Annotated in this window: 104 protein-coding genes and 3 tRNA genes (2 of these 107 cut by a window edge); 56 read left to right on the top strand and 51 right to left on the bottom strand. The window is 34.1% G+C overall.

Annotation, left to right across the window (positions count from 1 at the left end):
- Positions 1–736 carry the final stretch of a CocE/NonD family hydrolase gene (locus GIY83_RS16070; protein ID WP_208682487.1) on the top strand. 1,007 nt of this gene lie to the left of the window's left edge, so only the last 736 of its 1,743 coding nucleotides appear in the window; its start codon lies off the left edge, out of view; its stop codon occupies positions 734–736.
- Between the two features lie 87 nt (positions 737–823).
- Here GIY83_RS16070 and pruA read toward each other — a convergent pair whose 3' ends face one another.
- The 6 genes from pruA to map all read right to left on the bottom strand — a co-directional run bounded on the left by pruA (position 824) and on the right by map (position 9,081).
- Positions 824–2,449, bottom strand: a complete 1,626-nt coding sequence (gene pruA, locus GIY83_RS16065; RefSeq protein ID WP_208682485.1) for an L-glutamate gamma-semialdehyde dehydrogenase — start codon at positions 2,447–2,449, stop codon at positions 824–826.
- Between the two features lie 160 nt (positions 2,450–2,609).
- On the bottom strand, positions 2,610–2,996 hold the full coding sequence (gene apaG / locus GIY83_RS16060) for a Co2+/Mg2+ efflux protein ApaG (protein ID WP_065452127.1): 387 nt from the start codon (positions 2,994–2,996) through the stop codon (positions 2,610–2,612).
- 79 nt (positions 2,997–3,075) lie between these two features.
- A complete protein-coding gene (locus tag GIY83_RS16055) occupies positions 3,076–4,344 on the bottom strand; it encodes a DUF5103 domain-containing protein (protein WP_194618140.1) in 1,269 nt (422 codons plus the stop codon).
- An 85-nt stretch (positions 4,345–4,429) separates the two neighbouring features.
- Positions 4,430–7,333 carry a DEAD/DEAH box helicase gene (locus GIY83_RS16050; protein WP_208682483.1) on the bottom strand — a complete coding sequence of 968 codons (2,904 nt, stop codon included), beginning with the start codon at positions 7,331–7,333 and terminating at the stop codon, positions 4,430–4,432.
- A gap of 129 nt (positions 7,334–7,462) precedes the next feature.
- The gene (locus GIY83_RS16045) at positions 7,463–8,236 is read right to left on the bottom strand and encodes a class I SAM-dependent methyltransferase (protein ID WP_065452128.1); all 774 of its coding nucleotides are present in this window, start codon (positions 8,234–8,236) and stop codon (positions 7,463–7,465) included.
- 26 nt (positions 8,237–8,262) lie between these two features.
- Positions 8,263–9,081, bottom strand: a complete 819-nt coding sequence (gene map, locus GIY83_RS16040) for a type I methionyl aminopeptidase (RefSeq protein ID WP_194618132.1) — start codon at positions 9,079–9,081, stop codon at positions 8,263–8,265.
- 262 nt (positions 9,082–9,343) lie between these two features.
- On the opposite strand from map, the gene GIY83_RS16035 reads away from it, so the two are divergent.
- Positions 9,344–10,600, top strand: coding sequence for a DUF445 domain-containing protein (locus GIY83_RS16035; protein WP_194618133.1), 1,257 nt, complete (start codon positions 9,344–9,346; stop codon positions 10,598–10,600).
- Positions 10,601–10,688: 88 nt separating this feature from the next.
- Here the strand turns inward: GIY83_RS16035 and gpmI are convergent, their stop codons facing one another.
- Entirely contained in the window at positions 10,689–12,206 is a 1,518-nt protein-coding gene (gene gpmI / locus GIY83_RS16030) for a 2,3-bisphosphoglycerate-independent phosphoglycerate mutase (protein ID WP_194618141.1), read from the bottom strand.
- 648 nt (positions 12,207–12,854) lie between these two features.
- Here gpmI and GIY83_RS16025 point away from each other — a divergent pair.
- On the top strand, positions 12,855–13,577 hold the full coding sequence (locus GIY83_RS16025) for a murein L,D-transpeptidase catalytic domain family protein (RefSeq protein ID WP_208682480.1): 723 nt from the start codon (positions 12,855–12,857) through the stop codon (positions 13,575–13,577).
- Here the strand turns inward: GIY83_RS16025 and GIY83_RS16020 are convergent.
- Positions 13,566–15,152: a murein L,D-transpeptidase gene (locus GIY83_RS16020; protein ID WP_208682478.1), complete on the bottom strand. Its 1,587-nt coding sequence runs from the start codon at positions 15,150–15,152 to the stop codon at positions 13,566–13,568. The genes GIY83_RS16025 and GIY83_RS16020 overlap by 12 nt on opposite strands.
- Positions 15,153–15,716: 564 nt before the next feature.
- Between GIY83_RS16020 and GIY83_RS16015 the strand changes: the two genes are divergently transcribed.
- Positions 15,717–15,789, top strand: a tRNA-Gly gene (locus GIY83_RS16015).
- Between the two features lie 107 nt (positions 15,790–15,896).
- Positions 15,897–15,969, top strand: a tRNA-Gly gene (locus tag GIY83_RS16010).
- 140 nt (positions 15,970–16,109) lie between these two features.
- On the opposite strand, the gene pepE is transcribed toward GIY83_RS16010, so the two are convergent.
- Positions 16,110–16,817 carry a dipeptidase PepE gene (pepE, locus tag GIY83_RS16005; protein ID WP_208682476.1) on the bottom strand — a complete coding sequence of 236 codons (708 nt, stop codon included), beginning with the start codon at positions 16,815–16,817 and terminating at the stop codon, positions 16,110–16,112.
- A 164-nt stretch (positions 16,818–16,981) separates the two neighbouring features.
- Between pepE and GIY83_RS16000 the strand changes: the two genes are divergently transcribed.
- The 7 genes from GIY83_RS16000 (at position 16,982) to GIY83_RS15970 (ending at position 23,045) form a co-directional block, all read left to right on the top strand.
- Entirely contained in the window at positions 16,982–17,749 is a 768-nt protein-coding gene (locus tag GIY83_RS16000; protein WP_228520562.1) for a carboxypeptidase-like regulatory domain-containing protein, read from the top strand.
- Complete coding sequence (locus GIY83_RS15995) at positions 17,736–18,464, top strand: carboxypeptidase-like regulatory domain-containing protein (RefSeq protein ID WP_229029120.1); 729 nt, start codon at positions 17,736–17,738, stop codon at positions 18,462–18,464. Before GIY83_RS16000 ends, GIY83_RS15995 begins: the two co-directional genes overlap by 14 nt.
- A complete protein-coding gene (locus tag GIY83_RS15990; RefSeq protein ID WP_194618817.1) occupies positions 18,454–19,212 on the top strand; it encodes a hypothetical protein in 759 nt (252 codons plus the stop codon). The genes GIY83_RS15995 and GIY83_RS15990 overlap by 11 nt, the downstream gene beginning before the upstream one ends.
- Positions 19,209–19,715, top strand: a complete 507-nt coding sequence (locus tag GIY83_RS15985; RefSeq protein ID WP_194618815.1) for a DUF6702 family protein — start codon at positions 19,209–19,211, stop codon at positions 19,713–19,715. The genes GIY83_RS15990 and GIY83_RS15985 overlap by 4 nt, the downstream gene beginning before the upstream one ends.
- A gap of 66 nt (positions 19,716–19,781) precedes the next feature.
- Positions 19,782–22,019: a M1 family metallopeptidase gene (locus GIY83_RS15980; protein WP_194618813.1), complete on the top strand. Its 2,238-nt coding sequence runs from the start codon at positions 19,782–19,784 to the stop codon at positions 22,017–22,019.
- A 103-nt stretch (positions 22,020–22,122) separates the two neighbouring features.
- Positions 22,123–22,482 (top strand): twin-arginine translocase TatA/TatE family subunit, encoded by a 360-nt coding sequence (locus GIY83_RS15975; protein WP_194618811.1) that lies wholly within the window; start codon positions 22,123–22,125, stop codon positions 22,480–22,482.
- Positions 22,482–23,045, top strand: coding sequence for a phosphatase PAP2 family protein (locus GIY83_RS15970; RefSeq protein ID WP_194618809.1), 564 nt, complete (start codon positions 22,482–22,484; stop codon positions 23,043–23,045). The genes GIY83_RS15975 and GIY83_RS15970 overlap by 1 nt, the downstream gene beginning before the upstream one ends.
- A gap of 497 nt (positions 23,046–23,542) precedes the next feature.
- Here the strand turns inward: GIY83_RS15970 and GIY83_RS15965 are convergent, their stop codons facing one another.
- The 7 genes from GIY83_RS15965 to GIY83_RS15935 form a co-directional block, all read right to left on the bottom strand.
- Positions 23,543–24,286, bottom strand: coding sequence for a phytanoyl-CoA dioxygenase family protein (locus GIY83_RS15965; RefSeq protein WP_194618807.1), 744 nt, complete (start codon positions 24,284–24,286; stop codon positions 23,543–23,545).
- 89 nt (positions 24,287–24,375) lie between these two features.
- A complete protein-coding gene (locus GIY83_RS15960) occupies positions 24,376–25,017 on the bottom strand; it encodes an O-methyltransferase (protein ID WP_208682474.1) in 642 nt (213 codons plus the stop codon).
- 110 nt (positions 25,018–25,127) lie between these two features.
- Entirely contained in the window at positions 25,128–25,526 is a 399-nt protein-coding gene (locus GIY83_RS15955; protein WP_208682472.1) for a hypothetical protein, read from the bottom strand.
- 255 nt (positions 25,527–25,781) lie between these two features.
- The gene (locus GIY83_RS15950; RefSeq protein WP_194618794.1) at positions 25,782–26,333 is read right to left on the bottom strand and encodes a YceI family protein; all 552 of its coding nucleotides are present in this window, start codon (positions 26,331–26,333) and stop codon (positions 25,782–25,784) included.
- Between the two features lie 6 nt (positions 26,334–26,339).
- Complete coding sequence (locus GIY83_RS15945; RefSeq protein ID WP_208682471.1) at positions 26,340–27,722, bottom strand: hypothetical protein; 1,383 nt, start codon at positions 27,720–27,722, stop codon at positions 26,340–26,342.
- Positions 27,723–27,729: 7 nt separating this feature from the next.
- Positions 27,730–28,296 (bottom strand): YceI family protein, encoded by a 567-nt coding sequence (locus GIY83_RS15940; protein ID WP_194618790.1) that lies wholly within the window; start codon positions 28,294–28,296, stop codon positions 27,730–27,732.
- 208 nt (positions 28,297–28,504) lie between these two features.
- Positions 28,505–29,071 carry a YceI family protein gene (locus GIY83_RS15935; protein ID WP_208682469.1) on the bottom strand — a complete coding sequence of 189 codons (567 nt, stop codon included), beginning with the start codon at positions 29,069–29,071 and terminating at the stop codon, positions 28,505–28,507.
- A 321-nt stretch (positions 29,072–29,392) separates the two neighbouring features.
- Here GIY83_RS15935 and rlmN point away from each other — a divergent pair, with 321 nt between their 5' ends.
- From rlmN to dnaG, 8 genes are all read left to right on the top strand, one after another.
- On the top strand, positions 29,393–30,442 hold the full coding sequence (gene rlmN, locus GIY83_RS15930; RefSeq protein ID WP_208682467.1) for a 23S rRNA (adenine(2503)-C(2))-methyltransferase RlmN: 1,050 nt from the start codon (positions 29,393–29,395) through the stop codon (positions 30,440–30,442).
- A gap of 302 nt (positions 30,443–30,744) precedes the next feature.
- Entirely contained in the window at positions 30,745–31,722 is a 978-nt protein-coding gene (locus GIY83_RS15925) for a polyprenyl synthetase family protein (RefSeq protein ID WP_194618787.1), read from the top strand.
- A gap of 60 nt (positions 31,723–31,782) precedes the next feature.
- Positions 31,783–32,337, top strand: coding sequence for a LemA family protein (locus GIY83_RS15920; RefSeq protein ID WP_194618785.1), 555 nt, complete (start codon positions 31,783–31,785; stop codon positions 32,335–32,337).
- Positions 32,338–32,349: 12 nt separating this feature from the next.
- Positions 32,350–34,266, top strand: coding sequence for a DUF2207 domain-containing protein (locus GIY83_RS15915; protein WP_208682466.1), 1,917 nt, complete (start codon positions 32,350–32,352; stop codon positions 34,264–34,266).
- Positions 34,267–34,587: 321 nt separating this feature from the next.
- Positions 34,588–35,148 carry an RNA polymerase sigma factor gene (locus GIY83_RS15910; RefSeq protein ID WP_194618781.1) on the top strand — a complete coding sequence of 187 codons (561 nt, stop codon included), beginning with the start codon at positions 34,588–34,590 and terminating at the stop codon, positions 35,146–35,148.
- A complete protein-coding gene (locus GIY83_RS15905) occupies positions 35,135–35,851 on the top strand; it encodes a hypothetical protein (protein ID WP_194618779.1) in 717 nt (238 codons plus the stop codon). Before GIY83_RS15910 ends, GIY83_RS15905 begins: the two co-directional genes overlap by 14 nt.
- A 167-nt stretch (positions 35,852–36,018) precedes the next feature.
- Complete coding sequence (locus GIY83_RS15900; protein WP_208682465.1) at positions 36,019–37,062, top strand: hypothetical protein; 1,044 nt, start codon at positions 36,019–36,021, stop codon at positions 37,060–37,062.
- Positions 37,063–37,189: 127 nt separating this feature from the next.
- Positions 37,190–39,256 (top strand): DNA primase, encoded by a 2,067-nt coding sequence (gene dnaG, locus GIY83_RS15895; protein ID WP_194618775.1) that lies wholly within the window; start codon positions 37,190–37,192, stop codon positions 39,254–39,256.
- On the opposite strand, the gene GIY83_RS15890 is transcribed toward dnaG, so the two are convergent.
- Positions 39,253–39,882 carry a response regulator transcription factor gene (locus GIY83_RS15890; RefSeq protein WP_026730588.1) on the bottom strand — a complete coding sequence of 210 codons (630 nt, stop codon included), beginning with the start codon at positions 39,880–39,882 and terminating at the stop codon, positions 39,253–39,255. The genes dnaG and GIY83_RS15890 overlap by 4 nt on opposite strands.
- A 93-nt stretch (positions 39,883–39,975) precedes the next feature.
- A complete protein-coding gene (nadE, locus tag GIY83_RS15885; RefSeq protein ID WP_194618773.1) occupies positions 39,976–40,782 on the bottom strand; it encodes an NAD(+) synthase in 807 nt (268 codons plus the stop codon).
- 99 nt (positions 40,783–40,881) lie between these two features.
- On the opposite strand from nadE, the gene gldB reads away from it, so the two are divergent.
- Positions 40,882–41,841, top strand: coding sequence for a gliding motility lipoprotein GldB (gene gldB, locus GIY83_RS15880; protein WP_208682464.1), 960 nt, complete (start codon positions 40,882–40,884; stop codon positions 41,839–41,841).
- Positions 41,841–42,176, top strand: a complete 336-nt coding sequence (gldC, locus tag GIY83_RS15875; RefSeq protein WP_065452158.1) for a gliding motility protein GldC — start codon at positions 41,841–41,843, stop codon at positions 42,174–42,176. The genes gldB and gldC overlap by 1 nt, the downstream gene beginning before the upstream one ends.
- Before the next feature lie 187 nt (positions 42,177–42,363).
- Here gldC and GIY83_RS15870 read toward each other — a convergent pair whose 3' ends face one another.
- The 3 genes from GIY83_RS15870 to GIY83_RS15860 all read right to left on the bottom strand — a co-directional run bounded on the left by GIY83_RS15870 (position 42,364) and on the right by GIY83_RS15860 (position 44,619).
- Positions 42,364–42,993, bottom strand: coding sequence for a hypothetical protein (locus GIY83_RS15870; RefSeq protein ID WP_208682463.1), 630 nt, complete (start codon positions 42,991–42,993; stop codon positions 42,364–42,366).
- A 198-nt stretch (positions 42,994–43,191) separates the two neighbouring features.
- A complete protein-coding gene (yihA, locus tag GIY83_RS15865) occupies positions 43,192–43,812 on the bottom strand; it encodes a ribosome biogenesis GTP-binding protein YihA/YsxC (protein WP_194618769.1) in 621 nt (206 codons plus the stop codon).
- A 42-nt stretch (positions 43,813–43,854) separates the two neighbouring features.
- Positions 43,855–44,619, bottom strand: a complete 765-nt coding sequence (locus GIY83_RS15860; protein ID WP_065452161.1) for an alpha/beta fold hydrolase — start codon at positions 44,617–44,619, stop codon at positions 43,855–43,857.
- Positions 44,620–44,997: 378 nt separating this feature from the next.
- On the opposite strand from GIY83_RS15860, the gene mraZ reads away from it, so the two are divergent.
- The 15 genes from mraZ to GIY83_RS15785 all read left to right on the top strand — a co-directional run bounded on the left by mraZ (position 44,998) and on the right by GIY83_RS15785 (position 61,958).
- The gene (gene mraZ / locus GIY83_RS15855; protein ID WP_065452162.1) at positions 44,998–45,471 is read left to right on the top strand and encodes a division/cell wall cluster transcriptional repressor MraZ; all 474 of its coding nucleotides are present in this window, start codon (positions 44,998–45,000) and stop codon (positions 45,469–45,471) included.
- Positions 45,446–46,354 (top strand): 16S rRNA (cytosine(1402)-N(4))-methyltransferase RsmH, encoded by a 909-nt coding sequence (gene rsmH, locus GIY83_RS15850; RefSeq protein ID WP_194618767.1) that lies wholly within the window; start codon positions 45,446–45,448, stop codon positions 46,352–46,354. Before mraZ ends, rsmH begins: the two co-directional genes overlap by 26 nt.
- Before the next feature lie 16 nt (positions 46,355–46,370).
- The gene (locus GIY83_RS15845; RefSeq protein WP_089054919.1) at positions 46,371–46,718 is read left to right on the top strand and encodes an FtsL-like putative cell division protein; all 348 of its coding nucleotides are present in this window, start codon (positions 46,371–46,373) and stop codon (positions 46,716–46,718) included.
- Entirely contained in the window at positions 46,709–48,718 is a 2,010-nt protein-coding gene (locus GIY83_RS15840) for a penicillin-binding protein (RefSeq protein WP_208682462.1), read from the top strand. The genes GIY83_RS15845 and GIY83_RS15840 overlap by 10 nt, the downstream gene beginning before the upstream one ends.
- Positions 48,715–50,178, top strand: coding sequence for a UDP-N-acetylmuramoyl-L-alanyl-D-glutamate--2,6-diaminopimelate ligase (locus GIY83_RS15835; RefSeq protein WP_208682460.1), 1,464 nt, complete (start codon positions 48,715–48,717; stop codon positions 50,176–50,178). Before GIY83_RS15840 ends, GIY83_RS15835 begins: the two co-directional genes overlap by 4 nt.
- An 80-nt stretch (positions 50,179–50,258) precedes the next feature.
- Entirely contained in the window at positions 50,259–51,485 is a 1,227-nt protein-coding gene (gene mraY / locus GIY83_RS15830) for a phospho-N-acetylmuramoyl-pentapeptide-transferase (protein ID WP_194618761.1), read from the top strand.
- Complete coding sequence (gene murD, locus GIY83_RS15825; protein ID WP_194618759.1) at positions 51,486–52,820, top strand: UDP-N-acetylmuramoyl-L-alanine--D-glutamate ligase; 1,335 nt, start codon at positions 51,486–51,488, stop codon at positions 52,818–52,820. It abuts the gene before it with no gap.
- A 77-nt stretch (positions 52,821–52,897) separates the two neighbouring features.
- On the top strand, positions 52,898–54,217 hold the full coding sequence (locus tag GIY83_RS15820; protein ID WP_194618757.1) for an FtsW/RodA/SpoVE family cell cycle protein: 1,320 nt from the start codon (positions 52,898–52,900) through the stop codon (positions 54,215–54,217).
- 46 nt (positions 54,218–54,263) lie between these two features.
- On the top strand, positions 54,264–55,349 hold the full coding sequence (gene murG, locus GIY83_RS15815; RefSeq protein ID WP_194618755.1) for an undecaprenyldiphospho-muramoylpentapeptide beta-N-acetylglucosaminyltransferase: 1,086 nt from the start codon (positions 54,264–54,266) through the stop codon (positions 55,347–55,349).
- A 152-nt stretch (positions 55,350–55,501) separates the two neighbouring features.
- Positions 55,502–56,851 carry a UDP-N-acetylmuramate--L-alanine ligase gene (murC, locus tag GIY83_RS15810; protein WP_208682458.1) on the top strand — a complete coding sequence of 450 codons (1,350 nt, stop codon included), beginning with the start codon at positions 55,502–55,504 and terminating at the stop codon, positions 56,849–56,851.
- Positions 56,838–57,560: a cell division protein FtsQ/DivIB gene (locus GIY83_RS15805; protein WP_194618751.1), complete on the top strand. Its 723-nt coding sequence runs from the start codon at positions 56,838–56,840 to the stop codon at positions 57,558–57,560. The genes murC and GIY83_RS15805 overlap by 14 nt, the downstream gene beginning before the upstream one ends.
- 6 nt (positions 57,561–57,566) lie before the next feature.
- A complete protein-coding gene (ftsA, locus tag GIY83_RS15800; protein WP_194618749.1) occupies positions 57,567–58,988 on the top strand; it encodes a cell division protein FtsA in 1,422 nt (473 codons plus the stop codon).
- An 84-nt stretch (positions 58,989–59,072) separates the two neighbouring features.
- Positions 59,073–61,151 (top strand): cell division protein FtsZ, encoded by a 2,079-nt coding sequence (ftsZ, locus tag GIY83_RS15795; RefSeq protein ID WP_208682456.1) that lies wholly within the window; start codon positions 59,073–59,075, stop codon positions 61,149–61,151.
- Between the two features lie 203 nt (positions 61,152–61,354).
- A complete protein-coding gene (locus GIY83_RS15790; protein WP_194618745.1) occupies positions 61,355–61,804 on the top strand; it encodes a GatB/YqeY domain-containing protein in 450 nt (149 codons plus the stop codon).
- Positions 61,805–61,884: 80 nt separating this feature from the next.
- Positions 61,885–61,958: transfer RNA gene (locus GIY83_RS15785), tRNA-Arg, on the top strand.
- Between the two features lie 239 nt (positions 61,959–62,197).
- Here the strand turns inward: GIY83_RS15785 and GIY83_RS15780 are convergent.
- The 4 genes from GIY83_RS15780 to GIY83_RS15765 form a co-directional block, all read right to left on the bottom strand.
- Entirely contained in the window at positions 62,198–63,091 is an 894-nt protein-coding gene (locus tag GIY83_RS15780) for a hypothetical protein (RefSeq protein WP_121321856.1), read from the bottom strand.
- A 365-nt stretch (positions 63,092–63,456) separates the two neighbouring features.
- The gene (locus tag GIY83_RS15775; RefSeq protein WP_208682454.1) at positions 63,457–63,849 is read right to left on the bottom strand and encodes a hypothetical protein; all 393 of its coding nucleotides are present in this window, start codon (positions 63,847–63,849) and stop codon (positions 63,457–63,459) included.
- Between the two features lie 195 nt (positions 63,850–64,044).
- Positions 64,045–64,410: a response regulator gene (locus tag GIY83_RS15770; RefSeq protein ID WP_229029119.1), complete on the bottom strand. Its 366-nt coding sequence runs from the start codon at positions 64,408–64,410 to the stop codon at positions 64,045–64,047.
- Between the two features lie 70 nt (positions 64,411–64,480).
- Positions 64,481–66,187 (bottom strand): PAS domain-containing protein, encoded by a 1,707-nt coding sequence (locus tag GIY83_RS15765; protein ID WP_121321862.1) that lies wholly within the window; start codon positions 66,185–66,187, stop codon positions 64,481–64,483.
- 728 nt (positions 66,188–66,915) lie between these two features.
- On the opposite strand from GIY83_RS15765, the gene GIY83_RS15760 reads away from it, so the two are divergent.
- Positions 66,916–67,734 carry a hypothetical protein gene (locus tag GIY83_RS15760; RefSeq protein ID WP_194618720.1) on the top strand — a complete coding sequence of 273 codons (819 nt, stop codon included), beginning with the start codon at positions 66,916–66,918 and terminating at the stop codon, positions 67,732–67,734.
- A gap of 53 nt (positions 67,735–67,787) precedes the next feature.
- On the opposite strand, the gene GIY83_RS15755 is transcribed toward GIY83_RS15760, so the two are convergent.
- From GIY83_RS15755 to GIY83_RS15740, 4 genes are all read right to left on the bottom strand, one after another.
- Positions 67,788–67,979 (bottom strand): hypothetical protein, encoded by a 192-nt coding sequence (locus GIY83_RS15755; protein ID WP_208682452.1) that lies wholly within the window; start codon positions 67,977–67,979, stop codon positions 67,788–67,790.
- 249 nt (positions 67,980–68,228) lie between these two features.
- A complete protein-coding gene (locus GIY83_RS15750) occupies positions 68,229–68,801 on the bottom strand; it encodes a helix-turn-helix domain-containing protein (RefSeq protein ID WP_208682450.1) in 573 nt (190 codons plus the stop codon).
- 364 nt (positions 68,802–69,165) lie between these two features.
- Entirely contained in the window at positions 69,166–69,879 is a 714-nt protein-coding gene (locus GIY83_RS15745) for an AAA family ATPase (RefSeq protein ID WP_194618714.1), read from the bottom strand.
- 30 nt (positions 69,880–69,909) lie between these two features.
- Complete coding sequence (locus tag GIY83_RS15740) at positions 69,910–70,641, bottom strand: YggS family pyridoxal phosphate-dependent enzyme (RefSeq protein WP_208682448.1); 732 nt, start codon at positions 70,639–70,641, stop codon at positions 69,910–69,912.
- Positions 70,642–70,853: 212 nt separating this feature from the next.
- On the opposite strand from GIY83_RS15740, the gene GIY83_RS15735 reads away from it, so the two are divergent.
- On the top strand, positions 70,854–71,117 hold the full coding sequence (locus GIY83_RS15735) for a DUF2024 family protein (RefSeq protein ID WP_194618710.1): 264 nt from the start codon (positions 70,854–70,856) through the stop codon (positions 71,115–71,117).
- A gap of 61 nt (positions 71,118–71,178) precedes the next feature.
- On the opposite strand, the gene GIY83_RS15730 is transcribed toward GIY83_RS15735, so the two are convergent.
- The 6 genes from GIY83_RS15730 to GIY83_RS15705 all read right to left on the bottom strand — a co-directional run bounded on the left by GIY83_RS15730 (position 71,179) and on the right by GIY83_RS15705 (position 77,444).
- The gene (locus tag GIY83_RS15730; protein WP_208682446.1) at positions 71,179–72,591 is read right to left on the bottom strand and encodes a PLP-dependent aminotransferase family protein; all 1,413 of its coding nucleotides are present in this window, start codon (positions 72,589–72,591) and stop codon (positions 71,179–71,181) included.
- 284 nt (positions 72,592–72,875) lie between these two features.
- A complete protein-coding gene (locus GIY83_RS15725; RefSeq protein ID WP_194618705.1) occupies positions 72,876–73,631 on the bottom strand; it encodes a hypothetical protein in 756 nt (251 codons plus the stop codon).
- A 166-nt stretch (positions 73,632–73,797) separates the two neighbouring features.
- Entirely contained in the window at positions 73,798–74,631 is an 834-nt protein-coding gene (locus GIY83_RS15720; RefSeq protein ID WP_208682444.1) for a hypothetical protein, read from the bottom strand.
- 40 nt (positions 74,632–74,671) lie between these two features.
- A complete protein-coding gene (locus tag GIY83_RS15715; RefSeq protein WP_208682443.1) occupies positions 74,672–75,403 on the bottom strand; it encodes a hypothetical protein in 732 nt (243 codons plus the stop codon).
- Positions 75,403–75,876, bottom strand: coding sequence for a DUF962 domain-containing protein (locus GIY83_RS15710; RefSeq protein WP_208682442.1), 474 nt, complete (start codon positions 75,874–75,876; stop codon positions 75,403–75,405). The genes GIY83_RS15715 and GIY83_RS15710 overlap by 1 nt, the downstream gene beginning before the upstream one ends.
- Positions 75,877–76,202: 326 nt before the next feature.
- Entirely contained in the window at positions 76,203–77,444 is a 1,242-nt protein-coding gene (locus tag GIY83_RS15705) for a TMEM143 family protein (protein WP_208682441.1), read from the bottom strand.
- 262 nt (positions 77,445–77,706) lie between these two features.
- Between GIY83_RS15705 and GIY83_RS15700 the strand changes: the two genes are divergently transcribed.
- Together GIY83_RS15700 and GIY83_RS15695 are read left to right on the top strand one after the other, a co-directional pair.
- Positions 77,707–78,126 (top strand): hypothetical protein, encoded by a 420-nt coding sequence (locus GIY83_RS15700; RefSeq protein ID WP_194618695.1) that lies wholly within the window; start codon positions 77,707–77,709, stop codon positions 78,124–78,126.
- Positions 78,127–78,312: 186 nt separating this feature from the next.
- Complete coding sequence (locus GIY83_RS15695) at positions 78,313–78,918, top strand: YkgJ family cysteine cluster protein (RefSeq protein ID WP_208682440.1); 606 nt, start codon at positions 78,313–78,315, stop codon at positions 78,916–78,918.
- Positions 78,919–80,285: 1,367 nt separating this feature from the next.
- On the opposite strand, the gene GIY83_RS15690 is transcribed toward GIY83_RS15695, so the two are convergent.
- The 4 genes from GIY83_RS15690 to GIY83_RS15675 form a co-directional block, all read right to left on the bottom strand.
- Positions 80,286–80,753 carry a hypothetical protein gene (locus tag GIY83_RS15690; RefSeq protein WP_194618691.1) on the bottom strand — a complete coding sequence of 156 codons (468 nt, stop codon included), beginning with the start codon at positions 80,751–80,753 and terminating at the stop codon, positions 80,286–80,288.
- Positions 80,754–80,941: 188 nt separating this feature from the next.
- Positions 80,942–81,298: a hypothetical protein gene (locus tag GIY83_RS15685; protein WP_208682439.1), complete on the bottom strand. Its 357-nt coding sequence runs from the start codon at positions 81,296–81,298 to the stop codon at positions 80,942–80,944.
- A 217-nt stretch (positions 81,299–81,515) separates the two neighbouring features.
- Positions 81,516–82,229 (bottom strand): LytTR family DNA-binding domain-containing protein, encoded by a 714-nt coding sequence (locus GIY83_RS15680; RefSeq protein WP_208682438.1) that lies wholly within the window; start codon positions 82,227–82,229, stop codon positions 81,516–81,518.
- Entirely contained in the window at positions 82,199–83,200 is a 1,002-nt protein-coding gene (locus GIY83_RS15675) for a sensor histidine kinase (protein WP_194618685.1), read from the bottom strand. Before GIY83_RS15675 ends, GIY83_RS15680 begins: the two co-directional genes overlap by 31 nt.
- 184 nt (positions 83,201–83,384) lie before the next feature.
- On the opposite strand from GIY83_RS15675, the gene GIY83_RS15670 reads away from it, so the two are divergent.
- From GIY83_RS15670 to GIY83_RS15650, 5 genes are all read left to right on the top strand, one after another.
- On the top strand, positions 83,385–84,365 hold the full coding sequence (locus GIY83_RS15670) for a DUF6268 family outer membrane beta-barrel protein (RefSeq protein ID WP_194618683.1): 981 nt from the start codon (positions 83,385–83,387) through the stop codon (positions 84,363–84,365).
- Between the two features lie 56 nt (positions 84,366–84,421).
- On the top strand, positions 84,422–84,634 hold the full coding sequence (locus tag GIY83_RS15665) for a hypothetical protein (RefSeq protein WP_065452198.1): 213 nt from the start codon (positions 84,422–84,424) through the stop codon (positions 84,632–84,634).
- Positions 84,635–84,920: 286 nt separating this feature from the next.
- Entirely contained in the window at positions 84,921–86,450 is a 1,530-nt protein-coding gene (locus GIY83_RS15660) for a SulP family inorganic anion transporter (protein ID WP_194618681.1), read from the top strand.
- A gap of 109 nt (positions 86,451–86,559) precedes the next feature.
- Complete coding sequence (locus tag GIY83_RS15655) at positions 86,560–87,468, top strand: AraC family transcriptional regulator (protein WP_194618679.1); 909 nt, start codon at positions 86,560–86,562, stop codon at positions 87,466–87,468.
- A 91-nt stretch (positions 87,469–87,559) separates the two neighbouring features.
- Positions 87,560–88,399, top strand: a complete 840-nt coding sequence (locus GIY83_RS15650; protein WP_208682436.1) for an oxidoreductase — start codon at positions 87,560–87,562, stop codon at positions 88,397–88,399.
- Positions 88,400–88,668: 269 nt separating this feature from the next.
- On the opposite strand, the gene GIY83_RS15645 is transcribed toward GIY83_RS15650, so the two are convergent.
- From GIY83_RS15645 to miaB, 9 genes are all read right to left on the bottom strand, one after another.
- Complete coding sequence (locus GIY83_RS15645; protein ID WP_208682434.1) at positions 88,669–89,871, bottom strand: ectonucleotide pyrophosphatase/phosphodiesterase; 1,203 nt, start codon at positions 89,869–89,871, stop codon at positions 88,669–88,671.
- 262 nt (positions 89,872–90,133) lie between these two features.
- The gene (gene groL / locus GIY83_RS15640) at positions 90,134–91,762 is read right to left on the bottom strand and encodes a chaperonin GroEL (protein WP_208682432.1); all 1,629 of its coding nucleotides are present in this window, start codon (positions 91,760–91,762) and stop codon (positions 90,134–90,136) included.
- 70 nt (positions 91,763–91,832) lie between these two features.
- Positions 91,833–92,108, bottom strand: coding sequence for a co-chaperone GroES (gene groES / locus GIY83_RS15635; RefSeq protein ID WP_007806577.1), 276 nt, complete (start codon positions 92,106–92,108; stop codon positions 91,833–91,835).
- A gap of 140 nt (positions 92,109–92,248) precedes the next feature.
- Positions 92,249–92,590 (bottom strand): preprotein translocase subunit SecG, encoded by a 342-nt coding sequence (gene secG, locus GIY83_RS15630; RefSeq protein ID WP_208682430.1) that lies wholly within the window; start codon positions 92,588–92,590, stop codon positions 92,249–92,251.
- A gap of 3 nt (positions 92,591–92,593) precedes the next feature.
- Positions 92,594–94,264, bottom strand: coding sequence for a tetratricopeptide repeat protein (locus GIY83_RS15625; protein WP_208682428.1), 1,671 nt, complete (start codon positions 94,262–94,264; stop codon positions 92,594–92,596).
- Positions 94,265–94,330: 66 nt separating this feature from the next.
- Positions 94,331–94,834 carry an LptE family protein gene (gene lptE, locus GIY83_RS15620; protein ID WP_194618653.1) on the bottom strand — a complete coding sequence of 168 codons (504 nt, stop codon included), beginning with the start codon at positions 94,832–94,834 and terminating at the stop codon, positions 94,331–94,333.
- A gap of 156 nt (positions 94,835–94,990) precedes the next feature.
- Positions 94,991–96,244: a sigma-54-dependent Fis family transcriptional regulator gene (locus tag GIY83_RS15615; protein WP_208682426.1), complete on the bottom strand. Its 1,254-nt coding sequence runs from the start codon at positions 96,242–96,244 to the stop codon at positions 94,991–94,993.
- 131 nt (positions 96,245–96,375) lie between these two features.
- Entirely contained in the window at positions 96,376–96,696 is a 321-nt protein-coding gene (locus GIY83_RS15610) for a GxxExxY protein (protein ID WP_229029118.1), read from the bottom strand.
- A 132-nt stretch (positions 96,697–96,828) separates the two neighbouring features.
- Positions 96,829–98,274, bottom strand: coding sequence for a tRNA (N6-isopentenyl adenosine(37)-C2)-methylthiotransferase MiaB (miaB, locus tag GIY83_RS15605; protein ID WP_208682424.1), 1,446 nt, complete (start codon positions 98,272–98,274; stop codon positions 96,829–96,831).
- Positions 98,275–98,758: 484 nt separating this feature from the next.
- Between miaB and topA the strand changes: the two genes are divergently transcribed.
- From topA to GIY83_RS15565, 8 genes are all read left to right on the top strand, one after another.
- Positions 98,759–101,275: a type I DNA topoisomerase gene (topA, locus tag GIY83_RS15600; protein ID WP_208682422.1), complete on the top strand. Its 2,517-nt coding sequence runs from the start codon at positions 98,759–98,761 to the stop codon at positions 101,273–101,275.
- Positions 101,276–101,278: 3 nt separating this feature from the next.
- Positions 101,279–102,430: a formimidoylglutamase gene (locus tag GIY83_RS15595; RefSeq protein ID WP_194618645.1), complete on the top strand. Its 1,152-nt coding sequence runs from the start codon at positions 101,279–101,281 to the stop codon at positions 102,428–102,430.
- Between the two features lie 263 nt (positions 102,431–102,693).
- Positions 102,694–104,094 carry a gliding motility lipoprotein GldK gene (gldK, locus tag GIY83_RS15590; protein ID WP_194618643.1) on the top strand — a complete coding sequence of 467 codons (1,401 nt, stop codon included), beginning with the start codon at positions 102,694–102,696 and terminating at the stop codon, positions 104,092–104,094.
- Between the two features lie 60 nt (positions 104,095–104,154).
- Positions 104,155–104,790: a gliding motility protein GldL gene (gldL, locus tag GIY83_RS15585; protein WP_208682420.1), complete on the top strand. Its 636-nt coding sequence runs from the start codon at positions 104,155–104,157 to the stop codon at positions 104,788–104,790.
- 52 nt (positions 104,791–104,842) lie between these two features.
- On the top strand, positions 104,843–106,384 hold the full coding sequence (gldM, locus tag GIY83_RS15580; protein ID WP_208682418.1) for a gliding motility protein GldM: 1,542 nt from the start codon (positions 104,843–104,845) through the stop codon (positions 106,382–106,384).
- Positions 106,385–106,429: 45 nt separating this feature from the next.
- Positions 106,430–107,419 carry a gliding motility protein GldN gene (gene gldN, locus GIY83_RS15575; RefSeq protein ID WP_194618628.1) on the top strand — a complete coding sequence of 330 codons (990 nt, stop codon included), beginning with the start codon at positions 106,430–106,432 and terminating at the stop codon, positions 107,417–107,419.
- A 297-nt stretch (positions 107,420–107,716) separates the two neighbouring features.
- Positions 107,717–108,706 (top strand): gliding motility protein GldN, encoded by a 990-nt coding sequence (gldN, locus tag GIY83_RS15570; protein ID WP_208682416.1) that lies wholly within the window; start codon positions 107,717–107,719, stop codon positions 108,704–108,706.
- A gap of 77 nt (positions 108,707–108,783) precedes the next feature.
- Positions 108,784–109,857: an FAD-binding oxidoreductase gene (locus GIY83_RS15565; RefSeq protein ID WP_208682414.1), complete on the top strand. Its 1,074-nt coding sequence runs from the start codon at positions 108,784–108,786 to the stop codon at positions 109,855–109,857.
- Here the strand turns inward: GIY83_RS15565 and GIY83_RS15560 are convergent.
- Positions 109,838–110,221, bottom strand: coding sequence for a DUF983 domain-containing protein (locus GIY83_RS15560; RefSeq protein WP_208682412.1), 384 nt, complete (start codon positions 110,219–110,221; stop codon positions 109,838–109,840). The two genes, GIY83_RS15565 and GIY83_RS15560, sit on opposite strands and share 20 nt — an antisense overlap.
- A 75-nt stretch (positions 110,222–110,296) precedes the next feature.
- On the opposite strand from GIY83_RS15560, the gene GIY83_RS15555 reads away from it, so the two are divergent.
- A complete protein-coding gene (locus GIY83_RS15555) occupies positions 110,297–112,210 on the top strand; it encodes an ABC-F family ATP-binding cassette domain-containing protein (RefSeq protein WP_194618621.1) in 1,914 nt (637 codons plus the stop codon).
- Between the two features lie 360 nt (positions 112,211–112,570).
- Here GIY83_RS15555 and GIY83_RS15550 read toward each other — a convergent pair whose 3' ends face one another.
- The gene (locus GIY83_RS15550) at positions 112,571–113,530 is read right to left on the bottom strand and encodes an App1 family protein (protein WP_208682409.1); all 960 of its coding nucleotides are present in this window, start codon (positions 113,528–113,530) and stop codon (positions 112,571–112,573) included.
- 66 nt (positions 113,531–113,596) lie between these two features.
- On the opposite strand from GIY83_RS15550, the gene GIY83_RS15545 reads away from it, so the two are divergent.
- Complete coding sequence (locus GIY83_RS15545; RefSeq protein ID WP_208682408.1) at positions 113,597–114,466, top strand: diacylglycerol kinase family protein; 870 nt, start codon at positions 113,597–113,599, stop codon at positions 114,464–114,466.
- A 76-nt stretch (positions 114,467–114,542) separates the two neighbouring features.
- Here the strand turns inward: GIY83_RS15545 and GIY83_RS15540 are convergent, their stop codons facing one another.
- A protein-coding gene (locus GIY83_RS15540) for a GNAT family N-acetyltransferase (protein ID WP_194618615.1) crosses the window boundary here: on the bottom strand, positions 114,543–115,343 show its 3' portion. The gene runs 345 nt beyond the window's last position; 801 of the gene's 1,146 nt are visible here — the last part of the coding sequence; its start codon lies off the right edge, out of view; it ends in the stop codon at positions 114,543–114,545.

The following is a 115,343-nucleotide window of genomic DNA, read 5'->3' as shown; positions in this document are numbered from 1 at the left end:
ATGGTTCGATTACATTTTAAAAAACGGACCAAAACCAGAAATTTTAAAAGACAGAATTAATTATCAGGTAATGGGGGCCAATGAATGGAGAAGCGCTCCGTCTCTTGATAAAATGAGCAATGGTTTTCTGAAAATGTATCTGACGGATAATAAATCCGGAGGATTCTATTCTTTGAATGTTACAAAACCCACTAAAAACGGTTATTTATCACAGGTAGTAGATTTTGCCGACAGACAAACTCAAAACAATGAGTATTATCCTGATCCTATTATCAAAAAAGAAATCGATACAACAAACGGATATGTTTTTATAAGTGAGCCGTTTAAAGAGCCGATATTGGTAAACGGATCATTCGTAGGAGAAATAAAGGCAAGCATCAATAAAAAAGATATGGATATTGGTGTTACGTTATATGAATTAACTCCAAATGGTGAATACTTTCATTTGTCTTATTTTTTAGGCCGTGCCAGTTATGCCAAAGACATCACGACAAGAAATGTATTGGAACCAAATAAAATAGAATCGATTCCTTTTTCGAATACGCATTTGGTCAGTAAACAATTAAGTAAAGGAAGTCGCTTAGTCGTAGTAGTAAACGTAAATAAGAATCCTTTTTCAGAACTTAATTACGGAACAGGAAAAACCGTTACCAATGAAACCATTAAAGATGCCAAAGAACCCTTAAAAGTAAAATGGTACAATGATAGTTTTGTAAAAATCCCAATTTGGAGATAAAAGAGATAACAAAGCAAAAGCCGCAAATTTCAAAATGAAGTTTGCGGCTTTTTTATAAATCTAAAATCTGAACTCTAAAATCAGAAATTATCCCAAGAAAGGATATCTGTAATCTTCAGGAGTTACAAAAGTTTCTTTGATTGTTCTAGGAGAAGCCCAACGTAATAAGTTCAATGCAGAACCTGCTTTATCGTTAGTTCCTGAAGCTCTTGCTCCACCAAAAGGCTGCATACCCACAACAGCTCCTGTTGGTTTATCGTTGATGTAGAAGTTACCCGCAGCATTTTGCAATTTTGTAGTCGCTACTTCAATAGCATAACGATCCTGGCTAAATACAGCTCCTGTAAGAGCATACTCAGATGTAGTATCAACTAATTCTAAAGTCTCTTCCCATTTTGCATCTTCGTAAACATATATAGTAATTACTGGTCCGAATAATTCGGTTTCCATTGTAGTATATTTAGGGTTTGTTGTTACGATAATTGTTGGCTCAATAAAGTACCCTACAGATTTATCGTAGTTTCCACCAGCAATGATTTCAGCATCAGCATCTTTTTTAGCCTGATCGATAAAACCAGCTAATTTATCAAAAGAACCTTCGTGAATAACTGCAGTAATAAAGTTTCCGAAATCTTCCGGAGAACCCATTTTCATTGATTTTACATCAGCAATTAATTGTTCTTTTACATCTGGCCATAAACTTTGCGGAACATAAGCTCTTGAAGCTGCAGAGCATTTTTGCCCTTGAAATTCAAATGCACCACGAGTAATTCCTGTAGCCACTTGTTTTACGTTAGCGCTTGGGTGTGCAATGATAAAATCTTTACCACCAGTTTCTCCAACGATTCTTGGGTATGTTTTGTAGTGGTGAATATTAGCACCAATTTTAGCCCAGATATCTTTAAATACATGAGTTGATCCTGTAAAGTGAACTCCGGCAAAATCGCGGCTTGCTAAAACAGTATCGGTAATCATTAAAGCGTCTCCAAAAACAACGTTGATAACACCATCAGGAACACCAGCTTCTTTGAAAACATCGATGATAATTTTTGCAGAAAAAACCTGGCTGTCACTTGGTTTCCAAACCACAACGTTACCCATCATTGCCGCACTTGCAGGAAGATTGGCAGCAATAGCAGTAAAGTTAAAAGGAGTAATAGCATAAATAAAACCTTCAAGAGGTCTGTATTCTAAACGATTCCATGTAGTAGAATCAGACTTTGGCTGATCTCCGTAAATTTGAGTCATAAATTCTACGTTGTAACGTAAAAAGTCGATCAATTCGCAAGAAGCATCAATTTCTGCCTGATGAATATTTTTAGACTGACCAATCATTGTAGCAGCGTTAATACGCGCTCTGTATGGTCCTGCAATAAGTTCTGCAGCTTTTAAGAAAATAGCAGCACGTTGTTCCCATGCCATGTTTGCCCATACTGTTCTTGATTCAAGAGCATTAGCAATTGCTTTTTCAATATGTTGTTTTTCAGCTAAGTGATAAGTTCCTACAATGTGTTTGTGATCGTGAGGAGCTGATATTGTTCTTGTATTTCCAGTTCTGATTTCTTCGCTTCCGATGTATAACGGAACGTCAATTTTAGAATTCCACAATGTTGTGTAAGCTGCCTGAACAGCTGCTTTTTCTGGTGAGTTAGGTGCGTAGCTTTTTACAGGCTCGTTTACCGCTTTTGGTACATGAAAGAATCCTTTTAGCATGTTATTTAAAATTAGATAATTAGACAATTTAACGGTTAGATGATTTGATTTGTTACGAATAATCTAACGTTGCACAAAAGTACAAAGGATAAATTAATAATTTGACAAAATTATGATTAAGATAACGATAAAAAAAAACAGCTTTTTTTTAAACTTGTTTTTAATTTAAAGCAAAAGGAGCACACATTCTAAAAGTAGGAACAATTACTTTGAATGTTTTTGTAGAGGTAAAATTGATCATATTAAAGTAGCCTTTCATTGCACCATAAGGAGATGACAATAGACAACCTGAACTATAAGTGTGATTTTCTCCAGGTTTTAAAACCGGTTTTTTACCAATAACGCCTTCTCCGTCTACAACTTCAAGATCGTTTAAAGAATCAAATATTTCCCAGTGACGAGAAGTTAACTGAACTGAATCTTTGCTGTGATTTTCGATTGTAACTACATAACTAAAAGCAAAGTGGATCTTGTAGTTCTTGAAGTAAGTACCTTCAAAACTAGTCAAAACAGATATTTTTATGCCTCTTGTTATCTGAGAAACCATACTAAAGTAGTAAATATGTGTGCGTTATACTTGCAAATCTACAAAAAAAAATCTTTCGATCTAAATCCTTAACAATGTTTTAATTTATGATGTTTATTGAGTTGGCATTTCCTTTTCCTATAACTCTTTGATAGCGATCTGTACTTTCTTTATAATAAACCAATATGGTATACTCATTTTCAGTTTGATAAAAGTTTCCATCAATCGCATTTTCATAATCAATAACGCCTTTTTTATCGGCAATTGTGTACTGAAAATTAGTAAAACCCTGCTTAATCATGACCGCTTTTTCAAAAACAGCTTTTTCAGTATTATAGTCCATTTTGTATTCTGGCGACAAGCTGTAATTGTTGAACATTCCTGTAATATAAATGTCTTTGTTTGTAGATCTGAAAGTAGGAGCCGAAAGAGTAAAATATACCCACGCATAATCTGCTTCAATTTCGTTGTTGGAAGCATTGATATTTTTAACCACAAAATTTCCGTTTACGTCCTGATAGACTGTATAAATTTGGTTGGCTCTTGCCTGATTGGTATATAAGTACGAATTATAAATGTCATTATTGGCACCCACTCTTCCCACATTATTACTTGCTGCACGAATGTCTTTATTCTCGAAATACAAAAATTCATTTCCGCCCCAGAATTGGGTTTCCTTATTGTATTTGTAAACCAATTGATTGCCTATTGTATATTGTGGCGGAACGTTTTTAATAGCAGTATCAAAATTGCCATTTTGTAACAATACAACTTTTACATTTTGCGTTGGAGTCTGAAAAACAATATCATTTGAAACTATGGAAAAATCTAAGTTTTGTTTGTAATCAATATTGGTAACATCACGGCTTCGTTTTACCTGAGCTGCTACGGTCGAATGATTTTCGTATAAAATAAATTTTCTCGAGAAAACAACCTCTCTGTCTTCATTAAGAATTCTTAGTATATAATTTCCTGAAATTCGTAATTGTGTCGTAAACTGATTCGGGAACGAAAGTCGGTAATGAGAATAAACCTGAAGTGTATTAAAAGAATTAGAGTAATCAGTAATTCTTTGATTGTCAAAACCGGTAACATAATCTGTTTTTGGGATATCGGTTGGTTTCCAATTATAGTCGCAGTGTATTACTTCAAAATAATAATTGGCTTCATTGGCAAATAAATCATCAAACTGAAAGGTAAAAGTGTCGCCTAACTCAAATATAGGCACTACATTGTTGCCATTTTGAACAAACGAAACTGTTTTTATATTATATGGAGGGATAATCTCGGTTTGTATTCCCTGAGCCTGGGCTGTAGCCGAAGCAAAAATGAAAATAAGAAGAAGATTTCTAAGCAAAAATTTTGGCATCATATTACAATTGTAAGATTGTAAATATAAGAATTTTATATAATGTAACAGGATGCCGCTTTTCGTTGTTCTAAAAACAAATTTATTAAGAACTCAAAATGTATTCTAAATTCACTTGGATTTCGTCATTGATATAACTCTCTTCTAAAAGCGAATCAGATAATAACTTTTTGTTTTCCTGCAATTTGATGATTTTTTCCTCTACCGTATTTTTCGAAATAAATCGTATAACATTTACTTTATTCATTTGACCAATTCTATGTGCCCTTCCAACTCCTTGCTTTTCAGCAAAAGGATTCCACCAAGGATCTAAAAACAAAACATACGAAGCTTTGGTAATATTCAGACCAACGCCACCCGCTTTGAGAGAAATAAAGAATAATAAAGGCTTCTCTTTTTCCTGAAACAATTTTACCTGTTGTTCTCTTTTATTGGCAGGAGTTTCGCCTGTAATCTCACAAAAATCTATTTTGTTTTCCTTACACCAATCTGTATAGAAATGCAAATTAGTCACAAACGAACTAAAAATGATCGCCTTTTGTTTCTCCTTTATTAACGTTTCGAGATAATTAGTGACAGCATTATATTTTCCGGAATCAATTTCTGATTCCTGATCGACCATTTTCGGATGATTACTCAGCTGCCTTAACTTCATCAGTGTATTGATAATGCTAATTTTGTCCGGACTTGATCCGTCTGTTTTTAGCAAAAAGTTCCGCGCTTTCGATTTTTCTTTTTCATATAATTTTTCCTGTTCAGGATCCATATCGCAATAGTAAATCTGCTCGGTTAACTCCGGTAAATCTTTCAAAACCTGTTCTTTGGTTCTCCTTAAAATATAAGGCTGGATGAGGTTTTTTAGTTCAGACAAAGTGTTTTCGTCCTGCTTTTTCTCAATAGGGATTTTAAAATTCTGAGCAAAAAAATCATAACTGCCCAAAATATCCGGATTTATAAATTGCATTTGCGACCATAAATCATCTAACGAATTTTCGATAGGAGTACCGCTTAAGGCAATTTTATGAGCCGTATTTATTTTGGTAATGGCTTTAAAAATCTTAGAATTTTTATTTTTAATGTATTGACTTTCGTCTAAAATTAAATAACGAAAATCGTATTTTTCTAAAATTGAAATATCACGATGAACAATGCTGTAGCTCGTAAAAATCAAATCAGTTGAGGCTAATCTGCTGGCTAATAATTTTCTGTCATTGCCCACATATTGCATTTTCGAAAAATGCGGTGTGAATTTCCCAGCCTCATTAAACCAGTTAAAAACCAATGAAGAAGGTAAAACAATCAAAGCTTTCAAAGGGGCTCTTTCAATAGTAGTTTCATTCTGAAACAAGTCAAAATTGGTCGTTTTAGTAGTAAATCCCAGTTGTTCCTGTACCGCGACTAAAACGGCCAGGGTTTGTAATGTTTTACCAAGACCCATATCATCAGCCAGACAAGCACCCAGATTAGAATTAAAATGACCTAAAAGCCATTTTACGCCATCGATCTGATAAGGTCTTAATGAAGCTTTTAATAAATCAGAAGAGGTATATTCTGCTTTGTGAATAATATCGTCTTTGATTTCCGGAATCGCATCCAAAGCAGCAAAATTACTTTTACGCAAAAGTAAATTTGCGTTCTCTTTTTTGGCCAATTTTGCCAGTGAACCATATTTGCTCAACCATTCCAGCGGAATCAGAAAATAGTTTCCGTCAGGCAATAAAAAGAGTCTTTCCTTGCTTTTTATATTGGGAATAATTTCACTGAAATTGATCGTATAAGCGCCAATTGTAATGATTATTCTAATGTCGAACCAGTCTTCTTTTGTTTCTTCTTTTGAGGCTGAAATGGTATGATTTTCTGCAATGATTTCTTTGCTTTCCAGTTTTAAATTCAGGATTGTAAATCCTAAGCTTTCCAGTTCTTCTTTATGATCAATAACAAATTGAATATTGACGTAAGGATCAGGGTTTTCTGTGTCAGAATTTAATCCGAATAACTCGTTTTTGATTTTTACTAAACCAAGCTCAGATAATTTGTCAGTGTATAAAGCTTCATCGGCGCTGCGTTTAAACTGAATGATTTTAGGTTCGTTGGCAACGCTAAAATCAACAAACGAATGTGTTTTTTTTGTTTTACTGCTGTCAAACGAATAACCGTTATAATCAAAATAGAGGTTGAGGTAATAGCAGTTTTTAAAGAAATCAAAAACAGGTTGGATCGTGCTTGATATAATTTGATCACGATGTTCAATTTCAAAACCAGTAGCTTCAATGTCTATTTTTTTTGCTATTTCAGGAATGAAGCTTTTAAAATAATTGTCAACTAATTTTGAAGGTATTTCGATTGACTTTTTCTTTAAAAACGGCATCAGTTTTTTAGCATTAAGATCCTTTAACTGCCCTAGTTTTTTATCAATAATCAACCAGCTTGGCTCATCCAGCAGTATTTCGACACTGCTGTTCATTGGTAAAAATAAAGTTTCGTTTTCTTTTAAAGATAAGGTATACGTAATCCCTTCGGCATGTTTGTTAAATTCAATCTGAGGTTCAAAATGCAATGGATTGGTGTTGACTCTGGATCTATAGAAGTCCTTTTCGGGACTCATATTAAGAGACAACGGAAATTGCTTTTGTAGGATTAAAGTATAAAAAGTGCCCAAATTTAGCTGCAAATGCTGACGAATGGCAAATTCAATTTTGGAATCTTTTTGCAAATCAGCAATTGTTTTTGCCGATTTGATTTTTGTACTAAATTTTTTGAAAATAAACTCAGGCTTTAATGATTCGCAAGCCGTCAATATTTTTTTTGTCTCAGGATCTAATTGATCAAAAACAATAAAAAAACTTTCAAGTACATCTTTAGTAGCTTTTTTATTTAAATATTTAATGTCATCGGTATTCTCAACGATGTAGGCAGTTGGAATATAATGATTCAGATTTTTTTCAAAACTGATATCAAAACAAAATTGAAATGAATTTGAAAGATCCAAGATAAGGCGGTTAGGTTGAATTGTAATTTGGGAAGTGGTTTAAACTAAAAAAGTTTTCAAAATACTGCTATTCTAAAAACTTTTTTAAATGAACTTATATCACTTATAGGGTGAAAAAATCCGAACGATTTAGTTTTCTGGTTTGAAGCAAAGCGGAATAATTTCTCCCTTTGCCAAACAATATTTCTCTACTAATTCCGGTGTAATTTTATTGGTGTAATCTTCTTCGATTACGATAAAACCAATGCTTCTTAATTTATCAAAATAATCGCGGCCGTAAATACGAACGTGATCGTACTGACCAAATATTTTAGCGCGTTCTTTTTGATCTGTAATAGTATCATCAGCAAAAGTTACCGCTCTCGATAAATCTTGTGGAATTTGAAGAATCGCCATTCCGCCTGGTTTTAGCACGCGAAATAATTCCTGCATGGCTTTTGTATCGTCCGGAATATGCTCCAGAACGTGATTACACAAAATCACATCGTATTCATTGTCTTTAAAAGGCAAATTACAAATATCTGCTTTTACATCGGCCAAAGGCGAAAACAAATCGGTTGTAGTATAATCAAGGTTTTTTTGCTTACGGAATCTTTTATAAAAAGCTTGTTCCGGTGCAAAATGCAATACTTTTTTTGGCGCAGTAAAAAAATCTGTTTGATCATTTAAATACAACCAAAGTAAACGGTGTCTCTCTAACGAAAGTGTACTTGGAGAAAGCACATTATTACGTTGTTTTCCGTATCCATAAGGTAAAAACGATTTAAAGCTTCTCCCGTCAATAGGATCAGTATATTTTGTTCCTTTTAATGAAAATGCCAAAACCGGACGAGCCACATAGCTCAAACGAATTAATAATGGACGGGGTATTGTATTAAGTACTAATTTGAATAATTTTTTCACAGGGTTTATTCGGGGTTGAATTTTAATTATAGAACTAACGGCACTTTTCTGAATTCATCTTCTTCATTGCTTTCAATTCCAAGAGCTTTGTAGATGTACTGAAAAGTCGATAACAATTCTGGTTTTCCATCAATTAAAGCCACGTCGTGTTCGAAATGTGCGCTCGGTTTTCCGTCAGCAGTGGTAATTGTCCAGCCGTCTTTATGTTGTTTGATATTTTTTGTTCCCATATTAATCATTGGCTCGATTGCGACAACCATCCCTTCGATAAATAACTTTCCGCGACCTCGTTTTCCGTAGTTTGGCATTTCTGGTTCTTCGTGCATTTTTTGCCCTAAACCATGACCTACCAATTCGCGAACAACTCCGTAACCGTGTCCTTCAGTATATTTCTGAATCGCATTTCCAACATCTTCAACACGATTTCCGGCTTTAAATTCTCTGATTCCTACGTAAAGAGATTCTTTCGTTACCTGCAAAAGTTTTTTAACTTCAGGAGCAACCTCTCCAATTTCGAAACTATACGCGTGATCACCGTGATATCCGTTTTTGAAAGCGCCACAATCTACCGAGATAACATCACCGCTTTTCAAAGGTGTATTATTAGGTATTCCGTGCACAACTTGCGAGTTTGGACTCATACAAAGTGAATTGGGAAAATCATATAATCCTAAAAAGCTTGGTACAGCACCGTGATCACGGATAAATTCCTCAGCCAATTTGTCTAAATATAATGTGGTAACTCCTTCTTTAATTTCAGAAGCAATCATTCCTAATGTTTTAGATACGATCAAAGCACTTTCGCGCATTAATTCAATTTCTTCACGTGATTTTACTATAATCATAATTTCGGATTTTCAGTTGGCAAAAGTACGATTTTAATATTATTTTTTTTATGTTGAAGTGTTTAAAATTTTCGCAACGAATTTCACCAATTAACACGAATTAATTTTTATAATCGGCTTAAAATTAATTCGATTATTAAAAATCAATTTTAAAGTAATTGTAATTCGTGCTAATTCGTGCAATTCGTGGCAAACGACAATAAATAACGTTTCGATTTGCCGGAAAAAACGTAAATTAGTAAGAGTTAAAACTAATTAAATTATGGAAACGTCTATAGATCAGGAAAATATATCCAAGAAAAAAGCTTTAAATAAAATGAAAGGCAACGCTTTAGCCCTTTTAGGCGTCGCAGTGCTTTTATTTATCATCGCTATTTACTTTAAAATTCCCATGCTGCAGGCTTTTAGCGAAGCGGCAATGGTGGGCGGAATTGCCGATTGGTTTGCTGTTGTGGCATTATTTCGTCATCCGTTAGGAATTCCGATTTGGCATACCGCTATTATTCCGACCAAGAAAAATGAGATTGGTGAAAACCTCGGGAATTTTGTTTCTGAAGAATTTCTGAATCGTGAAAAATTAGAAATTAAATTAGAGGAATTCAACTTTGCTACAAAAGCATCGGATTGGTTGTCTCAACAGGAAAATGCCAATAAAATTGCCAATCTTGTCGCGGTGAATATGATTCCCGGAATTTTAAAAACAATAAAAGATGAAGACATAAAGCGATTTATTCAATATCAATTTAAGGAGAAACTGGAAGGAATCAATTTTGGAGATTGGGTAGCATTGGCTTTAGAACCTTTGCAAAAAGGCAATGTAAAAGATGAACTGCTGACCAACCTTCTGGATGTGATGAGTACAGAGTTGAGTAATAACAAAGATCTGATTCGTAAAAAAGTGAAGGAATCTACGCCGTTCTTAAGTTTTGGCCTGGCAGATAAAAAGATTTCAGAGGGTGTTTTTAATGGACTGGCGGAGTTTTTACATGAAGCTAAGAATCCGGAAAGCGCAGTAAGAATAAAAATAGACGAATACGTTTATGATTTTCTGGATAAAGTAAAAAACTCCGAAGAAATGCGGATCAAGATCAATAACATGATTTTGAGTTTTGCAGGCAAAAAAGAAGTTCAGGATTATATCAACGGAATTTGGGATGAAATAAAACTGTCTATTTCAAATGATTTAGAAAAAGGTGATCAATCTTCGATTAAAAATAGCATTTCAGGCTTGATTCAGGGTTTTGGAAACGGAATCAACGAAGATCCTGTAATGATCGATAAGATCAATAATTTCATCAAAAACGATTTACTTTCTATTCTGTTAAACAATAAAAAAGTAATTGGAGATTTAATTTCTTCCACCGTAAAAAGTTGGGATGGTAAAGAAGTTTCAGAAAAATTAGAATTAGAAATAGGGAAAGATCTTCAATACATTAGAATCAACGGAACTCTGGTTGGAGGTTTAATCGGGATTTTGATTTATTGCGTAGAGTGGACGTATCACTATTTTGTGGTGTGATTGCTCAGGGACAGCTGGAAAAACAAAAAAGAGACAAATTATAAAAACATGTCTCTTTTTTTTTGTTGTCAAATAATATGAAGTGCTTCTACAATAACGAATGACAAGTCATTGCGTTTGGCTGCTGAACTCCCATTAATTCTAAAATAGTAGGAGCGATGTCACCAAGAACACCATTTTCAATGTTTTTTAATTCTTTGTCAACCAAAATAATCGGCACAGGATTGGTTGTGTGCGCAGTATTTGGGCTTCCGTCAGGATTAATCATGGTTTCGCAATTTCCGTGATCGGCAATTACGATTGTGGTATAATCGTTGGCAAGAGCCGCTTCGATAACTTGCTTTACACAAGCATCAACAGCTTCGCAGGCAAGGATTGCCGCGCTCATGATTCCGGTGTGACCTACCATGTCTCCATTAGCAAAGTTTAGACAAACAAAATCAACTTCTTTTTTATTCAATTCAGGAACAAGAGCAGCTGTAAGTTCATAAGCGCTCATTTCTGGCTGTAAATCGTAAGTAGCTACTTTTGGCGAATTTCTCAAAATACGGGATTCACCTTCAAAAGGAGTTTCTCTACCGCCAGAGAAGAAAAACGTCACGTGAGGATATTTCTCTGTTTCGGCAATACGAATTTGTTTTTTGCCTGCTTTTTCAAGAACCTCACCAAGAGTTTCGGTAATGTTATCTTTATTGTAAACTACTTTTACGTTTTGGTATGTTTCGTCGTAATTGGTAAGCGTTACATAATACAAGTTGAGCTTGTGCATGTTTTGCTCGTGAAAATCTTGTTGCGAAAGCGCTTCTGTAAGTTCACGGCCTCTATCGGTTCTGAAATTAAAGAAGATCACCACATCACCTTCAACAATTGTAGCTAAAGGTTTTTCGTTTTCATCTACCATTACAATTGGTTCAATGAACTCATCTGTAACATGATGTGAATAGCTGTCAAGAATACTTGCAACCGCATTTTTTGACGGAGTTCCTATTGCATTAACAACTAAATCATAAGCTAATTTTACACGTTCCCAACGTTTATCACGGTCCATCGCATAATAACGACCAATGATTGAAGCGATTTTTACAGGAGTATCTTTAATGTGTTCTTCCAGATCCTGGATGTATTTTGCTCCTGATTTAGGGTCAACATCACGTCCATCTGTAAAAGCGTGAACGTAAACCTGATCTAAACCATATTCCTGCGAAGCATCAATTAATCCGCGTAGGTGAGAAGTATGAGAGTGAACACCACCATCAGAAACTAATCCTAAAAAGTGAACTTTTTTATTGTTTTCTTTAGCATAAGTAAAAGCATCAACAAGAACTTGTTCTTTAGCAAGTGTCTGGTGTGCTACAGCTAAGTTTATTTTGGCTAAATCCTGGTATACAATTCTTCCGGCACCCAGGTTCATATGACCTACTTCACTATTTCCCATTTGCCCTTCAGGTAAACCAACATTTAATCCGTCGGTTCTAAGTTGTGCACTTGGGTAGTTTTGGTAAAGGCTGTTTATAAAAGGAACGTTTGCATTGTCTATTGCAGATACTTTAGGGTCAGGAGATTTTCCCCAACCGTCTAAAATCATAAGTATTACTTTTTTGTTCATCATTTTTAGTTTTTTACAAAGATAAGTCATTTCTAAAATGTGCAAGAAAGCATTTGTACAATTATGTTTAATAAAATGAAGTGTAGTAAAAAATAATAAATTAATTAAAGAATTCTTTATTTTTTAAAATAAATTCAGACTAAGCTCTTTTTCTAATCTTATTTTTAGCTGCGTTATATCCGATAAACTATGTTTTAAGGTAGTATTATTGTATAAACAGTCGTGTTGTGTTTGGAATCCTTCCCTGTTTTAAGTTCGAAAATTGAAGCGTTCTTTGATGTAAAGCTGAAAGGCTATTGGAAGCATTTTGGGGTAATCTTTTTGATTCGCAGAGACGACATTTTCAAAAGAATAAAAAGGCCTTTTTTTGTGAAATTTCCATAAGGTACAATAAAATAGATAGTTTCTTGTTTTATTTATTACAGAAGAAGTTTCAAAATTACCATTAAATTTTGTTTTTATTAAGAAAATTTCTATAAATCTTAGGATTGTATGCAGAAGAAAAAATCTTACATAAATAATGGTTTTATGTTAATAATGTTAAAGTTTCAACAAAAAAAGCCTGATTTTCAGGCTAATATTTTGAGAACCTAAAAATATTTATACTTTTGCCTTACCCAGATTTTATTATTAACCTAAAGAAATTCAATGATTTACAAAATTTATCCATTGCTAGTGTTTTTGTTATTGTCTTTTGGTAAAGATTCAAATAACACTCCCGAAATTAAAGAAGCAACTACAAAAAGTATTGCTAAAGTTGAGAAATTTACTATCGAAGCAAAAATTGAAAGTGTTTATCATACCTTAAATTCTAACAATTTTAATTTGCCGGGACTTAAAACTTTTTCTGAGGCCTTAAAAGGGTTTTATTTATTAAAAGAAAAAGGGGTTATCCAGAAAGATATTTTAACTGTTATTGATTTTAGTTTGTCATCAAATACAAAACGCCTTTGGGTAATTGATTTGACAACAAATACAATCCTGTTTAATTCTTTAGTTGCTCACGGAAGAAATACCGGAGAAGAATTTGCTTCGAATTTTTCGAATTCAAATTCCTCTTTCAAAAGCAGTTTAGGTTTTTATGCAACAGGAGAAATTTATCAGGGAAAACACGGAGCTTCTTTGCGTTTAGATGGTTTAGAAAACGGAATTAACAGTAATGCTCGTCAAAGAGGAGTTGTAATGCATGGCGCCGATTATGTTTCTGAATCTTTTATCAGAGATCATAAAAGATTAGGCAGAAGCCAGGGTTGTCCGGCACTTCCAGTCGAATTGACGGATGAAATAATTAAACTAATAAAAGACAAATCGTGTTTGTATATCTACCATCCGTCAAGAAGTTTTGCGATGGAAGAAAGACTAATTTCTTAATTTAGCATACAAATCCGAATCCAGATTATAAATATCAGCTCTGAAAATGAGCTGATTTTTTTTGCTCCATGCCGTCCAGTACCACTGATACAAAGCGTACTTTTTTGTAATTCTGATACTTGTTGTTTTTTTTGAAGCAATAATGGTATCGATTCTGTCTTTTGACCATTTCTCTGAATCGTTTAAAATATGTTCGGCCAATTCCAGAGGATTCTCCACACGCACACATCCTGAACTCAACGAACGATTGCTTCTTCCAAAATTATTACGGTGATTAGTATCATGTAAATACACACTATGGTGATTTGGAAATAAAATTTTCATTAACCCCAAAGCATTGTTGTAACCGGGACTTTGTACATAGCGATAATTTCCCGGTTTGTTTTCGTTCCAGTTGTTAGGGGCAACCGCATTTCCGGCAGTATCATATATAGTAATGTTTTTATTGGCCAGGTAATTACGATTTCGTTTCATTGCCGGAACAACATCTTCTTTTAATATCGTTGGCGGAACCGTCCATGTAGGGTTGAAGACAACCGTTTTTAATATCGAAGTTATAATGGGTGTTTTTCTTTTGCTCGTTCCTACCACAACATTACGCGCCAAAGTAGTATCTTGAGCCTCGACTACATTCAGGCTGTAATCCGGAATGTTTATGATGAAATAGTTTTCGGCTAAATCATTATTATACCATCTCCAACGTTCTAAGTTGGCGATAATTTGTTGTTTCCTTCTTTCTTTAGAATAATTTAAAGCGCTAATAGTTCCTACACCAATAACACCATCAGATGCCAGGCCGTGTCTTTCCTGAAATTTCTTTATAGATTCAAATGTTTTTTGATCATAAATTTTAGTCAGACTATCTTTTTTAGGCATGTCTTGCCAGTAAATAAGCCTTTTTTTAATGTTTATTAAGGCTGAATTAGTGTCGTTTAAGGAGATTTTGTCTACAGATTCAATTTTTTTGATATCATCATCCGGAAAAGTATTAATGATTTCAAGCGACTTTAATAGTTGTTTATAGATATAGGCTTTTGACTGAATATTATCAACCACGCTATCTAATTTGTTCTTATTAAAAGCTTTGATAAGGACATTGTTTACATCAAAAGTTTTCTCTTCTAAATCCCAATCATTATATAACTTTTTTGGGTTTAATTTTCCTTTGTAAAGATGATTTAAATACTTTTCGAAGTTATAAGTAATAAGTATGTCGTATGTTGCAAGATCAGCATCGTTTAAAGAAGCAATTTTTTCTTCAAATTTCTTTAGCTTAGAAGCTTTGTAATCTTCAGGCTCTAGACCCAGTTCCCCGGCTTTTGATAATTGAGATAAAACGTAAGTTCTCTTTTTTAAGTTTCCCCAAACAGTTTTATTGTCAGATGAATTGTAAAATTGTTTCAGCGTTTCGCTTTTAAAAGTGCCAATAAGTGCAGTATCAATTTCTACTTTTCTTTCATCAGTAAGTATGATAGCCGGTGCGGTTTTTTTGACCACAGCAGGAATTGGTTTTGGTGTTTCTTTTTTACAGCCAATAAAAATGCATATTACTAATAAGAAGTAAAGTTTGTTCATTCGGTGTTTTTTTTAAACATTAAGTAATGTTCGCTACTATTTTAATATCAAATGGCTCAGCCTGGGGTTGGTGTTCCATTTTTTTTGTAAAAGCCATTATGGTTTTAAAACCAGGTCAACTTTATTAGCATTGCAGTAGGTTGGGCAATGTTTAATTTGAGTATTTTTCAAATTCTTTTCTTGAGATGTCTTTCTGGAACTATCCTTCAAAGAATTTGCGCTTGATTTTACTCGGCAAATATAGTACTGATTTTGTTCAATAGCGAAATAATTCCTATTAAATTTTCATTGCCAAATAAATCCAAAAGACGCTTTGTTTTTTAATCATATACTTTCAAACATGCAACCGTGTATAGGTTTCTCTATTTTAATAACGAGTTGTCAGACGATATAAGTTCTTTGGGAGCTATTTCTTTAATAATATTCCTATTTTTCGAAAAAAAAATGATTCTATAACTTTTTAGTTTTAAATGTATTATAAATTATTGTTGTTTTTTATTGAATTTTTTTGCGAAAAAGCTTGTTTTGAACTTAACTTTATTTTTATATTTGCACCACAGTAATGCGAAAGTAGCTCAGTTGGTAGAGCTCCAGCCTTCCAAGCTGGTTGTCGCGAGTTCGAGCCTCGTCTTTCGCTCTAAAAAAACCGGAATTTAATTGTTTCGGTTTTTTTATCAAAGTTAAATAATTTTTGTTTTTAATTTTTTTTAATCATTTAATTGTTTATATTTGCACCCTGTTAATGCGAAAGTAGCTCAGTTGGTAGAGCTCCAGCCTTCCAAGCTGGTTGTCGCGAGTTCGAGCCTCGTCTTTCGCTCTTCAAGATCCTCAAACAATTTGTTTGGGGATTTTTTTTTTTTTTTTTTTTTTTTTTGAAATTCCAATATATTGGAAATTCCAAATTCCAATTTATATTAATCGCTTTGTTGGAATTTGGAATTTTAAAAATTTGGAATTTTATTTAAGATTGCTCAAATCACTTTCAGTTTCTAATTCCTTTGGTGTTTCGTTTTGTAAAAATAAACGAGCCGATAAATTTCCTTTTAAAGTAATTGTGTTGCCTTTTACTTCGAGCCAGCTACCTTCTCTTAAGCCTAAAACCGGAATAGTGTTAAAAGCATGAAACTCCTTAATTCTCGTTTCGCGCGTTTCTCCCATATGTTTAGATTGCGTGTCAGGGTCTAAATAATGTGGATTTAAGTTGAAAGGAATTAATCCCAATGTTTGAAAACTTGGCGGGTAAATAATAGGCATATCATTAGTCGTTTGCATCGATAAACCGCAAATGTTCGATCCGGCACTCGTTCCTAGATACGGTGTTCCGTTTTTTACGGTTTCTGCCAAAACCTGCATGACATTGTGTTTGTATAATTGGGTAACCAGTAAAAAAGTATTTCCGCCGCCGGTAAATATTCCTTCGGCATTTTTTATTGCGTCACCTGCATCATCAAATTCATGAATTCCCTTAACTGGAATGTTTATTGATGCAAATGCTTGTGAAACTTTGCTGGTGTACTGGTCATGCGAAATGCCGCCGGGACGAGCAAAAGGTATAAATAAAATACTTTTACAATTTTTAAAATGCGATTCTAAAGTAGGGAGTAGATACTCTAAATAGCTGCCTTCGTGAAGTGTAGAAGTGCTGGCAATAATAATGCTTTTCATAAAATTTAAACTCAGATTGTTTAGGTTAAAGATATTAAAAAGTCTCTTTTTACTGGTGATAAACAAACTTTAATTAACATATTTTTACCATGTCCTTAATACTAAATTTGCAATAGATTAAGATATTTTTACAGCTTTAAGAAAATCTCTAATTTTTTGTCATTTTGATTCATAAGGCTATATGTGTTTTGATATTTGTTGTAGGGCAGGCCGGCTGGTGTCAGTCTGACGACAGAACGATGTTGAATGGTCGTATAACTGCAAACAGTGCCGATTTAGAAGGTGTTTATGTTATTAATGCGCAAACAGAGGTAATGACCACAACCAATGAGTTGGGGTCTTTTTCGATTGCTGCAAAACCAGGAGATGAAATCGTTTTTTCGTCTATACAATTCAAAGAAAACAGAGTTTTGTTGAAAACGGAAAATTTTTCGGATGTCAATTTCTCTGTTAGGCTCAATATAGTAATGCATCAATTACAGGAAGTTGTTGTTAAGAATTATAATGGTATAAATGCTGTTGCTTTGGGGATTATTCCAAGTGGTCAAAAATCCTATACAGAGGCCGAAAGGAAATTGCATACGGCGACGGCATTAAATGCTACTGCAAATGCAGGAGGTATGGCTGGAGGTTCTTTTTCTGCAGATCCGCTATTGAACTTTTTCTCGGGCCGCACCGCAATGCTTAAAAAAGAAGTAGCAGTTGAGAAAAAAGAATTTTTTCTGAAGCTTTTAGAACGTATGTTTACGCTGGAACATTTTATTGACCGATTGAAAATTCCGGCAGAATATGTAAAAGGCTTTGAATATTATGCAGTCGAAAATGATAAATTCACAGTAATTTTGAATTCTAAGAACAGAACCTCAACAGAGTTTTTGTTAGGAGAATTAGCTGTAAAATATAAAGAAATAATTGAACGTGAGAATAAATAGCATTTTACAAATAACCCTTTTGTTATTGATCGTTCAGATTAGTTTTGGACAAAACAACACTTCAAAAGAAATTACCGGGCAAATATTTGAACAATCTTCGAATGTCGAGGGAGTCAATATTATCAATAATACAACCCAGGTTACTGCTGTTTCAGATGCAGGCGGTATGTTTTCTATTGTGGTAAAAGAAGGTGATGTGTTGGTTTTTTCGGCTGTAAATCTGGATCCGTTCAAACGCCGAATTACAATTGAAGATTTAAATTCAGGTTCTATTGTGGTTAAAATGAAAGCCAAAGAGATAGAATTGAAAGAAGTGATTGTAAATGAAAACGCAAATGTTACTGCTGAAAATTTAGGTATAATTCCGTACGGTCAAAAAAAATATACTCCGGCCGAAAGAAAAGTCTATACCGCGACTTCAACTCCTGGAGATATGTTACTTAACGCAATTTCCGGCCGAACTGCCATGCTCAAAAAAGAAGTAAATATTGAGAAAAAAGAGATTCTTTTCAGGAAAATAGAATATCTTTTTGATGAGAATTATTATACAGAAAGATTAAGAATTCCAGTGGCAGATATCAAAGGATTTCAATTATATTGTGTAGATGATGCTGAATTTGCCGTATCTTTGGATACTAAGAACAAAACGATGAGTATGTTTTTAATAACAGATTTAGCAAGGAAATATCTAACAATTCTCGAAAATGAAAAATAAACTAGGAATACTCGTTGTGTGCTTATTTTGCCAGATTGCACTGGGACAAAATAATTCAAGGAAGCCATTACATGGACAAGTTGTGAATGATTCTATAACTCTTGAAAGTGGTTATGTAATGAATTTAAATGCCAATATCAGAACTTTTATTAGTTCAAATGGTTTGTTTGATATTATGGCAAAGCCAAAAGATACTTTATTGATTACAAGTATGGCTTTTCAGTCTAAAAAAATTGTTTTAACAGAAAAAAATTGCGCCGACAGACTTTTCTTAGTACAGATGGATTTGGTGAGCAATCAGTTAAAAGAGGTTGTGGTTCACAAAGATTTAAAAGTAAAAGCATTTGATAAAAATAGCCAGGCTATAGTAGATACTAAATTTGTTGATGATGAAAAGTCGTCTCCTAAAAATAGATTTATCTATGATGGTACAATTGAAAACGGAGTTGATTTTGTGCGAATATTTAAAGACGCAAAAAAATTAATGAGAAAGAAAGATGTTGATGTAGTGCCGGAAGAAGAAGCGAGTGATTTTGCTTTTACCATGTATGCAAAAGCTAATTTTACTCCTGATTTTTATACAGATACATTAAAATTGAAAAAAGAAGAAGTAGATATCTTTTTACTGTTTTGTGCTGTTGATCCGGAATCTAAAAAACATTTAAAACAAGAAGAAAAGTTTGAACTAATGGATTTTCTGATTACTAAAAATCAGGAATTCAAAAAAGTGAATGTTTCCGGGAAATGAAAAAAAGATTAACCTATTCTTTACTAGTAATACTGTTTTTATCCCTTACAGCGTTTTCATTCCATAAATTTTATATGGGAGTTTTTCAGGTCAATTATGCGGCCGAAAAGAAAATGATTCAAATTACTTCCCGAATTTTTATCGATGATCTGAATAACGGGATGGAAAAGAAATACCATCAAAAAACTTATGTTGGTACTGATAAGGAAACCCAGGCTGATATTGATTTATTGAAAAAATATCTTGCTGAAAATTTTACTATAAAAATAAACGGTCAGTCAAAACCCATTACTTTTTTATCTAAAGAAGTAGAAGCAAACGATGTTTTGGTTTGTTATTCCAGAATAAAAGACATTAATACATTTAAAACAATCGAAATTTCGAACACTATTTTAGTCGATTGGAATGCCGAACAGCAAAATATTACACATATATCAGCATTTGGCACTAAAAAGAGTGTTCTCTTTACGGAATCTTCAAGGAAAGAATTGTTAAAGTACTAAATGATAGTTAAAATTATTATTTTAATTGTTATTTTCACACCCTGATAAAATTACCATTAAAAATTTATGAAAAAACTTTCATTATTATTGATTTTTCCTGCAATCTTAATCGCTCAGGAAAAAACAGTTGCGCCAAAACAACAAGGAAAGTACGATACAAACAAATTCAGCCAGATGTATGATTTGTTGGCAACACCTAATATGTTCCGTACAGCGTCCGGAGCACCAGGGCCAGCATATTATCAGCAACAGGCAGATTATAAAATTGACATCGAATTAGACGATAAAAATTCAAAAATAAACGGTTCTGAGGTGATTACCTATTCAAACAATTCACCGGATAGTTTAGAGTATTTATGGATTCAGCTGGATCAGAATCAGGCAAAGCCAAAAACTCAGACCTCTTTGGCCGAAAGCGAAAAAATAAATCAGGTTTTACCACTTGAAGGTTTTTCGAGCAAATATTTAAAGAAAGATCTTGAACGCGGTTTTAATATCGAATATGTAAAAGATTCAAAAGGAAACCCAATGTCGTATACCATCAATGAAACGATGATGCGTATTAATCTTGTAACGCCTTTAAAGCCGGGTGAGAAAATTTCAATGGCTATAAAATGGTGGTATAATGTAAATAATTATAGAAAAGAAGGCGGGCGTTCAGGTTATGAATTCTTCGAGAAAGACGGAAATAAATTATATGTAATTGCACAGTTTTATCCAAGAATGGCCGTATATAACGATGTCGAAGGATGGCAGAATATGCAGTTCTGGGGAAGCGGAGAATTTGCTTTGCCTTTTGGAAATTTTGATGTAAACATTACAGTTCCTGCAGATCACGTAATAGATGCTACAGGGGAATTAACAAACAGAAGCGAAGTTTTTACACCAGAACAGGTAAAACGTTACGAACAAGCTCAAAAATCATTTGATAAACCTGTTGTAATTGTTACACAGGCAGAAGCTGAAGCAGCAGAAAAAGGATTCTCTGAAAAGAAAAAAACATGGAAATTTAGTGCAAAAAATGTACGTGATTTCGGTATTGCTTCTTCAAGAAAATTCATTTATGATGCAATGGCCGTAAAAATTGGCAACAGAGTGGTTATGGCAGAATCTGTTTATCCAAAAGAAGCAAATCCGCTTTGGGGAGAAACATCAACAATGGTTGTAGCACATACCTTAAAAAGTTATTCATCACACACATTTGATTATCCTTATCCAAAAGCAGTATCAGTTTCTGCAGAAGATCAAGGTATGGAATACCCAATGATTTGTTGGAATTTTGGTCGCCCGGATGAAAATGGAGTGACAAGTAAAGAAGTTAAAAACGGAATGATTGGTGTTGTAATTCATGAAGTAGGGCACACTTTCTTCCCGATGATTGTAAACTCTGATGAGCGCCAATGGAGCTGGATGGATGAAGGTTTGAATTCATTTTTAGAATATTTGGCAGAGCAGGAATGGGATGCTAATTTCCCTTCAAGACGTGGTCCTGCAAAAAATATCGTTCCTTATATGAGTGGTGATCAAAAGTTTTTAGAGCCAATTATGTCAAACTCAGAAACGATTCATCAATTTGGAAATAATGCATACGGAAAACCAGCTACAGGACTTAATATTTTAAGAGAAGTTGTAATGGGCAGAGAATTGTTTGATTATGCTTTTAAAACCTACGCCAACAGATGGAAGTTCAAGCATCCAACCCCTGAAGATTTCTTTAGGACTATGGAAGATGCTTCTGCGGTAGATCTTGACTGGTTTTTTAGAGGATGGTTTTACTCAACAGATTTTGTCGATATTGGCATCAAAGATGTAAAACAATATTATGTTTCTGAAACTCCAACAGCCGACCTTAAAGATGTAAAAGTGAAAAAAGGACGCTTTGGTTTCGAAAAAGGACCATTTGTTTATTTAGTAGCAGGAGATAATGCAGAGGTCAATGATTCGAGCAAAAAAGCCTTAAAAGTAGAAGATGTAAAATCATTGGCTGATTATGTAAGCCAGACTTTTACAGCTCAGGAAAAAGCAGAACTTAAATCGCCTAAATATTTCTATGAAGTAGAATTTAATAAGCCAGGCGGCATGATTATGCCAATTCTGGTAGAGATTACTTACGAAGACGGAACAAAAGAGAATTACCAATATCCGGCTCAGATCTGGAGAAAAAGTAATGATACCGCAAAGAAAGTTTATGCAACTTCAAAATCGATAAAAAGCATTCAGATAGATCCAAAATTAATGACAGCTGATATTGATGTGACCAATAATTCCTGGCCAAAAGTAGAAGTAAAGTCTAAATTTGAGTAATAATAAGCCTGAAAGACTCTGAAAAGAGTCTTTTTTTTTAAGTAAATTTTAAAACTCTCAGCTACAAAATTTAATATCTTTGTGGCACACAAAAATAAAAGATATGTTTGGTATAGGAGGAGGAGAACTAGTTTTTATACTGTTTATAGTACTAATGCTTTTTGGTTCAGACAAAGTGCCTGAAATTGCCCGTACAATGGGTAAAGCAATGGCGCAGCTAAAAAATGCAACCAATGATATTAAAAGTGAAATTCAAAAAGGGGCGGAGGCCAACGGTCTTGACCAAAACTCTTTAAACAGTATCACAGGTAATATCAATGCTCAGATTAACGATGCTAAAACAAATCTATTAGGAGACAGTACAAATTTAACTTCAAATATGTTGGGTGATACGGCCACAGAAATAGATAAAGTAAAAGAAGATATAGATTCTATCTCAGGACCCGTAAAACGCCAATTATAATGCTCGAAAGAATAAAAGAATTAGATACCAGTCTATTGGTATACCTTAACAGTTTAGGTTCACAAACATACGATAAGTTGTGGCTGATTATTACCAATCAGTTAAACTGGACACCACTTTTTTTATTAATGTTTTATCTTATTTACAAAAAAATAGGAGGAAAGCAAACCCTTTATGTATTGTTGTTTATAGCGGTTTTAATTGCTTTTACAGATCAAACCACGAACTTGTTTAAATACACATTTCAACGTTTACGTCCTTGTAATAACCCAGATATCAATACAATTATACGTGTTGTTCAGGTACGTAAATCCTATAGTTTTTTCTCAGGACACGCCGCCAATACAATGGCAGTAGCAACCTTTCTTTATTTGGTATTAAAACGTCATTTTAAATATTTGGGATTCTTGTTTTTATGGCCTTTAATTTTCGCCTACAGCCGAATTTATTTAGGATTACACTATCCTGGAGATATCCTTACAGGTTATTTCTTTGGAGCACTTTTCGGTTTCTTAATTTATTTAGTGTACCGAAAACTAAAACCACAATATTTTCCGGGATAATTTTCAGGAGCTATTTACTTGGTCAGTTCGCTGTCGCTAGTGTCCAGCTCTCCGCTATATCTTTTGTTTTTTAAAGAAAAAAACAAAAGGATGCCGCTTCCATCTGGGCTATGCCGCTCATTTTCAAAAGAAATTTTATTCTATAAAAAGATAAAAGGCTTTAACCAAAACATTATGTTTTGGTTAAAGCCTTTTTTAATTTAATTAAATTTTAACCTCAATATTGTCATCTCGACAGAAGGGAGAGATCACACGCGTAAATCTACAAAGATTGGTGAATTTCTGTTTTAATTTCCTTGCTGTTGAAATGACAAACTACACAGAAATATTATTATGAAAATGATTGCCCTAGCCCCGATAGAAGTGGAAATCCTCTTGTGTCCGCCGCGGCGGACACAAAAGATTGAAACGGATTGCTTGGCTCAGGCTCGGGTGCGGGATTTGCTCCTGAAAAAAAATTAGGTTTTTATTATAGAAATCGAAATGACAAATAACAACTAAATCATTTCACTAAAAGAAGAATTCTCAAGAATAGTTTTTTCGCTCCATTCTAATTCTTCAGGAAGTTGTTGTTTGCTCAGTTCAATATGAATAACCCTTCTTCTTTCGTTATTGGTAGTTTTGTTTGAGGCGTGAAACAGTAAAGGTTTCATGATCATAATACCGCCTTTTTCGACTTCGCAGATGGTTTCTTTTTCCTTCTCAAAATCTAAATGTTCGATTCTCAAAATTCCTTTAGAATGCGAATTATTGATCACCTTTAAAGCACCATTATCTTTCGTCGTTTTATCAATATGAATTCTGATTGTAAAGTTATCTTCTAGAATTTCTTTAGGAGGCTGAACAGCAAACTGATTTTGTTTTACAGTCCAGTTTTCAAAGTTTGCAGCTTCAGTTTTTTTATTAACCGAAATAGTTAAATCCTGATGATAAGCCACAAACCAATTCGACTTTTCAGGTTTATCAAAATAAATCGATTTGGTTATAAAGTATCCCTTGCCAAAATTTGAGGCTATAATATCTTTTAAGTTCTCATTAAAGATATAGGGTAGCGTTTCAGGAACTTCTTTGTGAAATTGTCTTATAGCAAATAAATCCTGGGATTTTCTAAAAGTGGTATTCTCAGTTTTATTTTCTGTACTATTTTCAATTAAAGAAATCAGTTTTTCGATTTCATTTTCAGAATAAATATCATTAATAATTGTAAAACCTTCGGAATTTATCTCACCCGTGTAATTCATTACTTATATTTTTGAGTTGCTTTTGCTTCAGCTGTTTTTATACTCCATTGCACAACTTGTATCTTAGTGCCTGGAACTCAGAATCTTTTTTAAAGTACTCTGCTAACCGTCAAGCCATCACGAATAGGCAATAAAACCGTCTCCACTCTAGGATCGTTTTTCAAAAGTAAGTTATATTCTAAAAGTACTTTTGTACTCACATCATTAGGGTGAACAGGTTCCAGGATTTTTCCGCTCCACAAAACATTATCAGATAAAATGATTCCGCCTTTATTCATTTTAGGAACAATCATTTCCCAATAATTTAAATAGTTTTCTTTATCGGCATCAATAAAAACCAAATCAAATTTTACATCCAGATTTGGGATAATATCAACGGCTTCACCTAAATGCTGAAAAATTTGTTTTCCCCAAGGCGATGCATCAAAATATTTACGCTGAAAATCAACCAGTTCTTCTTTAATATCAATAGTATGCAATTGTCCCTTTTCCTGCATTCCTTCGCACAGGCACAAAGCAGCATATCCTGTATAAGTACCAATTTCAAGAATATTTACCGGACGAATCAGTTTAGACAACATGCTTAAAACGCGACCCTGAAAATGTCCGCTTAACATTCTTGGTAAAAGTATTTTCTGGTACGTTTCCTTATTAAGTTTCGCTAATAATTCCGGTTCGTTTTCAGAATGTTGTTCGATATAATCTTCCAGTTCTTGTGATATAAAATGCATGTTGTAGAGTTCTAAATTTGAAAAGCAAAAATACAAAAATATCGCTTCGCTTTTTTGCATAAAAAAACCATCCGCGTGGCGGATGGTCTTAGTTTTAAATTCAAAAGAAACTATTTTTTCAAAGCTTCATTTACATCTTTAGCCGTTTTTACGGTTCCGTCTTTAGCGGCTTTTGCAGCTGCTTCGGCTTTTGCAGCTGCTTTTTTTGATGCCTCTTTTACGTCTGCAGCAGTTTTCTTAGCGGCATTTTCTACATCATCTGCTGTTTTTTTAGTAGCATCTTTTACATCCTGAACGGCATTCTGAGAAGCTTCTTTAGCACTTGCAGCAGCATTTTCTGCCTTAACAACTGCACTGTCTTTTACTTCTTGAATATCTGTTGTTAGAGTGTCCACTTTGTTTCCAAGAGTTAATTCGTCTTCTGCTGGTTTTGTTTCTTTCTTTTCGCAAGATTGAACAGCGAATGCTAATAAAGCGACAACAGCTAAGCTTAAAATTTGTTTTTTCATAATGAATGATTTTTTTTAGGTTGATAAAATTTAAAGGTTATAAAGCTGAAAAATAAAGATACACATTTTAAAATCATTGAGCTCTTTGTAAGATTATTTTCCTTTTGACGTTAAGACAATTCTCGTGCCAAATTTTAACAGCTAAAAAAAATAGTATGAAATTTTTAAAAATAAAAAAGGTACCTCGCCACAAGATACCTTTAAAAACAAATTATACATGAAAACAAATTTAAAGACAAATTCTAAATTAGATTTTTAGTTTTTGTATAAACTAAAATTAACTACGATTTCATCTCTAACTTTTATTAATCCTGCCATTTTTACGGGAGGTTCTAATTCTATATCAGAAAAATTTAAATTAAGTGATCCCTCAACTTTATTATCAGAACTGTACAATATAAAATCCTTGTAGTTAAGAGTTTTGTTTGTAATCAAAAAAGTGAGATTGCATTTGTAATTTTTACCAAATTGTTGCACATCTGTGATCCTTACAGTACTGTTAGGGAACTTTTTTACTTTTACGGTTCCTTGGAGATCTTTAGTCATGATTTTGTTTCCACAATCAAAATCCGACATTTTAATCTCAGTGTTGAAATTGTTTTTTTTGTTCGAATTCAGGAAAACAGTATCCTTTTTTGAAAACGTATTCGAACAATTGTATTTCCCTACAGTAGATATTCCGGTAATTTCTATTTTAATTTTATTTATTACCAAAGTTGTATTTTCTGCTGGAAAAGTGGGTTTAGCACTTCCGAAAAAAAAGAAAATTGCTAAACCCGTAATTAAGATTAAAAATCTTGTTTTCATTTTTTTTTAGAATGAAATTGTAGCTTCAAACATTAGTCCTTCAAATTTTCCGCCGTAGAAATCATTTGGCATAGATACACCACCTACGTTTGCGAATTGTTGGTAATTTTTATAATTCTGTTGCACGTATGAAAGTTTTGCCAGAATGTTTTTAGTCATAAACCAACCTGCAGCAGCTTCAAATCTATTTACCTGAACAGCTTCGGCATCAGAGTTTCTTAGTTTACCATCTACTAAGTTGTATTTGGCACCTACATATAGATTCTCATGACTTCCAAAACGGTATACTAAATCTCCAACATATTGGTTGACTTTACGAGTATCATCAGTTCCTTTATAATCACCTCCAGAAGCAAATTCTAAAGTACCAAAGAATTCAAAACCTTTATATTTTACAAAAGGGTTAACCATGTAAGAAGTGGCCCAGTTTCCAAATCCGGGATTAAATCTACCCGTATCCTTATTGCTTTCGGAATCTAAGATGTTTGAAGCTGGGTAACCAATTGTTCCGGCATGTGTCATAACACTATAAAAACGGCTTCCTGCTCTGTCTGAAGAATATAAGTTTCCGCTAGAATTTGCTGTGTGATATAAAGATCCGGTAAGTCTGATTCTTAAATCACTATTAATTTGTTTGTCCCAGCCTAGTTTAGCTAAAATCGTAGGGCTAATAGTCGTATTTTGATCCGGAGTAGCTTCAGTAGTAGGTCCTGGAATTACTTCTTGTACATTTTGATTTAATTTAGAGTTTGTTGCTCCAATCATACTTACAAAACCATTTCTGTTATAGTATATTTCAGCTCCCATTTCAGTAGTAAAAGCATCCATGATATTGTTCCCAATAAAGGGGTTTGTTATAGTATAAGCGTTGTTGCTTCGTCTAAAATGCGCATCACCATAGTTGTTCTCCATTTGACCAATTTTGATGGTCGTATATTTCATCACATCTTCAAGAAGACCTTTTTTAATGAAATCTAATTTGTCAATTTGCAAGTATCCGCCTTGCACCCAGGTTTCGTGGTGGTGTCTAGAAGCAAGATAGATGTCTAAGTTTACACGTACACCATCTGCTAATTGTGCGCCAATGGTCATATTAGCATTAGGTAAATTAAAATCGTTAGTCAGATTGTTTAATCGGTAAGCAGCATTAGCTCCAGTTAAATTTTTCTGATCGTTGAAGGAATTTATGGCCTGAAATTGTAATGCAAATGCACCACCTAAGTCAACACTAATACCTTTATAAGCAGTAGTATCTTTTCTAACGTCGAACACATTGATTGCTCTTTGGTCACGGGGAACCTGATTCTGGATATGTCCAAAGCTAAGTTGCTGCGCATTAGCAGCAAATGTGCCTGCTAGTGCTATAAATAGTAAATAGATTTTTTTCATGGTAGTATTAATTAAAGTTTAGATTAAATTTTACGGTCAAATCCTGACCAGTTTTAATAGTGCCTAACATTGCAGTAGGAGATTTCATTCCAAATTCTGTAAAAGTAATTTTGTTAGATCCCTGCAAGTTTAGTCCGTTTGCTGTAACAGTTGTTTTTACTGTTGTTTTAAGTAGTTTGCTAACTCCGGCAATAGTATAAGTTCCGGTTAACTCCCAAGTAGTTTCATTTACTTTTTCGGCAGATTTCAGCACATATTTGATGTTTTTGTTTTTATCTGTTTTCAAAGTTTCGTACGCTACTTTGTCCATGCTTTTTTTCTCGCTTTTTACGCTTTCTGCTAAAAGAGTTATCGATAAAGATTCTATATCTGTTAGTTTAGAATTTGTAATCGTCAGGTTTGCAGTTCCGGTTCCTGAGGCTGATTTCATTTCCCAGTCATGTAAGGTTGATGTACCTAAAACTGAAAAGGTAGATTTGCTGTCAAGGGTGTAACTTTTTTGAGCAGTTGCGAATGAAGTTATCCCTAAAAAGGAAATAACGAAGGCTAGTAATTTTATTTTTGTTGTTCTCATAATTATTTGTTGTTTAGAATGTTATTGTTTTTTTAGTTGTTTTATTGAGTATTAATGCTCTTAACTTTTGGTGAGTAGGCTATATGTTAAGAGCATTTTCTGGGGAAAAAAGGGGCAATATTTAGCCCATGGCCTTTACAGCCAGAGAGATAGTTAAGAATGTTTTGAAATAGATTTTAGTTTCGATTTCCTGAAAAACCGATTCAGGTTAGCTTAGAATGATGTTAAAAATAACCGTTAAGTCTTTTCCTGTTTTAACAACCCCAAGAGCTGCCTTAGGAGGAGTCATTTCAAAATCACCAAAAGTAATTTGATTAGAACCCTGCAAAATAAATTTTCCGTTATCAGCCGTTACTTTTACCTGAGTTTTGTATTCTTTGCTGACACCGGCGATAGTGTAAATTCCGGTGAGATCCCAGGTTGTTTCGTTTATTTTCTCGGCCGATTTTAAAACGTATTCGATAGTTTGGTTTGTTTCTGTATTTAAGGCTTCGTAGGCCACCTTATCCATACTTGTTTTGCTGCTTTTTAAGCTTTCGGCCATTAAGGTAATAGTCAAACTATTTAAGCCTGCGAGTTTAGAATCCTTAACTGTTAGATTAGCAGTACCGGTTCCTTCTGTAGATTTCATTACCCAATCGTGCACGGTAGAAGTCCCGGCAACTTCAAATGTTGATTTATTTACCGTGTAGTTTTTTTGGGCGTTGGTGTGTAATGACAATGTGGTAAAAAGCATTGCCAATAAAATTGATTTTAGTGATGTAATTGTTTTCATTTTGATGATGCATTGGGTTATCATTCAAGTATGGAATTTAAATTTGTTAGTCTTGCTACAGACTAATAAGTGGTATTATTTCTTGGATCAAAAGTATTGTGCATACGCAGAAAATGACATGATAAAAATCATTGTTAAAATTTTATTAAAATCTTATTTATAGCTATAACGTTTTCATTTTCTTCTTTAGGAGCTAAAAACTTACAAGGGACTTATGATCTTTATTTGTTTAAGGTTTCTTTTTTTTTGTAATTGAATCATTTTTTAAGATTGTAGGGTACTTTATACCATTAGAAATGAACAAATACTTAAATTTGCACCATGCAAATTGAGAAAAAAGACATACGAGCCTTATCAAAAGATCAGTTACGCGATTTTTTTGTCGCTAATAATGACAAAGCTTTTCGCGGAAATCAGGTCTATGAATGGTTATGGAGCAAAGGAGCACATAGTTTTGAGGATATGACAAATGTTGCCAAAACAACCCGTTCTATGCTCGAGGATAATTTTGTTATCAATCATATAAAGGTTGATACCATGCAGCGCAGCAGCGACGGAACCGTAAAAAACGCAGTTCGTTTACATGACGGTCTTGTGGTAGAATCTGTTTTGATACCAACTGATACAAGAACAACAGCTTGTGTTTCAAGCCAGGTGGGTTGCAGTTTAGATTGTAATTTTTGTGCTACCGCACGTTTAAAAAGAATGCGAAATCTGGAAGCTGGAGAAATCTACGATCAGGTTATTGCAATTGATAAAGAAAGCCGTTTGTATCACAATCATCCACTTTCCAATATCGTTTTTATGGGAATGGGAGAGCCTTTGATGAATTATAATAATGTCATTAAAGCCATTGATATGATTACCTCGCCGGAAGGTTTAGGAATGTCTCCAAAACGTATTATGGTGTCGACATCCGGAATTCCTAAAATGATCAAGAAAATGGCCGATGATGATGTAAAATTCAAATTGGCGGTTTCTTTGCATTCTGCCATTGATGAAATACGTGCGAGAATCATGCCTTTCAGTAAAAACTTCCCGCTGGTAGATTTAAGAGAAGCATTAGAATATTGGTACAGAAAAACAAAAAATAAGATTTCGTACGAATATGTGGTCTGGAAAGGAATCAACGATGACAAAGCCTCAATTGATGCTTTGGTGAAGTTTTGTAAATATGTGCCATGTAAAGTAAATCTGATAGAATACAATCCAATTGATGACGGAGAATTCCAGCAAGCATCCGAAGAATCTATTTTGGCTTACATAAAAGCATTAGAAAATATTGGAGTTGTGGTAAAAGTTCGTCGTAGCCGAGGAAAAGATATCGATGCCGCTTGTGGTCAATTAGCCAATAAAGAAGCGGAAATGTAATTCCTTCAGGAATCATTCAACGTAAAACATGTTCCGTAGGGACATTTCATAAGTAAAGCATTAAAAACGAGATTGATTCTTGTTCTTAATGCTTTTTTTGGGCAAAAAGGATGCTGATTTTTTGGGGCACTCTTTTTTGAAAATATATTGGTGTTCAATTTTTTTTTAATTTGATGGATTCAAATTGGCAGGTAAATTGAGAATGTTTTGGACGCGTTTTCTTAATTATTCTATAAATTATTGATATACTAACCTAAAATACACAACGTTTTTTTATTTAAAATAGTATATTTGGGATCGAAATGAATATTACTTCTCAAATAAAACAGCCCATCTTTAACGAGATGGAACTTTTTGAAAAAAAGTTCCATGAATCGATGACTTCAAAGGTGGCTTTACTGAACCGTATTACCTATTATATAGTAAACCGCAAAGGAAAACAAATGCGTCCGATGTTTGTTTTTTTAACCGCAAAAATGGTTTCAGAAGGTACCGTAAATGAAAGAACCTATCGTGGTGCTTCGGTAATCGAACTTATTCATACCGCAACTTTGGTACATGATGATGTGGTAGATGACAGTAATCGCCGTCGCGGATTTTTCTCTATCAATGCCCTTTGGAAAAATAAAATTGCCGTTTTGGTGGGAGATTATTTATTGTCTAAAGGTTTGCTGCTTTCTATAGATAATGGCGATTTTGATTTACTAAGAATTATATCGGTTGCCGTTCGCGAAATGAGCGAAGGTGAATTACTGCAAATAGAAAAAGCCAGAAGACTCGACATTACAGAAGATGTTTACTACGAAATCATCCGAAAAAAAACCGCAACCCTTATTGCGGCTTGTTGTGCTCTTGGAGCAAAATCTGTAATTGAGGATGATGCTAAGGTTGAAAACATGAGAAAGTTTGGTGAACTTATCGGGATGGCTTTTCAAATCAAAGACGATTTATTCGATTATAGCGAGGAAGCCATTGGTAAACCAACCGGAATCGATATTAAAGAGCAAAAAATGACCTTGCCTTTAATTCATGTTTTAAATACCTGTACTTCGCAGGAAAAAAAGTGGCTGATAAACTCCATTAAAAACCATAATAAAGACAAAAAGCGCGTTAAAGAAGTAATTGCTTTTGTAAAAAATAATAATGGTTTGGCTTACGCCGAAAATAAAATGGTGCAATTTCAGCAAGAAGCACTTTCATTATTAGAAAATTTCCCGGATTCGGAGTTTAAAGATGCCCTTACTTTAATGGTAAACTACGTAATCGAGAGAAAAAAATAATCTCACGCTCTATTCTTAATATTTTTATTGTTAAATTGGTCTTTAATTTAATAATAAAATATGGTTATTTTACTCGTAATAGTTTCGCTTGTTGTCATTTTTGGTATTTACCTCATAGTACTTTACAACGGTTTTGTATCGAAACGCAATATGCTCGAAGAAGCGCTGAGCGGGATAGATGTTATTCTAAAAAAACGATTTGATTTAATTCCGAATCTGGTTGAAACCGTAAAAGGATATCTCACCCACGAAAAAGAAACATTGGCCAATATTGTAAGTCTGCGTAATCAAGCCCTAAATGCTGGTACTGCAGATGAAAAAATACAATTCGACAAGAAACTGGGGAATGCCGTGGGAACTATTTTTGCCCTGGCAGAAAATTATCCGGACTTAAAAGCCAATACCAACTTCTTGAGTTTACAGGAAGAATTAAGCGAAATCGAAACCGAAGTAGAACGATCAAAACGATATTATAATGCAACTGTCAGAGATTACAATATTGCCGTAGAATCTTTTCCGGGTAATATTGTGGCCAGTTCTTTTGGTTTTCCAAAGAGAAACTTCCTTGAAATAGAAGACGAAAAACAAAGAGAAACACCTAAAGTTCAGTTTTAATTGTAGTATAATATGTCTCTAAAAAAAATATTATTTGTTCTGTTTTCTATAGTTTTCTTTCAGGCCCAGGCTCAGGAAAGAATCTTGAATTTTGACGTAAAAATTAAAATAGAAAAATCAGGTACTATCAATGTAACCGAAAATATTACAATAAATGCCGAAGGTAATGATTTCAGGCACGGTCTATTAAGAGTTTTGCCGTTAAGCAGACAAGATAAAGACGGTCATCAAATCGATGTGAAATACACGATAAACTCCATCAAAAAAGATGGTGCCAAAGAAAATTATTTTACCAAAGAAGAATCCGGTGACTGGAAAATCTATATAGGAAATAAAGATATCGATCTTGAAAGAGGTATATATGATTATCAAATTAGTTATACCGTTCCTTTTCAGATAGGATATTTTGATCAATCCGATGAGTTGTATTGGAATGTAACGGGAAATGGATGGAATTTACCTATCGATAAAGCAACCTGCGAAATCACTCTTCCGTCAGGTCATAAATTCGAAAATTTACATTGTTATACCGGATTATCTGGCTCTAAAGCATCAGATTGCATAAGTTCCTTAAAAACGGATCAAGCCATTGCCAGTTTTGCCACTGTAGAGCTTAAAAACTATGAAGGTTTAACGGTTGCTGCATCATTTCCTAAAGGAATTGTTGATCCGCCTACTTTTTTGCAGGAAGCAAGCTCATTTTATAAGCAAATAAAAGTAAACCTGTGGTCTGTTATTTACGGAATAGGAATGTCGCTTTTCTTCTTTTTTAGCTGGAAAAAATACGGCAAAGATCCTGTTAAGAAAACGTTGATGCCGGAATTTATGCCGCCTTTCGATTGGTCTCCTGCTATTATAGGATATGTATACGACAGAAAAATTACGAGTAAAACCTACATGGCATCTGTTATAAATGCTTCTGTAAAAGGTGCCATTAGAATTTTGTCTACGCTAGAAAATGGAGTTTTTAAAAACAAACATACCTATGAAATTGAGGTATTAAATACTCAATCGCAAAAATTAAGTACAGAAGAATCAGATATAGTAAGTGGTTTTACGAAAAAAGACAAAATAAAAGTAGTTGATTCTAACTATAAAATTTTTGAAAAAGCCTATTCTAAATGGCTTAAAACCGTAACCAAACAAATAAAACTAGAAGATTTTTATCAAAACAATACAGAAAAAAAATGGCTTGGTTTTGCCATTTTTCTAATTGTAGGACTCACTTATGAGTTGCTTTCTAATAATAGAGGATATATAAATTATGCTTTTTATGCAGGTCTGATCGTTGCAGTTGCAGGATTAACCTATTGGTTTACAAAAAAAGATATAGGAGTTGGTATGCTTGTTTTAAGAGGTATTCTGGCCTTCTTTATTTTACCCACGGCACTATTTATATTTTTTGTTACGATTCCTTTTTTAACCACGATACAAATGGTGGTTATTGGTATTGTTTTTCTGATGTATATTTTTTACGCAAGAACTTTAGGAAAGTATACACAAAAAGGCGCTGACGCATTACACAGATTAGAAGGTTTTAAACTCTATATGCAAACGGCTGAGAAAGACCGAATGAATATGTTGAATCCTCCGGAACTTACTCCGCAATTATTCGAAAAATTATTCCCGTATGCCATTGCATTGGGAGTCGAAATAGAGTGGGGAAAACAATTTGCAGAAATTTTAGAATTAGCCAAATATGATCCTGCGTGGTATCAGGGGCAGGATACGTTTTACATGCAGCCGGCAATGTTCTTATCCAGTTTTGGAAATTCCGTGAACAGCGCAGCAGTAAATCCTAATCCGCCTTCATCATCAGGAGGATCTTCGTCTAGTTCCAGCGGGGGCAGTGGAAGCTGGAGCAGCGGAAGTTCAGGCGGCGGAAGCTCCGGTGGAGGCGGTGGAGGCGGTGGAGGCGGCGGTTGGTAGAATTTACAAACCAGCAGTTGTCTTAAAAAATATCTTATTAAGGAAACCTTGTATTATTTATGATAGTACAAGGTTTTTTTATTTTCGATTGGGTCTGATTTAGATTATCTTGCCTGAGTGAAGAAAAAATAATGAGATAATCAGAAAATTTGTCAATTGGAAAATTGTTTTTAATTGCTTGTAAAACAGTGTTTTTTAGTGGTTTTTTGGAATTTGGAATTTATTTTTTTAATTTTTTTTCCTCTCCGTGCAACCATTTTAAAACTTAACTCGTCTATGCTAATAGAAGACTATTGCTAAACTAAAACCGAAAGCTTATTAATGAAAATTATCTCCTTACATCAAGATGAAACTGAAATTATAAAGTTGGCTGTCGAAAATAATCGACAAGCACAACAGCAAATTTATAGTCGGTTTTCTTCAAAAATGTTAAGTGTATGCCGACAGTATGTAAAAGACATTCAACTGGCAGAAGATGTAATGATAACGGCTTTTATGAAAGTGTTTACCAATTTAAACAAATTTGAACATAAAGGAAGTTTTGAGGGTTGGGTTCGTAGGATAATGGTTAACGAATGTATATCCTATTTAAGAGTTCAGAAAAAAGTAAAGTTTGTTGAGGATGAAGTTTATATCGAAGAAAGTTTTAATGCAACCCAGAGTCAGTTTTCAATAGATCAGATTCAGTTTTTAATAGACGCTTTACCGGACGGATATAAAATGGTTTTTAATTTATACGCCATAGAAGGATACAAACACAATGAAATTGCAAAGATGTTAGGAATTAATGAAGGAACATCAAAATCGCAATTATCGCATGCCAGAAAGATGCTGCAAACACAGATTAATATTTTAAAAAAACAAGATAATGGAACCGAATAATTTTGAAAAGGATTTCCGTGAAAAACTAAACCAACGTAAAATTGAACCAAGCCATAAAGCCTGGGATCGATTGGATGCCATGTTAAGTATTGCTGAAGAAAAAAAGCAGCCTAAAAACAAAAAACGATGGATGTACATCGCTGCCGGTATTGTTGGTTTTTTATTAGTGGGAACACTCTTTTTTAATCAGAAGAAAAGTGTGGTTGAAATGCCAAAAGATACTGTAGTGATCAAAGAAAATCTACAAAAAGATTCCGTTGTAAAACCAGCTTTAAAGGTAATCAATCCTGTAAAGGCAGCAGTTGCGGTTTCAGAAAAAACAGCAAATCAGAATTCAGTAAAAGAAGAAAAAAGTCTAAATGTACAACCAAATAAAATCCTTAAAACTAAATCAAATCAAATAGCGGAGTCTTCAATCATCATCAAAAATAATCAAGAAAAACAATCTGTCAATAATCAGTCTTTAGCTGTTGAAACTTCTAAAAAAGAAACAGTAGATCAATTATTACAATCGGCCGAAAAAACTATTGTTGCAGAGAACTCGGTAAAACCAAAATCAAAAGTAAAAATCAATGCTAATGATTTACTCCATCAGGTCGACGGCGAATTAGAGCTTTCGTTTAGAGAAAAAATGATTACAAAAGTCAATAAAAACTACCAAACGGTAAAAGTGGCCTTGGCGAATCGAAATCAACAAGAGTAAAAGAATATAGAATATAGAGTATAGATTTTTAGTTCCGGAGGAACGATCCCTATTGTAGCGTCGGGTTTTAACCCGATGGGGATAGAATATAGAATTCACAATTAATAATTAAATAATCATCATCAATCACAATCATCAATCAATTTTTAAAAAAAAATCAATCAATCATGAAAAATTTGACACTTTATCTCGTTGCCCTTATTTTTTTATTTGTTACTAAGGTACTGGGGCAGGAGACCTTTGAATCTAAAGCAAAAAAAATTGCGAATAAAATCGAGAAAATTACCAAAGACGAAAAAGCAGCTTTGAAAGAAGAAGTAGAAGTTGTGAACGTGCAATTGTCTGAAGGAAAAATTACCCAGGAACAAGCAGATAAGCGCAAAAAAGAATTGGCAGAAGCCAGAGCGAGAATTATTGAAGAAAAAGTAACAGTGGCACAAAACGAGCTTAATGATTTGGTTCAGCAAAAAGTAGACGGAAAAATCAAAGAAGATTCATTAAGCAAAAAATATAGTATTGTGTTTCATGTTAGAGACAGAGATCGGGATAAGTCTAAAGATTCAATTCATGGAGAAAAAAGAACAACCTCTCAATTTGTATTTGCCATGGGGTTGAATAATATGATGGTCGATGGCAAACTTCAGGACTCTAATTATAGTTTTATGGGTTCGCATTTCTATGAGTGGGGTTTTACCTACAACAGCAGATTAATGAAAAACGACAATTTATTGCATGCAAAATATGGACTTTCATTAATGTACAATAATATTCGCCCAACAGATAACAGGAGTTTTGTAGTAAATGGAGATCAAACGGTTCTGCAGACCAATGCTATAAATCTTGATGAATCCCGTTTTAGAAATGTTTATATAGTGTTGCCGCTGCATTTAGAATTCGATTTTTCTAAACCTCAGATAAGTAACGGCAAAACATATTTTAAAACCCATAGAAGTTTCCGTTTTGGGATTGGAGGTTATGCAGGAATTAATGTAAAATCGAAACAAATCCTAAAATTTGATCAGGATGATTTAGATTATAAAACAACAATAAAAGGAGAGTATAATGTAAATAATTTTATTTACGGACTGAGTTCTTATATCGGTTACAGAGAATTTAGTTTGTATGCAAAATATGATCTAAACCCACTGTTTGAGGATAATTTAGTGAAAGAAAATAATATTTCACTGGGTATAAGAGTTGATTTAAATTAAGAATGCAGTTTAATTAGTTAGTAGAAAGCACCTTGAAAAGAGGTGCTTTTTTTATGTTAAATCGCCAAATTTCAAGATTCATTTGTGTACTTTTACAGACTTCAAATTTTTAAAAATATTTTACGTTTTGATTTCACAAGCTACTATTGATTCTGTTTTTGAAACTGCTCGTGTAGAGGAGGTTATTGGTGATTATGTTAATTTAAAGCGTGCCGGGAGTAACTATAAAGGATTAAGTCCGTTCTCAGATGAGCGCTCTCCGTCGTTCATGGTTTCGCCTGCAAAAGGAATCTGGAAAGATTTTAGTACAGGAAAAGGAGGGAATTCTGTTAAATTTTTGATGGAGCATTCGCAATTTACCTATCCGGAAGCCATTCGATATCTGGCCAGAAAATACAATATTGAAATTGAAGAAACAGAACAAACAGATGCTGAAAAAGCAATGACGGATGTTCGCGAAAGTATGTACTTGGTTTCTGAATTTGCCAAAGACTATTTTAATAAAACACTTTTAAATTCAGAAGAAGGAAAAGCAATTGGACTCTCTTATTTTAAAGAAAGAGGTTTTACCAATGAAACCATCAAAAAGTTTAGTTTAGGATATTCACCGGAAACCTGGGACGCCCTGACCAAAGAAGCTTTGGGTAAAGGGTATAAACTGGAATTTCTGGAAAGTACCGGTCTAACCATTGCAAGGGAAGACCGTCCTTTTGACCGTTTCAAAGGTCGTGTGATGTTCCCCATAGAAAGTATGTCGGGCCGTGTTTTAGGTTTTGGAGGACGTATTTTAACCAATGATAAAAAAGCAGCGAAGTACCTGAACTCGCCAGAAAGTGATATTTACCATAAAAGTAAAGTACTTTATGGTATTTTTCAGGCCAAACAATCTATAGCCAAACAAAACAATTGTTATCTGGTTGAAGGTTATACCGATGTGATTCAGTTTCACCAGGCCGGAATCGAGAACGTTGTGGCTTCATCAGGAACTGCTTTAACGCCAGATCAGATTCGTTTGATCAATAGGTTAACAAGAAACATTACAGTGCTGTTTGACGGGGATGCTGCAGGATTACGAGCTTCTGTTCGAGGAATCGATTTGATTCTGGAAGAAGGAATGAACGTAAGGGTTTGTGCTTTTCCTGACGGAGAAGATCCCGATAGTTTTGCCCGAAAAAATTCGCATGATGATCTTGTTGCTTATTTGGAAGAAAACAGTAAAGATTTTATACAGTTTAAAGCGTCTCTCTTAATGAAAGAGGCCAAAAACGATCCTATAAAAAAAGCCGATTTGATTCGCGATATGGTCGTTAGTATTTCGAAAATTCCGGATCGTATTCAGCGTGAAATTTATACTCAGGAATGTGCCAGAATCATGGATATTTCTGAGCAGGTATTAGTGAGTACTTTGGCTCAGCTAATTCAAAAAGATCTTGCAGAAGTTAGTAAAAAGCAACAGAAGGAACAAAAACCGTTTGAAGTTTTTAGAAACCAAACTCCAAAACAAGGCAGTTTTTCAGGAGGAGATCCTGAAGATCCAAGAAATGGTCCTCCTGAAGATTATTATCCGGGAGAGCCTGGATATCCGGTAGCAGAACCTGCAGAAAAAGTAGATATTTTGTATCGTTTAGAACGAAAAGTAATTGAGATTTTATTGCTTTACGGAGATAAGACAGAAGAATTTGAAGATGTACTTTTAAAAAATAACGATGAAGGTGAAGTTGTAATGGTCTCTGAAATGAGAGCTTACAAAGTATACCAGCGTATTTATCTGAGTTTGCAGGAAGATGAGGTAGAGCTTTCTAATAATTTGTTCCGCGATATTTTTACAGACCTAATTGGTTTTTATAACCAACATGAAAAATTTAGTCTCGAACAGTATTTAATGCGTTTGCAGCCTGATTTTGCTCAGGAAGTTACCGATATTTTAATGGAAGATGAAAGGCTGACGCTTCACGATTGGGAAGGGCAGAATATTTTCTCGAAAATGAAACACGAAACGATAGCGCAATACGTTACAGAAACCATTATGTCTATGCGTTGGTTTTTGGTGGGTAAAATCATCGAGGAATTAAAAAGCTCTATACAACCTGATAATTCAGATAATACAGAGCTTTTGTCTATGGTTGTCGATTACTCAAAATTAGTTAATGCATTCTCGAAAAAACTAGGAAGAGTAATGTCGAGGTACCATTAAATAATTTCTAAAGTCTTCGCTTTGTTAACTAAGTCAACTAAATTAGTAACATTTAATTTAGTCAATAATCTTAATTTGTAAGTACTGATCGTTTTTTCGTTCAGGTTTAAGATTTTAGAGATTTCATTGTTTTTCTTACCATCACTTAAGTAACGTAAAACTTCGATCTCACGATTGGAAAGTTTTCTGTACAAACGCTCGCTTTTGCTTTGTTTAGCAATAAGAGCCATGTTTTTACGTACAGTTTCGTTGATGATAATTTTTCCTTCGTGTACTTTAATAATAGAAAGACCTAAAGTTTCAAGTTTTTCTGTTTTGTGCACATACCCGGAAACTCCTGCTTTAATTGCATTTGGAGCATACATTTGTTCAGCGAGGTCACTAAAAATTACAATTTTTGTTTTTGGGAAATTTTTCAAAATCGACTTCACTTCGAAGATGCTCGAGAGGCCTTCCAGCTCTAAGTCGAGGATTAGGATGTCAATTTCCTTCGTTTGAAGGATATCTCTAACCATTGAAAAATTGCCTACGTTGGCAACAATTGAAATTTGATCGTGGTCTTTAAAATAAGACTTAACGCCAAAGTGAGTCACAGGATGATTGTCTGCAAGACATACTTTAATCATAATTTTTACCTTTTTTAGAATTGTTCATGTTTTTGGAACTGTAAAATTAATAAATAAATTCTGTAATTAATTGCAGACAAATGTTAAAATGTTTTATTTTAACGTTTTTGGTATTATACAAACTGGAATTGGATCCATTTTATGCTTGTTGCTGGTGTTTAAACGTTTATAAATTTCAAAGACAGATTTTTCTCTCCCAATGAAGTCAGCTGGCGTTTTTCCTGACTCCGCGGCTAACATCGCCCATTCAAGTTCGTCGTAACTTGCGCCCAATTGATCTTCATCAGTACGATTATCACCAAATAATCCATCGGTTGGTGCGGCTGTTAAAATTGACTCGGGAATCGTTAAAAATTCTCCAAGAGCATAAACATCTGACTTCATTAAGTCGGCAATTGGACTTAAATCAACTCCACCGTCTCCATATTTAGTATAAAATCCTACACCAAAATCTTCTACTTTGTTTCCAGTGCCTGCTACTAAAAGCCCATGAATTCCGGCTAAATAATATAAAGAGGTCATTCTCAGACGTGCACGAGTGTTTGCTAAGGATAAATTAACTTTTGTTGAATCTTTTGTAGTAGGCACAGCGCTCTTAAAAGCTTCAAAAGTGTCAGTTAAATCTGTTTTTACATCCAAAACGTTAGGAAAACGCTTTTTTAATTGGTCAATATGTTCTCTTCCTCTTAAAACTTGATTTGGCGCCTGATGAATTGGCATTTCTACGCATAAAACCTGTAAACCCGTCTGAGCGCACAGGGTAGAAGTTACCGCAGAGTCAACTCCGCCTGAGATTCCAATTACAAATCCGTTTGCTTTTGCATTGTTAGCATAATTTTTTAGCCACTCTACAATGTGGATATTTACTTTTTCTGTCTGAATGGTACTTTTTTTAGCCATAATAGTTCAAGTTTTAAGATACAGGGATGTATATTTGCAGAATTATTTTTAAGTATACATTTACTTAAAATCCAGCAACACAAATCTAATTAAAATAAAATGAAAATTTATCGCTTTGTAGTGGTTCTGTGCTTGTTTTTTTTGTCCTGTGAGCAAAAAACCAAAGTAGAAAAAGCAGTCGAAGAAATCCCGGTTGATATAAAGGTAGAACGTTTTGATAAAGTGTTTTTTGAAACAAAACCGGAAGATTTGGAGAAAGTAAAAAAACAATATCCTTTCTTTTTTCCGGCAGGTAATGATGATACTATCTGGCTTAAAAAAATGCAGGATCCTTTATGGAGAGAAGTATATACTGAAGTGCAAAAAAAATACGCCAATTTTGAACCTGTCCGTCAGGAATTTAATAAGTTGTTTCAGCACGTAAAATACTATTTTCCAAAAACTAAAACTCCTAAAGTAATTACCGTAATTGGAGAAATGGATTATAATGCTAAAGCGATTTATGCTGATAGTCTTGTTATTGTTGCTTTAGAACTTTATTTAGGTAAAGAACATAAGTTCTATGAGTTCCCAAATTATCTAAAACAGAATTTTGAGGAAAGACAAATTATGCCGGATGTGGTGTCTAGTTTTGCTTTTAGAAACATTCCTGCCTTTCCGGATAAAAATTTAGTTTCGCAAATGATCTTTGAAGGAAAGCAATTGTATGCAAAAGATTTGCTTTTACCTGAATATACAGATGCTGAAAAAATTGGTTATACTCCGGAACAAATAAAATGGAGTCAGGAAAATGAAGCCTATATGTGGCGCTTTTTTATCGAAAGTGAGATGTTGTATAGCGAGGATCCAAAATTAAATACCCGATTTATTGCGCCTGCTCCGTTTTCTAAATTTTATTTAGAAATCGACAATGATTCTCCAGGACGAATTGGTGCATGGCTCGGATGGCAAATGGTACGATCTTATATGAAGAATAATACGAATGTTACCTTGCCGGAATTATTAAAAACAAATGCAAAAGAAATTTTTGAACAGTCAAAATATAAACCTAAGAAATAATGTCAGATACAATAAACTCAGAGATTAAATTCAATATAGAATTAGACGAAAACCGCGTGCCGGAAAAATTAACCTGGAGTGCGCAGGACGGTGGGGTGCAGGCAGAAGAAGCAAAAGCTATTATGTTGTCTATTTGGGACAGTAAAGCCAAAGAAACGATGCGTATTGATCTTTGGACAAAAGATATGCCGGTAGATGAAATGAAAATTTTCTTTCACCAAACATTAGTAGCCATGTCAGATACTTTTAAACGTGCTACAGACGACGAGAAAATGTCAGACACAATGAAAGATTTCTGTGATTATTTTGCAGAGAAACTCGAACTAGCAAAATAGTTAAATCCCAATTTTTAAAATTCCAAATTCCAATATTGGAAAGAAATTTTAAAAAATATAAAAAATCCCAAATTCCAATTGTAAGGTTGGAATTTGGGATTTTGCTTTTGAAATTTTATTTAAATTGTTGCGTCATCTTGAGTGAAGTCGAAGGTTTGGAATTTGGAATTAAAAAAAAGGAATTTCTTTACTTAACAGATCTTTTATCTAAATCTTTAAATATTCGTTTTAAAGCACCTTCTACTAATTGATCGGTGTTTTTATAAAGCATAATGTTGTCTACAAGTTTACCTGATTTTTGGGTGTTTCCGTTCGGTGGATCGGTTACTTTTGAAGTAGTTCCAATTACATTTTGAGAATAAATAATCTGTTGTAAATTTAGATCGTAAATTTCGACAATTACAGATCCTTCGTTTCTTCCTCGGTCGTAGTTATTTTGATAAAGTTCTAGAGAAGAAAAATCGCTTTTGTTTTTTCTGGTCGAAATATTAATGAAGAAATCAAAACCCGTTCCGTCTTTTAGTTCCTTCAGTTTTGTTTTGCCTGGGTTTAAACTAATTTTTTGGGTAACAAGTAATCCTTTAACATCGTGAATGTAAAATAATCTTTCGCCTAAATGTTTTTTAAAATACTGTAAGGACTTTTCGGTTAGTCTGTCTTTAGAGCTGCTCGGGCAATCGAGCTCGTTTAAAAGCCATTTCCCAGAGGTGAAATCAACTCCTGTTCGTTGTCCTGTAGCAAATGTGTAGGATGCTGTGGTACATGATGAAAAGCAAAACGATATAAAAATAAAAAAGAGAAGCGTAGTATTTTTCATGAATTACAAATTGATTCGTTTCAAATGTAATAGAAAATATGTTGTCTTTGAGTTTGCTGTAAAATATCTTTAAAGGGTTTGACTACGAATAAAAAAAATCCAAATTCCAATTTTAAACTGGAATTTGGATTTTTTTATATTCTTTAGAATTCCCTTCCAATATTGGAATTTGGGATTTAAAATTTGGAATTTATTTTTTTAAAATTGCGAGTTGTTTTTAAAAACTTCCTGATTTACTTCATCAATGTAGCTTAAAACATCATCTTTTCCTGTTTGTTCTGTCGCAGAAGTCACAAAATAATGAGGCATTTCTTCCCAGTTATTGGCAAACATTTGTTTTTTGTAAGCAGCAATGTGCGAATCGATTTTTACTTTACTGATTTTATCAGCTTTAGTAAAAATAATACAAAACGGAATTTCGCTTTCGCCCATATACGACATAAATTCGATGTCGATGTTTTGAGCTTCATGGCGAATATCAATCAAAACAAAAGCGCAAACTAATTGTTCTCTGGTTTCAAAATAATCTGTAATGAATTGCTGGAAAACCGATTTTGTTTTTTTAGATACTTTAGCATAACCGTAACCAGGTAAATCGACTAAAAACCAATTATTGTTAATCTTAAAGTGATTAATCAATTGAGTTTTTCCGGGTCTTCCTGAAGTTTTTGCTAAATTTTTATGATTGGTAAGCATATTGATCAACGAAGATTTCCCCACGTTTGATCTTCCGATAAAAGCATATTCCGGCAAAAAATCCTGCGGACATTTTGCAACTTCAGAATTACTGATAATAAATTCGGCGGTATTAATTTTCATGTTTTTTGTGTTTAAGACCTCCTTAAAGTCGAAAGTTAGGTGCTATAAATTGGTTTTAACGAGCCATTCTTCAAGAATTGTGTTGAATTCCTGAGGATGTTCCATCATAGCAGCGTGTCCACATTTGTCTATCCAATACAAAGTTGAATTAGGCAATAGTTTGTCAAATTCTTCGGCCACATTCGGCGGAGTTACAGCGTCATTTTTACCCCAAATAATACAGGTTTCAACTGTCATTTTTGGTAAATCTTTGGCCATATTATGACGAATTGCGCTTTTGGCAATCGTTAGGGTTTTGATCAGTTTGATACGATCATTAACCGTTGCATAAACTTCATCTATTAGTTCCGGAGTTGCAATTTTAGGATCGTAAAATACATCTTCAGCTTTCTTTTTGATGTATTCGTAATCGCCTCTTTTAGGGTAGCTGTCTCCCATTGCGCTTTCGTAAAGACCAGAACTTCCGGTAATTACAAGTCCTGCAACTTTTTCAGGATATAGTTTTGTGTGATAAAGTGCGATGTGACCTCCTAATGAGTTGCCTAGTAAAATGACCTTATCATAACCTTTAAAAGTGATAAAATCTTTAACGTATTTAGCAAAGCTTTTTACGTTCGTTTTTAAAATACTCTGAGTATATATTGGCAAATCCGGGATAACAACTTTGTATCCTTTCGTTGGGAAATATTCTGCTACAGCATCAAAGTTACTAAGGCCTCCCATTAAGCCATGTAAAATAACGATAGGAGTTCCTTCTCCAGCTTCATAATAGCTGTATTTGCCTTCTTTTTTGTAGTGTTTGTCCATTTAATTTAATGCCAATTTCAATTGGGACAAATATAGGGTTTAATAAATAAAAATGAATTTTTGCCACCGTTTTTTAACTAGATAATTTTAGTAGAACTTGTAAGTGGTTAAAAATCAGCTTTTATAGGTGTTTTTGGTGTGTTTCCTAAATGTTAAGAAAACTGCATTATAACTAATTTTTTAAGAAATATTATGCATTATTTTTTTGATGTCGAAGTGTTATTGAGTTTTCGTTAATTATAAGTTAAAGTATTGATTGTCCATAAATTAAGGATAGTGGTAAGAAAGTGGTTAAACTTATTAACAAAGTGGTATATTGTGGTAAAATGTGGTAATATTTTTTATATTTTTGCTGTATAACATATCAATGTATTTTTCTTGAACACAATTGTTGGAACATATGAGTGTAAAGTCGATGCTAAAGGGAGGTTAATGATGCCTGCGCCCTTAAAAAAGCAATTGGCTTCTTCTCTTCAGGACGGGTTCGTTTTGAAGCGCTCTGTTTTTCAGCCGTGTTTAGAATTGTATCCAATGGATGAATGGAACTTGATGATGCAGAAAATCAACAAGCTGAATCGTTTTGTAAAAAAGAACAATGATTTCATTCGAAGATTTACTGCCGGTGTTAAAATGGTAGAGATTGATGCATTGGGAAGGTTATTGGTTCCAAAGGATTTGGTAGCTTTTTCAAGTATTTCTAAAGATGTGGTTTTTTCATCTGCGGTTAATATTGTGGAGATTTGGGATAAAGATTTATATGAAAAATCAATAAGCGGCGAAGATATGGATTTTGCAGATTTAGCCGAAGAAGTAATGGGAAATATTAATGACGACGACAATGGAATATCATAATCCGGTTTTGCTTCATCCTACAGTTGATGGTTTAAATATTAAACCAGATGGCATTTATGTAGATGTAACGTTTGGTGGCGGTGGTCATTCAAAAGAAATTTTGAGACGATTAGGGCCAAACGGAAAATTATTTGCTTTTGATCAGGATGAAGATGCTCTAGCAAATGCGCTGCCAGACGAACGGTTTACCTTGATTAATGAGAACTTTAGATTTATAAAAAGATTTTTACGTTTTCACGGAGTTAAAAGTGTAGATGGGATTTTGGCTGATTTAGGTGTTTCATCGCATCAGTTTGATGTTCCAGAAAGAGGATTCTCGACAAGATTTGATGCTGAACTCGATATGCGGATGAGTCAAAAAAATGATTTAAGTGCTTATCGTGTGGTTAACGAATATGAAGAACAGGATTTACGTCGTGTTTTTTTTGATTATGGGGAGTTGAAGAATGCACCACTTTTGGCCAGAACAATTGTAGAGGCCAGAGAGCATTACCCAATTAAAACAACAGACGAACTGAAAGATGTTTTGGCGAAATTTTTACCTGAACGAATTCGAAATAAAGTATTGGCTCAGATTTATCAGGCGATTCGAATTGAAGTAAACCAGGAAATGGATGTTTTAAAAGAATTTATCGAGCAATCTCTTGAAATTCTTAATCCGGGCGGAAGATTCTCAGTAATCTCATATCATTCTCTTGAAGACAGACTGGTAAAAAGATTTATTAAAAACGGAATGTTTGAAGGAGAACCGGAACGCGATTTTTTTGGAAATTTTTCTGTTCCTTATAAAACAATAGGAAAATTAATTGTTCCCGATGATGCTGAGATCAAAATCAACAATAGAGCAAGAAGTGCAAAATTAAGAATTGCCGAGAAGATATAATATATATAGGTAGAAAATGAAAAGTGGAGTATTTGGCATATTAAAAGCAAGATTTCTGTTAAACGATGACGCGGTGAAGAACTGGAGGTTCATTGTTTTTATCATTCTGCTTGCTATACTGATGATTGCCAATACACAACGATACGAACAAAAGGTTTTTGAAATAGCAAAACTAAACAATGAAGTAAAAGAATTACGATCTGAATTTGTAGATCGTCGTTCAGAATTAATGAAGTTGAAGATGGAATCAACGATATCGGATAAAATGCTTGAAAAACAAATTTTCCCGTCAACGGTTCCTCCGGTTAAGATAGAAGTAAAAAAAGAAGAAGAAAAAAGTTTCTTTAAAAGAATATGGCAGTAGACGATAAACATATATCCTACAGAATTTACCTCGTAGCAGTTTTCATCTTTGTGATGGCAATTGCTATTGTTGTTAAGTTAACCAATATTCAATGGGTTGAAGGAGACTATTATAGAAAACTCGCCAAACAGCGAACGGTTAGAAATTTTGTAATTCCGGCAAACAAAGGAAATATTTATTCTGCTGACGGAAGTTTACTGGCAACATCGATCCCTAATTATGAGATTCGATTTGATGCTAAAGCGCCAAAAACAGAAACTTTCGAAAAATATGTAAAATCGTTATCAGATTCATTGTCCACAGTTTTAGGCAAACCCGGAAGTTATTTCGAAAAAGAATTACGAAAAGCCCGAGCCAATAAAAATCGTTATTATTTGATTGCCCGTAAGTTGAGTTATACTGAATATGTGAAAATAAAGGGATTTCCATTATTCAATTTAGGAGCGTTCAAAGGAGGGATTATAATTGAGCAGGAAACGGTAAGAAAACATCCGATAGGTAAAATTGCTGAAAGAACTATTGGTTATGATAAAATTGATCCCGCAACTGGAGTAGAAGTGGGCAAAGGAATCGAGTGGGCTTTTAAAAATTATCTGAACGGAAAAGACGGTAAGATTTTAAAGCAAAAAATTGCAAAAGGACAATGGAAACCGATTCGTGATATCAATGAAGTCGATCCTATAGATGGTTATGATGTGATCTCGACAATCGATGTTTTTATTCAGGATATTGCACACCACGCTTTGTTGAAACAATTAGAAGAATATGAAGCGGATCACGGTTGTGTAGTGGTTATGGAAACTGAAACAGGTCATGTAAAAGCAATTTCGAATCTGGGAAGAGCAGAAGACGGGACGTATTATGAAACTACCAATTATGCTGTAGCAGAATCTCATGAGCCGGGATCTACTTTTAAATTAGTTGATTTAATGGCGATTTTAGATGATAAAGTTGCAGATACAAGTACGGTTTACGATAGTCACAACGGACAAGTTAAATATTACGGACGTTCTGTTACTGATTCGCACAGAGGTGGTTACGGAAAGGTTACATTGGCGCGTGGTTTTGAACTTTCATCCAATACGGTAATGGTTCAGGCGGTTTATGAAGCTTATAAAAATAATCCATCCAAGTTTGTGAATCACATTAAAAGTTATGGATTAGATAAACCATTAGGATTGCATTTTAAAGGAGAAGGAAGACCTTATATACCACAACCTGGCGACAAACACTGGTCAGGTGTTTCACTTCCGTGGATGGCATTTGGATACGGAGTTTCGGTTACGCCTATGCAGACCTTGGCTTTTTATAATTCAGTAGCCAATAATGGGGTAATGGTAAAACCTCAATTTGTATCAGAAATTAAAGAGTGGAATAAAACCATCAAAAAGTTTGATGTTGAAGTGATAAACCCAAGTGTTTGTTCACCGGAAACCATTAAAAAACTAAAAGCAGTTTTAGCCAATGTGGTTAAAAAAGGAACAGGATCAAAACTGTATTCGAAAGATTTTTCGATGGCGGGTAAAACAGGAACGGCTCAGGTAAATTACGGAGGAAAAGAAGGAAAATCGGCGTTGTATTACGCGTCTTCTTTTGTGGGGTATTTTCCGGCAGATCATCCTAAATATTCTTGTATTGTAGTGGTTCATAAACCTAATACATCAAAGAATAATTATTACGGAGCAGACGTTGCAGGGCCGGTTTTTAAAAGAATCGCCCAAAAAATATTTACAGACGCACCTTCTACCAATAAAATAAAAAAACTGGATTCAAGGATTCCAAAACAAGAAGACAGTTATAATAAATATACGGCAGAGGCGAATAAAAAATTAAATCAAATTCCGGATTTAAAAGGAATGCCGGGAATGGATGCTATTGCTTTACTGGAAAATTTAGGTTTGAAAGTAAAAGTAAACGGAGTAGGAAAAGTAAAAAAACAGTCTTTGCAGGCTGGACAAAATATTAGTAAAAACACAACAATAGTATTAGAATTATCGTGAAAATACTGAAAGACATATTATATAAAGTAGCTATTGAGTCTGTAACAGGTTCGACAGAAATCGATATACATAAAATTGATTTTGATTCAAGAAAAATTGAAGAGAAAGATGTTTTTGTAGCGATTCGCGGATCACTTTCTGATGGTCATGATTATATAGAAAAAGCGATTCAATTAGGCGCAGTTGCGATCATTTGCGATACGTTGCCCGAGCATGTCGAAAAAGGAATCACTTATATTAAAGTAAAAGATACCAATACCGCTTTGGCTTTTATGGCGGCTAATTATTTTGGAAATCCTTCTGAAAAGTTAAAATTAGTTGGCGTTACTGGTACAAACGGAAAAACTACAATTGCTTCATTATTGTTTCAATTGTTTCAAAAAGCAGGTTTTAAAGTTGGTTTATTATCAACGGTAAAAATCATGGTTGATGAGGCTGAATATAAAGCAACACATACAACGCCGGATTCAATTACAATTAATCATTTTTTAAACGAAATGATCCAAGCAGGTGTAACGCATTGTTTTATGGAAGTGAGTTCACACGGAATTCATCAAAAACGCACAGAGGCTTTGCATTTTGTTGGAGGAGTTTTCACGAATTTGTCGCACGATCATTTGGATTATCATCCAACTTTTGCAGAATACAGAGATGTAAAAAAGTCATTTTTTGATTCGTTGCCCAAAACAGCTTTTGCTTTATCTAACATCGATGATAAAAACGGACCTGTGATGTTGCAAAACACCTTGGCCAGAAAATTTACATACGCCTTAAAATCGTATGCCGATTTTAAAGCTACAATATTAGAAAGCCAATTGTCGGGTTTATTATTAAAAGTAAATGACAATGAAGTTTGGGTAAAACTAATTGGAACTTTTAATGCTTACAACGTTTTGGCAATTTACGGAACCGCTGTAGAATTAGGAATGGATAGTCTCGAAGCATTACGATTACTGTCTGATTTGGAGAGTGTTTCAGGACGTTTTCAATACATTGTTTCAGAAGGAAATATTACAGCAATTGTAGATTATGCACATACTCCGGATGCTCTGGATAATGTTCTAAAAACGATAGGTGATATCCGTACTAAAAACGAACAGCTAATTACAGTTGTGGGTTGCGGCGGAAACAGAGACAAGACGAAAAGACCAATTATGGCCAAAATTGCTACAGATCTTAGTGATAAAGCAATTTTAACTTCTGATAATCCAAGAAACGAAGATCCTGAAGTGATTCTGGATGAAATGGAAAGAGGTGTTGAAGCTCATAATTATAAAAAATTATTGAGAATTACCGACCGAAAACAGGCTATAAAAACGGCTTGTCAATTGGCTCAGCCAAATGATATTATTTTAATTGCCGGTAAAGGTCATGAAACCTATCAGGAAATAAATGGTGTTCGTCATCATTTTGATGATATGGAAACAGTAAAAGAAATTTTAAATCAACTAAATAAATAATAATCAATTTTAATTCTAAAATGCCACACATTAAAATTGGAGTTTGGAATATCAAGATTGGAATTTAAAATAAAAGATATATGCTATACTATTTATTTGAATACTTGAGAAAAACATTAGACATGCCGGGGGCGGGGGTTTTTCAGTACATCACTTTTAGGTCAGCTTTAGCATTTATGCTTTCGTTACTATTATCAACAATTTACGGAAAAAGAATTATCAATTTTTTACGTAGTCAACAAGTTGGTGAAACAGTTCGTGAGCTTGGACTTGCCGGTCAGAATGAAAAAGCAGGAACGCCAACAATGGGAGGTCTGATTATCATTTTTGCCACTCTTGTGCCAGTGTTGTTGTTTGCTCGTTTGCAAAACATCTATATCGTATTGCTTATTGTGACCACATTATGGATGGGAACAATTGGTTTTGTGGATGATTATATCAAGATATTCAAAAAAGATAAGCAAGGTCTTAAGGGAATTTTTAAAGTTATTGGCCAGGTAGGTTTAGGACTTATTGTAGGAACAGTACTTTATTTTAATCCTGCAGTTACCGTTAGAACAGATACAGGTTATAATGGAGGAGTAAAAGCATCTTCTTCGATAGTTATGCCTGCACAAATTGAAGAAAAATCGACAGCAACGACGATTCCTTTTGTGAAAAACAACGAATTTGATTATGCTGAATTGCTTGCCTGGACAGGTGAAGGATACGAAAAATGGGCCTGGTTGATTTTTATTCCGGTTGTTATTTTTATTATAACTGCCGTTTCAAACGGAGCAAATCTAACTGATGGAATTGATGGTCTTGCTGCAGGAACTTCGGCAATATCGGTACTCGCGCTCGGGATATTCACATTTGTATCGGGAAATATTATTTTTTCTAATTATCTCAATATTATGTATATCCCCAATTCCGGTGAGATGACCGTCTTTATATCGGCTTTTGTGGGGGCGTTGATTGGTTTTCTCTGGTACAATTCCTATCCCGCATCCGTTTTTATGGGAGATACAGGTAGTTTGACTATTGGAGGAATTATAGCAGTTTTGGCAATTGCAGTTCGTAAAGAAATATTGATTGTTTTATTCTGTGGAATTTTCCTTGCAGAAAGTGCTTCGGTAATTATTCAGGTAGCTTATTTTAAATATACAAAAAGACGTTTTGGCGAAGGCCGAAGAATTTTTCTGATGTCACCGTTGCATCACCATTATCAAAAGAAAGGATACCATGAGAGTAAAATTGTAACTCGTTTTTGGATTGTTGCCATCATGTTAGCCATATTATCAATTGTTACTTTAAAATTAAGATAGATGAAGAGATTGGTAGTACTTGGTGGAGGAGAAAGTGGTGTTGGAACCGCTATTCTCGGAAAGAAACAAGGATACGAAGTTTTTGTATCAGATTTTGGAAAAATAAAAGAGAGCTATAAAGAAGTTCTTATCATTAATAAAATTGCTTGGGAAGAAGAAAAACATACCGAAGACCTGATTTTAAATGCCGAGGTGGTAATGAAAAGTCCGGGAATTCCAGAGAAATCTCCCATAGTACAAAAACTGATCGCTGCCGGAATTAAGGTGATTTCAGAAATTGAGTTCGCTAAACCATTTACAGAAGCATTGACTATCGGGATTACAGGTAGTAACGGTAAAACTACCACAACGATGTTAACACATCACTTGTTGAAATCAGCAGGTTTAAATGTTGGTTTAGGAGGAAACATCGGAAAGAGTTTTGCCTGGCAGGTAGCCGAAAATAAGTACGATGCCTATGTGCTTGAACTTAGTAGTTTTCAGCTCGACGGAATTATAGATTACAGGCCGGATATTGCCATTATTACAAATATTAGTCCGGATCATTTAGACCGGTATGAATATAAATATCAAAATTACATCGATTCTAAGTTTCGAATAACAATGAATCAGACCGAGAGCGATTATCTTATTTACGATGCAGATGATCAGGCAATTGCAGAATGGTTAAAAAACAACAAAACAAAAGCAAAATTAATTCCTTTTTCATTGACTGAAAAATTTGATGAAGGGGCTTCTATAAATAACAACAAAATGGAAATAAAGATCAACCAAGAAGAGTTTACAATGGAAACAGAATACATTGCGTTAGAAGGAAAACATAACATGAAAAACGCAATGGCAGCAAGCTCTGTAGCGAAATTGATGCAAATTAGAAATGCAACAATCCGCGAAAGTTTATCTAATTTTCAAGGTGTTGAACACCGTTTAGAAAAAGTTCTAAAAATTCAGAATGTGCAATACATCAACGATTCGAAAGCAACCAATGTAAACGCTACTTTCTTTGCCTTAGACAGCATGAATGTGCCAACTGTTTGGATTGTTGGAGGTGTTGATAAAGGAAACGATTACAACGAATTGATGTCATTGGTTCGTGAAAAAGTAAAGGCTATTATTTGCCTTGGAGTTGATAATCATAAAATCATCAATGCTTTTGGAAATGTAGTAGATATCATGGTCGAAGTAAATAATATGAACGATGCGGTGAAAACAGCGCAACGTCTAACAGAAAAAGGTGATGCAGTTTTATTGTCTCCAGCCTGCGCAAGTTTCGATTTATTCGAAAATTACGAAGACAGAGGAAAGCAGTTTAAGCAAGCCGTTCATAACTTGTAAAAAATAGTTTCAAGTTTCAGGTTTCACGTTGTGTGGGAATCTGAAACCTGAAACAAGAAAAACCTGAAACTAAAAACATGAAGGAATTAGTAAACAAATTAAAAGGAGATAGGGTAATATGGTCATTCGTGGCTTTATTAGCGCTGTTTTCGTTTATGCCTGTTTTTAGTGCGAGTAGTAATTTGGCTTATATAGGTCACGGGACGGGGAATACATTGGGTTATTTAGTAAAACATCTGGCTCACGTTTGTATTGGTTTTCTAATTATATATTGGGTTCACAGAATTCCATATCATTATTTTAGAGCAATTTCAAAAGTAGCGTTACCTGTTGTTTGGTTTTTACTTTTGTATACATTGCTAAAAGGAACTGTAATTGCCGGAGCAAATGCAAGTCGTTGGATTCAGGTACCTTTTATTGGTATTACGTTTCAAACCTCTACTTTGGCGGCTAGTATATTGTTTATTTATGTTGCACGTTATTTGTCAAAAACAAGAGAAGAAAATGAGCCGTTTCAAACCTCGTTAATACAGCTTTGGATACCTGTGTTTATTACATTGGTTTTGATATTACCAGCTAACTTTTCGACCACAGCGTTGATATTTTCGATGGTAATTATGCTGACATTTATTGGCAGATATCCGCTTAAATATATTGGCTTTATCATTGGTTCAGGAATCGGGATGCTGTTGTTTTTCCTTTTGGTAGCCAAAGCATTTCCGGATTCAAGATTCTTCAGTAGGGTTTCAACCTGGGAAAGTCGTATTACGAACTTTACCACAGATAAACCAGATGAAGATGATTATCAAATAGAGAAAGCAAAGATTGCCATTGCATCAGGAAAATTAGGAGGATTAGGGCCTGGGAAAAGTGTTCAGAAAAACTTTTTGCCCCAATCATCTTCAGATTTTATTTATGCAATTATTGTCGAAGAATATGGTTTAGTGGGCGGAGTAGCCATTTTGGTTTTGTACTTATTGCTGTTATTCAGATTTGTAATTGCATCGCATAAAGCCAATACACTATTTGGGAAGTTAGTGGTCGTCGGGCTCGGTTTTCCGATGATATTTCAGGCGATGATCAATATGGCAGTTGCAGTAGAATTATTACCGGTAACGGGACAGACTCTTCCGCTGATAAGTAGTGGAGGTAGTTCGATCTGGATGACGTGTTTCTCTCTTGGGATTATCATTAGTGTAACGAAAAAAGAGGAAGAAATCGCCGAAGAACAGCAAGAAAAAGAAAGAAGAAAAGAAGCGCTTCAGAGATTAATCGATAAAGAACTGGCCGAAGAAGATTTGATTAGTAATGAAAAAGAACCAGTTTATGAAGAAGAAGGAATGTATTCGATAGAAGATAATTCCAGAAATCCGATGAATGCAGTTTTGAATAAGTAAAAAAAAGAATACAAATAGTTTTTTAAAGCGAATAACTTTTAAAAATATGACAAATTATAAATTCATATTAAGTGGTGGCGGAACAGGAGGGCATATCTATCCTGCAATCGCTATTGCTAATGAATTAAAAACGCAATTCCCTGATGCTGAGTTTCTTTTTGTAGGAGCTCAGGATAAAATGGAAATGCAAAAAGTGCCTCAGGCAGGTTATGAAATCAAAGGGCTTTGGATCGCAGGTTTGCAAAGAAAATTAACCTTGCAAAATTTGATGTTTCCGCTAAAATTGGCAACAAGTTTGCTAGAGTCAAGACGAATTATCAAACAGTTCAAGCCAAATGTGGTAATTGGTACAGGAGGTTTTGCAAGTGGGCCTTTATTGCAGGCAGCTGGAGGAGCAGGAATACCAACGGTGATTCAGGAACAAAATTCATTTCCGGGAATTACCAATAAATTGTTGAGCAAAAAAGCCAATGCAATTTGTGTGGCGTACGGAAATTTAGAACGATTTTTTCCTAAAGAGAAAATTGTCTTAACAGGAAATCCGGTTCGTCAGGATTTGATCGATATCGAAAGCAAACGTGATGAAGCAATTGCTTTTTATGGTTTAGATCCTAATAAAAAAACATTGCTGGTTTTGGGCGGAAGCTTAGGTGCAAGAAGAGTCAACCAGTTAATTGAGAAAGAATTACAAAATATGCTTACGCAAGATGTTCAGATCATCTGGCAGTGCGGGAAGTTATATTTTGAAGAATATAAAAAACACAGTCAACAGCACGTAAGAGTCGTTGATTTTATTGAAAGAATGGATTTTGTATATGCTGCGGCAGATGTGATTATTTCAAGAGCAGGAGCATCATCAGTATCTGAATTATGTATTGTGGGTAAACCGGTAATTTTTATTCCCTCGCCAAATGTAGCCGAAGATCATCAAACTAAAAATGCTCAGGCAATAGTAGATGCAAAAGGGGCTATTTTATTGAAAGAATCAGAATTAGACAGTCAGTTTAGTATTGTCTTTGAGGCCTTGATGAAAGATCATGGCAAACAAAAACAATTAAGCGATAATATTAAAAAGCTGGCAATGCCAAATGCAACCAAAGAGATTGTAGATCAGATTAAAAAGTTGTTATAATATAACTTTTCACGAAAATTATAGAACAGAATAAAAATTTAGAACGCTATTTTTAAGCGTTTTGAGTTATTAAAATAATAAAATTACAAAGGCCTAAGTACTAGTTTTTTATAGCGTAAAGCAACTTGTAAATAGCTCAAAATTAAATAGAAATGAATTTAAATCAGATACAGAACGTTTATTTTATTGGCATTGGAGGCATCGGAATGAGTGCTCTGGCCCGCTATTTTAAAAATATCGGAAAACAGGTTTCTGGTTACGACAAAACGCCGTCAATGTTAACAACTGAGTTGATTGAAAGCGGTATTGATATTCATTTTGAAGATAATATTAATCTGATTCCTTCTGATTATTTTGTAGAAAATACTTTGGTGATTTTTACCCCCGCAGTTCCTGTTACGCATTCTGAGTGGCATTATTTTATCGAGAGAAATTACGAAATAAAAAAACGTGCCGAGGTTTTAGGAATTATTACCAAAGACACTTTTAGTTTTGCTGTTGCCGGAACACACGGAAAAACAACGACGTCAAGTATTCTGGGTCATATTTTATACGAAAGCGGAGCAGATGTTACTGCCTTTGTGGGTGGAATAGTAGAGAATTACAATTCTAATTTAATCGGGAACGGAAAAACTGTAACAGTTGTTGAAGCAGATGAATTCGATCGTTCGTTTTTGCATTTACACCCCAATATTGCCTGTATTACCTCGATGGATGCAGATCATTTGGATATTTACGGAACAAGTGAGGCAATCGAAGCCTCGTTTGTTGAATTTGCTTCGAAAGTAGAAGATAAAAATAAGTTGTTTATAACAAAAGAGTTGCCACTTGAAGGTGTGCAATGTGCTATAAATGAAGATGCTGTATATAAGGCTTTTAATGTTCGCATAGAAAACGGAAGTTATGTTTTTGATGTGCAGACGCCATCAGAAATTATAAAAGACTTGCATTTTGGATTGCCTGGAAAACACAATTTGATGAATGGATTGATGGCTATTGCAATGGCTAAGACTTTTGGCACCCCGACCGACTTGATTGCAAAAGCTATTGCTTCATTTAACGGAATCAGAAGACGTTTTTCGTATCAGATTAAATCAGAAAAATTAGTATATATAGATGATTATGCACATCATCCAACAGAAATAAATGCTGTACATCAAGCGGTTAGGGAGTTGTATCCGGATCGTAAAGTGTTGGCAATTTTTCAGCCACATTTGTTTAGCAGAACAAGAGATTTTGCTGAGGGGTTTGCTGAAAGTTTATCGCAGTTTGATGAAGTGTTTTTAATGGATATTTACCCTGCACGTGAGTTGCCGATGGAAGGGATTACATCGCAATGGCTGTTAGGGAAAATGACAAATTCGAACAAAAAAATTGTTGCAAAAAATGATTTATTAGCGGAGATCAAAGCCAGTGATGCGCCAATAATTGTGACAATAGGAGCTGGTGATATTGGAGAGATGGTTCCGTCAATCAAAAAAATGCTAAATGAAAATATTTAATTGGACAAATATTAGATTAATTCTCATTTTAGGGCTTGTTTTATTTTTATATTCTTTTGCTCAACATCGAAATGGGGATCGAAAATTGAAAAAATCGATGGTTGTTTTTGTAGGAGAAAATACGCTTTTTGTGAAGCCGGAAACGGTTAATAAATTGTTGATAGAAAATAAAAGAGACGCTTCCAGTATCCGAAAAGATGAACTAGATTTGAATAAGATTGAGAAAACCCTTGATACGCAAGAGATGATTGAGAAGTCAGACGTTTTTGTAAGTATTGATGGGGTTCTAAAAGCAGTAGTAAAACAGAAGACACCAATAGCAAGAGTTTATGATGGTGATGCTTCTTTTTATATTGACTATGAGGGTAATAAAATGCCTTTGTCAGACAATTATACTGCTCGGGTTCCACTTGTTTCTGGGGCAATAAATAAAAAAAATAACGAAGATTTAGCTACTTTATTTCGCACAATTTATGACGATGCGTTTTTGAGAAAAAACATCATTGCAATTCAAATTATGCCGAATGGTAGCCTAAAAATGTTTAATAGAAATTATAATTACTTCATCGATTTTGGCAGAACGATGAATGTTGATAAGAAATTTAATAACTATAAGGCCTTTTTTCAAAAAGCGGTTTTAGATAGTTCGTTATATAAATACAATAAGATTGACCTTAGGTTTACGGAACAAGTAGTTTGCACAAAATAATAGAAAATGGAAAAAGATAACATTGCAGTAGGTCTAGATATTGGAACGACAAAGATAGTTGCCATGATCGGCAAGAAGAATGAGTATGGAAAGTTGGAAATTCTGGGTATTGGAAAATCCAAAAGTTTAGGAGTTGCGAGAGGAGTTGTAAACAACATTACGCAAACTATTCAGTCCATTCAGCAAGCAATACTTGAAGCAGAAAACAATTCGGGTTATAAAATAAAAGATGTTGTTGTAGGTATCGCAGGACAACACATCAGAAGTATTCAGCATACAGATTACATCAGCCGTAATAATCCGGAAGAAGTAATTGGCGAAAAAGATATTCAGCTTTTGATTGACCAGGTAAATAAACTGGCCATGTTACCGGGAGAAGAAATTATTCACGTTTTGCCACAGGAATTTAAAATCGACGGACAATCGGAGATCAAAGAACCAATCGGAATGTACGGCGGAAGATTGGAATCTAGTTTTCACGTTGTAGTTGGGCAGGCATCATCTATCAGAAATGTTGGAAGATGTATTCAGAGTTCAGGAATCGAATTGTCAGGTTTGACATTAGAACCGTTAGCTTCGGCAGATGCAGTTTTAAGTCAGGAAGAAAAAGAAGCAGGTGTAGCCCTGATTGATATTGGTGGGGGGACAACAGATTTAGCCATTTTTAAAGATGGTATTATTCGTCATACAGCAGTGATTCCTTTTGGAGGAAATGTAATTACAGACGATATCAAAGAAGGTTGTTCGATTATCGAAAAACAAGCAGAGCTTTTAAAAATAAAATTCGGATCAGCCTGGCCCGGAGAAAATAAAGACAACGAGATTGTTTCTATTCCCGGGTTAAGAGGCAGAGAGCCAAAAGAGATTTCGCTTAAAAACTTATCTAAAATTATTCATGCCCGTGTGGTTGAAATTGTAGAGCAGGTTTTTGCAGAAATTAAAGCGTATGGACACGAAGATCCCCGTAAAAAATTAATTGCGGGAATTGTTCTGACCGGTGGAGGGGCTCAACTAAAACATATCAAACAATTAGTAGAGTACATTACAGGTATGGATACCAGAATTGGATATCCAAATGAGCATTTAGCAGGAAATTCGAGCGAAGAAATTTCTAGTCCGTTATTTGCAACCGCAGTTGGTTTAGTGATGAACAGTATCGAAAATAGCACGCAAAGTGCTGTTAGAATGGAGATTGTAAATGAGCAGCCAAAAGTGGTTTACAGAAATGTTCCTCCGCAAGTGCAACAACCTGTACAGCAGCGATACGAAGTAGAAGAAAACTACGTTGAAAGAGTAGAAACTATTGAAGAATCCAGAGATCTCAGAAGTAATGCCGCTAAGGAAGAATCTACTGAAACTAAAATTAGAAGATCATTTTTTGACCGATATGTCGATAAAATCAAAGATTTTTTAGACAACGCAGAATAAAATAATAAAAGAAAAGGATTACTTTTTTGGCCCCAAGTCAAGAAGTAAAAAATGTATTAAATAAGAATTTCAAAAACCAAAAAGATGATGAGCAACTCAGAATTTGGAAGTATTTCATTTGATTTACCAAAAAACCAATCAAATGTTATCAAAGTAATAGGTGTAGGTGGAGGTGGTAGTAATGCTATCAACCATATGTTTAAACAAGGTATTAAAGGCGTTGATTTCATCGTTTGTAATACCGATTCACAGGCACTACAGAACAGTTCGGTACCTAATAAAATTCAATTAGGTATGAATCTAACAGAAGGTCTTGGAGCAGGAGCAAATCCTGATGTAGGACAGCAATCTGCTATTGAGAGTATCGCCGATATCGAAAAAATGTTAGACCGTGGTACTAAGATGGTATTTATTACCGCTGGTATGGGTGGTGGTACAGGTACTGGTGCAGCTCCGGTAATTGCACAATTGGCCAAAGAAAGAGAAATCCTTACGGTTGGTATCGTGACTATTCCTTTTCAGTTCGAAGGAAAAGTACGTCAGGAGCAAGCGCTTTTAGGAATCGAAAAATTGCGTAAGCAAGTCGATTCGCTAATTGTAATTAATAATAATAAGTTAAGAGAAGTATACGGAAATCTTGGTTTTAAAGCAGGATTCTCGAAAGCGGATGAAGTTTTGGCAACAGCCTCAAGAGGTATTGCTGAAGTAATTACGCACCACTATACTCAAAATATCGATTTACGTGATGCTAAAACTGTTTTGTCAAACAGTGGAACGGCGATCATGGGATCTTCTGTTGCCGAAGGCGAAAACAGAGCCAAGGATGCTATCGTTTCTGCATTGGATTCTCCATTGTTAAACGATAACAAAATTACAGGAGCCAAAAACGTATTGTTGCTTATCGTTTCTGGATCAAACGAAATTACATTGGATGAGATTGGAGAAATCAATGATCACATTCAGGTAGAAGCAGGTCATAATGCCAATATTATCATGGGGGTTGGTGAAGACGAAACTCTTGGTGATGCTATTGCCGTGACTATTATTGCAACAGGTTTTGATGTTGAACAACAAAATGAAATTGTAAATACAGAGCCTAAAAAAATCATTCATACGCTAGAGGATGAGCAAAGAAGTGTTCATAATTTATCGAATAAATCAGTTACTTCTTTTGATGTAAATGCAGAAACACCTACTGCAAAATCTGAAGAGAAAATTGTTTTTGATTTAATGGATGATGAAGATACCGAAATGCCGTTTACAGCTACGCATGTTGCTCCAGTTGAAGTTGCTCCAATTGAAGTTGCACCAGTTGCTGTTACTCCGTCAATGAATGTTGCAGGCAATCCATCAATGAATGTTACAGGAAATCCGCAAATGAATAAGGAAGAATTAGTGGTTATGTCTGAGTTTATCAAAAATCTTGACGTAACTTTCGAAATTGTTTCGCCTATTAGCGATATTGATTTTACTATTTCGGCTGCGGAAACTCCGATTTTTCAGGATGTAAAACCAATTCAGCAGGTTCAGCAAAGAACTTTTGAAAGAGAAGAACAAACGACTTTCTCATTCGATTTGCCTCTTTTTAGATCAGAGCCAGAAGTTAAAAAGGAACCGGTTGCAGAACAGGAAAATAAAGTTTTATTCGAATTATCGAATGAGACCCGTAATATAAAAGTAAATGATCCGGTTCAGTTTGTTCCGGTAACAGAGCTTTCAGATAAAGGAATCATCAAATATTCTTTGGAAGAATATATGGAGGTAGAGAATGAGTTAGTAGCGTCAAAACCTGTGGATAAAGTGGTAGAAGATGTAATTCCTGCGGAATTAAATATCACGATGAAGCAAAAAACTGATTTTGCAAGTGAAGCTCACTTTACAACAACTTCAGAGGTTTCTCCGATGGAATTGACAATCGAGGAAACTTTACGTTTGAGAGCTGAAGAAAGAAGAAAGAAACTAAAAGAATTTAATTATAAATTCCATAATAATGTTTCAAGAATTGATGAACTTGAAAAAGAGCCTGCTTACAAAAGATTAGGTATCGATTTATCAAATTCTCAAGCAAATAATAACAATTCGAGAATATCAGTTGGAACAGATAGTAACAACGATTTGCAGTTGCGTTCAAACAATTCATTTTTGCACGACAACGTAGATTAATTTTACAATCCTAATAATAAAGATAGCCCGAAAATTGGATTTAATTTTCGGGTTATTTTTTTTATCTTCGCACAGAATTTAAAATTTGACTTCTACACTTAGCTTTTAAAGTTAATCTTGTTGTCAGTTCGGGCGAAGTCGAGATTACGATTTCAAATATGCATATCAATTATAGGTAGTACCTATTTAAATAAAAAAATAAGATGAGTTTACAAACATTAATCATGGACGAGATTAAAACCGCCATGAGAGCAAAAGATACAGTAGCATTAGAAGCATTAAGAGCCATTAAATCTGAAATGTTATTAGCTGCAACATCATCAGGTTCGAAAGAAGAATTAACAGAAGACGATGAAATTAAATTACTTCAAAGACTAGTTAAAACCCGTAAAGAAAGCGCTCGTATTTTTACAGAGCAAAATCGTCCTGATTTAGCAGAGCCGGAATTGGCTCAGGTTGCTGTAATCGAGAAATTTTTACCTGCACAATTAAGTGAAGAAGAAGTAGAAGCTGTAGTTGCCAAAATTATCGCTGAAACAGGAGCTTCAGGAATTGCCTCAATGGGAAAAGTTATGGGATTAGCTTCTGCACAATTAGGTGGAACTGCTGAAGGAAAAACTATTTCTGCAATTGTAAAAAAATTATTAGTATAATAAAATTCCAATATATAAATTCCAAATTCCAAATGTAAAAGTTGGAATTTGGGATTCAAAAAATTGAAATTTAAGTTTTTGACCACGTAGTTCAACTGGATAGAATATCAGATTTCGGCTCTGAGGGTTGGGGGTTCGAACCCCTCCGTGGTCACTATAAAAATTGAAAGCCTGCAAAGTGTATATTTTGCAGGCTTTTTTATGGTTCGAAAATTTTCAACATTTTCTTTTAGTTTTGAAAATGCCTAGATTTAAAGGAAATTTTGGTTCGAAGTCCATCAAGGATTTATTTTTTACATTAATTATATGGATAATATAATTTTTAAATTCGCCTCCAGCTTATTTCAAATTCAAAATCATGATTAACGTTATAGTAGTTGTTTTGGTGTGTAGTTATATAGTTCTTTCTTTTAATGTTTTGTCGAAATCTGTTCCCACTTTATCAATCAGCCCCGAAAAATGGCAAAAATAAAGTTCGCCGTTTTTATCATTTTCTTTTATGGCAATTATACCATCGTCAAATTCCGCTAAATGAAAATAATCTCCATCATCTAATCCTGTTCTCTGTATTTCAGAGATTCCTGAAATTCGAAATTCCTGAAATTCCAAGCCCTCGGTTTGCTCAATGATTTGTATGTAACCATGTGGAAGGACTGAGTCAATTTTCAGTTTAAATATCTCAATTTGCTGTGGAATTAACGGATTATATGCAGTTTTAATTGGTTTCACTTTTGCAATCTCTCCAATCACGCCATCAAAATTTGGAATCGTCTTGAATTCTGTTTTTTCGATACTGATTACAACTTTCTCATTTGGATCATTGTTAATCTTTTTACTAATTACTTCAATATTGTCTTTTCTTTGAATTCGCTTGGGATTGGGTCTGATTTTCCATCCCCAAATCCTGCCGTCATAAGTATTAAAATCAATACTGTATTTTTCTTCGTTTACTTTAAATCTAATCGTTGCAATTTTACTTTCATCTCGTCTTGGATACTTTAAGTTAGGCGGCATTTTTTTATCTCCATATAGTTCTATTGACATACTCTTCTCCCAATATTGCCTCGATTTACGTTTATTTTCGAAGTATTCAATTTGCATCTTAATCTTGTCAGCTAAATCAGGGTCAAACATAGAAGTAAAAATATCTAAAAGTTTTTTTTCAAGTTTCGTATAGCCTTTATTGTTGAATTTTGGTCTTCGAATTTGAATTAAAATAAATGCTAATCCAAAATATAAAATTATTAGTCCTGCAATTACACATAATAATGTTATCAATATTTTCATATTTAGTATTTCGGTTCTTTACTATGCACCACAACGTTATCGCGCTTCTCGCGCTACAAGTAGTTTGGTCCTAAATTAAGACCTATTTTTGGACTTGCCAAATCTTCCAAATACAAAGCAATTTTTCAATTAAGCCAAATCCCCAAATTGCTTGTAGCTGTTATAGCCAGTTTTTATTATTCACATACAATACACTGACAAGTTTCTCCAACAACATGATTGTCATTTAGTATTCTAACTTCTGAATCGATATAATGTTCCGCTAGGCATTTTCCGCATAAATATGTAACTTGTTCATTTACGCTTACTTGAAAAACAGGTTGAGTTGTACACATAATTTATTTTTATAAAGGTTAATATTGTTTTTATCTATTTCTTTGAGCAAAATCAATTCTATAATAATCTCCATCTTTTTGACCAAGCAAAATATTAAACATTCCGTCGTCTGTAACGTAACTGAATTGTTCAGGAATATTATTCAAATCTATAATTTCTTCGCCAAGTTCATGTAATACTTCATTTAAAACAGCTAGGAACTCAGCTATTACTTCTTTCGGAACAAACAAAGCAACACTTTTCCAGCCTCCATACTCTGAATTTTGCCAGTATTCATATTTAGAAAGGTAATAATGATTTGATTTATGGCTATTAACAATTGCCAAACCTAGTTCTTCGCATTTTTCAAAATTAAGATAGAAAATATTTCTGTCGATTCCAGTTTTTGCTGACAATCTAGTGACAACATCTACATATTCCATGACTTGTCTTTTATGAGGGTTAAAATTGGCTATAACGTTTTGCAGCTACCCGAAGGGCGGGATTTTTGCCACAAAAATGGATTTGAAAAACTAATGTTCCATTAACCACAAAACTATCTTTGGAACACCAATCCCCGCCTTTTGGGTAGCTGCTGTTATGCACAGGTATTTGTCTATTCATTGAAACAGTTAAAGTTAACTTAACGATAGTTTGACCATGTCAAACTTAATTATATCATCTAAATTCAAAATTTCTTCGATGTCCTGTTTCGAAAGTGGTTTGTGATATAACTTTTTAATCACAGGATATGATTGAGATTTTAACTTGTCGCTTTCATCTGTGGAGGAAGTTACAATGTAGAGTTGAAATTTATTGAAAGACTCAGGTTTTATTTTTTGCAGACCGTCTAAAAAGCCCCATCCATTTAGTACTGGCATATTGATGTCTAAAAGTACAACAATAGTATCGTTTGAGTTTTGTAGAGTTTCTAATACTGCCAAACCCATTTCTCCGTTATCACAATGATGACAATAAACTGAATCATCCAATTTGTGAATCATTTTTTGGATAACGAATCTGACGATCGGATCATCATCTACTATAAGTACTGTTTTGTTCATTTCTTCATGTTTAAGTTAAGTGTTGTGCCTCATTAACCATATTCTTTACAATGTCATCCAATTCATTTGCGGAATCTCTCAAATGTTTTAACCACATTAAAGTATCATCAAGACTTTCATTATTATCCTCAATAACATTCATAATCCCCAACATTCTTGCAAGGGGAGCCCTCACAATATGAGACTGTGTCCAGGCAATATTTTTGAGTTTTTCGTTCTGTATTTCAATTTGCCTGACATAATTATTTCTGCTTATTTCAAAATTCTTTCGCTCCGTGATATCATTCATGGCTCCTACCATACGGATAGGATTTCCTTTTTCATCTCTAATTACAATGCCCTTGTCTACGACATCGGAAAAAGTACCATCATTTTTTTGATAACGATACTCGGCAATCCAGTCAGATTGGTTGGGTTTTTCGAGTGCTCCATAAATACTTTGCAATACCCATTCCCGATCCTCAGGGTGAATGTGATTGGTCCAGGTTTCCAAAGTTGGAGTTGTTTTTTCAAATTCGTATCCAAAAAGATTTTTTAAACCAGCCCCCCAATACAGTGTATTTTCTAAGATATTCCAATCCCATATCGCATCATTGGTCGCTTCAGCAACTTTTTCAAAACGTTCATTGGATTGAAGCAGGCGTATATTCGACTCTTTTCTCAGTGTGATGTCTCTAAAATAAACAGACAACCCAGTGGTTGAAGGATATACCGTCACCTCTAGCCATACATTCAACGCAGGGTAAAACTCTTCAAAAGTCAAATTTTCTTGAGTTTCCATGGCTTTATGATATTGTCGGTAAAAGTCGGTCTCAATGGCGTCAGGATATTCATCCCAAAGGTTTTTGCCAATCAGGGTATCCCTTTTTCTATGCAATACCTTTTCTGTTTCTTTATTTAAATAGGTTACTACCCAATCTTTGTTAACATAGAAAAAAGCATCTCCGATACTTTCCAGAATGTTGATTTTTTCCTGATAAGCTTTTTCAAGTTCTTCTGCGGCATGCTTTCGTTCATCTATCTTCTTGAAGTAGGCAGATACCCCGCCCTGCGATGGATAGGTATTTATTTCATACCATTTTCCATCTCCCGGGTAATAATATTCAAAGGATTCTTTTCTCTTTGATCGGGCGACCCTTTGATAAATTTTCCGAATAGGAGTATCTGCAATTGCTGGAAATAATTCCCAAATATTCTTGCCCAAAACATCTTCAGCTTTCTTTAAGAGTAAGTTCTCTGCTTCCTTGTTGAAATAAGTAAACTTCCAGTTTTTGTCCACAGCATAAAAAGCGTCAGATATACTTCCCAAAATCTCACGAATTTGAAGCTCCAGCAACTTGTAAGCGTGAATATCCTGAAAACTGCCATATATCCGTTGGCATTTCCCATGAATCATTTCTACATTTCCAATAGCCCGAACCCAACGCTCGTTCTTTTTCTTAGTTATTATAACAGCTTCAAAGTCAAATACAGCACCAGTTTCAATGCTATTTTGTAAAGTGTCATTTACCATTGATCGAAAATCTTCCCTATAAAATCTTAGACCTGTTTCTAAAGCAGGCGTGAAAGTTTTCGGGTTTGTTTCGTGAAGTTCGTGGACAATGTTGGACCAGTATACTTTGTTACTCGCAACATCAAATTCCCAATTTCCAATTCTAGCGAGTTTTGAAGCCTGCTGGTAAAAGAAAATATTTGAGTCTTGTTTATTCGCTTTCATTTTTCAATTATTTATCGTCTGGTCTATACTTGTGCATAACTTGTATATACTACTGACAGCATCAGACTTATCACCCCAAAATTGGGTATATATGTCTGACAAGGGTCAGGGTTTATTTACTATCAAATATATAATAATAAACTTATAAATAATCAAAAGAACTTTTAATTCGTTGAATGCTTTTCGTGCTGACATGGGTATAAAATTCAGTGGACTTACTGCTTTATTGAATCAGCACAAACACGATTAATCAATAGTAATATTAACGTCGAATCAAAAAATTAAACATCATTTAAAATTTTCAAATCTTCCATTAAATGGTTCGAATTCTGTACCGCCAAGGTCACTAAAGAGGAATAAAAGCCTGCAAAATATGTTTTTTTGCAGGCTTTTTTGGTCGACAAAATTATCAGCAATTTTGTTTGATTCAGTTGTTAAGTTTAACATCTGAAATCCTTCAGTGTAAAACTATTTTAAAATTTGTGGTTTTTAAAGTTGTTTTATTTGCATATTTAATGTTCGCATATAAAATCGTGTATCTTTACCCGTGATTGTAATAAAGAGTTTGTAGATGATTGCCTGGCTCTCCATTTAATATCGTAGAATTCTTTTTTGCAGGCATCAAGTTATAATTAACAAAATTTCCTGATAAATAATAATCATTACTAGTGCCAATTCCTTTTAGGGGTTTTATTAGTTTTTACACTCAACCTTAATAGTAATAGCATATGACATTAATATCCAAAGAAAAATTTTCTGAAGCTGCCGGCCTTTCTAAAATTCCTATCCCCGGATTATCCTCTTATTTAATGAAAGTAATGAAAATTAATAATTTAAATACCATTGTAAAAGAGGGAGGTGATCTTGAGGGTGCAGATTTTGCAAATTACGTTTTAACGAAAATTGGAGTGGAAGTCCAATTTGATGATACGGAATTATTAAATATTCCTAGTAAAGGCGCCTTTATTGTTATTGCAAATCATCCTTATGGCGGTATCGAATCGTTAGCTTTGTTAAGTACAATTGCTAAAAGACGCCCTGATACGATGTATATGGGCAATTTTTTATTAAAGGAAATTCCTAATCTTGCAAAATGTATTATTGCAGTAAATCCATTTGAGAACGTACAAAATTCGGCAAGTATTACGGGATTAAAAATGACGCTCAAAGCACTAAGCGATGGTGTTCCCGTTGCAATATTTCCTGCAGGAGAAGTTTCATCTTATGATTTTAAGACAAGTCAGATAACAGACCCGGAGTGGCATCCTGTAGTAGGCAAGGTTATCAGTAAAGCAAACGTACCTATATTGCCTATCTATTTTCACGGAAATAATGGTTTTTTCTTTAGTATGCTAAAATCAATTCACCCTATGCTGCAAACTTCAAAACTAATTTCAGAGTTGTTTAATAAACAAGGACATGCTCTAAAGATGACTATTGGAAAAACAATATTTTTAACAGAGGTAAGTAGTAAATCTTCGGATCCTTTATTGTTAAAAAATCTTAGAAATAAACTATACGCTCTAAAAAATCAATTGCATAATTAGTACCAATAATTGAATATTTATAAGAAGCTTCAAATAAGGGTAAGAGTAGTTTTTTATTTTTCAGAGCTTTTCTTTGGCTTTTTTACCAGAAAGTAAAGTGATGCCAGAAAAACAATGATGTAAAGAATTGCCAGTGCAGGTTTCTCAAATTTTAGGTTCTCGAAGTCAAACTGTTTATATAATGTTACTCCTAAAATGATTACTATAACCATCAAAGGAAACGATAATGATTTTTTATTTTCCATTTTGTTTAATGTTTTATAAGTATGTCAATTTTGTTTATGTTATAATTATTTCATGAATTAATTCGTTGCTATAAATTTAGTAAAATTGCTGTAATTTTAGTTGTACCACTTGTGAAGTAGTTAAAAATTTATCGATTTAAGATATGTTTTTGTGATACGATTAATTTTTGTTAAGAGTATATAGGCTAGAAGTAGGCTTTCTTGTGGAGTTATATTTAAATCTTGCTTAGGCTAATTTTGTAGTATATTTTATTTCTCTGGTTTGTAGAAAATTTCCCCATAGAATAAAACGCCAATAAATATCAATATACACGAAAAGATCCACGATCTAAATCCAATTCGGCATCCACCAATAAAACCTTGTACGCACATAAGTAAAAGGAGGTAGGCCGCAAAACCAATTCCAAATTTTAAAAGACGTTTGGTTGCTCTTATTTTTTGTGTAAAATGGACAATGAAAAAGGGAATAAAAAAACTTAAAAGAATTGCTCCAACTTTACTATTTGTATTTGCTTCAATAGGCAAAGTCAGATAGCCAATAGTTCCCACTATAATTATGTTTAAAAGAATTAAAAAGATGCCATTTATAATATAAGATGTCATTGTTTTATTCTCCGAGAGCTGATTTAATCCTTGTAAATCGGCTTTATCGATTTGAAGCACATCACAAATCAGGCTCAAAGTTTTTCCGCGAGGTTCATTATTGTTGTTTTCAATTCTTTGAATGGTTCTCAGATTCACTTTTGATAGTTCTGCGAGTTCTTCCTGAGTAAAGCCTTTTAACTTTCGCGCATCGCTAATTTTTTTCCCTATAGAATTCATGGTTTATATCATTTATTTTAAGCCAAAATTATTTAAAAAAGGATGATTTGATAACGGTTATCTTATGACATTTTTATGACATTTGATGTAATTGCTAATGTAAAACTAATTTTAATGGTAAAAGGGAGTAGCTATCTTAAAAAAGTATTTAAGATTAGTTAATGATACAGGGAGAATTATATGTTTTTCTTCTGAATGTTGTTTGTTTAAACGAAAATAGAATAAAATGATTCTTTGGATGATATGCTATTATAATTAGCTGTTTTTTTATATTTAATTAATTGAATCTATTAATTAATGCCAAAAAAAAAGTCTGCACAACCAATTGATTTTGCAGACATATTATTGTAAATATTTTCAATTTTTACAATAATTCTTTAACTTCCAACTCTGCAATAATTTGCTTTTTCATTATGGTATGAATATAATCTTTGGCTTCGGCATAAGAGATAGCATACTTACGCGGAATATCTTGTAAATGAACAGGGAAGTTTGCCAGTAATTTATCATAATAAAGATCTAATTCGCTTTCGTTTGGCATTTCGAATTGTAAACGCAATTGAAATCTTCGCAATAAAGCAGTGTCAATGGTATGGTAATGATTGGTAGCACAAATAAGCAAGCTATCTGTTGGGAAGTAATCAATCAATTGAATGATGGTATTCACCAGACGTCTCATTTCACCAACGTCTTTATCATCGCTATCACGGCTTTTACCAATCTGGTCGAATTCGTCTAAAAATAATACTGACTTTTCCCTAATTGCTTTATCGAATATCGCTTTTACATTTTTCGAAGTTTCGCCAATTCGGGCATTGATTAATGTACTCAGATTAATGATTACAATATTTTTATTCAACGCAGTCGCAATAGCTTTTGCAGTTGTCGTTTTACCACAACCGGAATGACCGTGAAGTAATATTTTGTTATCTATTTTAAGATTGTACTTTTTTAATTCTTCAAGATATTTATGCTCTTTAATGGTTTGGTTTAAAGCAGCTTTGTTTTCTTCGCTAAAAAGTAAATCGGCTAAAGCTATTTTTTCGGTATCGTTTACGGTAAGTTCGTATAGATTCATCTGAATTTTTATTTGGTGCAAAATTAGATTTTATTCTGCAATATTTTCATTCCATATCTCTTTTCCCAAAAAGCGGTTTCCAAAGATCGAAGTCCCAATTCTAACCAGATTAGATCCTTCGGCAATAGCCAGTTCCAAATCCTGAGACATTCCCATAGAAAGTTTTAATTCGTTTATTCCTTCTATTCTCGCCCTGTAAATTTCATCCCTGATTTCTCGCAGTAATCGTAAAGAAGGCTGCATTTTTTCTTTTTCGACATCTAATAAACCAATGGTCATCAGGCCTTTTATTTTTAAAGTCTCGTATTGTTTTATGTCACCAATAAAAGATATAGCCTCATATGGTTTAAGTCCAAATTTACTTTCCTCGAGTGAAGTATTGACCTGAATAAAAACATCCAGATTTCTTCCTTCTTTTTGTAATTGTCTGTCAAGTTCCTGCGCAAGACTCAATCGATCAAGAGATTGAATGCAAGAAGCATATTTCAGCACATCTTTTACTTTATTGGTTTGAAGATGTCCAATAAAATGACGTTCTATATGTAATTCTTTTAATCCAGGATCTTTATCCCGTAACTCCTGCATTTTGTTTTCGCCAATTAAGGTTTCTCCAGCTTCGATTGCAATCCTGATTTTATCGGTAGGAACAGTTTTAGTGGCCAATAACAATTGTACATCTAACGGATTCCTGCCTGAAAGTTTACAGGCAACTTCAATTCGGTTGTGAACCTCTTTTAAATTAGATAATATAATCTCTTTCATGTTGCAAAATTAAGACTTGCCCGACCTAAAGCTGCGATCCAGTTTTTGCTATTTAAAGTAGTCCAGTTTTTGCTTTGTTTTAAAATTACAACCAGACCAGTAATATGTAATAAATGAAAAAACTGGATTATGCCGCTTCTAAATAAGCAAAGTAAATTTGTACTATTAAAAAGATCAATATTTAATAGTAAATAATTAAGAGATAACAATTTATGAAAGTAGCAGTATGGGATACTTATGTAACCCGAAAAGACGGAAAAATTATGCATTTTGATATTCTGGTAGACGAGAATACAAATGATGAAAATGAGATTTTTGAATTTGGTAAAAGTTATTTAAAAACAGTTTCGCAAGAAGGTCAGCCTTTAAGTTCAAAAGAATGCAGATTTTGCCATATAGATAAAGCTCCTGAGGCAGTAGAAAACCAAATTCGTGAAAATGGTTTTTCTATTATTGAAATGGAAAATTGCAGTTAATTATTCTCCAAAAATAGAATCGAAGAGTTTATAGACTAAAAGTGCTTTAGCTTTCAGTTTTTTATAGGTATTCTGAAAGTGCTATAATTCCCTGTTCCATTTGTTGTTCTGTCAGCGATGCATAACCTAATCTAAATCCGGAGGCAGAATTTTTAAAACTAAAATTCTCAGGATTCATGATTTTAATGCCTTTAACCAATAATTGCTGGCAGACGAATGCGATGTCAATTTCTGATTTTGGAACAATCCAAAAGGCCAAACCTCCTTCGGGTTTAGATAAAGTAATTTTGTCTTTGAGATGTTGCTTACAGAGGCTTTCAAAATAATCTCTTTTTGCTTTATAAATTAAGTTCGTTTTTTTAAGATGCCTTTTGATGATACCTTCATTGATAAGATGCAATACCGCTTCTTCCATGATATTATCGCCCTGTACATCGATTATTTTTCTATGTTCACCTACTTTTTCAATACTTTCAGGAGTACTTACCAAATAACCAATACGCAATGCCGGAGCCACAATCTTACTTAAAGTGCCAATATAAATAAAGTTTTGGGTACTTTCGTAACTCGAAATAGGTAAAATAGGACGCTGACCAAAATGAAATTCATGATCATAATCGTCCTCGATAATGATAAATCCGTATTGATTGGATAGTTCGATAAGCTTTAATCTTTTTTTAAGGCTCATTGTTACTGTCGTCGGAAATTGATGGTGAGGCGTAACGTATATGGCTTTTATAGCGTTGTAATTTTTTAGGTACTCTTCGACTTCATCTAAATTCAAACCATCAGAAGTAATACTTACCGGGAGCAAAGCTGCACCGGCATTTTCAAACGCTTTCCATGCCGGTTTATACCCCGGATTTTCGATCATAACATAATCTCCCTTCGAGAATAAAGAATGTGCAGCAAGATACATTGCCATTTGGCTGCCGCGCGTAATGCAAATTTGATCGTGTGAAACATTCATTCCCCTTTTAAAATTCAGCATTTGGGCAATTGCTTTTCTAAATTCAGTATTTCCAAATTCATTGCTGTAGCCCATGATTTGCCAACGCGATTTTCTGTTGAATATTTCTCTGTACGCACGCGCCAGATCTGTCATAGGAGCAAGTCGGCTATCCGGGAGACCGTCATCAAAAATAAGATGTGGTTTTGCCTCATCCTCAATACTAATCGCTTTCTGTTGCTGTTTTTTTTCAAGGCCAATTTCGGGTAATATATCGGCTACGAATGTTCCTTTTCGGTCCATTGTAATTAGCCAGCCTTCGGCAATCAATACATCCAGGGCTTCAATTACGGTATTGCGGTTTACATGAAGTAAACCTGCCAATTGCCTGCTTCCGGGTAAAGCATTACCACTGGATAATTTACCTGATTTTATTGCATTGATAATCGCATTGGCAATTTGCAGATAAAGTGCCGTATTCGATTTTTTGTCTAACTGAATTTCTAATGGCCAAGGTCGTAACATCTGGACTGGTTATTTGTATTAAAACTGTGCTATATTGACAGACCAAAGTTAAGATGTTTTATGACGCAATACTGTAGGAACTTAAATTATATCAAGATGTAAACAACAGAATAAAAATCTCATCAAAAGATTTCGTGAGACTTTCGCACGTTTAATAGGGGATGCCTACTAACATTATTGTATGTAATTGAAGGTTTAGGCTTTACATAAATTTAGAAAATGTAAAAATGAAATTTGCTTAATATAAGAAAATGCTTTTTTTAAATTTATTGGTTAAACCGATTTTATTCTTCCAATATTTTTTCAGTATCAATGGCGTTCTTTTCCTGATAAAGTGTCTCACCTGTTATACCACTATCTCCTAATGCACGCCCTTTTATTAACCAGGCAATCCCGAACGCAAAAAGAGACAATGCTTCGAGAACCAAAGTAGAATATTCGAACCGCTCTAGTTTCTCTGATATTGGCACCAAAACAACAAATAGAATAATTGAATAACCACAAGTTCTGTAAATATTATTTTCGTTTAAGATGCTTTTTGGAGTTCTGGTTTCGTTTTTTTGTCCTATCGTAAAAACATTAATGGCCAGTAAAGCCATGATCAGGAATAGGAGCGCAGCAAAACCATAATGAAGCCAGCCCAGCCATTCCTGATTAGAAGGAATCAGTGTGTAAATTTTGGTTTCTATTTCATTTTTTTCAGGAGTAGTGGGGAAAAAAGCAACGCCCAAAGCCATAATTCCGGCAATATTGGTGAGTAAATTATCGTTTTTCCAGATCGAAACATTTCCGTGACCTTTATACCGAATTAAAAATAAACCAACAGCGCATAAAGTTCCGGTAAAAAACTCTCGTAGATGCGTATAATAATAATGACTGATAGAATGCTGAATATCAGTTTGAAAGTAAGAAATCAAAGAAAAACCGACTAAAAATATCGGAAGGCTTATACCCAGATAGCCAATGGCACGTCTGATTCTTCTGTAGGTGAAAACATCGTAACTCTCCATTTTAATTTCATTGTTGATATCAATTTTCATATTATCGATGTATTTGTTTGATAATGATAAAGTTAGTGAAAATTGAAAAAAAAATGAAAAAAGCTTATTTGAATAAAAAAACCTAAGAGAATGGGATTTTTTTAGAAGGTTTTATTGTCAGGCTGAGGCGAAGTCGAAGTCCTTGTTAATCAGATGTATATTTTTATCAAGGATATTTTTTGATTGTTATTTTTCGTTTTACAAATACAATTGTATCAGTATTTTTCGGATGATCCCATTCTTTATCATTTTTGAAATTAAATCCTTGTACTATAATTTTGATCGAGTCATTAAGTTTTCTCAGATAAAGTTCTTTATATTTTATTTGACTGCTTGATCCTCCAAATTCATTTGTAGAATCAAGTGCTTTAAAACTAAAAGGAACATTTTCTTTATGTCGACTAGTGAAATAAATTGTAAAGCTCAGGTCTTTTTCAAAAGTCTTTTTATTACTATAATAATCAATGCTCGAAATTGCCGAATCTATTTTAAGGGTTGAATTATCTAACAAAGTTTTATTATTCTCAATAGGTAAATAGGTATAGATTTTAGAATGTATTAAATACTTATCGTATGCATTTTGAGGAAAGTAATTGATTACGATATAAACTAAAGAAACAAAATACAGCAATATAATTAATATTTTATATCCTTTTATGAAGGACTCTTTAGTGTTTTTATAAAAATATTTTAAAATGTAAAATGCCTGAATCAGAAATAAAATTAAGAAGAATAAAACATAAAAAACTTTCTCGACTAAGTCATTTTTTCTACTGAAATTATTGATGTAAATATTTAGTATAAAGCTGATGATATAAATGCCTATTAACGTTCCGTATAATGATAAATTTGATTTTAGCACTTTTGAAAAACTAATGACACTCCATTTTCTGGCAATGGTTATTACTAAAATAGAAATAGCCAATGCTGTAATAAAAAAACGTATAATTTCTATAAATAGACTTATTTTGGTATCAATATGAGGCTGGCCGTATAACAATTTGAATTATTTAGTTGTTGATTTTTTCTATTCTTAATTACTACTCAGTCAAAGGATTGTAGTTTTTATATCTTGTGTAAACTTCTAAATCCTTTACGAATTCTTTTTTTACCGTTTTGTGTTTTCCTTTTTTGTCGATGGTATAAATTTCTCTATTATCATTGTCTAGCGAAACGCCCGCAAACTCTCTTAAGCTATCTTTTTCTATTTTTAAAAATACCGTTGAACTTCCTCCGTAAACCAGCCAGGCATCTACACAATTTAAGAGTTCGTTATATTGTAAGTTAGGGTAATGATCGGAGTTTTTCATCAGAACGAATTCCTTTTTTGACAGATCGAAAATAAGTAGTTTTCTAATTTCATTCGCGCCTCTTGCAGCAACCGAAGATTGAAAGGTAAGGTCATTGAATCCGTCGTTATTGAAATCTGTAAGTTCGGCATCACAATTTGTTATGCCATCTTTCAGGTATTCCAGTTTTTGTTTGACCAACCATTTATTGTTTCTTTTTTCGAACAAATTAATTTCAACATAAGTGCTGTCATCAGATCTAAATTGGTTAACGGTTAATTTAAATTTTCCTTTTGTTCCAACCTGAGTGCTATCTGTAAAAGCTTCTTCTAAAACAGTTTTGGCGGTATCTATTTTAGTTTCAGGTTTAATGCTCTCTTTTTTTGTACTGAGTTTTTTAGACAGAGATACGCTTTGTTCTTTGCTTTTTTGCGAGCAGCTTACTATCGAAAATAATAAAACGAGAAGTATTAATTTTGTCATTATTGGTTTACTTTCTTAGAAAATAAATTCTCTACCACCCATGCCGGCCCAATCATCAGGAACTGAAGATCTTTTAGGAAAGATGGTTTTTTGCCTTCGATATTATGACCGTAAAATTGCCCGATCCAGGCGATCACAAAAACACCTATAGAGAAAATCCATAAAGGTACAAATTGACCTATATAATAATTTACAACCAAACAGATCGCCGATAAAATCGCAATCTTAAATGCCATTGAAACAGATAAGCGAATATAGAAAATGAGCACAAAAATAAGCACCACGGCAGCCCAATTTTCGATAATAGGGGCATGTAGTTTTAAGATATTGGCAATAAAACCACTTGGAATGCTCATTAATAATCCTACTATAGAAAAGTAAATTGCAGGAACACATATATAATGTATCGCTTTGTTTTTTGGATTTTGATGACTTACGGCATATTCATCAAACCATTGTTGTAATGTTCTCATTATTTTGGTTTTGAGGTTAGTTGCGTAAATCTAATCAAATTTCTTTTTCGTTGATCGATTTATGAATTTGACTTAAAAATTAACCGAAGAAATATAAGGAATCAATTTTTAATATGGATGCAGCGGGACAAGTCTCCGGCTCTTTGAGTTTTTTAAAATGAGCTATTTATGACAATAAGAAGATAAGTTTTCTTCTAAAAACTAAGCCCTGATAGAAGTGTAAAACCTTTTGTGCCGGTCTTCGGCACAAAAGATTACTTTACTTAATTTTTATTTTATTTCGGAGTTCAGTGAACTTCGTTTGGAACGGATAGAAGGATTAGCCCCTAAATATTTACAGGAGTATTTGCATATTCAAAAACATTATCCCAAAGTTCATCGATGGTAACAAGGGCTTTGTCTAGCGGAATAACTTCCCATTTTCCGTTGGTTTCTATGCCAAGGCCAATATTTTTAAGTTTCAGTAAAGCGTCTTTTACATTAAAATCAAGATCTGTATGGAGCTTTGTTATGAACCAGGATTCTATTTGGTTATCGAGTTCTTCGGCGGTTAAAGGTTTGTCGCTTTGGTATAGAAAAGTATACGCCAAAATGGTTTCTTTAAGGACTTCTTCTTCGGAGGAATTCAGCAGCGAATAAAAGGCGCCGCTGTTGTTCCCGAGATTCTTAAAATAGAGACTGTCTGAAAGTATTTTAGAGTATTTGATTTTCTTGTTTACAAAATTGCTGTATTGGCGAAACAGGTACAGCGACAAAACGCCAAGGGCAATTAAACCCTGATTTAGCGAGGCTTTACTGTTTAATAAATCGATTGTCTCGCCAGATTGATAGGCCGCATACATACCAATTAAGGCCGGAACTACGGTGGTACTTAATAATGAGATGCCGCCGCCAATACCGGGAACCCAAAAGAATAGTTTGTCTCTGGTAGACATTCTGGGGATGGCGTTGGGAAAAATGGTTTCGAGATCGTTTTTCGGAACACGCTTAAAGATTTTTAAGGCGATCGTTCCCGGATCAATTGGCATTTTACCTAATTTGACTTTGTTTTCGCTTAGGTATTCTTTTTCGTTATAGTTGAGGTAAATCAGGACACGATCGTAGTATTCGATTTCGATTTCTTTTTTCCAGAAAATATATTTCTTTACTTTTTCTTTTGCCTGATGGTGCCCTCGAACATATAATTCGTAATCTTTGAAGGCATTAAAATCTATTGAAAGATTCAGGCCTATTAAATCCGAATCTTCAAAGGCTTTGTCGAGAGTTTCCTGATCTACACGACGATAATTGCCTTGATCTAAGACTTTTAGAAGGGTTTGTTTGAAAATAGAAAAATCACTTTTGCCCAAAAATGCCTGACGCTCTTTGAGACTTAAATCCGGATCGAATAAGGCGTAGTTTTGCTTTAGGTTTCGGTTCAGGTTAAAGGCTTCGTAATGAAAATAGTGCTCGATGATATCAAATAATTTTTTGAAATCTTCGACCTTTTTTTGATCATCAGTGAAAGTGGCTATTTGTTGTTCGAGTAAGAATTCCTTGTTAAAGGGAATATAATGTTCTCGCTTCATACATTTTTGGCTTAAATTTAGTGGTATTTCTAAAACGCAAAAATACCATCGGAAATTTGATTTCTGAACGGATTTTCTATTAAAATTTAGTTATTTTCTTTTAAAGGTTTAAAGACGGTAGAGATATGGGTATCACACAACAATTCGAGCAGAATTTTGCAAATAACGCACTACAGATTATCGTAAATTTGGATAGGTTTGCTTTGAAATAAAACTCAAATTTTAAACTGGAAATTAAAACTTTACACCAATACATCCTGATATGGAAAATATACATACTTCTAAAACTCAAAATTTTGTTAGAATACTTTTGGGTATTTTTATGATAACAGCCGCCATTGGTCATTTTACTTTTCAAAGAGATGATTTTCAGGCACAGGTTCCTAATTGGGTTCCCCTTGATAAAGATCTTGTGGTAATACTCTCCGGAATTGTAGAAATTGCCTTAGGTCTTGGTATGATATTTTTAACCAAATATAAAGTACAGGTAGGAATCGCGCTGGCTTTATTTTACGTTTTGGTTTTTCCGGGTAACATTGCACAGTATCTAAATGGTACAAGCGCTTTTGGTCTGGATACTGATCAGACCCGTTTGATAAGATTGTTTTTTCAGCCCGTTTTGATTTTCCTGACGTTATGGTCTTCGGGGGCAATAGCTTTCTTTAAGGGATTAAAACGCTAAGGAACTAATTTGCTAAGGTTTTTTTAGGAAAGGGGCAGAGCAACAAAGGTTCAAAGGGGCAAAGTTTAGAATTTTTTACTTTGGATTTTTTTCCCGTTTAGAATTTCAGTATTGGAATTTATTTTCCCAATACTATCATCATTATAGCTCAAGCCATTTCTATTAACCTACCTTACCAAAAAAAGGATGGCGATAGAAGAGAAGGTTAGGCAGGTTGAAGCATTATTTGATCGTCTTGAAGTTGAAATTACTGCTTTTCAGTCAGAAACTCATTTGTACTGTAATGCGGGTTGTGGCAAATGCTGTACTACGCCTAATATCGATGCTTCGCCTTTAGAATTTTTACCTTGGGCATTTCATTTGTTTTTGAATGGTAAAGCCGAGGAAACCTTAAGACTTTTGAATCAGACTAATAATCATAATTGCCTGATATACCGTCCGCTTTCTGTCTTAGAAGATAAAGGAAATTGTAGTAATTATCTTTACCGTGGGCTGATATGCCGACTTTTTGGCTATGCCGCTACTACCGATAAATATGGAAAACTACGTTTGGCTACCTGCAAAATTATCAAAGAAGAACAACAGGAAAATTTTATCGCTGCCGAAGAATCTATTAACAACGGTAAATATGTCCCGATTTTTACGGATTATTATATGCGATTGGCGCAAATAGACATGAGGATGGGCGTTATTTTAGTACCCATAAATGAGGCGCTCAAAATAGCAATCCAAGAAGTTTTGCATTATTACGCCTACAGACCACTTCCGGACGGACTTGGCAACATAGCTTAAGTTTCTTTGTGAAAAGAAGTTCAAAGTGGCAAAGATTGGAATTTGGAATTTATTAAAAGATTTTGGACCAAAGCTTCGGGATATTTTTGGTGCATAATCAAAGCTTGTTTCATTTTATAATTTGAAATATAGTTTGTTTCTAAAAAATGATTTATGTCTTTTTAACTTTATAATTTTATAAGACTTTTAAATACTGTTTAAACTTTAATAAAGAAATGGATCTGTAAAAAATAGAATGATCTGCAACAGTATTGATCGCAATGTAATTTTAAAAATTAACGTGTTAGTTGCCGCATAGTAGGCTAGACTCTTACTATTTTTATTTTACTTAATTTAAAAAATCATTTTATATCCCTCCCAAACGAATTGCACAACGCAAAATTTGCCGAATATATCGAATCTATCAAAATCATGTATTTGGTAGACGATCGATTTAAATGATTTGTGATGATTATTGTATCAGTAAAATAAATGCTGAAAAATTCAGGGAAAAACTCGAGAGGGATTTCCAGCATCAGCTCAAATATGAGCTCTTATCTAAAGAGCTAGAAGAGGAGATCCTGATTTACATCATGAAAAATACTTAACTTAAAATCTGTTTTACTACGATTCGAGAACTTGCTGTGTTTTCTTATCGACTCCTCTAGATTTGATCTGGATGCCTAAAATTTATAAGTGCGATGGTGCTTTATAAGTTACAGGTAATAGTATGTCGTCTTTGGGAACAAGTGTTGATATTGTTATCCATAAAAAGGTATATAATCATAAGGAGACAGTATCATTTGGGGAGAAATATATCTTGTTTATGTCAACAATGATGATAATGAATTCTTTTTTATCCTTTTTTAAAACAATCTGAGCAGGAATAATTTGTGTAGTTAGTGGCGCAAAATCCAGATCATTAAACTATAGAATTTCCTTTAAGCAGTATTAAGGCATTGTCTTTGGGAATGGCTTCAATTACTGTAAATTTTCAGTTTTGGAATTTAAGCTACTAAGGTAGGGGGCTTGTAAAAAAAATTAAATAAATAGAAATAAAAAAAAAGTGAGACTTTTAATCGTTGGCGTCGATTAGAAATCCCACTTTTATTGTTCCAAAAAAAAGTGACAGCATTTAATATTTTCCTTTCGGTAAAATGATAAATCTTGAGTAAAAATTATTTACCGCAATTTTACCACTAAATATAGTTTTGGCAATAGGTATTTATACCTGTTTTTTAAATTTAGACACCAGGACACTAAGACAATAAGGCTTTTTATTTTGAGGCTTTTGATATGAAGATACTAAGGCTTTTTTGCTGAGGTTTGTTTTGCCCCGAAGTGGCTAAGTCACAAGTTTTTTGTTTAATGTTGTACGATTATTTGGATTAATTGAGTTCAGGGCTTTTTAATTCGATTATTTTTTCGACGTATTGTATAAGGTATTTTCTTTCTACCGAAAATATAGCATCTTCATCTTCTGTTTTTAGGTATAAATCGGCGATGCTTTCGGCATCCATTTGATTGTTTAGGTAGTGGTGTTCGGCGTATTTTATAAGATTGTCTAAAAAAAGTTCTCGTATTTTTGCTTTTTCGAGTGTTGCTTGGTCTCCTTCTTTTATTTTTTCCATTTCAGATTCCGTTAAATCTATAGTGAGGTACGTGTAGTCTACAGGAACTTTTGCCAGCATTTCTTTGTCTACTTTTCCGGATCCTAAGCAATACGCGCAAGGGGCGGGGGTCCATTTTAATTCTTGGTTCAGGCGTCGTATGTCATCCCAATCCACAAAAGCTTTTCCTAGGCATCTCGGGCACTCTATATTTGATTTTCTAAATAGGAAATTAAAAATGGTCATTTTTCTCTACAATTATTTAGCGATTAGTGGCGTCGCGAATATAATTATTTATGTAAGAAAAATTGGTTTAGGAATGCATTTTTTTTAAGGAAACGATTTATGAGTCCTGAGAATTGAACATTTTTTTAGGGTAAAGAGAACAGTTGGTTTTTATAATCTAAATTTTTTGTTTTGTGTATTCTACAGATTTAAGCCTTTTTTTTCATCAAATAATAATAAACATTTTCTGCGCCATCGGCGACAATATTCGAATGTATAAATTCGTATCCGTAGGCTGCCATAAAGTTTAAAGCATCAATAATAGAGTTAAATACTAAAACTTCTCCATTTTTATCTATTAAACGCGCTGTCTCATTATTGTTCGACATGAGTTTTGTTCTTTGCCCAATGTCTATCAAAATCCTAACTTTAGAAGACATGTATTTTGAAGTTCCAATAATTTGAAGGTATTCTACATCCAAATCCTGAATAGGAATTCCGTTGATGGTTTGTGCAAAACCAGAGAAACTGAATAATAGTGTAAGGGTAAGAAGTAGTTTTTTCATGGGTTAATTTAGGTTAATAATTAGTGGTTTAGCTAAGATAATTTTGATGTTAAGATTGCAATTTTTGATTTATAGCTTCGATACAGGCTTTTTTAAGAAATATCAAGATTTATACCACAAAATAAAAACTATCAAGTGTTTTATCATTGATTAACAAAAACAAAAAAGCCCAACAAAACTTGAGCTTTTCAAATTGTCTAATTTTCAAATCTACTATTTATCTAATTTGCAGATTATCCAACAAAATTTGGTATTTCCTCCCAATAGGAATAATTTCGCCATTGAATATGGTAAGAGATTTAAAAGTTACAGCTGTAATTTTGGTGATATTTACAATAAAGGAGCGATGAACTTGTACAAAATTGGCGTTGTCAATTTCTGTAGCAATACTCGAGAGTGAACCGTAAATTATGATAGGAGATTTTAGTTTGGTGCTGTACAATTTCATGTAGTTGCCCAGGCTTTCGATATAAATAATATCGCTTAAGAGGGTTTGAGTCATTTGTCCGTTTACGCGGTGCGAGAGGACTTTGGTATTGGTAGTAGTTTCTTTTTTTATGGTAGTGCCGGAGAAATAAATCTTGGCTTTTTCAATCGCTTTTGAGAATTTTTCGAACGAAATGGGTTTGAGTAAATAGTCTATAGCATCGTTTTGGTAAGCCGAAAGAGCAAAATCAGAATAAGCTGTGGTGACAATGGTAAGCGGTCTTTTAGGCTGTAACTCCATCAATTCGACACCGGAAATTACGGGCATATTAATATCCAGAAAAATAATATCATAGGTGTTTTCGTTGAGCATTTTTACCGCTTCCATACCACTAAAAGCACTTCCGGAATGTTCCAGATCGTCAAATTTAGACATGTGTGATGCAAGCGCCTTATGTGCCGGCGATTCATCGTCTATGATAAGACAGCGGTAGGTAAGTGCCATATTTTTAATTTTACCATAAAGATATTCTTTTCTTTCTTGCAGTTCAGTTCATGTCGTAAGCCGTAAACTTCCAGACGTCTTTTTAGGTTTTCGATTCCAATTCCCGTGCTCGAAAGTCGTGAACCCGATTCGAGATAATTGTTTTTTAAAGTAAAAGACAATTGGTTGCACTTTACCTTAAGATCTATATTTATAAAAGGTTTTGGAGTTTCTGCCGAGAATTTAACAGCATTTTCAACTAGTGGCAAAAAGAACAAAGGCGGAATATCGATATTGTCATAATCGCCTTCAAAAAGCTGAGTGACCACAAGGCGTTCGTTTTGAAAAGTATAATATTCGATGTATTTTTTGATAAAGGCAATTTCTTCTTCCAGAAAAACATAATCCTTTTTAGTGGCTTCAATCTGATAGCGGAGCATGTCCGAAAGATTCAGGATTCTGTCCGGTAATTTATCAGGATCAGATAACGATTCTCCGTATAAATTATTCATGGCATTCAGTAAAAAATGCGGATTCAGTTGCTGTTTCAAAAACGAAAGTTCAGATTTGAAATTCATGATATCCTTATCTGCATCCCTAATTTTTTTAGTGATGACAACATGAATAAAATAGAAAAACATTCCGTTGATAATCAGTGATAATATTTGAAGCGTTTTGAAATTTCCCAGACCAACCAGCGGAAAAAACCAATTCATAAAAAAGTAAAATGAAGTCCAGTAAATGACAAAGAGTGTAAAGAATGTTTTCAGTTTTCTTTTAAATAAAAAAGGCCTGATGATAAAAACGTTAAAGATCGTTACCCAGATAATACAAGGTAAATACCCAACGGCTATTTTACTGAGCATATAAGACCAATCGCGACCGTCTAATTTTATTTCGTCATAAACACAAGCCAAAATAACCAAAATTATAAAGGCGTTGACAATGATGTTGCGCAGAAAAAAGTTCTGATAAATTTTTAAAATCTTCATAACGGCAAAAATAGGCTAATATTATAGTTTGTAACACTTTGTAAAGCATAATTTATACAAACGCCATTCGTATAAATGATACGCCATTTGTATAAATATGCTATTATAATAGATGCTTCGCAGTTACTTTTGCCGAGGGTTTTAATCCTTTTCCAGTAAACAAATTTTAATCTTATACCAATTTATGAAAACAAAAATCATTTGTGTTTTATTCATTTGCGTGTCGATACGAACTACGGCTCAGGAAAAAGAAGCGCCTATGAAAACGGTGGTAAAAGCAATAACGGATAAGTTTCCTACTACCCGAATTCTGGATGTGCAATACGAACAATTGGGACCAACAAATTATGATTCGAAGCTTTTTGGCGATCGTTATGAAAGAGGCCGAATCGACCATCACGACCGACTAAAAGTAGCGATCAATGTGCCGTTTTTTGCCACAGCATCAAAACGTTTTGTGCTAACGGGTTCTTTGCGTTATAAATACGAAACCTATGATTTTGGTGATGTTTATAATTATGCTGCGGCTTCTGCCTACACAAAACCAAAAGAGGAATTTCATTATTTTGCAGGGGCTGTGAGTGCCACTTATATGTCGACACTTTTTCGCAAACCTGTTATTTACAACGCCACCGCCACAGTGGACGGGAATCAGGATAATGTACAGCGCGTAAAAGGATTTGTAACTGCCAATATCGTTCTTAAAAGAACAGCCAATACTACGATTACCGTTGGAGCTTTGGCCATGTTGGATCCCTCATCAATTATCCCCATTACGCCGCTTTTTACGCTGAATCATAAATTCGAAGATTCAAAATGGGATTTGGACTTCATTCTTCCCCAGCGTTTATTGTTCAGAAGGCAATTTTTAGAAAATGGAAGAATTTCCTTAGGAACAGAACTAAATTCTGAAAGTTTTTATTTAAATTTAAATGCTTCAAATTTAAAAGGAATTTACGAGTTAAATCAGTTGGAACTAAAGTCCGGTATTACCTATGAATACCGTATTACAGCTCAAATAATTGGTTTTTTAAAAGGAGGTGTTAATAATATTTTGAGTACTCGTGTAACAGAAAGAGGTGAACGAACGTCTAAGTATATTTATGAGCACAAAGAAGATGCTCAGGGATATTTTAGATTTGGAATCTCATACAATCCTTTTTAATCAGAATTAGTTCTATAGTTCATTTATTGTTTTTTATTGTATTAAAATAAATAATTATGGTTGTTGAAGTTTTTAAAACAAATGTTCAAAAAGAAGCAGATACCAATTACATCATTGCCGTAATCCTGACGCAGTTTCCTGATTATAAAATTAATTTTGATCTCGAAGATTGTGATAAAATATTACGTGTCGAAGGTGTAGATCTCGAGCCCAATAATATCATAGACTATGTAAATTGTCTGGGATATACGTGTGTGAAATTAGAATAGTTTATTTTTTTTAGATTACTAATGAAGCACTAAGATTAGTTTTATTTATTGCTGTAATAAAATAAAAACAGGTATAAATACGCAGCTTTATATATCATTTTATAAATAATTTTGTACGATAATTTCTTTTGAAAATTAAGTTATGACAAGTTTTATTCTTTCACTTTTGGTTTTACTTTTAAAACAGCTTAGTTAACTGTTTTGATACCTTATTATTTTTATGATGCTTTTTCAGATTTGAAAAGGTTAATGCTCTTTTGGTCATTATTTTCTACATTTGTGGCCTATGAAAAAAGCGCTCCATCTCTTTGACTTTACCCAAAAAGTAAATTACAAAAACGAAATTTTAGCCGGTTTAACCGTTGCCATGACCATGATTCCTGAATCGTTGTCCTTTGCTATTTTGGCTGGCTTTCCGCCTTTGGTGGGTTTATATGCTGCTTTTATTGCCGGTTTGGTTACTGCTGTTTTTGGTGGAAGACCCGGAATGATTTCGGGCGGGGCAGGAGCAACTGTTATTGTTTTGATTGCCTTGATGAAATCCCACGGTATAGAATATGTTTTTGCAGCTGTCGCCCTTGGCGGTGTCGTGCAGATCTGCATCGGACTTTTTAAACTCGGAAAATTTATTCGCTTAGTGCCTCAGCCCGTTATGTTTGGTTTTGTAAACGGATTAGCGGTCGTGATTTTTATGTCGCAGCTCGAGCAGTTTAAAACCGTTGTAAACGGACAAGTTTCATGGCTGCAGGGTACTCCTTTGTATATTATGCTGGGTTTGGTCGCCTTAACAATTGGAATCGTTTTACTTTTTCCGAAATTGACCAAAGCAGTTCCGGCTTCCTTAGTTGCGATAATGGTGGTTTTTGCCATTGTCCTGATTTTTAATATCGAAACCAAAACGGTCGAGGATATTGCCTCTGTTCAAGGCGGATTTCCTCCGTTTCATATCCCTGATATTGCACTTTCTTTTGAGACTTTCAAAGTTATATTTCCCTATTCTGTAATTGTTGCTGCTGTTGGTTTAACCGAAGGTTTGCTTACGCTGAATTTAGTCGACGAAATTACCGGAACACGAGGCAACAGCAATCGCGAGTGTATTGCGCAGGGAAGTTCGAATATTTTAAATGGTTTCTTTTTTGGAATGGGAGGTTGCCCAATGATTGCACAGACTCTGGTGAACCTTTCGGCAGGTTCAAGAGCACGACTTTCGGGAATTATTGCAGCACTGACGATTTTATTGATTATCCTTTTTGGTGCGCCTGTAATTGGTAAATTGCCCATGGCGGCTTTGGTAGGAGTAATGATGATGGTAGCAATTACCACTTTTGAATGGGCGAGTTTCAGAGTCATCAATAAAATGCCCAAACATGATATTTTCGTTGGAATTTTGGTAGCCGTAATTACAATTGTATTGCACAATCTGGCTTTGGCGGTTTTAATTGGTGTGATTATCTCAGCCCTTGTTTTTGCATGGGAAAGTGCTAAAAGAATCCGAGCAAGAAATTTTATTGATCAAGCAGGAGTAAAGCATTACCAGATTTACGGGCCTTTATTTTTTGGTTCGATAGCTGCTTTTGTCGAAAAATTTGATGTTGCAAACGATCCTGAACATGTTATTATCGATTTTAAAGAAAGCCGTGTTGCTGATATGTCAGCGATTGAAGCTCTGAATAATTTGACTAAAAAATACAATCAGCTCAATAAAGTAATAGAACTTCAGCATCTCAGCCCTGATTGTATCACATTGCTTAAAAATGCCGAAGCGGTGATAAAAGTAAATGTAATTGAAGATCCTACTTATAAGGTAGTTTCTTAATTAGAAAATCTGCCAATTGGACCGCCCTTGGACTGTGCTCAGAGTGACACACCATTCATGATTAAATTATCTAATTGCCTAATTTGTTTGATTTTTGTAACTTTGTCAAATGAAACTACAAGAAACACTCGAAGATTTTTATACTGTAAAGATAAAAGGAATGCCCGAGAATCTTAAAAAGGAAATCGGACACTTTAATGTTTTTAAACTCGACGATTATGTTGGGAGTACTTGTAATCCTTTGCCTTATACCCGAAAAGACTTTTATAAAATAAGTTTAATCATTGGTAAAAACAAAGTGCATTATGCTGATAAAGTTGTTTCGATTGACAATCAGGCTTTATTTTTTGCCAATCCACAAATTCCGTATAGTTGGGAACATATTGACGAAAACCAAACCGGATTTTTCTGTATTTTTACAGATGCATTTTTTAGTCAGTTTGGGAATTTAAAAGAATATCCTTTGTTTCAGCCCGGCGGAAATCCAATTGTTCCAGTTTCAAAAGAATTGGCCGAGTCTTTAAATAAGGTGTATCTGAAAATGTTTGATGAAATCAATTCAGATTATGCTTTTAAATATGATGTAATTCGAAATTTGGTTTTTGAAATTATACATCTTGCGCTAAAAACACAAACGCTAACTGCTTCATTATACAGTAAGTCGAATGCTACGATTCGAATTTCATCTTTGTTTCTGGAATTGCTCGAACGTCAATTTCCTATTGAATCTATTTCGCAGCAAATTAACTTTCGATCCCCTTCAGAATTTGCGAATCAATTAAATGTTCATGTCAATCACCTCAATAAAGCCTTGAAAGAAACTACCGGAAAAACCACTTCGCAGATTATATCTGAAAGAATTGTTCAGGAAGCCATGATTTTATTAAAACAAACCAATTGGAATATTAATGAAATTGCGTGGTGTTTAGGCTTTGATGAATTGTCTCATTTTATTAATTTCTTCAAGAAAAATACTCAGGTTTCACCCAAAACGTATCGCGTGACCGAAATTGTTTGATTTTTGTAACTTCTTGTTTGATTCCTTTAATTTTTTAAAAGTACTTCGCCAATACCTTTGTCCTGTAATTAAAACGTAAAAATTTAAAATCATGGAAAATAACAAAGTTTGGTTTATCACAGGTGCTTCAAAAGGACTTGGATTAGAATTGGCTAAAAAACTATTGAATGAAGGTTACAAAGTAGCTGCAACGTCAAGAAGTGAAGACGCCTTGATTAAAGTACTAGGAAATCCATCAGCAAACTTTCTTCCGCTGGAAATGGATTTGGTTGATGAAAAAAGTGTCAAAAATGCAATAGAAGTTGCCGTAAGTCATTTTAAAACAATTGATGTTTTAGTAAACAATGCAGGTTACGGATTATTAGGTGCATTAGAAGAATTAACAGATGCCGAATCAAGAAAAAATTACGAGGTAAATGTTTTCGGATTGTTGAATGTAATTAGAAATACAGTTCCGTATATGCGTGCCAATCAATCGGGACAAATTTTTAATATTTCATCTGTTGGTGGTTATTCGGGTAATTTTCCGGGTTGGGGAATTTACTGTTCGACAAAATTTGCAGTTGCAGGTTTGACAGAATCGCTGGCAGCAGAAGTAAAACCATTCGGAATCAATGCTACTATTGTATATCCAGGTTATTTTAGAACCGATTTCTTAAAAGACAGTTCTTTATTATTGCCTCAAAACCCAATTGCAGATTATAAAGCGGTAAGACAATCTGAAAGCGCGCACAAAGATGATATCAACCAAAATCAACCGGGAGATCCTGTAAAATTAGCAGAAGCTTTAATTAAAATAAGTCACGAAGAAAATCCTCCTTTGCATTTATTCTTAGGACAAGATGCGTATGATATGGCGAACCAAAAGATAGAAAGTGTTCAGAAAGATTTAGAAAACTGGAAAGCGGTTTCTGTTTCGACAGGTTTCTAATTAGATAATTAGAAAATGTGTTAATTAGATAATTAATTACGGTGTCTTAAAAATAAAATTTTTTTGAATAGCCTCCAGCTTTAGCTGTAGTAAAAATAAGATTGCAAAAAAGGCTTTGGCCAAACTTTAAAGTTCGGCTAAAGCCTTTTCTATTTCATTCAATATCGCCAGCTAAAGCTGGGGACTATTCATATATTTCTGATAATAGGAAATAAATATATTAATTCAATTTTCAAATTATCTAATTTTCTAATTGACACATTCTCTAATTAATTCACCAGCATCGACTTTACATGGCTGAATTCCCCATCAACTTTGTCTATATGCAGTCCTAAAATATGAGCAATCAAAGGATAAACTGAAACGTTTTGAAACGTTTTTACTTCTTTATCTACTTTAAAAGCCGGGCCTTTTGCATAAAAAATAGCGTGCATATCTTTTTCGCTATTGTCGTAGCCATGCGTTCCGCCTTTTATATTTTGAGTTTTGTCTTTTGCTAAACTATATCCTTTTTTAGCTTCAATCACAAAATCATGTACACGCGGATTGGTTCCGTAATGCAGTCTCTTTGGGACTTCGGTAGATTTCCAGAATTTAATATGGGCTACTTTCTTTAACGCTTTTGCAATAGAATCCTGATAACCCGGTTTTGCTTGAATACTCATAATGGGGTTAATTACATCTTTGTAACCCAGCCATTCCGGTTTTAGGTAATCTAAGACTACTACTTTTTTATCATTGCTGATATTGGCCATTCCGTGATCTGAAACAATAATTAAATTAATTTCTTTTCCAATGGCTAACTGATCTAATCTTCGTGATAATTCACCCATAATAGAATCCATTTTGATGACCATTTTTTTGTTTTCCCCAGAGAGCGGACCAAAATTATGTCCGGTATGGTCTGGTTCATCAAAATATAAAGTAACCAAATGCGGACGTTGTTTCTCAGGAAGCTGTAACCATTTTAAAACTGTATCGATTCTGGCTCCGTAAGGAATTTTATTGTCATAATTTTTATAAATACCAGAATTTCTTTTGTCAATATCAGATCCCGGCCAGAAGAAAGAAGCCGTTTTTACACCTTGTTGTTCAGCTACATTCCAAATTGGATTTCCACCATAAAAACGCGAATCATTTTTTGCTTTGCTTGATAGGGAAAAAGATTCGTTGAGTTGAGCATCATAAAAAACATTATTGATGATCCCGTGATGATCCGGATAGAGTCCGGTTACAATTGAGTAATGATTCGGAAAAGTTTTACTTGGATAAGACGGTTTCATAGATTTGGCATGAACACCTTTTTTAGCAATTTGCTTTAAATTCTCAAGATTAAATTGTTTTTGATAATCCCAACGAAATCCATCCATAGAAACCAAAACGACGTAAGCATCTTTATTGGATTGAGAATAGGAAAAAGAGGTAAGAAGTAAGAATGTAAAAAGTAATAGGTGAGTGGTGAATTTTCTCATTTTGCAATTTTAATAGAACTGTAAATTTACTGATAAACGATTTTTTAAAGAAAAAGACAATGTTAAACTAAAGGAAAAGTTTGTCCCGAAATAAGCTAAAAGAGTTTGCCACGAATTTTACGAATTTTCGCTAATTTTTTAGGTATAATTTATAGAAAAAGAATTTGTGCTAATTTGTGCAATTCGTGGCAGAAAAAACTATAGCAAAAAAAAACGCCAGATAAAATATCCGGCGTTTCAATTTTTAAGAAGTGAAGAACGATTACATCATTCCTGGCATACCGCCGCCCATTGGCATTCCGCCTGCGTTTTCTTCTTTAATATCAATTAATGCACATTCTGTAGTAAGGATCATTCCGGCAACAGACGCAGCATTTTCTAATGCCACACGAGTTACTTTTTTAGGATCGATAATTCCAGCTGTAAGCATATCTACATATTCGTCAGTTTTTGCATTGTATCCAAAATCACCTGAACCTTCAGAAACTTTTGCTACTACTACAGAACCTTCAAGACCTGCATTTTCAACAATAGTTCTTAATGGAGATTCAACAGCGCGAGATACAATCTGAATTCCTGTAGCTTCGTCAGCGTTGTCGGCTTTAAGATCAGCTAATGCAGCTTTTGCTCTTAATAAAGCAACACCACCACCAGCAACAATTCCTTCTTCAACAGCAGCGCGAGTAGCGTGTAATGCATCGTCAACTCTGTCTTTTTTCTCTTTCATTTCAACTTCAGAAGCAGCACCAACATAAAGAACAGCAACACCACCAGCTAATTTAGCCAAACGCTCTTGCAATTTTTCTTTATCATAATCAGATGTAGTAGTCTCCATCTGACCTTTAATTTGGTTAACTCTGTTTTTGATGATATCAGCTTCACCAGCACCACTTACAATTGTAGTGTTGTCTTTATCGATAGAAACTCTTTTTGCAGTTCCTAACATTTCGATAGTTGTATTTTCAAGTGTATAGCCTCTTTCTTCAGAAATTACAGTTCCACCAGTTAAGATAGCGATATCTTCAAGCATTGCTTTTCTTCTGTCTCCAAAACCTGGAGCTTTTACAGCAGCAATTTTAAGAGCACCTCTTAATTTATTTACTACAAGAGTAGAAAGAGCTTCTCCGTCAACATCTTCAGCAATAATTAATAATGGTTTTCCTGATTGAGCAACCGGCTCTAAAACTGGAAGTAATTCTTTTAAAGAAGATACTTTTTTGTCGTATAATAAGATGTATGGAGAGTCTAATTCAACTTCCATTTTCTCAGGGTTTGTTACGAAGTAAGGAGAAAGATATCCTCTGTCAAACTGCATACCTTCAACAACGTCAACAAAAGTATCAGTTCCTTTAGCTTCTTCAACAGTAATAACACCTTCTTTACCTACTTTTGCAAAAGCAGTAGCGATTAATTCACCAATTACTTCGTCATTATTTGCAGAGATAGAAGCAATTTGTTTGATTTTATCAGAATCACTTCCAACTACTTTAGCTTGTTTTGCAAGGTCAGCAACAATAGCTTCAACAGCTTTATCGATACCACGTTTCAAGTCCATTGGGTTTGCACCTGCAGCAACGTTTTTAAGACCTTCTTTTACGATAGCCTGAGCTAAAACTGTAGCAGTTGTAGTTCCGTCTCCCGCTAAATCATTGGTTTTAGAAGCAACTTCCTTAACCATTTGCGCGCCCATATTTTCTAATGGGTCTTTTAATTCGATTTCTTTTGCAACAGAAACACCATCTTTAGTAACAGTTGGTCCACCAAATGATTTACCAATAATTACATTACGACCTTTTGGTCCAAGAGTTACTTTTACAGCATTTGCTAATGCATCAACACCACGTTTTAATCCGTCACGTGCTTCAATATCAAATTTTATATCTTTTGCCATTTTCTTTTTTGTTTAATGTTTTATTTGTTTCAGGTTTCCCTAATACTTAATTCTTGAGACCTATGTTTTTTTAGATTATAGCTAAGATATCATCTTCACGCATAATCAAATAATCAGTTCCTTCAAGTTTTAATTCTGTTCCTGCATATTTACCATAAAGAACAGTGTCGCCAACTTTTACAGTCATAGTGTGATCTTTAGATCCATTTCCTACTGCAACTACAGTTCCTTTTTGTGGTTTCTCTTTGGCAGTATCCGGAATAAAAATCCCTGACGCAGTTTTAGTCTCAGCTGCAACAGGCTCAATAAGTACGCGGTCTGAAAGCGGTTTAATGTTTAAAGTCATGATTTATATTATTAATAGTTTATATTTTTTTAATGCTAAAGTAACTTTCAGAAATTGTGCCATGCTCTTAAAACTGACATTATTTCCTAAAAAAAATGCCAGCTTTGACAGGCTGGCATTTTATATTTATTTCAAAATTATTATTTCGCTGCAGGAGTTGCCGGAGCAGGTGTTTGTTGAGCTGGAGCAGCAGGTGTGCCAGTAGCAGGAACTTCAGATTTGTCAATAATTTTAGAGTCAGTATCACTTAATGATCCTGTAAAACTTAAACTTGAAAGCAAGATTAAAGCAATCAAAATAGTAGCTAGTGTCCAGGTACTTTTATCTAAAAAGTCAGTTGTTTTTTGTACTCCACCTAACATTTGAGTTCCGCTAATTGTAGACGATAATCCGCCTCCTTTAGGGTTTTGAACCATGATTACTACGATCAATAGAAAACAAACTATTGTGATTAAAACTAAAAAAATTGAAAATGTGCTCATTGCTTAATTATTATTGTTATTTTGTTGTAAAATCTTTATATCCGAAATACGGTCTGCAAAGAAACTAATTTTTTCTGGATATTTCAAAATTAATATTTCATATGCTTGTATTGCTTTTGTATATTTCTTTTGTTCCAAATATACTCTGGCCAAAGTCTCTGTCATTAAATAAGAATTATCTTCTTTATTAAGGTCAAATTGTACTGCAGGGGTTATTGCAGTTTGTTTTATTGGAGATATTTTTGGGTTTGTCTCGATGAATTTATCGATTATTTCTGCCTTTTTCCTTTTCTCCAGATCAATTATTTCTGCTTTAACTTTTGGCTCAGCTGTCTTTTTGATTTCTTTTTGCTCTTGAGGACCTTCTTCTGTTCTGTCAATTGGTTCTGTTCGTGCTAATTGAAGCCACTCCTGAAAAGAGTGTTTTTCATTAACAGAAAAATCAAGTGGTTTTCCTATTTCAAGGTTTTCCTCTGCGATTTTTACATTTTCCTGAATTTCTATTTCTTTTGGTTCTTCAGCTATTTTTGGTTCTTCAAAAACTACTGCATTTGCTTCTTTGATAGAATTTAATATCGATTGTTCGATAGGATCAATTCTTACTGATGGAATTTCCTGTTCTACTATTTCTACTATTTCTTCTTCTTCTTCTTCTTCTTCTTCTTCTCCGTCTTCTACTGTTTCTTCAAAAAAGGTTTTGGTATGTTCTTTAGTCGAAGTTAAAATGGGCTGCTCAGCAATTGGTTCCTCTTTTGACTCTTCTATTTTTGGAGCTTTCTCAAAAGTTATATTGGCTACTTCTTTTATAGATTCTAAGATAGACTGTTCAATAACCGGATCAATTTGTTTTTCTTCAGTTGTTGCCGGTCCTTGAAAAGTGTTTGGTGTTACTTCTTTAAAAGTGTCTAAAATAGACTGCTCGGTAATAGGTTCAATTGGTTTTTCTTCAATTTTTACCGGTTCTTCAAAAGTGGTTGGCAGTACTTCTTTAAAAGTATCTAGAATTGATTGTTCAGTAATTGTAATTGGTTCTGTAATTGGCTCTACTTTAACCTCTTCGATTTTTACCGGTTCTTCAACAGTAGCTGGTATTACTTCTTTAAATGAATTTAGAATCGCTTGCTCATCAATTATTTCAATTGGATTTTCTTCACTTTTTACTTCTTCTTCAACAGTATCTGGTGTTACTTCTTTAAAAGAATTTAAGATCGCTTGCTTGTCAATTATTTCAATTGGCTTTTCTTCTATTGCTGTAGGCTCAGTAAAAGTAGTATTTGTTGCTCCTTTTATAGAGTTGAGAATCGATTGCTCAATGGGATCAATTCGAACTTCGGTTGCTTTTTTAATTTCTTCAAAAGAAACAATCTCGCTGTCGAATACTTTAATTTCTAACAGGTCTCTTAATTTTTGATCATAAAAATCGTTCTGAATAGAGGTAAAACTTTCTGAGGTAATAAAATCAAATAAAACAGCGCGATCAGTGGTGTGAGCGGCTGTAACTTTTAATGCATAATTATACTTAAAGCTGTTTTGATTGTAAAGTCCTTTTAATCGTAATGCTCTTGCACTTTGAAAATACGGAAATTCATTCAAAACACTTCCTAATGCATCCGCTTGCTTTTCTGTGATAGCATCGGGTTTGTTCATTAAGTAGGTATAATCAGTTACATTCATGTTTTTATGTTTAATCGTTTTTTTTGTTTAACTGTTTAATCGTTTAAAAGAATCGATTAAACAATTTTACCATTTAGCTAATGAATCATTAAAAATATCCTGCGTGATTCTTTCAAAAATAGCCTGAAGGGCAGTATTTAAAGTGGCACCTGTTGGTAAACCGGTTCCAGGGAAATCATAATAGAATTCGAATGGTTTCTCGAAATCATCTGTTTCTTTATTTTTATTGGTAAACCTAACATTTATACGAATCGTTAAACGGTTTTGAGCCGCTTGCTGATCTGCAGTTGCTGTCATTGGAGTGGTTCTGTAATCTACAATTTCTCCTTCGTAAACTAAGTCACCACTATTGCTTACTAAGTTTAAATTGGTCTGATTTTGAATTAAATCCTGTAAAGCCAGTGTAAAGGTTCTGTCAATTCCCGGTTCAATCAAATCAGCATTATTCTGGAAAAAGTTAACCTGAAATGTTTTAGCATCGATTTTTCCTGTTCCTGTAAAATTGTAAGGCCCACAGCCGCTTAGCATAAAAAGGCTCATTAAAGCTAATAGAGAATATATTTTTTTCATAAAATCAGTGTAGTTGTAAAATTCCAATTTTTTTCAAATATAACAATTTGGACCCGAGCGCTGGCGAACTGCTAAGTAATTTGGGATTTATTTTTTAATATTTAACTTTTTAAAAGTTGGAATTTGGTATTTAAAAAAATTGGGATTTATATATTTTTATAAATCGAATTGTTTAATTTTTCTGTATAAAGTACGTTCAGAGATGCCTAATTCATCAGCGGCAGCTTTTCGCTTTCCTTTGTTTTTTTCTAATGATTTTTTGATCATTTCGATTTCTTTTTGTTCTAAACGTAAAACCTCTTCTTCTTCAATGGTTTCAGCAAACAAATAATTGTCGTCCTGCATCTGATAATTATCTTCGCGCGTTGCAGGCGCCATAACAGCGGTTCTTGGTTCTTCTTCAAAATCAATTTCGCTTTCGTTTTCCTGCGAGCCGTATATCTTCTGAATCAAATTAGGGTTGATGTCCTGGACTTTTGTACCGTTTTTCATCAATTCCAGAGTAAGTTTCTTTAGGTCATTAAGATCGCTTTTCATATCAAAAAGGACTTTGTATAAAATGTCTCTTTCGGTACTAAAATCACTTTCTTTTTTCTTATCGCTAATTACAGACGGTAAATTAGTGCCTTCAGTTGGTAAATACGATTGTAAAGTGGCAAGTGTAATATCGCGATTGGTTTCTAAAACAGATATTTGTTCGGCTACATTTCGCAGCTGACGAATATTTCCGTTCCATCTGAATTTTTGCAAAAGCTGAACCGCATCATCGTCTAGTTTTAACGGTGGCATTTTATATTTATGTGCAAAATCGGCAACAAATTTTCTAAACAATAAATGGATGTCTTCGTTTCTTTCTCGCAAAGGCGGTAGGGTAATTTCGACAGTTGTCAAACGATAATATAAATCCTCACGGAATTTTCCCTTTTCAATTGCATTGAATAAGTTTACGTTTGTAGCGGCCACAATTCTCACATTTGTTTTTTGAACCTGAGACGAACCTACTTTTATAAATTCACCATTTTCAAGTACACGAAGCAAACGAACCTGAGTTGTCAGTGGTAATTCACCCACTTCATCCAGGAAAATAGTTCCGCCATCGGCTACTTCAAAATAACCTTCACGTGTACTTGTAGCTCCTGTAAAAGCGCCTTTTTCGTGACCAAAAAGTTCACTATCGATAGTTCCTTCCGGAATTGCACCACAGTTTACGGCAATATATTTACCATGCTTTCTGTGCGAAAGCGAATGGATTATTCTTGGAATATTTTCTTTACCAACACCACTTTCCCCAGTTACCATTACCGAAATATCAGTAGGAGCAACCTGAATGGCTTTTTCGATGGCGCGATTTAATTTCGGATCATTTCCAATAATTTCAAATCGCTGTTTTATTGCTTGAACTGTTTCCATGTATGTTTTGTTTCAAGTTTTATTTGTTTCAGGTTTCAAGTTACGCAATGTATACGAGTCTTAAAACCACAAATAATATTTTTATTTTTTATGCCACAGATTAAAATGATTAACACAGATTCTTTTAATTTTTATAAAACATATCTTTTATGTTGAAGCGATTTTGTTTGGAAATTGACAAGAAGTCCAACTTCTGAATTTGATAATTTTATATAATTTAAAATCTGGGCAATATGTTCATTTGAAAATTCTTTTACTGCTTTAACCTCTAAAACTATGTCTTCATTAATTATACAATCAGCATAAAATTTATGAGGTAAGATTCTACCTTTATATTCAATTGAATATTCTTTTTCTCTTTCAAAAGAAATATTGTTTCTAAATTCTATTTCTAAAGCATCTTTGTAAATTACTTCTAAAAGATCTGGTCCAAGATTTGGATGGACTTCCATACAAATTCCTATAAGCTTGTAAGTCTGAGCTTCTCTATAATGTTGCTTAATTAATTTTTATCACAACTTAAAAGTAAGAAAAGTAATGTATAAAATCATTTTGATCCTTTTAATCTGTGGCAAAAAAAAACTTTAATTCATGCTGCTCAATCCAACCGCTTCACCTTTCAGAGTTCCACTAGTACAACTTGTGATTTTTACGTTTACAAAATCCCCAATCTTATAATTCTCTTTTGGGAAAACCACCGTAATACTCTGAGAATTTCTTCCTGAGAATTCTTCGGTTGACTTCTTAGACACTTTTTCTACTAAAACCTCTACAATTTGTCCCACATATTGCTCACTACGAAACCAGGCATGTTTTTGTTGTAAATCCACAATTTCCTGTAATCTTCTGGCTTTGGTTTCTTCCGGAACATCATCCTGCATTTTTCTTCCTGCCAGAGTTCCAGGACGTTCAGAATACGAATACATATAACCGAAGTTATATTTCACATATTCCATCAAGCTCATGGTGTCCTGGTGATCTTGTTCAGTTTCTGTTGGGAAACCGGCAATCATATCTTGCGAAATCGAAGCATTCGGAATAATTGTTCTGATTTTGTCAATCAAAGTCATATATTCTTCACGGGTATGCAAACGATTCATTTCTTTTAGAATTCTATCGCTTCCCGATTGAACCGGTAAGTGAATGTGTTTGCAGATATTTGGATATTTGGCAATCACGTGCAAAACACTTTCGTGCATATCCTGCGGATTAGAAGTCGAAAAACGAATACGCATTTTAGGGAATCCAATAGCAACCATTTCAAGTAATTGATCAAAATCAACAGCAGTTGCTTTTTGCATATCCGATGCATTTACGAAATCTTTTTTCAAACCGCCACCATACCAAAGATAACTATCAACGTTTTGCCCTAAAAGCGTAATTTCCTTAAAACCTTTGTCCCACAAATCCTGAATTTCGTTGATGATACTCTGAGGCTCACGACTACGTTCACGTCCGCGTGTAAAAGGCACAACACAAAACGTACACATATTATCGCAGCCACGAGTGATCGAAACCAAAGCTGTAATTCCGTTGCTCATCAAACGAACCGGCGAAATATCTCCGTAGGTTTCCTCTTTGGATAAAATTACATTAATGGCGTCGCGGCCCTCTTCAACTTCTGCCAATAAATTAGGTAAATCTTTGTAAGCATCAGGACCAACAACAAGGTCGACTATTTTTTCTTCCTCCAAAAACTGACTTTTCAAACGTTCGGCCATACAGCCCAAAACGCCCACTTTCATTTTTGGGTTAATACGTTTTACCGCATTGTATTTCTCCAGACGCTTACGAATAGTCTGTTCGGCCTTATCCCGAATCGAGCAGGTATTTACCAGGACTAAATCGGCGTCTTCAAGAGTTTGTGTAGTATTATATCCGTTTATTGATAAAATAGAAGCTACAACTTCACTGTCCGAAAAATTCATCGCACAACCGTAACTCTCTATAAAAAGTTTTTTAGTATTCTCAGGTTTATTTTCTAAAACAAGACTTTCGCCCTGTTTGCTTTCTTCAATAATCTTTTCCATTGTATAATTTCAAAGTGCAAAGATAACGCAAATGTGATCAATGTGACAAGATGGCAGAGAAAAGATTTTAGATTTTAGAATTCAGATTTTAGATTGTTGGAAGCGACAAAGAATAAGAGAATTTAAAATCTAAAATATTTTAAAGCTATTTCCAGCTTTCCATTACATCCCGATAGCTATCGGGACATAAAAAGCACAAATTTTCTAATGTTTTCAAAAGAGATTCCGTTGGTCGCTTTTTTAAAACAAGAAACTTTTGCATTTTTTATTGCGGGCTTTTCACTACAATCCGTGCTATTAATATTGGGTAAAAAAGAATATTTGGTGGTCATAAACCTATAAAAGTTATACCTATATATATAATAGATAGCAATACAGATAAATCTGTAATTTTAAGAATCATAATACTAAAATAACTCAAAAATCAATTCGCGAGGCTGATATTTAAAAAAAATAGATACTTTTGTTGCAGAAAAATAGAGCAATGGCAAAGAATTTAGTAATAGTGGAGTCACCTGCAAAGGCGAAAACGATAGAGAAATTTTTAGGAAGTGATTTTCAGGTAGAGTCAAGTTATGGTCACATAGCCGACTTGCCATCAAAGGAAATTGGTGTAGATGTAGAGAATGGTTTTAAGCCTAAATACGAAGTTTCTCCGGATAAAAAAGCCCTGGTAAGTAAATTAAAGACACTATCTAAGAATGCCGAAATGGTTTGGTTAGCAAGCGATGAGGACCGCGAGGGGGAGGCTATTTCATGGCATCTGGCGGAAGAATTAAAATTGGATGTTAAAAAAACCAAACGAATTGTTTTTCATGAGATTACAAAATCTGCGATTCTTAAAGCAATCGAAAATCCAAGAGAAATAGATTATAATTTAGTAAACGCACAACAAGCACGTCGAGTATTAGACCGTTTAGTAGGTTATGAGTTATCTCCTGTTTTATGGAGGAAAATTAAAGGAGGATTATCAGCTGGTCGTGTACAATCAGTTTCAGTGCGTTTGATTGTAGAGAGAGAACGCGAGATTCAAAACTTTAATGCAGTTGCAAGTTATTCTATCGTAGCAGAATTTGTAAATGAGGCTGGAAAATCTTTCAAAGCCAAATTGCCAAAAAACTTCAATACAAAAAAAGAAGCCGAAGATTTTTTAAGACAAAACATCGGATCAAAATATAAGGTAGCTGATTTAGAAACTAAACCTACCAAAAAATCACCAACAGCACCTTTTACAACTTCGACTTTGCAACAAGAAGCAGCGAGAAAATTGTATTTGCCAGTTGGAATCACCATGCAGCTTGCACAACGTTTATACGAGGCTGGACTTATTACTTATATGAGAACAGATAGTGTGAATCTTTCTAAAGATGCAATGGATGCCGCTGAAGCTGAAATCATAAAATCATACGGAAAAGAATTTTCAAAACCGAGAGTTTTTGCCAACAAAAGTAAAGGAGCTCAGGAAGCGCACGAAGCAATTCGTCCTACTGATATGTCGCGTCACACGGTAAATATTGACCGTGACCAGGCTCGTTTGTATGATTTGATCTGGAAAAGAACATTGGCATCTCAAATGAGTGATGCGCAACTTGAAAGAACAAACGTAAAAATTGAAGCCAATAATCACAGCGAAATTTTTACAGCTTCAGGAGAAGTTTTACTTTTCGAAGGATTCTTGAAAGTTTACCTAGAAGGACATGATGATGATGAGGAAGAACAAGAAGGAATGTTGCCGGCATTAAAAGTAAACGAAAAATTAGTTAACAACTATATCACGGCAACAGAGAGGTATTCAAGACCTCCGGCTCGTTACACAGAGGCTTCTTTGGTAAAAAAATTAGAAGAATTAGGAATTGGTCGTCCCTCTACGTATGCGCCAACTATTTCTACTATCATCAATAGAAATTATGTTGAAAAAGGAACTCTTGAAGGTCAGCAACGTAATTATACTCAACTTACTTTGCAAGCAGATAAAGTTGATGAAAAGCTGTTGAAAGAAAATACAGGTTCTGATAAAGGGAAATTAGTTCCAACAGATATCGGGACAATCGTTACAGATTTCTTAGTGAAGAATTTCGGGAATATCTTAGATTATAACTTCACTGCAAAAGTAGAACAGGATTTTGATGAAATTGCCGAAGGAAATATCGACTGGGCAATCATGATGCAGGAGTTCTACAATAAATTTCACCCAAATGTAAAAGAGGTTGAAGCAAATGCAGAACGTGAAAGCGGAGAAAGAATCCTGGGGAAAGATGCTGAAGGAAGACAAGTTTCTGTTCGTTTAGGAAAATTTGGACCAATGGCTCAAATTGGAGAAGCAGATGACGAAGATAAAAAGTTTGCCAGTTTAATGGCAGATCAAAACATTGGGAATATTACCCTTGAAGAAGCATTGAATTTATTTTTATTGCCTAAAAACTTAGGTGAATATAAAGGAGAAGAAGTAGAGGTAAGTAATGGTCGTTATGGTCCTTATGTACGTCACGGAAGTGTATTTATTTCTTTACCAAAAGGAGAAGATCCGTTAAGTCTTTCTAAGGAAAGAGCGCAGGAATTAATCGATGAAAAAGCAATTGCCGATGCTCCGATTGCCGTTTACAAAGGCGAAGGTGTTCAAAAAGGTGTAGGGCGTTTTGGTCCGTTCATCAAATGGAACGGTATTTTCATTAACGTAAGTAAAAAATACAATTTCGATAATTTATCTCAACAGGAAATCGAGGAATTAATTGAGGATAAATTACAGAAAAATATAGATAAAGTACTCCACAATTGGGAGGACGAAGGAATTTTGGTTGAAAAAGCACGTTGGGGGCGCTCGGTAATTACAAAAGGTAAAATCAAAATTGAACTAAGTAAAGATGTTGATGCAACAAAATTGACACTGACCCAAGTTCAGGAAATGATTGCGGCTAAAACACCGGCAAAAAAGACACCAGCAAAAAAAGCAACAACCGCTAAGAAAGCTCCAGCTAAAAAAACAGCTGCTAAAAAGAAATAATAAATGGAATTTGATTTTCTAGAACCAGTTAATGACGGAATTTTAAAATTCATTAATTCATTGTCTTCACAAGAATTGGGAAGCAAAATTGTTTTGCATACACAGGATCAGTTTCCTGATATTAGTAAAATTACAATTGCAATTGTAGGTGTTTTAGAAGATCGCCGTAATAGCAATGTGATTAATGAGGTTAATTTGAATGCAGTTCGTAAGAAACTGTATAATATGTTTCCCGGTAATTGGGATGCATCGATTGCTGACTTAGGAGATATTCTTGCAGGGGATTCTGTAGAGGATACTTATTTTGCTTTAAAAAAGGTAACTTCTACCTTAATTAAGAATAAAGTGATTCCTATAGTTATAGGAGGTTCACAGGATTTGACCTATGCATTATACCGTGCATATGATGATTTAGAGCAAATGGTAAACATGGTTGCTGTAGATAATAAGTTTGACTTTGGTAAAGAAAACGAAACGGTTTCGGCTAATTCTTATCTGACTAAAATTATTATCGATGAGCCAAATAATCTTTTTAATTACTGTAATATAGGATATCAAACCTATTACAATTCTCAGGAAGAAATCGATTTGATCGAAAAATTGTTTTTTGATGCCTATCGTTTAGGGGAAATTTCCAGTAAAATTGCATTGGCAGAGCCCGTTTTTAGAGATGCTGATTTGGTAAGCATTGATCTTAATTCAGTAAAATCATCAGCGTCAGCTAACATGGTTTCTTTTGAGCCAAACGGATTCAACGGAAAAGAAATATGTTCATTGGCCAGATATGCCGGAATTAGTGATAAAGTTTCCTGTTTTGGAGTTTTTAATCATCATAGTACAGCGCCGGAAGCAGCTATTATTGCACAAATAGTGTGGTATTTTATCGAAGGGTATCATTATCGATCAAAAGAATATCCTTTTGGTAGTCGGGCAACGTATTTAAAATATATTGTTCCTCTTGAAGATGAAGAATTAGTTTTCTATAAAAGTGATAAAACAGATCGTTGGTGGATCGAAATTCCGTTCGAATCAAATGGTCATAATAAATTGAAAAGAAATACGTTATTACCGTGTTCGTACGACGAGTATTTGAGCGCTTGTAATCAGGAATTGCCTGAAAGATGGTGGAAAGCACAACGAAAAAACGCTTTATAGAGTAAAATTTAAGCGAAAATTGTGGTTTTTTTTGAGTTTTTTAAAAATGTTAAAATATATTAGTAAGAAAATAAATATAAAGTATAAAATTTAACGTTTTACGTCGATTTTTTCTGTTAGTTTATCGATGAAATATTTTTTTTTTATTTTATTTAACATTATTTTTGAACGGTAAAATAAATTTCGCAACTAGTATTGTTTTTTAGATAAATAATAAATACGTTTACGGACTTATAATAATGAATAGATAATCCCAAATTTATATGAAGAAGTTTATTGCATTTGCAGCAATGTTAACACTGGTAATTGGCTGTGGTAAGTCAGGAGACAAAGGTGAGTTAGTTGGTGTTACAGGAGGGAAATGGCATCCTGAAAAACCTTATGGAATGACGTTAGTTCCAGGTGGATCTTTTATTATGGGTAAATCAGATGCTGATTTAGCTAATGTTGAAGATGCTCCGACTAAAACAGTAACGGTTCGTTCATTCTATATGGATGAAACAGAAATTACTAACAGCGAGTACCGTCAGTTTGTAGAATGGGTAAAAGATTCTACAATGAGAGTTCGTTTAGCAATCTTAGCTGATGAAACAGGACAAAAATCTACTGGTGATAAAGGTAAAAAAGGTGGAAGTATTGCAGATTATGCATTTAATGATTCAGAGCCGGACAAAATGACGGCATATGATAAATATATGTATGATAACTACTATAGTGTAGGAACAAAAGATGATCCGTATGCTGGTAGAAAATTAAACAAAAAAGTGAAGTTAATTAAAGATACTAAAGCTTATCCGGATGAGTATTATGCTGAGGTAATGGACTCTATGTATTTGCCAATTGAAGAATCATATAATGGTTTAAGAACAATTGATGTAAATAAATTGAAATTCCGTTATTCTTGGATGGATATTCAGGCTGCTGCAAAAGCCAAAGTTGGAAAAAGAAAAGACTTCGTTAAAACAGAACAAGTAAGCGTTTACCCTGATACAACAGTTTGGATTAAAGATTTCGCTTATTCTTATAATGAGCCAATGCACAATGATTATTTCTGGCACAAAGCTTACGGAGATTATCCTGTAGTTGGTGTAACATGGAAACAAGCAAAAGCATTTTGTGCTTGGAGAACTTTAAACAAAAACAGCTATATCAAATCTAAGAAAAAAGGACGTGATTTAGTAAATGCATTCAGATTGCCAACCGAGGCAGAATGGGAGTATGCTGCAAGAGGAGGTCTGGAATCTGCAACTTATCCTTGGGGTGGTCCTTATACTAAAAGTGACAGAGGTTGTTTCTTAGCAAACTTTAAACCTAGTAGAGGAGATTATGCTGCAGATGAAGCTTTATATACAGTTGAGGCTAAATCATACGAAGTAAACGGTTACGGATTATACAACATGGCAGGAAACGTTTCAGAGTGGACAGATTCAGCATATAATCCAAATGCATACGAATATGTTTCTACAATGAATCCTAACGTAATTGACGGAAACAACCAAAGAAAAGTGGTTCGTGGAGGTTCTTGGAAAGATGTTGCTTATTTCCTACAGGTAAGTACTCGTGACCACGAATATGCAGATTCAGCAAGAAGTTATATTGGTTTTAGAACTGTACAAGATTACATGGGAACTCAAACAACAGGAAGCGGAAAAAAAAGTAAATAATAATTAAATTCAAATAACCAAATCAAATCTATTTTAAATTAAAACCTAAAAAAAAGTATTATGGCATTATTAAGTAAAAAAACAATGAATTTCGCTTATGGTATGGGAGCGGCAGTAGTAATCATCGGTGCACTTTTCAAGTTGCAACACTGGCAAGGTGCTAGTATCATGTTGATTATTGGTCTTGGTGTAGAGGCGTTTATTTTTGCATTGTCTGCTTTTGATCCTGTTGATGATGAATTAGACTGGACTCTTGTTTACCCAGAATTAGCTAACGGTCAGGCTAGAAAAAAAGCTGACAAAGTTGAAGCTCCAGCTGATGCTCAAGGATTATTGTCACAAAAATTAGATGTAATGTTGAAAGAAGCTAAAATTGACGGTGAGTTAATGGCAAGCTTAGGAAACAGCATCAAAAATTTCGAAGGAGCTGCAAAAGCAATTTCTCCAACAGTAGATTCTATTGCAGGACAAAAGAAATATGCTGAAGAAATGTCTATGGCCGCTGCACAAATGGAATCATTGAACAGTTTATACAAAGTACAATTAGAAAGTGCTTCAAGAAATGCACAAGCAAACAGCGAAATTGCTGAAAATGCTTCTAAATTAAAAGAACAAATGCAATCTATGACTGCAAACATTGCTTCATTAAACAGTGTTTACGGTGGTATGCTTTCTGCAATGAGTAACAAAGGATAATTAGTTTTTGACTATTATATTAAATTTATTAATAAAGAACTAATTAGAAAAAATGGCAGGAGGAAAATTAACCCCTAGACAGAAGATGGTGAACCTGATGTATCTGGTTTTCATCGCAATGTTAGCAATGAATATGTCAAAAGAAGTTTTATCTGCTTTTGGCTTAATGAATGAAAAATTCGAAAGCGCAAATAAATCATCAGAAGAAAGTAACGCTTCAATGCTTACTTCTTTAGATCAAAAAGCTGCTGAAGCAAAAGGAGAGTTTGTTAAAGCTTCTGAAACAGCACATAAAGTTGAAGGAATTACAAAAGATTTTTACGCTTATATTGGTACTTTAAAAACAGACGTTGTTAAAGGATTTGAAGCAGATAAAGAGACAGGTAAATTACCTTACGAAGCTATGGATAAAGGAGATAATATCGATGGTTGGTTTAAAGGAGAAGGATATAGCGCTAAGGGAACTGAAATTATCTCTAAAATTGAAAAGTATAAAGCTGATATTAAAGCTGCTTTAGGAACTGACAAAAAATATTCTGCAATTGTTGCAGAGATTGAGAAAAAATTTGATGTTTCTGATGTAAAAAATAAAGATGGAGTAAAAGATAAATATTTATCTTACCACTTTAAAGGATTTCCTGCTGTAGCTTCGGTTGCAAAACTTTCAGCTTGGCAAAATGATGTTAAAAAAGCAGAATCTGATGTATACAGTGCTGCTTTAGGAAAAGCGGCTGTAGCTGCTGCTTCTTATAGCAATTATCAGGCAATTGTTGTTTTAGATAAAAATGCTTACTTCCAAGGAGAAAAAGTAACAGGTAAAGTAGTTTTAGGTCGTTATGACGAAAACACAAAACCAACTTCTTTCCAAGGTCCTGGACAAATTGTTAACGGACAAGCTGTTATTTCATTAACTGCAGGTGGAGTAGGTGAACAAAGTATTAATGGACAATTTACATTCTTAGAAGACGGTAAAAATATTCCGCTTAAATTTGCCGGAAATTACGTTGTAGTACCAAGACCAAACTCTGCTACTATTTCTGCTGATAAAATGAATGTTGTTTATAGAGGTGTAGTTAACCCAATCTCTGTATCATTCGCTGGTGTTGCTGACAACAAAGTTGTTGCAAGTGCTCCGGGATTATCTTCTGCTGGGAAACCAGGGAAATATAACATGAATCCGGGTTCTGGTAATGAAGCTACAATTGCCGTTACAGGTACATTACCAAACGGAGATAAAGTTACAGATAAGAAAACATTTAGAATTAAAGGTATTCCTGGACCAACTGGTACAATTAGAGGAGAACAAGGTGTTGTTAAAGGACCTAAATCTAACTTAGAAGTTGCTACTATTGGAGCTAAATTAAATGACTTTGATTTTGAGGTTGGTTTAGATGTTGTTGGATTTAATATGAAAATTGCTGGACAGCCTACTGTTGTTGTTTCTGGTAACAGATTAAATGCACAATGTAAACAAGTACTTTCAAGAGCTGGAAAAGGAGATCAGGTTACTATTTCTGAAATTAAAACTAAACTTGTTGGAGCTGGTAGTTACTTATTGCCAAGAACTGCTCCGGTAATTTTCGAAATACTATAATAAAAGTAGGTAAACCTACATTCAATATTTTATAATAATACCACGATGAAAGTAAGAAATTTTTTAATAGCTATTGTTTCTATCGCTGGAGGTTTTTCTTCTTATGCGCAATCTAATTTGCTAAATGCGAAAACACCTGCTCAGATAGGACTTAAAACACCTGCGCAACTTATCTCAGATAACGATAAACCTTTGGCTTATGGTTATGTAGATGATAGAGACATCTTGATGGGAAAAACGACTTGGGAAATCATTGATTTAAATGAAAAAATCAATTTTCCAATGTACTTTCCAGTAGATACGGCTAATATTGGTTCTGATAGACGTTCTCTTTACGACGTTTTGACGAAAGCTGTTAAAAACGGCAGAATAACTGAAGTATATAGCGACAGTTATTTCAATACTAAAAAATCTTTGAAAGACATTCAAGGTGCATTATCTCGTATTGATACAACAGATGCTGGTAGAGAGTTAATCAACCAATATCCGGATGACTACAAATCACGTGTTGTGAAGAAAAAAGTAGTTACTGGTACTGGTAAGAAGAAAGTTGTTTCTTATGTTGAGGAAACAGTTGGTCCAACAAGATCTGTTCCGGCTGAGTATATCCTGAAACAAGACTTAACAGCAGCTGATGTTACACAATATAAAATTAAAGGATACTGGTATTTTGACAAACGTCAGAGTGAACTGAAATATCGTTTACTAGGAATTTGTCCTGTAACCCCGGATGTTTATACAATGAATAGTGACGAGAAAGATTATATCGAGTTATTTTGGGTTTTCTTCCCTAATGCAAGAGAAGCATTACATGAAGCAAAAGCATTTAACGACAGTAACTCTGCACTTCCAATTTCATTCGATCAGATCTTAAATTCAAGACGTTTTAACGCAGTTCTTTACAAAGAAGAAAACTTGTACGGAGATCGTGAGATCAAAGAGTATATGAAAGATAACGCACAAAACCAATTGTTAGAATCTGAAAGAGTAAAAGAGAAGATTCGTAACTTCGAACAAGATATGTGGAACTACTAAGTATCTAAAATACATTATATAAAAAGCTCTTATTGCCTTGGCAGTAGGAGCTTTTTTATTGGACCTAATTGGCCTTTGTAATGATTTTGCAATTAAGATTTGATAATTGAATATGGAATCTTGTTACATGTTTGATAGTAAGTCGTTTATATCGCATTTTCTTGGTTCGCTTTTATTAGGTGTATCGCTGTTAAATATGAGCTTTTTAGGCCTTAATTATAAAAACTCAGTTAATTGTAGGAAAATAACAATAAAATACAAAATTTTGCGTTAGCTTTGTTACAAAAAATTGTTATGATGAAAGGGAAATTTTTTTTATTGTTTATTGTATTTGTTACAGGAGGTCTTGTTTCAAATGCACAATCGAATCTGCTGAATGCAAAAACAGCTGACCAGATTGGTATAAAGAATGCGGCGCAGCTTATTTCAGACAATGATAAACCATTATCTTATGGTTATGTCGATGACAGAGATGTTTTGATGGGGAAAACAGTATGGGAAATTATTGATTTAAACGAAAAAATCAACTTTCCGTTATATTTTCCTGTAGACACGGCCAATATTGGTGCTGACAGACGCTCGCTTTATGATGTTTTGACAAGAGGTATTAGAAGTGGAAGAATAACTGAAGTGTACAGCGACAGTTATTTTAATACTAAAAAATCTTTAAAAGACATTCAGGGTGCGTTATCCCGAGTAGATACAACAGATGCGGGCAGGGAATTAATTAACCAATATCCGGATGAGTATAGAACTCGTGTGGTAAAGAAAAAAATAGTTACCGGTACAGGTAAAAAGAAGTCTGTTTCTTATATTGATGAAACTGTTGGTCCGACAAGATCGGTTCCGGCAGAATACATCTTAAAACAAGATTTAACTGCTGCTGATGTGACACAATATAAAATAAAAGGATATTGGTATTTTGACAAAAGACAAAGTGATTTAAAATATCGCTTGCTGGGAATTTGCCCAGTTACGCCAGATGTTTATACAATGAATAGTGATGAGAAAGATTATATTGAACTGTTCTGGGTTTTCTTTCCTAATGCGCGGGAAGTATTGCACGAAGGAAAAGCTTTTAATGATAGGAATTCAGCAACTCCAATTTCATTTGATCAAATCTTAAATTCAAGACGTTTTAATGCTATTATCTATAAAGAAGAAAATATGTACGGAGATCGTGAGATTAAAGATTACATGAAAGATAATGCACAAAATCAGTTATTGGAGTCTGAAAGAGTAAAAGAGAAGATTCGTAATTTCGAAGAAGATATGTGGAACTACTAAGTATCTAAATAACATTAAAACAAAAACTCTTAGTACCTTTGTATTAAGAGTTTTTTTTATATTTTATCTTTTTACACATGTTAGATTATTTAATTGTCGGATCCGGATTAGCCGGAATTTCTTTTGCCGAAGTTGCCCTTAAAAACAATAAATCTATTTTAATAGTAGATAATATGTCTCAGGTTTCTTCAAGAGTTGCCGGTGGATTTTATAATCCGGTGATTTTAAAGAGATTTAGCGAAGTATGGAATGCTCAGCAGCAATTGGTTATCATGAATGATTTTTATGATCATATCGAAAAAAAACTCCAAACCAAGTTTAATTTTAAACTTCCAATACTGAGAAAATTTTTCTCTATCGAAGAACAAAACAATTGGTTTGCCGCTTCTGATAAAATAAATCTGGCGCCCTTTTTATCTACAAAAATAATTTCAAAAAAATACAAAGGCATTGATTCTCCGTATGATTATGGCGAAGTTCTGCATACCGGATATGTAGATACCATGTTGCTATTAGATACCTACAGAGAATATCTGCAAGGGAACGATTTGCTATTAAATCAGTTTTTTGATTACGGATATATTGAGTTTTTCGATTTTGGAATTCAATATAAAAATATTCAGGCACGTAATATTGTTTTTGCAGAAGGATTTGGACTGCATAAAAATCCTTTTTTTAATTATTTACCTCTTGATGGTACAAAAGGCGAAATGTTTGTAATAAAAGCTCCGGATTTGGACCTGGATGTTATTATGAATACCAGTGTCTTTATATTGCCATTGGGTAATGATTTGTTCAAAGTAGGAGCTACATACAACTGGGAAGATAAAACCGATTTACCTACAGAGGCAGGAAGACAGGAATTAATCGACCGAATCAAAGAAATTATCAACTGCGATTTCGAGATTGTAGAGCATTACGGAGGAGTTCGTCCTACAGTAAAAGACAGAAGACCCCTGATAGGAACTCATCAAGAGTTTAAATCACTCCACGTTCTTAACGGATTAGGAACAAGAGGAGTGATGCTTGGACCATCAATGGCAAAAGTTTTATATGATTACATCGAAAACCAAATTCCTTTGACTCGTGAAATTGATATTAAAAGATTTCATAAAAGATATCTAAAAAGTCTTATTTCTGACCGGCCTTAGGATCATAAGAAACAAACATATTAATGTATAGATTTCGTGATAGTCGTAAAACAAAAGGAAACAATACGATCAGGGTAATTACTATTGCTATAAATGACTCTTCGATTGTGGCTTTAAAAAACATAAACGAGACAATAAAAGCAGCAATTCCTACTGCAACATTCAATCCGTAACTTACATACATTGCACCATAAAAAAACGAAGGTTCAATTTGATATTTAAATCCACAATGACTGCAATGATCGTTCATTTTGAGAACTTTAGTCAGGTGAAGCGGATTTTTGTCTGAATACATGCTTTCTTTTTGGCATTTTGGACAACTTCCTGTTAAAATACTATTTAGTTTCGATCCTTTTTTTAACATTTGCAAAAAATTAAAATTACCCATTGATTTGGGTGTGTAAATTTACACAATCAATTAGTTATAAAATAACATTACATGCTTAATATACATAATTTATCGGTTTCTTTTGGTGGTACTTATTTATTCGAAGAGGTAACTTTTCGTTTAGGTGCAGGAGATCGTGTTGGACTTGTCGGGAAAAATGGTGCAGGAAAATCTACTATGCTTAAAATGCTAGCAGGAGATTTTGCTCCTGACTCGGGAGTTATTTCTCAGGAGAAAGATATCAGAATGGGTTTCTTGCGTCAGGATATCGATTTTGAGCAAGGACGAACTGTTCTTGAAGAAGCTTATGAAGCTTTTACAGAGATAAAAATTGTTGAAAAAAAACTAGAACAAATCAATCATCAATTGGTTACCAGAACCGATTATGAAAGCGAAGAATACAGCCAGATCATCGAAGATTTATCGGATTATACACATCGTTTTGAACTTCTTGGAGGTTATAATTATGTGGGAGATACAGAGAAAATCCTTTTAGGATTAGGTTTTAAAAGAGAAGTTTTTAATAATCAAACCGAAACATTCTCAGGAGGTTGGAGAATGCGCATCGAGCTGGCTAAACTACTATTACAATCTAATGATGTTTTGCTTCTGGATGAGCCTACCAATCACCTTGATATAGAGAGTATCATTTGGTTAGAAGGTTTTCTTCGTAATTATCCCGGAGTTGTGGTAATTGTTTCGCACGATAAAATGTTCCTTGATAATGTTACCAATCGTACGATCGAAATTTCGTTAGGAAAGGCCTACGATTTCAATAAACCTTATTCTCAATATTTAGAATTACGTCATGAAATTCGCGAGAAGCAATTAGCGACTCAAAAAAATCAGGCAAAGAAAATTGAAGAAACAGAAAAATTAATCGAGAAATTCCGTGCAAAAGCCTCAAAAGCTTCAATGGCACAATCGTTGATTAAAAAATTAGATAAAGTAGAGCGAATCGAAGTTGATGAGGATGACAATTCTGTTATGAATATATCTTTTCCCGTTTCAAAAGAACCAGGAAGAGTAGTAGTAGAAGCCGAAAATGTTACAAAAGCGTACGGAGATAAGGTTATTTTAAAAGATATTGATTTGCTGGTAGAACGCGGAAGCAAAATTGCTTTTGTTGGGCAAAACGGACAAGGGAAATCGACTTTTATTAAAGCCATTGTAAACGAATTCGAATATCAGGGAAACATCAAATTAGGACACAATGTACAATTAGGTTATTTTGCTCAAAATCAGGCCGAATACCTGGATGGTGAAATTACATTGCTTCAAACTATGGAAGATGCCGCAATGGACACCAACCGATCCAAAGTGCGTGATATGTTAGGTTCATTTCTATTCCGTGGCGATGATGTAGAGAAAAAAGTAAAAGTACTTTCAGGAGGAGAGCGTAACCGTTTGGCACTTTGTAAGTTACTGTTGCAGCCTATCAACGTATTGCTGATGGATGAGCCTACCAATCACTTAGATATTAAATCTAAAAACGTTCTAAAAGCAGCACTTCAAAAATTTGGAGGAACTTTATTATTGGTTTCTCACGATAGAGATTTCCTGCAAGGAATGTCAAATATCGTTTACGAATTCAAAGATCAAAAGATAAAAGAATATTTAGGAGACATCAATTATTTCTTAGAACAACGTAATCTCGAAAACATGCGTGAAGTCGAGAAAAAAGATGTGGCAAAAGCCGCTGCTCCTAAAGAAAGCAATAAAACATCCTATGAAGATCAGAAGAAAGGTAAAGCATTACAAAATAAATTAAGCAAAGTCGAGAGTCAGATCAAACAATTAGAGAAAGACATTCAGCACGACGATAAATTGCTGCTTTCTAATTATGACAAACATATCGAGGATGCTTCTTTTTTCACCGCATACAACAAAAAGAAAAAAGATCTGGATCAGCTACTTCTGGACTGGGAAATCGTTCAGGAAGAGATTGATAATTTTAATGCTTAGTGTAGTTTTTAGTCACAGTCACAGTTTTAATAGCCTTTGTTGAAGTTTTTAAGCTTTGACAAAGGTTTTTTTATTGTTTTCAGGAGCTAATCCAGCTTTGCGTTTCAAGTCCTCACAAAAAAAACACTAATTTTCTAAGCCATAAATAGTGTTTCTTTGGGTCGCTTTTTTTTCAACAAGAAATGCAATTTTTTTTGCTCGGGGCTTTCCACTTCAATCTGGGCTAGGACTAGCAGTATTCAGTCACAGTATTGAGTTTTAGATTTATTTAGTTTTCAGCTTAAGAATTTTTCGTAATGACAAAAACAAGAATAAAATCTGCGAAAACCAGTTAAAACCCTTATCATCCGTGTGCCAACCTTAAATAAGCCCAATGCTTTTAGAATGCATAATTGCTTCGCTGCTATTTTTATAATAACAAACAGAAACCTCTAAAGCCTCTAGATTTTTCATTATTTTTTTAGTCGATTCTTTCTGGTGTTTACCAGTTTGCCTGATATAAACCGCTTTTACGGTAACAGGAAATATTTTGCAGATTCTTTCATATAAAACAGGATCATGTTGTGAATCATCACCTAACAGAACATATTTAAGATTAGGGTAAAATTCCAGAACGTGTTTTATTTTATCAAATTTATGATCGTGATTTCCGCGTCCGCTCATAAAAAAGTCGGTGATGCCTCGTCTGATATCTTTTAGTAGAATTACTGCCCTTGGCAGATTGTGTATTTTAGTGAATTTTACAATAAAACGATACAAATTCCATTCGCTGCTTGAAACATAGAAAAAAGCATTTTCTTCTTCTTTATTATTTCTTCCAGCCGAACTCAAAGCCTGGTAATGCGGTACAACATCTGTAAATACCTTACGGTCATTTACGTTTTTGAATAAAAGAATATATATTTTTTTAAAGAAATTCTGGGTATGCGAGATCAAAAAAGTATCATCAATATCCGATATAATTCCCAGTTTTCCTTTGTGAGGTCTTATGAAACTGCCTTTTTCGGTTATGGTTTCATTTTCATCTTTAATGCTCACTTCATATTCCATCCAACCAAAATTGGTTTGAGTTTCAAGGGGAATGCAAAACTTAAAATAACCGTCATCCAATGTTTTGGTATGAATCTCCTGATTACCGCACTTTAGATAAATATCAAAATTTTCAAGCGTTTTTATCCTAAACTGATTGATAATTGAACGTGCATTTTTTAAGTTTTTCTTCTGAAAATCATAATCATACGTTCTTTTAAAAACATGGCCCATTACAATTAATTCTTCTTCATTGGCATAACCTCGATATAATTGTAAAATTGGTTTCATTAATTGCGTATATTTATAGATGGATGCTGTAAATTAATTATTTTAATTGACTTTAAAAATAAAACTTTGAAAAAGAATATCATATTTGTTGTAAACCCTATTTCCGGAGACCTTGATAAATCAGATTTGATTCAGGCTGTGCAGGAATTTGCAACTACGAATAATTTTGACCTGGAAGTTTACGAAACTACAGGTAAAACAGACCAAAAAGCAATACAATCACTTTATAATCAATTACAACCGGAGCGAATTATAGTAGCTGGCGGTGACGGAACTATAAAAATGGTTGCCGAAGCAGTAGAACAATATGATGTCATTATTGGTATTTTACCCGCTGGTTCAGCAAACGGTTTATCTGTAGATCTTAATTTGCCCACTACAATCGAGGAGAACCTGAAAATTGCCTTTTTAAGCCGTTATATCGAAATGGACATGATTTGCATCAATGGTAAAAAAAGTATCCATTTAAGCGATATTGGTCTTAATGCCGATTTGGTAAAAAACTACGAACAAAGTAATCTCAGGGGAATTTGGGGATACGCCTTACAGGCCTACAATACTCTTGTGGATTCCAGCGAACCATTTGTTGCCACAATTACGGCAAATAAAGAAACAATTGAGCATACGGCAAGAATGATTGTAATAGCCAATTCTAAAAAGTACGGAACCGGCGTAACAATTAATCCAAATGGTGCAATGAACGACGGAAGATTTGAATTGGTTATCTTGAAAAGTCTTGATTTATTATTACTCGGAAAAATCATTACCGGAAATATGCCAATCGATTCTGATGATATTGTGATTATTTCGACAGACAAAGCGACTATAAAAACAAATTATCCGGTTAATTTTCAGATCGATGGAGAGTATTGTGGAGCGCAGACTTCGTTAGATATTCATATTTTGCACAAACAAATGAAAATTGCGGTGCCATAGTTCATAGAAAATTAGACAGCAATATATAATAGCTCGGTAGGAGCGATATTGAGTTTCTCTATTTGTAAAAAGCTATTTATTTAAAAGGATTTCGTTCCTGCCAGTCTGTTTTAGGTTCCAGATAATTAAACAATTTGGCAATGTTATGATTGATCAAAGCATTGCTATGTGTAATTAATCCGTACATTTTTAGGGGTTTTGCGCCTACAGAACTTTTAATTTCTAGAGCTGTACGGGCAAAAACAATTTCAGAGAATCCCTGATTGATAGAATAAGCAATCATGTCATATAACATGTTTAGGTACAACATTCTTTCGCGTTGAATGCTTTCGTCGTAACCTAAAAAGTAGGTGTCCATCACATTTCCGTTTTTAATCAGGGTATTGAAACCTATTAGTTTTTCGTCTAGGAAATAGCCATAAAACAAAAAGTCATCTTTCATGATTTCTTTAAAAAAACTAAAGTGATTTCGCGCTAAGAAAAAAGTATTAAAAGGCGCATTCTTGGCCACATGAAAGTACAAATCATAAATAACATCTTCGTACTTTTTAATATCAGCTAAAGACATTCTTTGCTTTCTTATTGCGTCAGCTTTTTTTCGGGCGCGTTTGTATTGGTCGCGATATTTTTTTGACAAAGCATCAATATAATCCTGTTCAGTTGTCCAGTTTTTATTGATTTCAAAAATCATATTGGGCTGGGTCGAAAACGTATAGTTGTTCTTAAATTCAGCCTGCAAAGGTTCGATCTCTGCTGCGGTAAAATCTTTTATACTGGTAATGTGCACTTTTTTCCCACTCGCTTTCAGGTCTTTTTTAAGCTGATTGATTGCTTTATGAAGCGTTTTAATGGCTTTAAGTTGCTTTACGTTTTTGTC

Origin of the sequence: Flavobacterium sp. SLB02 (assembly GCF_009664855.1) — a bacterium.
Classification (GTDB): domain Bacteria; phylum Bacteroidota; class Bacteroidia; order Flavobacteriales; family Flavobacteriaceae; genus Flavobacterium.
The sequence above is the reverse complement of the archived record's forward strand: the minus strand, read 5'-3'. Positions and strand labels throughout refer to the sequence as shown.

Excerpts from the sequence above, each read along its gene's own strand:
- gldK (WP_194618643.1), top strand. The coding sequence starts at position 102,694 with ATGAAGAAGTTTATTGCATTTGCAGCAATGTTAACACTGGTAATTGGC.
- GIY83_RS15900 (WP_208682465.1), top strand. The coding sequence starts at position 36,019 with ATGAAAAATTTGACACTTTATCTCGTTGCCCTTATTTTTTTATTTGTT.
- GIY83_RS15560 (WP_208682412.1), bottom strand. The coding sequence starts at position 110,221 with ATGTTAAAAAAAGGATCGAAACTAAATAGTATTTTAACAGGAAGTTGT.
- mraY (WP_194618761.1), top strand. The coding sequence starts at position 50,259 with ATGCTATACTATTTATTTGAATACTTGAGAAAAACATTAGACATGCCG.
- GIY83_RS15970 (WP_194618809.1), top strand. The coding sequence starts at position 22,482 with ATGCTCGAAAGAATAAAAGAATTAGATACCAGTCTATTGGTATACCTT.
- nadE (WP_194618773.1), bottom strand. The coding sequence starts at position 40,782 with ATGGCTAAAAAAAGTACCATTCAGACAGAAAAAGTAAATATCCACATT.
- gldL (WP_208682420.1), top strand. The coding sequence starts at position 104,155 with ATGGCATTATTAAGTAAAAAAACAATGAATTTCGCTTATGGTATGGGA.
- GIY83_RS15750 (WP_208682450.1), bottom strand. The coding sequence starts at position 68,801 with ATGAATTCTATAGGGAAAAAAATTAGCGATGCGCGAAAGTTAAAAGGC.
- GIY83_RS15910 (WP_194618781.1), top strand. The coding sequence starts at position 34,588 with ATGAAAATTATCTCCTTACATCAAGATGAAACTGAAATTATAAAGTTG.
- GIY83_RS15755 (WP_208682452.1), bottom strand. The coding sequence starts at position 67,979 with ATGGAAAATAAAAAATCATTATCGTTTCCTTTGATGGTTATAGTAATC.
- ftsZ (WP_208682456.1), top strand. The coding sequence starts at position 59,073 with ATGATGAGCAACTCAGAATTTGGAAGTATTTCATTTGATTTACCAAAA.
- lptE (WP_194618653.1), bottom strand. The coding sequence starts at position 94,834 with ATGAAAAAAATATATTCTCTATTAGCTTTAATGAGCCTTTTTATGCTA.
- GIY83_RS15905 (WP_194618779.1), top strand. The coding sequence starts at position 35,135 with ATGGAACCGAATAATTTTGAAAAGGATTTCCGTGAAAAACTAAACCAA.
- GIY83_RS15610 (WP_229029118.1), bottom strand. The coding sequence starts at position 96,696 with ATGGAAGTCCATCCAAATCTTGGACCAGATCTTTTAGAAGTAATTTAC.
- secG (WP_208682430.1), bottom strand. The coding sequence starts at position 92,590 with ATGAGCACATTTTCAATTTTTTTAGTTTTAATCACAATAGTTTGTTTT.
- GIY83_RS16055 (WP_194618140.1), bottom strand. The coding sequence starts at position 4,344 with ATGCCAAAATTTTTGCTTAGAAATCTTCTTCTTATTTTCATTTTTGCT.
- GIY83_RS15935 (WP_208682469.1), bottom strand. The coding sequence starts at position 29,071 with ATGAAAACAATTACATCACTAAAATCAATTTTATTGGCAATGCTTTTT.
- GIY83_RS15625 (WP_208682428.1), bottom strand. The coding sequence starts at position 94,264 with ATGAATGTAACTGATTATACCTACTTAATGAACAAACCCGATGCTATC.
- gldC (WP_065452158.1), top strand. The coding sequence starts at position 41,841 with ATGTCAGATACAATAAACTCAGAGATTAAATTCAATATAGAATTAGAC.
- GIY83_RS15615 (WP_208682426.1), bottom strand. The coding sequence starts at position 96,244 with ATGGAAACAGTTCAAGCAATAAAACAGCGATTTGAAATTATTGGAAAT.
- GIY83_RS15700 (WP_194618695.1), top strand. The coding sequence starts at position 77,707 with ATGGAAAATATACATACTTCTAAAACTCAAAATTTTGTTAGAATACTT.
- apaG (WP_065452127.1), bottom strand. The coding sequence starts at position 2,996 with ATGGTTTCTCAGATAACAAGAGGCATAAAAATATCTGTTTTGACTAGT.
- pepE (WP_208682476.1), bottom strand. The coding sequence starts at position 16,817 with ATGAAAAGCATTATTATTGCCAGCACTTCTACACTTCACGAAGGCAGC.
- GIY83_RS15890 (WP_026730588.1), bottom strand. The coding sequence starts at position 39,882 with ATGATTAAAGTATGTCTTGCAGACAATCATCCTGTGACTCACTTTGGC.
- GIY83_RS15980 (WP_194618813.1), top strand. The coding sequence starts at position 19,782 with ATGAAAAAACTTTCATTATTATTGATTTTTCCTGCAATCTTAATCGCT.
- gldM (WP_208682418.1), top strand. The coding sequence starts at position 104,843 with ATGGCAGGAGGAAAATTAACCCCTAGACAGAAGATGGTGAACCTGATG.
- GIY83_RS15975 (WP_194618811.1), top strand. The coding sequence starts at position 22,123 with ATGTTTGGTATAGGAGGAGGAGAACTAGTTTTTATACTGTTTATAGTA.
- murD (WP_194618759.1), top strand. The coding sequence starts at position 51,486 with ATGAAGAGATTGGTAGTACTTGGTGGAGGAGAAAGTGGTGTTGGAACC.
- GIY83_RS15765 (WP_121321862.1), bottom strand. The coding sequence starts at position 66,187 with ATGAAAGCGAATAAACAAGACTCAAATATTTTCTTTTACCAGCAGGCT.
- GIY83_RS15735 (WP_194618710.1), top strand. The coding sequence starts at position 70,854 with ATGAAAGTAGCAGTATGGGATACTTATGTAACCCGAAAAGACGGAAAA.
- rsmH (WP_194618767.1), top strand. The coding sequence starts at position 45,446 with ATGACGACGACAATGGAATATCATAATCCGGTTTTGCTTCATCCTACA.
- GIY83_RS15805 (WP_194618751.1), top strand. The coding sequence starts at position 56,838 with ATGAAAATATTTAATTGGACAAATATTAGATTAATTCTCATTTTAGGG.
- GIY83_RS15770 (WP_229029119.1), bottom strand. The coding sequence starts at position 64,410 with ATGATTCACAAATTGGATGATTCAGTTTATTGTCATCATTGTGATAAC.
- GIY83_RS15950 (WP_194618794.1), bottom strand. The coding sequence starts at position 26,333 with ATGAAAACAAGATTTTTAATCTTAATTACGGGTTTAGCAATTTTCTTT.
- GIY83_RS15990 (WP_194618817.1), top strand. The coding sequence starts at position 18,454 with ATGAAAAATAAACTAGGAATACTCGTTGTGTGCTTATTTTGCCAGATT.
- GIY83_RS15740 (WP_208682448.1), bottom strand. The coding sequence starts at position 70,641 with ATGAAAGAGATTATATTATCTAATTTAAAAGAGGTTCACAACCGAATT.
- GIY83_RS15745 (WP_194618714.1), bottom strand. The coding sequence starts at position 69,879 with ATGAATCTATACGAACTTACCGTAAACGATACCGAAAAAATAGCTTTA.
- topA (WP_208682422.1), top strand. The coding sequence starts at position 98,759 with ATGGCAAAGAATTTAGTAATAGTGGAGTCACCTGCAAAGGCGAAAACG.
- GIY83_RS15725 (WP_194618705.1), bottom strand. The coding sequence starts at position 73,631 with ATGAAAATTGATATCAACAATGAAATTAAAATGGAGAGTTACGATGTT.
- gpmI (WP_194618141.1), bottom strand. The coding sequence starts at position 12,206 with ATGAACAAAAAAGTAATACTTATGATTTTAGACGGTTGGGGAAAATCT.
- GIY83_RS15790 (WP_194618745.1), top strand. The coding sequence starts at position 61,355 with ATGAGTTTACAAACATTAATCATGGACGAGATTAAAACCGCCATGAGA.
- GIY83_RS15550 (WP_208682409.1), bottom strand. The coding sequence starts at position 113,530 with ATGAAACCAATTTTACAATTATATCGAGGTTATGCCAATGAAGAAGAA.
- GIY83_RS15925 (WP_194618787.1), top strand. The coding sequence starts at position 30,745 with ATGAATATTACTTCTCAAATAAAACAGCCCATCTTTAACGAGATGGAA.
- map (WP_194618132.1), bottom strand. The coding sequence starts at position 9,081 with ATGATTATAGTAAAATCACGTGAAGAAATTGAATTAATGCGCGAAAGT.
- GIY83_RS15710 (WP_208682442.1), bottom strand. The coding sequence starts at position 75,876 with ATGAGAACATTACAACAATGGTTTGATGAATATGCCGTAAGTCATCAA.
- murG (WP_194618755.1), top strand. The coding sequence starts at position 54,264 with ATGACAAATTATAAATTCATATTAAGTGGTGGCGGAACAGGAGGGCAT.
- GIY83_RS15675 (WP_194618685.1), bottom strand. The coding sequence starts at position 83,200 with ATGAAGATTTTAAAAATTTATCAGAACTTTTTTCTGCGCAACATCATT.
- GIY83_RS15660 (WP_194618681.1), top strand. The coding sequence starts at position 84,921 with ATGAAAAAAGCGCTCCATCTCTTTGACTTTACCCAAAAAGTAAATTAC.
- groL (WP_208682432.1), bottom strand. The coding sequence starts at position 91,762 with ATGGCAAAAGATATAAAATTTGATATTGAAGCACGTGACGGATTAAAA.
- GIY83_RS15775 (WP_208682454.1), bottom strand. The coding sequence starts at position 63,849 with ATGGAATATGTAGATGTTGTCACTAGATTGTCAGCAAAAACTGGAATC.
- GIY83_RS15705 (WP_208682441.1), bottom strand. The coding sequence starts at position 77,444 with ATGAAGCGAGAACATTATATTCCCTTTAACAAGGAATTCTTACTCGAA.
- GIY83_RS15680 (WP_208682438.1), bottom strand. The coding sequence starts at position 82,229 with ATGGCACTTACCTACCGCTGTCTTATCATAGACGATGAATCGCCGGCA.
- ftsA (WP_194618749.1), top strand. The coding sequence starts at position 57,567 with ATGGAAAAAGATAACATTGCAGTAGGTCTAGATATTGGAACGACAAAG.
- GIY83_RS15860 (WP_065452161.1), bottom strand. The coding sequence starts at position 44,619 with ATGGACAAACACTACAAAAAAGAAGGCAAATACAGCTATTATGAAGCT.
- GIY83_RS15985 (WP_194618815.1), top strand. The coding sequence starts at position 19,209 with ATGAAAAAAAGATTAACCTATTCTTTACTAGTAATACTGTTTTTATCC.
- groES (WP_007806577.1), bottom strand. The coding sequence starts at position 92,108 with ATGACTTTAAACATTAAACCGCTTTCAGACCGCGTACTTATTGAGCCT.
- yihA (WP_194618769.1), bottom strand. The coding sequence starts at position 43,812 with ATGAAAATTAATACCGCCGAATTTATTATCAGTAATTCTGAAGTTGCA.
- GIY83_RS16035 (WP_194618133.1), top strand. The coding sequence starts at position 9,344 with ATGGAAACGTCTATAGATCAGGAAAATATATCCAAGAAAAAAGCTTTA.
- GIY83_RS15555 (WP_194618621.1), top strand. The coding sequence starts at position 110,297 with ATGCTTAATATACATAATTTATCGGTTTCTTTTGGTGGTACTTATTTA.
- GIY83_RS15915 (WP_208682466.1), top strand. The coding sequence starts at position 32,350 with ATGTCTCTAAAAAAAATATTATTTGTTCTGTTTTCTATAGTTTTCTTT.
- GIY83_RS15840 (WP_208682462.1), top strand. The coding sequence starts at position 46,709 with ATGGCAGTAGACGATAAACATATATCCTACAGAATTTACCTCGTAGCA.
- GIY83_RS15695 (WP_208682440.1), top strand. The coding sequence starts at position 78,313 with ATGGCGATAGAAGAGAAGGTTAGGCAGGTTGAAGCATTATTTGATCGT.
- GIY83_RS15715 (WP_208682443.1), bottom strand. The coding sequence starts at position 75,403 with ATGACAAAATTAATACTTCTCGTTTTATTATTTTCGATAGTAAGCTGC.
- GIY83_RS15655 (WP_194618679.1), top strand. The coding sequence starts at position 86,560 with ATGAAACTACAAGAAACACTCGAAGATTTTTATACTGTAAAGATAAAA.
- miaB (WP_208682424.1), bottom strand. The coding sequence starts at position 98,274 with ATGGAAAAGATTATTGAAGAAAGCAAACAGGGCGAAAGTCTTGTTTTA.
- GIY83_RS15870 (WP_208682463.1), bottom strand. The coding sequence starts at position 42,993 with ATGAAAAATACTACGCTTCTCTTTTTTATTTTTATATCGTTTTGCTTT.
- GIY83_RS15955 (WP_208682472.1), bottom strand. The coding sequence starts at position 25,526 with ATGAAAAAACAAATTTTAAGCTTAGCTGTTGTCGCTTTATTAGCATTC.
- gldB (WP_208682464.1), top strand. The coding sequence starts at position 40,882 with ATGAAAATTTATCGCTTTGTAGTGGTTCTGTGCTTGTTTTTTTTGTCC.
- GIY83_RS15690 (WP_194618691.1), bottom strand. The coding sequence starts at position 80,753 with ATGACCATTTTTAATTTCCTATTTAGAAAATCAAATATAGAGTGCCCG.
- GIY83_RS15820 (WP_194618757.1), top strand. The coding sequence starts at position 52,898 with ATGAAGGAATTAGTAAACAAATTAAAAGGAGATAGGGTAATATGGTCA.
- GIY83_RS15650 (WP_208682436.1), top strand. The coding sequence starts at position 87,560 with ATGGAAAATAACAAAGTTTGGTTTATCACAGGTGCTTCAAAAGGACTT.
- rlmN (WP_208682467.1), top strand. The coding sequence starts at position 29,393 with ATGCAAATTGAGAAAAAAGACATACGAGCCTTATCAAAAGATCAGTTA.
- GIY83_RS15945 (WP_208682471.1), bottom strand. The coding sequence starts at position 27,722 with ATGAAAAAAATCTATTTACTATTTATAGCACTAGCAGGCACATTTGCT.
- GIY83_RS15940 (WP_194618790.1), bottom strand. The coding sequence starts at position 28,296 with ATGAGAACAACAAAAATAAAATTACTAGCCTTCGTTATTTCCTTTTTA.
- GIY83_RS15565 (WP_208682414.1), top strand. The coding sequence starts at position 108,784 with ATGTTAGATTATTTAATTGTCGGATCCGGATTAGCCGGAATTTCTTTT.
- pruA (WP_208682485.1), bottom strand. The coding sequence starts at position 2,449 with ATGCTAAAAGGATTCTTTCATGTACCAAAAGCGGTAAACGAGCCTGTA.
- GIY83_RS16025 (WP_208682480.1), top strand. The coding sequence starts at position 12,855 with ATGATTTACAAAATTTATCCATTGCTAGTGTTTTTGTTATTGTCTTTT.
- GIY83_RS15760 (WP_194618720.1), top strand. The coding sequence starts at position 66,916 with ATGACATTAATATCCAAAGAAAAATTTTCTGAAGCTGCCGGCCTTTCT.
- gldN (WP_194618628.1), top strand. The coding sequence starts at position 106,430 with ATGAAAGTAAGAAATTTTTTAATAGCTATTGTTTCTATCGCTGGAGGT.
- GIY83_RS15730 (WP_208682446.1), bottom strand. The coding sequence starts at position 72,591 with ATGTTACGACCTTGGCCATTAGAAATTCAGTTAGACAAAAAATCGAAT.
- GIY83_RS15780 (WP_121321856.1), bottom strand. The coding sequence starts at position 63,091 with ATGAAAATATTGATAACATTATTATGTGTAATTGCAGGACTAATAATT.
- GIY83_RS15845 (WP_089054919.1), top strand. The coding sequence starts at position 46,371 with ATGAAAAGTGGAGTATTTGGCATATTAAAAGCAAGATTTCTGTTAAAC.
- GIY83_RS15665 (WP_065452198.1), top strand. The coding sequence starts at position 84,422 with ATGGTTGTTGAAGTTTTTAAAACAAATGTTCAAAAAGAAGCAGATACC.
- GIY83_RS15965 (WP_194618807.1), bottom strand. The coding sequence starts at position 24,286 with ATGAATTACACGGGTGAGATAAATTCCGAAGGTTTTACAATTATTAAT.
- GIY83_RS15685 (WP_208682439.1), bottom strand. The coding sequence starts at position 81,298 with ATGAAAAAACTACTTCTTACCCTTACACTATTATTCAGTTTCTCTGGT.
- GIY83_RS15595 (WP_194618645.1), top strand. The coding sequence starts at position 101,279 with ATGGAATTTGATTTTCTAGAACCAGTTAATGACGGAATTTTAAAATTC.
- GIY83_RS15670 (WP_194618683.1), top strand. The coding sequence starts at position 83,385 with ATGAAAACAAAAATCATTTGTGTTTTATTCATTTGCGTGTCGATACGA.
- GIY83_RS15960 (WP_208682474.1), bottom strand. The coding sequence starts at position 25,017 with ATGCATTTTATATCACAAGAACTGGAAGATTATATCGAACAACATTCT.
- GIY83_RS15920 (WP_194618785.1), top strand. The coding sequence starts at position 31,783 with ATGGTTATTTTACTCGTAATAGTTTCGCTTGTTGTCATTTTTGGTATT.
- gldN (WP_208682416.1), top strand. The coding sequence starts at position 107,717 with ATGAAAGGGAAATTTTTTTTATTGTTTATTGTATTTGTTACAGGAGGT.
- GIY83_RS15645 (WP_208682434.1), bottom strand. The coding sequence starts at position 89,871 with ATGAGAAAATTCACCACTCACCTATTACTTTTTACATTCTTACTTCTT.
- murC (WP_208682458.1), top strand. The coding sequence starts at position 55,502 with ATGAATTTAAATCAGATACAGAACGTTTATTTTATTGGCATTGGAGGC.
- GIY83_RS16020 (WP_208682478.1), bottom strand. The coding sequence starts at position 15,152 with ATGAACAAACTTTACTTCTTATTAGTAATATGCATTTTTATTGGCTGT.